Origin of the sequence: Leptospira neocaledonica, assembly GCF_002812205.1 — a bacterium.
Lineage (GTDB): Bacteria > Spirochaetota > Leptospiria > Leptospirales > Leptospiraceae > Leptospira_B > Leptospira_B neocaledonica.
The window spans coordinates 1-115,343 of record NZ_NPEA01000011.1 but is presented as its reverse complement, the minus strand read 5'-3'; the positions used below and the strand labels follow the sequence as shown (position 1 = coordinate 115,343).

Annotated in this window: 98 protein-coding genes (1 of these 98 running past the window's edge); 52 read left to right on the top strand and 46 right to left on the bottom strand. The window is 40.0% G+C overall.

The window, feature by feature from the left end; translation table 11 throughout:
- The 4 genes from CH365_RS18085 to CH365_RS18070 form a co-directional block, all read right to left on the bottom strand.
- Nucleotides 1-3,058: the 5' portion of an efflux RND transporter permease subunit gene (locus CH365_RS18085; protein ID WP_100769940.1), read on the bottom strand. It extends 230 nt beyond the left edge of the window; the window shows 3,058 of its 3,288 coding nt (coding positions 1-3,058); it begins with the start codon at nt 3,056-3,058; the stop codon falls past the left edge of the window.
- Nucleotides 3,059-3,184: 126 nt separating this feature from the next.
- On the bottom strand, nt 3,185-3,919 hold the full coding sequence (locus CH365_RS18080) for a class I SAM-dependent methyltransferase (protein ID WP_100769939.1): 735 nt from the start codon (nt 3,917-3,919) through the stop codon (nt 3,185-3,187).
- Nucleotides 3,919-5,223 carry an adenylate/guanylate cyclase domain-containing protein gene (locus tag CH365_RS18075; RefSeq protein WP_100769938.1) on the bottom strand — a complete coding sequence of 435 codons (1,305 nt, stop codon included), beginning with the start codon at nt 5,221-5,223 and terminating at the stop codon, nt 3,919-3,921. Before CH365_RS18075 ends, CH365_RS18080 begins: the two co-directional genes overlap by 1 nt.
- 41 nt (nt 5,224-5,264) lie before the next feature.
- Nucleotides 5,265-6,548, bottom strand: coding sequence for an MptA/MptB family glycosyltransferase (locus tag CH365_RS18070; RefSeq protein WP_244283279.1), 1,284 nt, complete (start codon nt 6,546-6,548; stop codon nt 5,265-5,267).
- Between the two features lie 170 nt (nt 6,549-6,718).
- Here CH365_RS18070 and CH365_RS18065 point away from each other — a divergent pair, with 170 nt between their 5' ends.
- From CH365_RS18065 to CH365_RS18050, 4 genes are all read left to right on the top strand, one after another.
- Nucleotides 6,719-7,204 (top strand): DUF4395 domain-containing protein, encoded by a 486-nt coding sequence (locus CH365_RS18065; protein ID WP_100769936.1) that lies wholly within the window; start codon nt 6,719-6,721, stop codon nt 7,202-7,204.
- A gap of 104 nt (nt 7,205-7,308) precedes the next feature.
- Entirely contained in the window at nt 7,309-7,650 is a 342-nt protein-coding gene (locus CH365_RS18060; RefSeq protein ID WP_100769935.1) for an arsenosugar biosynthesis-associated peroxidase-like protein, read from the top strand.
- A gap of 14 nt (nt 7,651-7,664) precedes the next feature.
- A complete protein-coding gene (gene arsS, locus CH365_RS18055) occupies nt 7,665-8,708 on the top strand; it encodes an arsenosugar biosynthesis radical SAM (seleno)protein ArsS (protein ID WP_100769934.1) in 1,044 nt (347 codons plus the stop codon).
- Nucleotides 8,709-8,866: 158 nt separating this feature from the next.
- Complete coding sequence (locus CH365_RS18050; RefSeq protein WP_100769933.1) at nt 8,867-9,397, top strand: LIC20153 family lipoprotein; 531 nt, start codon at nt 8,867-8,869, stop codon at nt 9,395-9,397.
- A 41-nt stretch (nt 9,398-9,438) separates the two neighbouring features.
- On the opposite strand, the gene CH365_RS18045 is transcribed toward CH365_RS18050, so the two are convergent.
- Nucleotides 9,439-10,032, bottom strand: a complete 594-nt coding sequence (locus CH365_RS18045; protein ID WP_100769974.1) for a TetR/AcrR family transcriptional regulator — start codon at nt 10,030-10,032, stop codon at nt 9,439-9,441.
- 106 nt (nt 10,033-10,138) lie between these two features.
- Here CH365_RS18045 and CH365_RS18040 point away from each other — a divergent pair, with 106 nt between their 5' ends.
- The 7 genes from CH365_RS18040 to CH365_RS18010 all read left to right on the top strand — a co-directional run bounded on the left by CH365_RS18040 (nt 10,139) and on the right by CH365_RS18010 (nt 18,863).
- Nucleotides 10,139-10,852 carry a nitroreductase gene (locus tag CH365_RS18040; RefSeq protein WP_100769932.1) on the top strand — a complete coding sequence of 238 codons (714 nt, stop codon included), beginning with the start codon at nt 10,139-10,141 and terminating at the stop codon, nt 10,850-10,852.
- 200 nt (nt 10,853-11,052) lie between these two features.
- Nucleotides 11,053-11,136: a K(+)-transporting ATPase subunit F gene (gene kdpF / locus CH365_RS18035; protein WP_100769931.1), complete on the top strand. Its 84-nt coding sequence runs from the start codon at nt 11,053-11,055 to the stop codon at nt 11,134-11,136.
- A 9-nt stretch (nt 11,137-11,145) separates the two neighbouring features.
- Nucleotides 11,146-12,825 (top strand): potassium-transporting ATPase subunit KdpA, encoded by a 1,680-nt coding sequence (gene kdpA, locus CH365_RS18030; protein WP_100769930.1) that lies wholly within the window; start codon nt 11,146-11,148, stop codon nt 12,823-12,825.
- Nucleotides 12,826-12,838: 13 nt separating this feature from the next.
- Nucleotides 12,839-14,929: a potassium-transporting ATPase subunit KdpB gene (gene kdpB / locus CH365_RS18025; RefSeq protein ID WP_100769929.1), complete on the top strand. Its 2,091-nt coding sequence runs from the start codon at nt 12,839-12,841 to the stop codon at nt 14,927-14,929.
- Nucleotides 14,926-15,495, top strand: coding sequence for a potassium-transporting ATPase subunit KdpC (kdpC, locus tag CH365_RS18020; protein WP_100769928.1), 570 nt, complete (start codon nt 14,926-14,928; stop codon nt 15,493-15,495). The genes kdpB and kdpC overlap by 4 nt, the downstream gene beginning before the upstream one ends.
- A gap of 10 nt (nt 15,496-15,505) precedes the next feature.
- Nucleotides 15,506-18,181 (top strand): sensor histidine kinase, encoded by a 2,676-nt coding sequence (locus CH365_RS18015; RefSeq protein WP_100769927.1) that lies wholly within the window; start codon nt 15,506-15,508, stop codon nt 18,179-18,181.
- Between the two features lie 10 nt (nt 18,182-18,191).
- Nucleotides 18,192-18,863 (top strand): response regulator, encoded by a 672-nt coding sequence (locus tag CH365_RS18010; RefSeq protein ID WP_100769926.1) that lies wholly within the window; start codon nt 18,192-18,194, stop codon nt 18,861-18,863.
- Between the two features lie 13 nt (nt 18,864-18,876).
- Here the strand turns inward: CH365_RS18010 and CH365_RS18005 are convergent, their stop codons facing one another.
- The 3 genes from CH365_RS18005 to CH365_RS17995 form a co-directional block, all read right to left on the bottom strand.
- Nucleotides 18,877-21,036: a cation:proton antiporter domain-containing protein gene (locus CH365_RS18005; RefSeq protein WP_100769925.1), complete on the bottom strand. Its 2,160-nt coding sequence runs from the start codon at nt 21,034-21,036 to the stop codon at nt 18,877-18,879.
- 77 nt (nt 21,037-21,113) lie between these two features.
- Nucleotides 21,114-21,974 carry a penicillin-binding transpeptidase domain-containing protein gene (locus tag CH365_RS18000; protein ID WP_100769924.1) on the bottom strand — a complete coding sequence of 287 codons (861 nt, stop codon included), beginning with the start codon at nt 21,972-21,974 and terminating at the stop codon, nt 21,114-21,116.
- On the bottom strand, nt 21,971-22,477 hold the full coding sequence (locus tag CH365_RS17995; RefSeq protein WP_100769923.1) for a hypothetical protein: 507 nt from the start codon (nt 22,475-22,477) through the stop codon (nt 21,971-21,973). The genes CH365_RS18000 and CH365_RS17995 overlap by 4 nt, the downstream gene beginning before the upstream one ends.
- Nucleotides 22,478-22,671: 194 nt before the next feature.
- Here CH365_RS17995 and CH365_RS17990 point away from each other — a divergent pair, with 194 nt between their 5' ends.
- The 7 genes from CH365_RS17990 to CH365_RS17955 all read left to right on the top strand — a co-directional run bounded on the left by CH365_RS17990 (nt 22,672) and on the right by CH365_RS17955 (nt 29,120).
- On the top strand, nt 22,672-23,823 hold the full coding sequence (locus CH365_RS17990) for a DNA methyltransferase (RefSeq protein WP_208861240.1): 1,152 nt from the start codon (nt 22,672-22,674) through the stop codon (nt 23,821-23,823).
- A gap of 107 nt (nt 23,824-23,930) precedes the next feature.
- Nucleotides 23,931-24,728: a flagellar basal-body rod protein FlgG gene (gene flgG / locus CH365_RS17985; protein WP_008590869.1), complete on the top strand. Its 798-nt coding sequence runs from the start codon at nt 23,931-23,933 to the stop codon at nt 24,726-24,728.
- A 5-nt stretch (nt 24,729-24,733) separates the two neighbouring features.
- A complete protein-coding gene (flgA, locus tag CH365_RS17980; RefSeq protein WP_208861239.1) occupies nt 24,734-25,642 on the top strand; it encodes a flagellar basal body P-ring formation chaperone FlgA in 909 nt (302 codons plus the stop codon).
- Between the two features lie 49 nt (nt 25,643-25,691).
- Nucleotides 25,692-26,309: a flagellar basal body L-ring protein FlgH gene (locus CH365_RS17975; RefSeq protein WP_244283294.1), complete on the top strand. Its 618-nt coding sequence runs from the start codon at nt 25,692-25,694 to the stop codon at nt 26,307-26,309.
- A complete protein-coding gene (locus tag CH365_RS17970; RefSeq protein WP_100769921.1) occupies nt 26,306-27,373 on the top strand; it encodes a flagellar basal body P-ring protein FlgI in 1,068 nt (355 codons plus the stop codon). The genes CH365_RS17975 and CH365_RS17970 overlap by 4 nt, the downstream gene beginning before the upstream one ends.
- Nucleotides 27,370-27,843 carry a rod-binding protein gene (locus CH365_RS17965; RefSeq protein ID WP_208861242.1) on the top strand — a complete coding sequence of 158 codons (474 nt, stop codon included), beginning with the start codon at nt 27,370-27,372 and terminating at the stop codon, nt 27,841-27,843. The genes CH365_RS17970 and CH365_RS17965 overlap by 4 nt, the downstream gene beginning before the upstream one ends.
- 323 nt (nt 27,844-28,166) lie before the next feature.
- A complete protein-coding gene (locus tag CH365_RS17955; protein ID WP_100769918.1) occupies nt 28,167-29,120 on the top strand; it encodes a sensor histidine kinase in 954 nt (317 codons plus the stop codon).
- A 16-nt stretch (nt 29,121-29,136) separates the two neighbouring features.
- Here the strand turns inward: CH365_RS17955 and CH365_RS17950 are convergent, their stop codons facing one another.
- Genes CH365_RS17950 through CH365_RS17935 form a run of 4 tightly spaced genes read right to left on the bottom strand, consistent with a single transcriptional unit; the run spans nt 29,137 to nt 34,121 of the window.
- The gene (locus CH365_RS17950; protein WP_100769917.1) at nt 29,137-31,389 is read right to left on the bottom strand and encodes a YhjD/YihY/BrkB family envelope integrity protein; all 2,253 of its coding nucleotides are present in this window, start codon (nt 31,387-31,389) and stop codon (nt 29,137-29,139) included.
- Nucleotides 31,386-32,273 carry a class I SAM-dependent methyltransferase gene (locus CH365_RS17945; protein ID WP_165782631.1) on the bottom strand — a complete coding sequence of 296 codons (888 nt, stop codon included), beginning with the start codon at nt 32,271-32,273 and terminating at the stop codon, nt 31,386-31,388. Before CH365_RS17945 ends, CH365_RS17950 begins: the two co-directional genes overlap by 4 nt.
- The gene (locus tag CH365_RS17940; protein WP_100769915.1) at nt 32,249-32,884 is read right to left on the bottom strand and encodes a class I SAM-dependent methyltransferase; all 636 of its coding nucleotides are present in this window, start codon (nt 32,882-32,884) and stop codon (nt 32,249-32,251) included. Before CH365_RS17940 ends, CH365_RS17945 begins: the two co-directional genes overlap by 25 nt.
- Nucleotides 32,871-34,121 carry an ATP-grasp domain-containing protein gene (locus tag CH365_RS17935; protein ID WP_100769914.1) on the bottom strand — a complete coding sequence of 417 codons (1,251 nt, stop codon included), beginning with the start codon at nt 34,119-34,121 and terminating at the stop codon, nt 32,871-32,873. The genes CH365_RS17940 and CH365_RS17935 overlap by 14 nt, the downstream gene beginning before the upstream one ends.
- 564 nt (nt 34,122-34,685) lie before the next feature.
- Here CH365_RS17935 and CH365_RS17925 point away from each other — a divergent pair.
- Complete coding sequence (locus CH365_RS17925; protein ID WP_100769972.1) at nt 34,686-35,549, top strand: flagellar hook-basal body protein; 864 nt, start codon at nt 34,686-34,688, stop codon at nt 35,547-35,549.
- Between the two features lie 93 nt (nt 35,550-35,642).
- Here the strand turns inward: CH365_RS17925 and CH365_RS17920 are convergent, their stop codons facing one another.
- The gene (locus CH365_RS17920; protein WP_165782630.1) at nt 35,643-36,056 is read right to left on the bottom strand and encodes a CsgG/HfaB family protein; all 414 of its coding nucleotides are present in this window, start codon (nt 36,054-36,056) and stop codon (nt 35,643-35,645) included.
- Between the two features lie 14 nt (nt 36,057-36,070).
- Nucleotides 36,071-36,595 carry a hypothetical protein gene (locus CH365_RS17915; protein WP_125226335.1) on the bottom strand — a complete coding sequence of 175 codons (525 nt, stop codon included), beginning with the start codon at nt 36,593-36,595 and terminating at the stop codon, nt 36,071-36,073.
- Nucleotides 36,596-36,958: 363 nt separating this feature from the next.
- Between CH365_RS17915 and CH365_RS17910 the strand changes: the two genes are divergently transcribed.
- Entirely contained in the window at nt 36,959-38,140 is a 1,182-nt protein-coding gene (locus CH365_RS17910; protein WP_100769910.1) for a tetratricopeptide repeat protein, read from the top strand.
- A 104-nt stretch (nt 38,141-38,244) separates the two neighbouring features.
- Here CH365_RS17910 and CH365_RS17905 read toward each other — a convergent pair whose 3' ends face one another.
- Nucleotides 38,245-39,018 (bottom strand): LamG-like jellyroll fold domain-containing protein, encoded by a 774-nt coding sequence (locus CH365_RS17905; RefSeq protein WP_100769909.1) that lies wholly within the window; start codon nt 39,016-39,018, stop codon nt 38,245-38,247.
- A gap of 230 nt (nt 39,019-39,248) precedes the next feature.
- On the opposite strand from CH365_RS17905, the gene CH365_RS17900 reads away from it, so the two are divergent.
- From CH365_RS17900 to CH365_RS17885, 4 genes are all read left to right on the top strand, one after another.
- Nucleotides 39,249-39,989: a hypothetical protein gene (locus CH365_RS17900; protein ID WP_100769908.1), complete on the top strand. Its 741-nt coding sequence runs from the start codon at nt 39,249-39,251 to the stop codon at nt 39,987-39,989.
- Nucleotides 39,986-40,669, top strand: a complete 684-nt coding sequence (locus CH365_RS17895) for a hypothetical protein (protein WP_100769907.1) — start codon at nt 39,986-39,988, stop codon at nt 40,667-40,669. The genes CH365_RS17900 and CH365_RS17895 overlap by 4 nt, the downstream gene beginning before the upstream one ends.
- Before the next feature lie 182 nt (nt 40,670-40,851).
- Nucleotides 40,852-41,856 (top strand): hypothetical protein, encoded by a 1,005-nt coding sequence (locus tag CH365_RS17890; protein WP_100769906.1) that lies wholly within the window; start codon nt 40,852-40,854, stop codon nt 41,854-41,856.
- A complete protein-coding gene (locus CH365_RS17885; RefSeq protein ID WP_125226334.1) occupies nt 41,813-42,439 on the top strand; it encodes a hypothetical protein in 627 nt (208 codons plus the stop codon). Before CH365_RS17890 ends, CH365_RS17885 begins: the two co-directional genes overlap by 44 nt.
- Before the next feature lie 49 nt (nt 42,440-42,488).
- On the opposite strand, the gene CH365_RS17880 is transcribed toward CH365_RS17885, so the two are convergent.
- Nucleotides 42,489-43,082, bottom strand: coding sequence for a hypothetical protein (locus CH365_RS17880; RefSeq protein ID WP_100769904.1), 594 nt, complete (start codon nt 43,080-43,082; stop codon nt 42,489-42,491).
- A 170-nt stretch (nt 43,083-43,252) separates the two neighbouring features.
- Between CH365_RS17880 and CH365_RS17875 the strand changes: the two genes are divergently transcribed.
- A complete protein-coding gene (locus CH365_RS17875; RefSeq protein ID WP_100769903.1) occupies nt 43,253-43,828 on the top strand; it encodes a hypothetical protein in 576 nt (191 codons plus the stop codon).
- Between the two features lie 185 nt (nt 43,829-44,013).
- On the opposite strand, the gene CH365_RS17870 is transcribed toward CH365_RS17875, so the two are convergent.
- From CH365_RS17870 to CH365_RS17855, 4 genes are read right to left on the bottom strand one after another with little or no spacing between them, the layout of a single operon-like run.
- Nucleotides 44,014-44,787, bottom strand: coding sequence for a sulfite exporter TauE/SafE family protein (locus tag CH365_RS17870; protein WP_244283293.1), 774 nt, complete (start codon nt 44,785-44,787; stop codon nt 44,014-44,016).
- Nucleotides 44,788-44,826: 39 nt separating this feature from the next.
- The gene (locus tag CH365_RS17865; RefSeq protein ID WP_100769901.1) at nt 44,827-45,264 is read right to left on the bottom strand and encodes a DUF6691 family protein; all 438 of its coding nucleotides are present in this window, start codon (nt 45,262-45,264) and stop codon (nt 44,827-44,829) included.
- On the bottom strand, nt 45,261-45,686 hold the full coding sequence (locus tag CH365_RS17860; protein WP_100769900.1) for a YeeE/YedE family protein: 426 nt from the start codon (nt 45,684-45,686) through the stop codon (nt 45,261-45,263). Before CH365_RS17860 ends, CH365_RS17865 begins: the two co-directional genes overlap by 4 nt.
- 5 nt (nt 45,687-45,691) lie before the next feature.
- Nucleotides 45,692-46,732 (bottom strand): MBL fold metallo-hydrolase, encoded by a 1,041-nt coding sequence (locus CH365_RS17855; RefSeq protein ID WP_100769899.1) that lies wholly within the window; start codon nt 46,730-46,732, stop codon nt 45,692-45,694.
- A 186-nt stretch (nt 46,733-46,918) separates the two neighbouring features.
- Here CH365_RS17855 and CH365_RS17850 point away from each other — a divergent pair, with 186 nt between their 5' ends.
- A complete protein-coding gene (locus tag CH365_RS17850; RefSeq protein ID WP_100769898.1) occupies nt 46,919-48,073 on the top strand; it encodes an adenylate/guanylate cyclase domain-containing protein in 1,155 nt (384 codons plus the stop codon).
- Nucleotides 48,074-48,094: 21 nt separating this feature from the next.
- Here CH365_RS17850 and CH365_RS17845 read toward each other — a convergent pair whose 3' ends face one another.
- The gene (locus CH365_RS17845; RefSeq protein ID WP_244283278.1) at nt 48,095-48,850 is read right to left on the bottom strand and encodes a helix-turn-helix transcriptional regulator; all 756 of its coding nucleotides are present in this window, start codon (nt 48,848-48,850) and stop codon (nt 48,095-48,097) included.
- A 224-nt stretch (nt 48,851-49,074) separates the two neighbouring features.
- On the opposite strand from CH365_RS17845, the gene CH365_RS17840 reads away from it, so the two are divergent.
- Nucleotides 49,075-49,920 carry a class I SAM-dependent methyltransferase gene (locus CH365_RS17840; RefSeq protein WP_100769896.1) on the top strand — a complete coding sequence of 282 codons (846 nt, stop codon included), beginning with the start codon at nt 49,075-49,077 and terminating at the stop codon, nt 49,918-49,920.
- 106 nt (nt 49,921-50,026) lie between these two features.
- Here CH365_RS17840 and CH365_RS17835 read toward each other — a convergent pair whose 3' ends face one another.
- The 4 genes from CH365_RS17835 to CH365_RS17820 all read right to left on the bottom strand — a co-directional run bounded on the left by CH365_RS17835 (nt 50,027) and on the right by CH365_RS17820 (nt 56,495).
- Nucleotides 50,027-52,315, bottom strand: coding sequence for a glycoside hydrolase family 5 protein (locus CH365_RS17835; RefSeq protein ID WP_100769895.1), 2,289 nt, complete (start codon nt 52,313-52,315; stop codon nt 50,027-50,029).
- Nucleotides 52,316-52,665: 350 nt separating this feature from the next.
- On the bottom strand, nt 52,666-53,718 hold the full coding sequence (locus CH365_RS17830; protein ID WP_100769894.1) for an alcohol dehydrogenase catalytic domain-containing protein: 1,053 nt from the start codon (nt 53,716-53,718) through the stop codon (nt 52,666-52,668).
- Nucleotides 53,719-53,741: 23 nt separating this feature from the next.
- Nucleotides 53,742-54,743 (bottom strand): VOC family protein, encoded by a 1,002-nt coding sequence (locus CH365_RS17825; protein ID WP_100769893.1) that lies wholly within the window; start codon nt 54,741-54,743, stop codon nt 53,742-53,744.
- A gap of 126 nt (nt 54,744-54,869) precedes the next feature.
- On the bottom strand, nt 54,870-56,495 hold the full coding sequence (locus tag CH365_RS17820; RefSeq protein WP_100769892.1) for a 7TM diverse intracellular signaling domain-containing protein: 1,626 nt from the start codon (nt 56,493-56,495) through the stop codon (nt 54,870-54,872).
- 115 nt (nt 56,496-56,610) lie between these two features.
- Between CH365_RS17820 and CH365_RS17815 the strand changes: the two genes are divergently transcribed.
- Nucleotides 56,611-60,222, top strand: a complete 3,612-nt coding sequence (locus CH365_RS17815) for an adenylate/guanylate cyclase domain-containing protein (protein ID WP_165782629.1) — start codon at nt 56,611-56,613, stop codon at nt 60,220-60,222.
- A gap of 47 nt (nt 60,223-60,269) precedes the next feature.
- Here CH365_RS17815 and CH365_RS17810 read toward each other — a convergent pair whose 3' ends face one another.
- A complete protein-coding gene (locus CH365_RS17810) occupies nt 60,270-61,601 on the bottom strand; it encodes a phospholipase C/P1 nuclease family protein (protein WP_244283277.1) in 1,332 nt (443 codons plus the stop codon).
- A 95-nt stretch (nt 61,602-61,696) separates the two neighbouring features.
- On the opposite strand from CH365_RS17810, the gene CH365_RS17805 reads away from it, so the two are divergent.
- Nucleotides 61,697-63,292 carry a Na+/H+ antiporter gene (locus tag CH365_RS17805; protein ID WP_100769890.1) on the top strand — a complete coding sequence of 532 codons (1,596 nt, stop codon included), beginning with the start codon at nt 61,697-61,699 and terminating at the stop codon, nt 63,290-63,292.
- A gap of 32 nt (nt 63,293-63,324) precedes the next feature.
- Here CH365_RS17805 and CH365_RS17800 read toward each other — a convergent pair whose 3' ends face one another.
- Genes CH365_RS17800 through CH365_RS17790 form a run of 3 tightly spaced genes read right to left on the bottom strand, consistent with a single transcriptional unit; the run spans nt 63,325 to nt 69,397 of the window.
- Nucleotides 63,325-64,941: an efflux transporter outer membrane subunit gene (locus CH365_RS17800; RefSeq protein WP_100769889.1), complete on the bottom strand. Its 1,617-nt coding sequence runs from the start codon at nt 64,939-64,941 to the stop codon at nt 63,325-63,327.
- Nucleotides 64,938-66,152, bottom strand: a complete 1,215-nt coding sequence (locus tag CH365_RS17795) for an efflux RND transporter periplasmic adaptor subunit (protein ID WP_100769888.1) — start codon at nt 66,150-66,152, stop codon at nt 64,938-64,940. Before CH365_RS17795 ends, CH365_RS17800 begins: the two co-directional genes overlap by 4 nt.
- A complete protein-coding gene (locus CH365_RS17790) occupies nt 66,149-69,397 on the bottom strand; it encodes an efflux RND transporter permease subunit (RefSeq protein ID WP_100769887.1) in 3,249 nt (1,082 codons plus the stop codon). Before CH365_RS17790 ends, CH365_RS17795 begins: the two co-directional genes overlap by 4 nt.
- A gap of 85 nt (nt 69,398-69,482) precedes the next feature.
- Here CH365_RS17790 and CH365_RS17785 point away from each other — a divergent pair, with 85 nt between their 5' ends.
- Nucleotides 69,483-71,048 (top strand): helix-turn-helix domain-containing protein, encoded by a 1,566-nt coding sequence (locus CH365_RS17785; RefSeq protein WP_100769970.1) that lies wholly within the window; start codon nt 69,483-69,485, stop codon nt 71,046-71,048.
- A 64-nt stretch (nt 71,049-71,112) separates the two neighbouring features.
- On the opposite strand, the gene CH365_RS17780 is transcribed toward CH365_RS17785, so the two are convergent.
- The 3 genes from CH365_RS17780 to CH365_RS17770 all read right to left on the bottom strand — a co-directional run bounded on the left by CH365_RS17780 (nt 71,113) and on the right by CH365_RS17770 (nt 74,041).
- Nucleotides 71,113-71,910 carry an MBL fold metallo-hydrolase gene (locus CH365_RS17780; RefSeq protein WP_208861238.1) on the bottom strand — a complete coding sequence of 266 codons (798 nt, stop codon included), beginning with the start codon at nt 71,908-71,910 and terminating at the stop codon, nt 71,113-71,115.
- Between the two features lie 176 nt (nt 71,911-72,086).
- A complete protein-coding gene (locus CH365_RS17775) occupies nt 72,087-73,049 on the bottom strand; it encodes a lipin/Ned1/Smp2 family protein (protein WP_100769886.1) in 963 nt (320 codons plus the stop codon).
- A 293-nt stretch (nt 73,050-73,342) separates the two neighbouring features.
- Nucleotides 73,343-74,041 (bottom strand): lysozyme inhibitor LprI family protein, encoded by a 699-nt coding sequence (locus tag CH365_RS17770; RefSeq protein ID WP_100769968.1) that lies wholly within the window; start codon nt 74,039-74,041, stop codon nt 73,343-73,345.
- A gap of 124 nt (nt 74,042-74,165) precedes the next feature.
- Between CH365_RS17770 and CH365_RS17765 the strand changes: the two genes are divergently transcribed.
- The 8 genes from CH365_RS17765 to CH365_RS17730 all read left to right on the top strand — a co-directional run bounded on the left by CH365_RS17765 (nt 74,166) and on the right by CH365_RS17730 (nt 81,802).
- Nucleotides 74,166-74,495, top strand: a complete 330-nt coding sequence (locus CH365_RS17765) for an ArsR/SmtB family transcription factor (RefSeq protein WP_100769885.1) — start codon at nt 74,166-74,168, stop codon at nt 74,493-74,495.
- Complete coding sequence (locus CH365_RS17760) at nt 74,492-74,920, top strand: SRPBCC family protein (protein WP_165782628.1); 429 nt, start codon at nt 74,492-74,494, stop codon at nt 74,918-74,920. The genes CH365_RS17765 and CH365_RS17760 overlap by 4 nt, the downstream gene beginning before the upstream one ends.
- 8 nt (nt 74,921-74,928) lie before the next feature.
- Nucleotides 74,929-75,327 carry a GFA family protein gene (locus tag CH365_RS17755; protein WP_100769883.1) on the top strand — a complete coding sequence of 133 codons (399 nt, stop codon included), beginning with the start codon at nt 74,929-74,931 and terminating at the stop codon, nt 75,325-75,327.
- 74 nt (nt 75,328-75,401) lie between these two features.
- On the top strand, nt 75,402-77,537 hold the full coding sequence (amt, locus tag CH365_RS17750; protein ID WP_100769882.1) for an ammonium transporter: 2,136 nt from the start codon (nt 75,402-75,404) through the stop codon (nt 77,535-77,537).
- Nucleotides 77,538-77,605: 68 nt separating this feature from the next.
- A complete protein-coding gene (locus CH365_RS17745; RefSeq protein WP_100769881.1) occupies nt 77,606-77,956 on the top strand; it encodes a DUF3147 family protein in 351 nt (116 codons plus the stop codon).
- A 77-nt stretch (nt 77,957-78,033) separates the two neighbouring features.
- Nucleotides 78,034-78,882, top strand: a complete 849-nt coding sequence (locus tag CH365_RS17740; RefSeq protein WP_100769880.1) for an aminoglycoside phosphotransferase family protein — start codon at nt 78,034-78,036, stop codon at nt 78,880-78,882.
- A complete protein-coding gene (locus CH365_RS17735) occupies nt 78,879-80,498 on the top strand; it encodes a glycerol-3-phosphate dehydrogenase/oxidase (RefSeq protein WP_100769879.1) in 1,620 nt (539 codons plus the stop codon). Before CH365_RS17740 ends, CH365_RS17735 begins: the two co-directional genes overlap by 4 nt.
- Nucleotides 80,499-80,590: 92 nt before the next feature.
- Nucleotides 80,591-81,802, top strand: a complete 1,212-nt coding sequence (locus CH365_RS17730; protein WP_244283276.1) for an NHL repeat-containing protein — start codon at nt 80,591-80,593, stop codon at nt 81,800-81,802.
- A gap of 63 nt (nt 81,803-81,865) precedes the next feature.
- Here the strand turns inward: CH365_RS17730 and CH365_RS17725 are convergent, their stop codons facing one another.
- From CH365_RS17725 to CH365_RS17685, 9 genes are all read right to left on the bottom strand, one after another.
- Entirely contained in the window at nt 81,866-83,047 is a 1,182-nt protein-coding gene (locus CH365_RS17725) for a thiolase family protein (RefSeq protein ID WP_100769877.1), read from the bottom strand.
- 68 nt (nt 83,048-83,115) lie between these two features.
- On the bottom strand, nt 83,116-83,586 hold the full coding sequence (locus tag CH365_RS17720; RefSeq protein WP_100769876.1) for a MarR family winged helix-turn-helix transcriptional regulator: 471 nt from the start codon (nt 83,584-83,586) through the stop codon (nt 83,116-83,118).
- 126 nt (nt 83,587-83,712) lie between these two features.
- The gene (locus tag CH365_RS17715; protein WP_100769875.1) at nt 83,713-84,201 is read right to left on the bottom strand and encodes an SRPBCC family protein; all 489 of its coding nucleotides are present in this window, start codon (nt 84,199-84,201) and stop codon (nt 83,713-83,715) included.
- A complete protein-coding gene (locus CH365_RS17710) occupies nt 84,188-84,505 on the bottom strand; it encodes an ArsR/SmtB family transcription factor (protein WP_100769874.1) in 318 nt (105 codons plus the stop codon). Before CH365_RS17710 ends, CH365_RS17715 begins: the two co-directional genes overlap by 14 nt.
- A 293-nt stretch (nt 84,506-84,798) precedes the next feature.
- Nucleotides 84,799-85,317, bottom strand: coding sequence for a DUF1993 domain-containing protein (locus CH365_RS17705; RefSeq protein ID WP_100769873.1), 519 nt, complete (start codon nt 85,315-85,317; stop codon nt 84,799-84,801).
- A gap of 86 nt (nt 85,318-85,403) precedes the next feature.
- Nucleotides 85,404-87,821, bottom strand: coding sequence for a hypothetical protein (locus tag CH365_RS17700; RefSeq protein WP_100769872.1), 2,418 nt, complete (start codon nt 87,819-87,821; stop codon nt 85,404-85,406).
- Nucleotides 87,822-87,850: 29 nt separating this feature from the next.
- A complete protein-coding gene (locus tag CH365_RS17695; protein ID WP_100769871.1) occupies nt 87,851-89,518 on the bottom strand; it encodes a hypothetical protein in 1,668 nt (555 codons plus the stop codon).
- A gap of 169 nt (nt 89,519-89,687) precedes the next feature.
- Nucleotides 89,688-90,488, bottom strand: coding sequence for a hypothetical protein (locus CH365_RS17690; RefSeq protein ID WP_100769870.1), 801 nt, complete (start codon nt 90,486-90,488; stop codon nt 89,688-89,690).
- Between the two features lie 93 nt (nt 90,489-90,581).
- The gene (locus CH365_RS17685) at nt 90,582-90,932 is read right to left on the bottom strand and encodes a hypothetical protein (protein WP_100769869.1); all 351 of its coding nucleotides are present in this window, start codon (nt 90,930-90,932) and stop codon (nt 90,582-90,584) included.
- Between the two features lie 171 nt (nt 90,933-91,103).
- Here CH365_RS17685 and CH365_RS17680 point away from each other — a divergent pair, with 171 nt between their 5' ends.
- Nucleotides 91,104-92,933 carry an FG-GAP-like repeat-containing protein gene (locus tag CH365_RS17680; protein WP_100769967.1) on the top strand — a complete coding sequence of 610 codons (1,830 nt, stop codon included), beginning with the start codon at nt 91,104-91,106 and terminating at the stop codon, nt 92,931-92,933.
- Between the two features lie 13 nt (nt 92,934-92,946).
- On the opposite strand, the gene CH365_RS17675 is transcribed toward CH365_RS17680, so the two are convergent.
- The 4 genes from CH365_RS17675 to CH365_RS17660 form a co-directional block, all read right to left on the bottom strand.
- On the bottom strand, nt 92,947-93,729 hold the full coding sequence (locus CH365_RS17675; protein ID WP_100769868.1) for an enoyl-CoA hydratase/isomerase family protein: 783 nt from the start codon (nt 93,727-93,729) through the stop codon (nt 92,947-92,949).
- A 92-nt stretch (nt 93,730-93,821) separates the two neighbouring features.
- A complete protein-coding gene (locus CH365_RS17670) occupies nt 93,822-94,571 on the bottom strand; it encodes an SDR family NAD(P)-dependent oxidoreductase (RefSeq protein ID WP_100769867.1) in 750 nt (249 codons plus the stop codon).
- 133 nt (nt 94,572-94,704) lie between these two features.
- A complete protein-coding gene (locus CH365_RS17665; protein ID WP_100769866.1) occupies nt 94,705-95,007 on the bottom strand; it encodes an ArsR/SmtB family transcription factor in 303 nt (100 codons plus the stop codon).
- Nucleotides 95,008-95,099: 92 nt separating this feature from the next.
- On the bottom strand, nt 95,100-98,237 hold the full coding sequence (locus tag CH365_RS17660) for a DUF1554 domain-containing protein (protein WP_165782627.1): 3,138 nt from the start codon (nt 98,235-98,237) through the stop codon (nt 95,100-95,102).
- 305 nt (nt 98,238-98,542) lie between these two features.
- Here CH365_RS17660 and CH365_RS17655 point away from each other — a divergent pair, with 305 nt between their 5' ends.
- The 6 genes from CH365_RS17655 to CH365_RS17630 all read left to right on the top strand — a co-directional run bounded on the left by CH365_RS17655 (nt 98,543) and on the right by CH365_RS17630 (nt 106,779).
- A complete protein-coding gene (locus tag CH365_RS17655; protein ID WP_100769966.1) occupies nt 98,543-99,190 on the top strand; it encodes an OmpA family protein in 648 nt (215 codons plus the stop codon).
- 10 nt (nt 99,191-99,200) lie between these two features.
- Nucleotides 99,201-100,388 carry a hypothetical protein gene (locus CH365_RS17650; protein ID WP_100769864.1) on the top strand — a complete coding sequence of 396 codons (1,188 nt, stop codon included), beginning with the start codon at nt 99,201-99,203 and terminating at the stop codon, nt 100,386-100,388.
- A gap of 198 nt (nt 100,389-100,586) precedes the next feature.
- Nucleotides 100,587-101,411, top strand: coding sequence for a CheR family methyltransferase (locus CH365_RS17645; protein WP_100769863.1), 825 nt, complete (start codon nt 100,587-100,589; stop codon nt 101,409-101,411).
- Between the two features lie 20 nt (nt 101,412-101,431).
- Complete coding sequence (locus CH365_RS17640) at nt 101,432-102,001, top strand: chemotaxis protein CheB (protein ID WP_100769862.1); 570 nt, start codon at nt 101,432-101,434, stop codon at nt 101,999-102,001.
- Between the two features lie 16 nt (nt 102,002-102,017).
- On the top strand, nt 102,018-105,647 hold the full coding sequence (locus tag CH365_RS17635) for a response regulator (RefSeq protein ID WP_100769965.1): 3,630 nt from the start codon (nt 102,018-102,020) through the stop codon (nt 105,645-105,647).
- A gap of 4 nt (nt 105,648-105,651) precedes the next feature.
- Nucleotides 105,652-106,779: a sensor histidine kinase gene (locus tag CH365_RS17630; protein WP_100769861.1), complete on the top strand. Its 1,128-nt coding sequence runs from the start codon at nt 105,652-105,654 to the stop codon at nt 106,777-106,779.
- Here CH365_RS17630 and soxR read toward each other — a convergent pair.
- Nucleotides 106,776-107,234: a redox-sensitive transcriptional activator SoxR gene (gene soxR, locus CH365_RS17625; RefSeq protein ID WP_100769860.1), complete on the bottom strand. Its 459-nt coding sequence runs from the start codon at nt 107,232-107,234 to the stop codon at nt 106,776-106,778. The genes CH365_RS17630 and soxR overlap by 4 nt on opposite strands.
- A 186-nt stretch (nt 107,235-107,420) precedes the next feature.
- Here soxR and CH365_RS17620 point away from each other — a divergent pair, with 186 nt between their 5' ends.
- The 7 genes from CH365_RS17620 to CH365_RS17590 all read left to right on the top strand — a co-directional run.
- Nucleotides 107,421-108,017, top strand: coding sequence for an NADPH-dependent FMN reductase (locus CH365_RS17620; RefSeq protein ID WP_100769859.1), 597 nt, complete (start codon nt 107,421-107,423; stop codon nt 108,015-108,017).
- A 14-nt stretch (nt 108,018-108,031) separates the two neighbouring features.
- A complete protein-coding gene (locus CH365_RS17615; RefSeq protein ID WP_100769858.1) occupies nt 108,032-109,291 on the top strand; it encodes an MFS transporter in 1,260 nt (419 codons plus the stop codon).
- A gap of 102 nt (nt 109,292-109,393) precedes the next feature.
- Nucleotides 109,394-109,786 (top strand): OsmC family protein, encoded by a 393-nt coding sequence (locus tag CH365_RS17610; protein WP_100769857.1) that lies wholly within the window; start codon nt 109,394-109,396, stop codon nt 109,784-109,786.
- Nucleotides 109,787-109,878: 92 nt separating this feature from the next.
- Complete coding sequence (locus CH365_RS17605; RefSeq protein ID WP_100769856.1) at nt 109,879-111,027, top strand: hypothetical protein; 1,149 nt, start codon at nt 109,879-109,881, stop codon at nt 111,025-111,027.
- 123 nt (nt 111,028-111,150) lie between these two features.
- Nucleotides 111,151-112,506, top strand: coding sequence for a GAF domain-containing sensor histidine kinase (locus CH365_RS17600; protein WP_100769855.1), 1,356 nt, complete (start codon nt 111,151-111,153; stop codon nt 112,504-112,506).
- On the top strand, nt 112,503-113,135 hold the full coding sequence (locus tag CH365_RS17595; RefSeq protein WP_100769854.1) for a response regulator: 633 nt from the start codon (nt 112,503-112,505) through the stop codon (nt 113,133-113,135). Before CH365_RS17600 ends, CH365_RS17595 begins: the two co-directional genes overlap by 4 nt.
- Nucleotides 113,136-113,330: 195 nt before the next feature.
- Nucleotides 113,331-115,343, top strand: a 2,013-nt coding sequence (locus CH365_RS17590; RefSeq protein ID WP_165782626.1) for a HAMP domain-containing protein, incomplete at its 3' end; no start/stop codon positions are given.

The window sequence follows — 115,343 nt, the reverse complement described above, 5'->3', positions numbered from 1 at the left end:
GAAGTACCCTGGAAAGAACTGTCGCAACAATTACTCCGAAAATCACCACGGTTGCCAAAGGTCTTTGTACTTCTGCCCCAGCCATTGTGGAGATTGCCATCGGAATAAATCCTACTGCAGCAATGATCTCTGTTGTCATTACCGGACGAAGTGAATGAAGTCCCGCAGTTAATACTGCCTTGGAGATAGTGATCCCTTTTTCTAATTCTTCTTTGAGAGTAGAGGCGTAGACCACGCCGTTTAATACTGCAATACCGCTTACCGCGATGAAACCAACACCTGCAGGAATACTAAAAGGAAGACCTCTAAGTACAAGGCCTATGATTCCTCCTGCAACTGCGAGTGGTACTACTATAAAAACTCCCGCTGCATAATAAATATTTCCGAATGCAGCGATTAACATTACGAAGATGATTGCGAGTGCGATTGGGACCACGAGCATCAATCGATTCTTCGCTCTTTGGAAGTTTTCGAACTGGCCGCCCCAGTCCGTTCTATAACCGTCGGGAAGATTTTTTTCGATGTCGGCAGTTACTTTCTGTGCTTCGTTTACGAAACCTACTAAGTCTCTTCCTCGTACGTTTGCTTCTACCATGATCCTACGTTTTAAGGATTCTCTATAAATTGCGGCGGGACCTTCTACAAATTCGATGGTTGCCACTTGGCCAAGAGGGACTGTAACTCCAGTCGAAGTCATGACGGGAATATTTTCGAGTTTGTCCAGATCCGAAACATCTAATTGTAAACGAACGACTAAGTCGAACCGTTTGAATCCTTCGAATACTTTTCCTGCCTTTCTTCCGATTCGTAACGATTCTACTGTGGTTAGAATTTCTTCTGCTGCCACGCCGTAACGTGCCATTTTTTGTCGGTCCGCTTTGATCTGAATTAAAGGAAGTCCTAAAACTCTTTGTACTCTTAAGTCAGCGGCACCCGGAACCTTTTTAATTTTATCAGCGAATTTTGCTGCAGTGTCCTTTAAAGTCTGAAGATCATCTCCGTAAATTTTGATCACTACGTCCGCTTTGGATCCGGAGAGGAGTGCATTTACCCTGTTTTCGATCGGTTGAGAAAGTGAGATCGTACTCGAAGGAACCGATTTTAAAATTGCATCCTTCATCTTGTCCATGAGTTCGTCTCGGGAAGAGGCGGTTGTCCATTCTTTAGGGGGAAGGAGTTTTACCATGGCCTCTCCTTCTTCCGTTCCGATCGGTTCCGCCGCGGATTCACCTCTACCCATTTTACTGACTACACTTGTGACTTCCGGGAATTGTGCGATTACCTTCTCCATTTCCATATTCGTATCTCTGGAATAATTGATGGAAGTAGAAGGAAGTCTTTTGATATCTATTGCGAATTCTCCCTCGTCGATACGTGGAAGGAACTCCGATCCTAAAGTAGATCCTAATATTAGAGAAACTGCAAATACTCCTAGGCCAGCTCTTAAGAATAATTTTTTGTTAGCCATACCAAAATCGAGGAGTCGCATATAAATTTCTTCTGCTCTATCCCAGAACTTGCTATGATGGAATATCGGTGTTTGGAATAGGATACTTGCCGCTGCAGGGAAGGTGGTGAGAGAGAATAGAAGCGCCATGGCCAAAGAGATTGCAACCGTCATCGCCATAGGTTTAAACATTCTACCTTCTACACCTTCTAAGGTCATGAGCGGTAGGTATACCAACAAGATAATTCCCACAGAGAAGGCTGCAGCTCTTGCCACTCTCACGCAGGAATCCGTGATGATCTGTTCTGCTGCGAGTTTTCTGTCTTCTTGGGAATTTTGTTGTTCGTAAAAGGCTTGTTTTAAGATAAAACCGTGAAGGACTGATTCCAACATTACGATGGTTCCATCCACCAAGAGTCCGAAGTCCAAGGCTCCGAGAGACATTAAGTTACCTACGATGCCGAACATTCTCATGAAGATTGTAGCTGCAAGCATAGGGATCGGAATCGATAAACTAACTAAGAGCGCACCTTTTACGGTTCCCAAGGCAAAAATCAAAACGATGATTACAAGTACTGCAGCTTCTGCCAAGTTCGTGAAGATGGTGCCTAATGTTCTTCCGATAAATTCAGAACGATCGTAGAATGTGACAATTTTCATTCCTTCAGGAAGTCTGGCCCTTAAGATTTCTACCTTTTCTTTGACCCTTTTTACTACTTCCAAAGAGTTTTGGCCCATGAGCATCATTGCAGTAGCGCCCACAACTTCTCCCTTGGCATCCTTGGTCATAAGTCCGAAACGAAGTGCCGGACCTGTTTCTACCGTAGCGATTTGTCCTAAAAGTAAGGGGACTCCGTCTCTTTCCGTTTGGACAGCTACGTTACGGATCTCATCCACGGTTTTGAACTGGCTTTCTCCACGGATTACGATTTGTTCCGCACCTTTGGAAATATAACCACCACCTGTGTTTTGGTTTGCGGTTTCCAGTTTATCACAAAGTTGGGATAATGTAATATTATGAACTGCTAATCTTTGTGGATCTATCTTGATCTGATACTGTCTTGCTTCTCCGCCTATGATGTTTACGTCGATAATCCCTTCGATGGATTTGATCTCTCTCGCAAGCTCCCATTCCATATAAGTTCTGAGTTCTTCCGGATTATGACGATCACTTGTGAGAACGAATTCGTAAATGTCCCCAAGACCAGTTGCGATAGGAGAAAGTTCCGGGCTTCCATATCCTTTGGGGATCACGGCCTCGGCCGCTCTCAACCTTTCGTTGATGAGCTGTCTTGCAAAATAAATATCAGTCCCATCCTTGAAAATAACGGTAACACTACTCACTCCCGTTCTGGAAATAGAACGGATCTCTGTTACGTGAGGAACGCCTGTAAGTTCCATCTCAATCGGGTAGGTGATAAACTGTTCCACCTCTACCGGAGAAAGACCCGGAGATTGGGTGACCACGGAAACCTGAACGTTTGTAATATCAGGAATCGCATCGATAGAAAGCTGATATGCGTTATAAAAACCTATAATGGTCACGCATGCAGTGAGTATCAGGATGAAAATCCTGTTCTTAATGGAGATACGTATCAGTTTATCTATCATGGAAGGGTTCCGGGCAAGGATACGTACAAATTCCCAGTCAGTCCGGACTTGTCGAATGGTTTTTGAGAAAAAGGACCTCTTAAAACAAACTCTAAAAAGGAACGGATGGAAAGAACAAGGGTCTAATCAAAGCTTTTCGAATAGTAAAAACTTCATCCCGTTTTTCTCATCTTTTCTTTTCAGTTCAAAATTTTTCTGAGATACTGTTCTGATCAAATCTTCTGCCGGAAGGATCAGTTTGTTATACGAACTGGAAGAAACTGTCCAAGCTCCGTTCGATTTTTCGTGAAATATATCCGTAACTTCTACTCTGTTTAGAGTGAACTGTAGCTGGCACGTAAAAATTCGAGATTCTTCGGAACGAACTACAAAAATACTTTTGTCTCCAACTTTGCCATAGCTTAAATCTCTATAACCTAAAATTAATTTACTTCCGGCGGAGAGAAAATTAGACCAAAGACTTACTGTAGATTCCCAATCTTTTTCGGATTCCAAATGAGTGATCGTATCCCCCATACATAAAAGGATTTCCGGAGATGGAGAAACTTCTTGGTATAAATCCCTGGATCTGATATCGGCGACCCTTGTACTAATCGTGGTATTCGGTTTTCTAACCTTGATCTCAGATAATAATTTTTGACTGAAATCAATCGCTAAAACTTGAAATCCTAATTCTTCCAAAGGAATAGATTGTATTCCACTTCCTGCTCCTAGATCCCAAGCGACTCCGTTTCCTTGCGGAGAAATTTCAAAGGATCTAAAAAATTCCAATTGGTCTTTTTCCTTGGCAGAAAGATCTCCCAGCATCCAGGAATATTTTTCGGCCAAAAAGTTTTCGTAATGTGATTCTGGAGACTGCATCAGGTTAATTTATAGATGAGGACTTCTTTCTCTCTTCCTTTAACTTTTACGGGAGGAAGGGACTCTGCTTCTAAATAATGTTTTACATGCTCGTAAACGGTATCGGTTGCCAAAATTTCACTGCCGAAGTCTTTATTTAGCTGTTCCACTCTTGAAGCAAGATTGACTGTATCTCCAATGATCGTATATTCTTTTCTTTGAGAGGAGCCTACACTTCCTGTCATTGCCTCTCCGAAGTGTAAACCGATTCCAATTTTAGTTTCAGGAATTTTTCCGGAAACATTCATCTCCATTACTTTTTTCTGAATTTCTAAAGAGGCAGAAACCGCATTTTTAGCGTCTTTTCCATTATCGGAAAGAGGGGCTCCGAATACTGCCATAAACCCGTCCCCTAAAAACTTGTTTATGATACCGTTATGTTTATTCACGATCTCAATCATATCTTCGAATAAAGTATTCAGATAAGAAATCACTTCTGCAGGACTTTTGTCTTCGGAAAATTTTGTAAAGTTGCGGATATCCAAGAACATCACGCATACATCTTTGTTTTCGGAAGCAGTATCCGTTTTTTGGCTCATAAGTTTGTCCACGACCGATGGAGAAACATATTGACCGAACATTCCTAAAATTTCGTTTCTTTCTTCCAAACGTTCGACTGAGTTTTTCAGGATTTTTTTGAGCCGAAGGCCGACGAGTCCAGCTACGATCCCTGAACCTAAAAATAATCCGGAACGCAAGTAAGTGGGAATCTTAGAATAGAAGAAGCTGTATGGGGATTCACCGCCTAAAGGAGAATCCGGAACAAAAAACAATCCGGTGATCAAATATTGAGTCGCTGCAATTGCTCCCGTAAAAAAGGAGAGTCCGAATTCCATTCTAAGTACGGAGAGTATTATAAAAATTATATATAAATTGGAAATGGGAGAATTTAAGGGAACTACAGGATGAGAATGTTTTTGGATCAAAATGAATAAAATGATTCCAGGGAGAGAAGTTTCTATCAACGCGTTCCCGAATCTAGGAAGAAGAGGAAGTTTAAATCCTTTTACTTTCAGATAATTTAATAATTTTAAAAACCCGAATTCGTAAACCGTGCCGAATGCGAGAGTGCCTATCAATACCTCAAAAGGAAATTCTATACCAGTGCTCTGGTTAAATTCCTTCTCTAAAAATATAAATAAGATACTCCAAGACAACCCGGCGAGTCCGAAAGCAGCGAGAAGGATCTTACTTCGGATCTGTTCGCTGACTAAGATCTCTTTTTCCAAGGTATTCGCAAGAGTTTCGAAATGTTTCGGGAGCATAGATGATTCCTAAGATGCGTGGAAGAACTTTCGAAGTATATTTAACTTCTTCCATGTTTAAGCAAGAGAAAATTTTCCAAGAAGAAGGTCCCAAGCACCAAGGAATATTCCAAAACCAGGACCCAATCCCTATCATAAAATGGAAAAGAAGAATACGTAGAATAAGATAAGATCCAGATCCCGGAAGCGACCGATGGCCATATCGTTTTTGTAAAAACGGAGGCGGCTAAAATCGGAAGGAAATACCAAGGATGTACGGTACTAGAAAACAAATAATAGATTCCGCATAGATGGATCCATACGATCAAAAGAAAAACGGTTTTATTGTTTGTTTGGATTTTGGAAATTCTGAAAGAATAAAAACAGATTGTAACAATACTTAAAATCCCAAGCACGATCCCTGTAGAATAGGGATACCAGGTAAGACGGATCAGATTTTTCAGAAGATAATAAAATCCTCCATGGAATTCGAATAATGTAAAATATACTCCGATCCCTTTTCTCCAATGTTCCTCTAAAATTTTAGCGCCCATTTCTGAGAATAAAAACCAAACCAGTACAGATCCGAAAACGAAAAGACTGACGCCGAAGAAGAGCAGAACCTTACGAGCAGTTGACCTTCTGCACCAATAAAAAAACAAAAAGGGCAGGGCTAATAAAGGGAGTATTTTGGTCAGTATAGAAGCCAGATAAAGTAAGGACGCCCCTAGGACTTTTCCTTTTTCCCAAGAGAGTATTCCTAAAAATAGAAAGAAGAATAAGATCGGCTCCGGATGACCGTTTCCAATTCCTTCCCAAAGGACGAGTGGATGGAGCCAGTATTTTAGAAAATTCCCGGAACCTTCTTCTTTTTTTCTCTTTGAAAATACATAAAGAATTCCTAATTCGAATAAAATTAAAATTCCTTTCCAGATCGAGATCGCCCAAAAAATGGAAAGTCCTCTTTTTAAGAAGAATACGGGAACCAAAAACAGCACTTGTAAGATTGGAGGATAAACAGAATAATATTTAGGTGAATTCATTTTGGAGAGTAGTTCCTTCTCCAAACCTTGGTTGAATCCCAAATTCACATGGATGGGAAGTTCCGAATAAGGGGACAAACCTTCCGAGACCAAAAGCCCATCCCATAAAAAACGAAACGTATCTTCCGACAAAAATACAGGAGTGAATAAGAACCAAACCCTGAGTAAGATCCCGGCCCAGATGCCGATCTTCTCTTTTCCTTCTGAAAAGAATTTTAGGAATAGATAGTAGAGACTGAGGCTAAAGAAGAATGTTCCGCAGAGTTGCCAGATATCGGTTCTTCCTAAAAATAGCGGAAACAATGCGAGAGGAAGGGCCCAAAAGAATAAAATTGTCGATATGCCTATATTTCCCCGCCAATTATTTGGACTCTGTACAATTATATTAACCATTTTGTTCAATATAGCGAAAATATTCTTGAATTCCCGGGAGTATTAGTCTAACTAGGCGAAAGGGCATTGGGCAAGAAAGAATGATTCGAATCGGTAATTTTCCAGACACTGTCAATGAATATGCGGCAAGGACCGTTGCGGGCCTGGTTGTCATCTTAAGTTTGGCCGCAATAATTACGCAATCGCTTTGGTTGGCAGGCGCACTTTTCTACGGATTTTCAGCCAGAGTATTGTATGGACCTAAGTTTTCTCCATTCGCAAAACTTGCCATCCATGGAATCGTACCGTTACTCGGTCTTGGATCCAAAACAGTGGCGGGTCCACCGAAAAGATTCGCTCAACTTGTAGGAGTAATCTTCAGCGGAACCGCATTTGCGCTCCTATACTTCGGACAAGTATCCGCATTCCAAGCGGTGCTTGGAATTTTAGTCCTCTTTGCAAGTTTAGAATCCATTTTAGGATTTTGTGCAGGTTGTTTTGTGTTCGGATTTCTGATACAATGGGGATGGATCCCGGAAGAAGTCTGCGAGAAATGTAATAACCTACAATTCGCCGTTAAAAAATAACTCCATAACCTTCCATAATCAGGTAGGCGTTTTTATTTTTTTAGAATAGTATTATATTCTTCTTTTTGAATGCGAAAAATTAATAAAAACGATGGAGGCCTTTCGTGGCACAGGAAACAACTTATTACAAACCGGAAGATCTGAAAAAATTCGGAAATATAGGAGAGTTCGAGCCTGATTTGGCAAAAAAATTCTTCGACTATTACGGATCGGTTTTTGCGGACGGAGCTTTATCAGCCAAAGAAAAATCTTTGATCGCACTTGCGGTTGCACATGTTGTACAATGTCCTTATTGTATAGACGCATATACCACAGACACCTTGGAAAAAGGCGCGACAGAAGAACAATTATGGGAAGCAATTCATGTAGGTGCGGCAATTCGCAGTGGATCAACCTTAGTTCATAGCGTACAAGCTCTTAATAAAGTTAAAGAACTCGGAGTATAAGGAATTTATAAAGTATGAAATCCCTATTAGCCAGAGGGAGCGAACTCGCTTCTTCCAAAGAACAATTGAAAATTCTTACGGAAGTTTCCGAAAAACTGAATCTACCTAGTTTTTCGGCTAAATTAAAAGAAGCGGGACTCTTTCCTTTGCGCCCAACCGGGGTGGATATACTACAAGTGAACGTGGGGAAACTCTGTAACCAGACCTGTAGGCATTGTCATGTGGATGCCGGTCCGGATCGCAGAGAGATCATGACTAGGGAGACCATGCAGGAATGCCTGGTTGCCTTAGCCACTCCAGGTGTAACTACTTTGGATATTACTGGGGGTGCACCCGAGATGAATCCTAATTTTAGATGGTTCGTAGAAGAAGCTTCTAAATTCGGAAAGAAGATCATGATTCGTTGCAATCTTACTATTCTTCTTGCGGGAGAAAAATATAGGGACCTTCCTGAATTTTTCGCAGAACACAAGGTAGAAGTAGTTTCTAGTCTTCCTTATTTTCAAAAAAGAAGAACGGACGCTCAAAGGGGAGAGGGAGTATTTGATCGTTCGATTGAAGCATTAAGAAAATTGAATTCTCTCGGATACGGAATCGCGAATTCCGGACTTGTATTAAATTTAGTTTATAATCCTGTGGGGGCCTTTCTTGCGGGAGGGCAATCCACTTTAGAGAACGACTTCAAAAAGGAATTAAAACAAGTTCATGATGTTCAATTCAATTCCTTATTCGCTCTTACTAATATGCCTATCAGTCGTTTTCTGGAATCCTTACTCGAAAACGGTAATATAGATGCCTACTTGGAAAAACTCGTGACCGCTTTTAATCCGGTGGCCGCGACGGGCGTTATGTGCCGTAATACATTAAGTGTTGGTTGGGACGGAAGCCTATACGATTGTGATTTTAACCAAATGTTGGATATGAAAATAGAAGGTACGGTAAGCAAAATTTCTGAATTTAATAAATCCGTATTAGATTCCAGAGAAATTTTATTACACCAACATTGTTACGGATGCACTGCGGGAGCGGGTTCTTCCTGCGGAGGTTCCATCGCTTAAGAAAAAAGCACAGAAAACCTGACTTTTTTCCAGATACAAAGCCAGATTGACAGAATTATCTATCAATTTATAGTTTTTTCTAATTAATGAGATTGAAACTCAGACCTATTCTTGAAAAACGAGTATTAAGAACGACTGTTCTGTGGAGACAAACTCAAATGAAACAAAAAGCGATATGGCTATTATTGGCGCTTTTACTTTCAGCTTCTCTCGTTAATTGTAAAGAAGATGATGGTGGTGACCTAACAAATCTGGCACTCTTAAACTCACTTGGTGGAGGGGGAGATTGTTTAGTTGCTTTCCCTGGAAAAGCTGCAGTAGGTGTGAACCGTACAAGAGCAACTAAAGGTGGCGGACCAATTCCGATTGTTTGGGGAAGTGTTCCTTTTGTAAACCACCCGATGGCTATTGTGGAAGTTAAAAACGCCGTAGATAATGATACTGTTGTATTTACCAATATCAACGTGGCGGAACTTAATGCTGGTGAGCCGGTTGCATACACAAACGGAACAAATGACTATGATTGCCCATTGGCTGAAGACGAGGTAATCGATGCAGACACTGCTTTCGATCCATCGGGAGGCGGACCATACACATGGACAAATAACTCTGCTCCTGGAACCTACTATTTCTTACTTTATATCGTAGGAACTTCTCATCCAAGCAACGCGACTGTCGAATATAACTGATCAGTAACCTTTTTTCCCTCCGCTTTTTGGGTGGAGGGAATTCACTTCTTCCCAGAACTTTTAATAATTGCATCCACCATCTCTGGTAAATCGTCTAACGCGGAAATTTTTCCGGTCAATTTCCAAATCTGTAATACTCCTTCATAAGAAGCGAATATTTTTCGAGCCAGGGATTGAGTGTCCGCATTCTTAGGAATCTGTCCTTTCTTTTGCCTTTCTTTTAAGTAGATAGCTAAAAAGTCCACAGTCCTAATCGCCAATCTTTTGACTTCCTCTGAGATAGAAGGAGAAGTAGACGCAATTTGAGCGGCTGTGTTCGCCATAGGGCAGCCTGCGAACTCGCTATTTCTGGTCTGCCTTCTGAGTATATGCGTCCAGGCTTGTATAAAGTCCCGAGCATTCTCCGATCTGGATTGAAGTTTCTCCAATAGGACAAGTTGTTCTTTTCCGTAAAATTCTATATACGCCTTTCCTAATAGGTCCTTGGAAGGATAATAATCGTAAAAGCTGGCCTTTGCGGTCTGGGATTCTTGGATGATCTGATTGATCCCGGTATTTGCATAACCTTGGGTTTGGAAAAGCCTGACTGCGGTTTCCAAAATCCTGTCTTTTACCCCTTTTTCTTTGGTTGACATTTTTTTCTTCCTGGGATCGAATAACAGACAGACTTGTCTGTTCGGGACCTTCTTCTTCCAAAAAGCCCGAATTTTCATAAAATGCAAGTCTAAATCGGAGGTTTATATGTCTTCTTTATCTTCTGAAACCGAGTCCATCGATATTTCAGGAATTGCTTCCAGCGTAGAGGATGCGATTTTTACCCGCCACAGTATCAGAGACTATCTTTCCAAACCTGTGGAAGATTCTGTCTTACAGGAATTATTCTCCAAGTCCCTTCGTGCCCCGAGCTGGAAAAACAGCCAACCTTGGAAGGTGCATGTGGTAAGCGGTCCAAAAAGAGATAGAATGGCGGAGCTACTACAAGAAAGGGCAAAACAATCAGAGACTCCTGTTCCTGATACGATTTGGCCCACAGGCTTTCCTGCAGATGCAAAACGTAGAATGTTTGATCTTGGTATGAAAATTTACGGTGCTGCCGGGATTGAAAGAAAGGATAAGGAAGCCAGGGATAAGTTCATGCTTCGGAACTTCGAGTTTTTCGGAGCTCCTACAGCGGTTTTTATCACTACGGAATTTGAACTCAATTTTTATATCGCGTTGGATATCGGCTGCTTTTTGAATACTATCATGCTTCTTGCCAGAAGTTACGGTTTGGGAACGGTTCCTCAGGCGGCACTTTCTGCTTTTCCAGAAGTGGTCCGAAAAGAACTGAGTCTGGCAGAATCTGAAAAAGTAGTCTGCGGTTTAAGTTTAGGTTATCCTAAACCCGATTCCGTATTAAATAAATTTCATACACCCAGAGAAGAAGTTTCCGATATAGTAAAATTCTATAAATAGAATATTTCGGACGGGAGCACACTGAGATCACGGAGTTATTGGCCCTTCGTGAACTCCGTGGCCTCTGTGCGAACTCTCCATATCTTAACGCAAAATTAACACGTTTCTTTGTTCCTCTCATGCGGGTTCGCATTGACGAATTCCAAAAAACCGGTTAGGTTTTTGGAATAGACGGAAAAATTTCCGCCTGGGAGGAATTCTTGTCTTATACATTTCTTATCATCTTAGTCGTCGCATTATGCGGTTATCTCTCCTTCTCCATTATAAAACCGGAAAAATTTTAGGAGATAACAATGAACGGAAACGACTCGATCTTTTTCTTTTTATATTTTGCGGTTTTATTTCTCGTCTCTCCCTTTCTCGGAATTTATATAGCGGATGTTCTAAAGGGAGAAGTTTCCAAACGATTTATAGTCCTTTCTAAATTCGAGTCCTTTCTATATAAGATTTCCGGCATTAAGGAAGATCGGAACTCGAATTGGAAAACATATCTATTCGATATTGGGACTTTTACCATTTTAAGTTTGGTCCTGGTCGTACTTGGGCTTCATTTTCAGGATCTTCTCCCCGGAAATCCGGAAGGTAAGTCTGGAGTTTCTTGGGATTTAGCTTGGAATACTTCCGTTAGTTTTGTGACGAATACGAACTGGCAGGCTTATTCCGGAGAAGTTTCTCTCTCTTATTTAAGCCAAATGTTACTCTTAGGGGTGCAAAATTTTGTAAGTGCGGGGACTGGAATTGTCGTACTCGCAGCCATGGCGAGGGGAATGATCTCTAAAACAAGTGAGTCTTCCGGGATCGGGAACTTCTATGTAGATCTAACCAGAAGTATATTATATATTCTTTTACCGATTTCTATCTTAGTAGCATTCGTTTTGGTCTCCCAAGGTGTGGTCATGGATTTTTCAAAATACGTGGATTCTATTGGGTTAGAAGGTCATTCCGTAAAAATTCCACTTGGACCCGCAGCTTCTCAGATTGCGATCAAACAATTGGGAACGAACGGGGGAGGATTTTTCGGCGTAAACTCCGCTCATCCTTTCGAAAATCCAACTGTTTTTTCTAACTGGCTGGAGTGTATTTTGATCCTACTTCTTCCGGGAGCATTACCTTTTGCTTATGGAAGATGGGTCGGTTCTTGGAAGGCAGGTCTTTCTATCTTTTTGGGAATGACTCTCCTTTTTTGTTTCAGTCTTTCCATATCTCTTTGGTCAGAAGGCAATTTTGCTGGAAATTGGGAAGGTAAGGAAACCAGATTTGGAGTGGCTCAAAGTGTTCTTTGGGGAATGGCAACTACAGCAGCGTCTAACGGTTCCGTAAATGCGATGCATGATAGTTTTTCTCCTCTTGCTGGAGGATTTGCAGTTTGGAATATTCTTCTGGGAGAAGTTGTATTCGGAGGAGTGGGTGTTGGTTTGGTAGGAATGCTATTCTATGTAGTCCTTACAGTATTTATCGCAGGACTCATGGTGGGACGTACTCCTGAATATTTAGGAAAGAAGATTGAATCAAAAGAAGTAAAACTTGCACTTGTCGGTGTTTTGGTTCCTGGACTTTGTATCCTTGTATTTACTGCGTTTTCACTTCTTTATGAATCCGCTCTTTCTTCGAGGGCGAATTTGGGTCCTCATGGTTTGACTGAAATTCTATATACATTTGCTTCCGCTTCCGGAAACAACGGATCCGCGTTTGCAGGTTTGAATGCAAACACTCCCTTCTATAATCTATCCCTTTCTTTCTGTATGTTAGTGGGGCGGTTTGCAGTTATCATTCCTGCTTTGGGACTAGGAGGAGCCTTGTTCGGTAAAAAAATCGCTCCAAAGGGAGAAGGTACGTTCTCTACGGAAAGTCCGTTGTTCGTGTTACTTCTTCTTTCCGTGATCTTCTTGGTAGGAGCTCTAACATTCCTGCCTGTTTTGGTTTTAGGGCCTGGAAGCGAGCATATTCTTTTGCATTCCGGCTCGAAATTTTAAGGTTTAGAATTTTATGAAAAACAAAAAGTCTTCTTTTTTCCAGGACCCAAAGTCATTGTTTAAAGCAATCTTGGATTCCTTTGTAAAATTGGATCCAAGAGTCCAATGGAAAAATCCAGTAATGTTCATTGTGTACATAGGAGCAATATTAAGTTCTTATGATTTGATTTTTCATCCTGTTAATCTAAGTTTCGGTCTTCAAATTTCCATTTGGTTATGGGCTACGGTCTTATTCGCAAATTTTGCGGAAGCATTGGCGGAAGGTAGAGGAAAAGCAAAGGCTGAGTCTTTGAAAAAAACAAGAAAGGAATCCAAAGCGAATAAATTAAACGGAAGCTCCGTTCTCATAATTCCTGCTTCCGAATTAAGGACGGGAGACAAGGTGGTTTGCCAAGCGGGAGATTTGATCCCAGGTGATGGAGAGGTGGTGGATGGTATCGCTTCTGTGGATGAATCCGCAATCACAGGAGAATCCGCTCCAGTAATCCGAGAATCCGGAGGAGATAGGTCTGCCGTTACCGGAGGCACAAAAGTTTTAAGTGATAAGATCGTAGTCCAGATCACAACCGATCCCGGAAAAACTTTTATAGATAAAATGATTTCTCTTGTAGAAGGAGCTTCCAGGCAGAAGACTCCGAATGAGATTGCACTCTCCATTCTTCTTTCCGCATTATCTTTGGTCTTTTTAGTCGCGATCACATCACTCGTTCCTGCGGTATTCTATAGCCAAAGAGAAGGAGGAGGGAATCTCGGACTTTCAGGTTCTTTTCCTGCGTTAGTCGGTCTTCTTGTATGTTTGATACCCACTACCATCGGCGGATTATTATCAGCGATCGGTATCAGCGGTATGGACAGACTCATGAGAAGAAATGTAATTGCAAAATCCGGAAGAGCGATTGAAGCAGCGGGAGATATTGACGTTCTGTTATTAGACAAAACAGGAACGATTACTTTGGGAAATAGAATGGCTACCCGATTTGTTCCTGCTCCAGGAATTTCAGAAAAAAATTTGGCTGATGCAGCTCAACTTGCTTCTCTTTCAGACGAAACTCCAGAAGGAAGATCCATCGTAGTCTTAGCGAAAGAAAAATTCGATCTACGAGGAAGAAACTTATCCGAGTTAGGCGGGAAGTTTGTTCCATTCACCGCGAAAAGTAAAATGAGCGGAGTAGATTTTGATCCAGATCCGGAAGGAAAAACAAGACCGATGATCCGAAAAGGGGCCTCGGAATCTATTCGAAATCATATTACCGGTTTAGGTGGAGAATTTCCGAAAGAAATTTTGGATATAGTAGATGAGATTGCAAGAGAAGGAGGAACTCCGCTAGTAGTATCAGAGGGAAGGGAAATTTTAGGAGTTATCCATCTAAAAGATATAGTAAAAGGCGGGATCAAGGAAAGATTCGCAAGGCTCAGGCAAATGGGGATCAGAACTGTGATGATCACCGGCGACAATCCATTAACTGCGGCAGCGATCGCCGCAGAAGCGGGAGTGGATGACTTTATCGCAGAAGCAACACCCGAAACAAAACTAAAACGGATTCGAGAAGAGCAATCCGGTGGAAAACTCGTGGCTATGATAGGCGACGGGACAAATGACGCACCTGCCTTGGCACAAGCTGATGTAGGTGTTGCGATGAATACTGGAACTCAAACTGCAAGAGAAGCCGGGAATATGATCGATCTGGATAGTAATCCCACCAAGCTTATCGAGATTGTGGAAATCGGAAAACAACTTTTGATGACAAGGGGTTCTTTGACAACCTTCAGTATTGCAAACGATGTTTCTAAGTATTTTGTCATCTTACCTGCTATGTTTGCCGGATTGTTTCCTATAGGTGGAATAGGTGCTTTATCTATCTTGAATATTCTAGGTTTTGCAAGTCCTGAATCCGCAGTTTTAAGCGCTGTGATCTTTAATGCTTTGATCCTGGTTTTTTTAGTCCCTCTTGCATTAAAGGGGGTAAGCTATAGGCCGGCAGGTGCGGATTCCGTTTTGGCTCGAAATGTTTTTATCTATGGATTTGGAGGACTCATTCTTCCCTTTTTCGGGATCAAAGGAATAGATCTGGTTTTAAGTTTTGCTAAAGGAGTATTCGGATGATACGCGCAATTATTCAATTGGGACTTTGGACTTTCGTTTGCGGAATCTTTTATCCTGCGATCGTATATGGATTTGCTAAATTTTCTTTTCCTAAAGTAAGTTCAGGTTCTCTTGTAGCAGTAGATGGAAAAATAATCGGTTCAGAGTTACTTGCCCAGTCTTTTGATTCTCCGAAATATTTTCATTCCAGGCCTTCTGCAATAGGATATGATACTTCTTCTTCCGGTGCTTCTAATCTTGGGCCAACGAACGTTCAACTTTCGAAAAAGGAGGAAGAAAGACGAATCTATTGGGCAACAAGAGGTGGAGCTGAGCCGGTACCTTCTGAACTTTTGTATTCTTCCGGAAGTGGATTAGATCCCCATTTGAGTCCTGAGGCAGTGAAATATCAAATTCCTTTAGTTGCAAAGGTAAAAGGAATTTCGGAGGAAAAATTAGATCGATTGGTGGAAGATTCTATAGAAGCCCCTGAATGGGGACTATTCGGCTCACCTAAGGTCAATATTTTGAAATTGAACCTGAAATTGAGATCTGTATACTTGGAAGAGAATATTCTAAAAAAATAAAGTACATAGAGTGAGACCCGCAGAAGAAAATCGACCGGATCCGGACGAATTACTTTCCCGGATCGGAGGGGAAGGAAGTAAAACCAGAGGAAAATTGAAAATTTTCTTCGGCATGGCCGCAGGTGTAGGCAAAACTTTCGAGATGCTTAGAGATGCTCAAAAGGCAAAGTCAGAAGGAGTTGATGTCTGGATCGGTTATTTAGAAACTCATAATAGAAAGGAAACCGAAGCTCAGGCAGAAGGTCTTTCTATCATTCCCAGAAAAAGATCCAAATATAAATCTGTGGATCTGGAAGAAATGGATATAGATGCCATTTTGGAAAAAAAACCTGATCTGGTTTTGGTAGATGAACTTGCTCATACAAATGTTCCCGGATCCAGGCATCCAAAACGGTACCAGGATGTTTTGGAAATTTTGGATCAAGGGATAAACGTTTATTCTACCTTGAACGTGCAACATTTGGAAAGTAGAGCAGGGATCGTGGAGGAAATTTCAGGCGCTCCCGTTTCGGAAAGAGTCCCCGATTCTATTTTAGAAATTGCAGATGAAGTGGAATTGATCGATCTAGTTCCCGATGATCTGATCAAACGTCTGAAGGAAGGAAAAGTTTACCCTTCCGATAAGGTTCCTCAGGCTCTACATTCTTTTTTTAAGATACCAAATCTGACTGCTCTTAGAGAGCTTTCTTTAAATTTTACCTCCAAATTGGTAGACAGAGAACTTTCTCGATTGGAGCCGACTAAGGATTCTAAACTGTCGGATAAAATTTTGGTGGCAGTATCTTCTTCTTCGCAAGCAGCTAATCTGATACGTTACGCGAAACGAATTGCATTCGGATTAAAATGCCCTTGGGCCGCAGTACATGTGGACAATGGAGAAGTTCTATCATCGGATCAGAAGAATCTCTTAAGGGAGAACTTGGGCCTTGCTAGAGAATTAGGAGCTGAGATTCTGAATTTTTCAGACAGAGATCCTGTATTTGGTATTTTAAGAGCAATCAATCGAACCAAGGCTACACATATTGTTATAGGAAGAAGTAGTAAATCTAAACTTTCCAGGATTTTGAGGGGAGGTTCTTTTGTAGATAAACTGAGCGAGCTGCCAGGAGATTTTCAGATACTTCTTGCACCGACCGAAATTGTTAAAGAGAAGCCTAAATTCAGATTCGGATTTTTTACCAAGGGGACCAGATCTAAACCGATCCAGTATTTTTTTTCATTTTTGGCATTACTTGGAATCACTTCCTTTAACCTTTTATTAAATATTTTTGCGGGTTATTGGTCCATTGGCTTAGTATATCTATTTTTTATAATGTTTGTGGCCCTATTTGCGGGTAGGGGACCTGTTTTAATCACCGCTTCTTTGAGCGCGATCTTTTGGAACTTTTTATTCATCCCTCCTAAATTCACATTCTATATCGAAAAAGTGGAAGATTGGATGATGTTTGGAACTTATTTCATATTGGCCTTAGTCTTGGGAGCACTTACGACAAGATTAAGAGATAGAGAAGAAGCGTTACAAACCGGAGAAGAGGCACTTTCCGGTCTTTATAGGCTTTCCGTTGCATTATCTAAAACTCATAGTTTAGACGAAATTGCATCCGTTGCAGTGGAAACGATTGGGGATACGTTCCAGTCTTCCGTATTAATCTTACTTGCTGATGAGGATTCTTTACTTTCTCGCACACCACATCCTAAAAGCGGTTTTAAACCCGACCTGAAAGAATCCGCTCTTGCTGCTTGGACTTTCCAAAATAGAAAACCTTCTGGAAAAGATACGGATACTGTTCCTTTGTCCAAAGGTCTATATCTTCCGTTACTCACTCCAGGTGGTTGTTTTGGAGTGATAGGATTAGATAGAGAACATAAGGATAGTTTGGAATTGGAAGAAGAAACTCTTCTCTTCTCAATGCTAAATCAAATTGCTTTGTCCTTAGAAAGGATACAGCTACTTGGAATTCGTGCGAACGCTAAGATGGTAGAAGAATCTGAAAAATTCTATTCGGCATTATTCAATTCAGTCAGTCATGATTTTAGAACCCCTTTGACTGTGATCCGAGCATCTTTGGATCTGCTAGAAGCAGGAAACGGAAAAAATGAAAAGGAGAAGTTCGACTTATTCTCAGAGATCCGTATCGCTTATAAAAAGTTAGACAGGTTGGTCGGGGATTTACTGGACATGTCTAGATTAGAATCCGGAAGATTGATGTTGGATCTACAATGGGAAGATCCCTTGGATCTAATAAATGAAACTGTACGGATAGCGGAATATGAAAAGGGAGAACATATTTTGTCTGTTGAGTCGGATGAAAGTATGCCTCTAGTCAGGATGGACAGAAGGTTGATGATCCAAGTTTTAATCCATCTATTACAAAATGCATTTTTACATACCGAAAAAAATAGCGTAGTATTAGTTAGAGCAAGTGTGCCTAAGGATCATCTTCTATTAACGGTAGAGGATAATGGACCTGGAATTCCCGTTGGACAAGAAGATAAAATTTTCGAAAAATTTACTAAGGTTTCGGGTTCTGTACAAGGAACAGGTTTAGGACTTTCTATTTGCAAGGGACTTGTAGAAGCCCAAGGCGGAAAGATTTGGGCAGAGAACAGGCAAGAGGGCGGCGCCAGGTTTCTAATTCGGATACCTGTGCTAACTTTCCCACCTTTGGAGGACGCTATTGTCTAGTCCCATCATCATGATCATAGATGATGAGATCCAGATTCGTCGCTTGGTAAGAGTAGCTCTCGAAAAAGAAGGATACAAGGTAGAAGAAGCCGTCTCCGTTGACGATGCATTATCAAAAGTTTATATGGTTCGTCCCGATTCTATTATTTTGGATCTGGGTTTGCCAGAAAAGGGTGGGGAAGAATTCCTCAAAAAGATCAGAGAATCGGGCTCAAAAATTCCAATATTAGTTTTAAGTGTTAGAGATTCGGAAAAAGATAAAATTTTCCTATTGGATAGTGGGGCAGACGATTATCTTACTAAACCTTTCGGGATTGGGGAATTACTTGCAAGGATCAGAGTATTGTTGAGACATTCTTCTCCTGAAAAAACGGATGTTAAAGTAAAGATCGGACTTTTGGAGTTGGATTTTGGAACTAGAAAAGTTTTGAAAGAAGGAAAAGAAGTTCGACTTACACCTACAGAGTATTCTTTCCTAAAATTACTTGCCACTTATCCTGGAAAGATTGTGACCCAAACTCAGATCTTAAAAGAACTCTGGGGTCCGAACCAAATGGCGGAATCCGGTTATTTGAGAGTGTATGTAAATCAGATTCGCAAGAAGATAGAAAAAGATCCGAGTAATCCTAAAATTCTGATCACTGAACCTGGAGTGGGATATTTTTTGAAATCAGAAGAATGATATTTTTTTAATATTACTCTTTATATCGGACCAAAAAAAGACCGGAGCCGTCTGAAAGTTCCCAATTCCTAAACTCGGTCTCTTCTTCCCAGGTTTCGAGATCGCAGATCACTAAGTCCGCTTCGGAAAGTACCTGAGGATTTTCTCCCTTTAAGATAGTGATCTTTTCTTTTTTGAGAAGATTTCTTTCTTTTTGAGAAAATTGAGGGACTTTACCTTTTGGATCCCAGATAGATAGTTTAGCCCCAATTTTTTTTGCCATAGTTAGAGCGAAACCTAACAGTTTCACATCCTTGTCTGAGTAAACCGCTAAAATAAAACGATCTAATTCCTTTAATTTTTCTGCGACCAATATCCCCGCATTTGTTTCGGATTCAGATAGGAGTGTTCTGATCTTTCCTCCCAATACATCGTCGCTAAATAAGGATTTGGCTCCTCCAGTCAGAAATATATTATAATTTCCTGATTGGATTGTTTTTAAAATATCCCTTGTGACATTATCAGAAGGTTTGTATAAGGTTTTTAGTTTTATTCCGAGTTCTTTAGAAAGTTTGAATAAAGGTTCGAAACTTTTTTTCTCATACTTTTGAGCGGTTTTTCCGGAAATCCAAGAATCAGGAGTAAGGTGAAGCGCTGTAACTTCTTTTGTTCTGTTTCCGTTTTGGAATAATCCTGAGGCGAGTCTTAATAGATCCACTCCTCTGGAGTGTAATGCGAATGCGAGTAGTATACCTTCTTCTCTTTTGTCTTTGACTCCGGCAAAGATTTTTTCTATAAGATTCAAACTTGGTCCGGTCATATAGGTTGTAACCAATGCCATTAGGACCATCATAGAGAATATCTGAGAGGATAATACCCCGATATCGTAACCGATATTGAGGACGATCAATTCCATGAGTCCTCTGGTATTCATAAGTGCGCCTAAGGACAATGAATCTTTCCAGTTATTTCCGGATGCTTTTGCAGCAATTGTACTCCCCGCGAATTTTCCTACAATAGCAACCATAAGTACCATTACAAAATCAAACCACAAATTGCCTTGGTTCAATAGGCCGATCTGGGTCCTGATTCCGGTTAACGCGAAGAATAATGGAAGAAAGATCGCCGTACTTAAATCTTCTACCTTTTCCGCCAAAAGTGTTCTTAGTTTAGGTTTGTCGGGCATGACAACCCCGGCTAAAAACGCTCCAAATAATGCATGTATACCGATGGATTCTGTGATCCAAGCGGATGCGATCGGAAAGAGAAGGAACAAAGCCACCGCCATTTTGGTGAATGCTTCTCTATTTGTGAAGATACCTCCCGCTCTATGCATTGCAGGCTGTACTATTTTCCACATTATAATGACGTAAATGATCGCAAGGATTATGGTGAATAACGCGGCAAGAAGTCCGCCTGATTGTACAAGAGCTATCACTACTGCAAGTAAACACCAGGCAGTCAAATCATCGGAAGCAGCACAGGTGAGTGCAAGTCCTCCGAGTTTTGTTTTGGTTAATCCTCTTTCTTGGACAATCCGAGCAAGTACAGGAAAGGCAGTGATACTCATTCCTATCCCCATAAACAAGGAGAAGGAAAGAAATGTGACCTCTGGCGGTGCTAATGTTTTGTAAATGGAAAGTGCTAAGATTGCTCCCATTAAGAATGGAAGAAGAATGCTTGCATGCGAAATCAGTATAGCCGAGTCAGCTTGGTTTCGGAGTATCTTAAGATCCAATTCCATTCCGACTACAAACATGAAAAATACCAGACCGATCTGGCTTAATAGTTGTAGAGAACTTAAGGAAACTTTTGGGAATAAGAATTGATACTGTTCAGGGAATAATAACCCAAACAAAGAAGGGCCTAAGAGTATACCAGCAAGAATCTCGCCCACTACGAATGGTTGTCTTACAAGAACTGCAAGTTTGCCCATTACTCGAGTGGCTGCGATTACAACTCCGATTTGTAATAATAGAAGTGGAAGAGGTTCATGAAAACCTTTCCAGAGTTTTGCTCCCGCTTTTTTCCAAACATCTATAGTGTCTTCAGTGGACTCGACCGAGGTTGAAGAACTAACTTCGACAGTGGTAACTTTTCCTACCTCTAATGACTTACCTTGTTTCGCTACGAAAATAAAGGCGCCGAAAGAGAGTAATAATAGGGTTATATAGAAAATCGCGTTTCGTTTCATCCTTAGAATCGGAAACCCTCGGAATGTTGGAGTTCCTCCATACTATAAAAATGGAAAGAATGAGAAAAGAATAATACTTAGTTAGATTGGTAGAAATATTTTTCCCAAAAGCCTTTTTCTCTCAGATATTCCATACCGAATTTTGCGGCCTCTAAGGGAGATAAGGTTTCCGATTCGCTTTCTATTCTGGATAAGAATAGATAGGATCTTTTTGGGCCTTTCCAAAAAAACCAATACCAAGAGACGGATCTTCCTTGCGCATAACCTGTTGCTGAATCAGAATAAAAACCAGAATAATTCCCGAAGTTTCCATCCAATTTATGGGTGCCTGTGGGATTTTTGATCTCACCAGGATTTCTTTCTAGGCCTTCTAATACCGAGTTTAGATTTTTCTTTCTGACTCCTAATTCTCCGTTGAATAATTTCCATAAGAATAAGTAAAATTCTTCAGCGGTCCATGAATAGCCTCCGTCCATCCAGAAGGATCTAGAAGGTTCGAAAGGGACCGATGCTGGAAGTCCAACAGAGTGCAGCCAAGGTTTAAGTTTGGTAGTTCCTGTATCCGTCCAGATTTTTTGGAAGTACCAGACTGTGGAATTTTCCAGAGAAGTTCGGAGATTCTGTTCCTTCTGCCATCTGATATACGGAAATTTAGTTTTGTCCCAAGGGAAATATCCATTAGGATCTTTTAATGTTCCTAGTTCCAAGGCTGCCAAGGCGAGCACAGGTTGGAATACATACATGGAAGGGGAGTTTTTTTTGCAGTTATCTTCTCCCACTTGGACAAGTGTACCTTCTTCCATTTCGGCTAAGAATAGGCAGACTTTTCTGTCGGAGAGATTCAGTTCTTCTTTTTGGATACTCGGTGATTCTGTTCCTGTTTTTACGGAGCAGGAAAGAAGAAGGACCGCAAAAGAAAAGCCGACAATTCGCCTCATAAAAACCAGGCGTAGATGGTAAGATAGGAAACGAATAAGAAAAGTGGAATGTAGAACATTAGGAAAATTTTTCCGATCTTTCTCCAGTCGGTTACTGTGTATTTACGCACGAATTCGATCATTTCTTCCTGGTTCATGGAGTAAAGTTCACTGGAATCATTCCAACCGAAAATGTTTCCCGCAAGTCTTCCTATAATCTCATCTTTATGAGCTTGGATCGTTTCCCAGGCTTCTTCCTTTTCGGAAACGTTAGAGGAGAGTAATTGGAGAAAAATTTTAGGCACCAAAAATATTCTGCCAATCATTAGACTTGAAGTTCTTGTGAATAATCCGAAGAAGAACATCGCCGAGAAAAGTGGATTTTCTCTCTTGAGCCCGAATACGATCCCTAGGCTGACCACGTAAGCTCCGTATCCAATATATAATCCGGCGAGTTCGAATCTTCGATTCGTCTTTTTCTCTTTTAAAAATTCTTCGTACAGTTGAGAGGATACAGTTTTCATTCTTATATCGATCCGAGTTCGGACTTTCCGAAAAATCCAGATCTGAATGCTAAGATTTTTGGATTCGGTAAGGAGACAAGTATTTCTGATTTCACTTCCGCTATTCCTTCGTTATGTCTCAGCCAAGATTTTAAAAAGCAAAACTGAAAATCGCAGCTTCTTCCGAAAATAAGAAGAAAGAAAAGGCGGAGCGGATGAACGGCGCGGTTCGAAAAAAAGAAAGAAAGATACTCACCGGGGAATTTTGGACTTCTAAACAAAGGCAGTCTCATCCCATCCATTACGTTGTCAGCTATAGGGCTTCGTTTAAACCTGAATTGCCCGCCTTCTTCATTGGAAAATACTTGGAGAACCGAAAAGGGATCGTGTTCGATCCTTTCGGGGGAAGGGGGACTACTGCAGTCCAAGCAAACTTAGAAGGTTATGCTGCCATCCACAACGATATCAGTCCGATGTCTTTGTTCCTAGCGAAGTCCAGACAAACTGTCCCTTCTCTGGAAAAACTGGAAAAAGCACTTCATTCTTTGGATCTTAGCAATAAGATCAGAGAAGAAAAGGAAGATGAGGGTCTTTTACATTTTTATCATAAAGATACATTAAAAGAGATCAAGAACCTGAAAAAGATCCTTTCTGATTCGGATTCTCCAGAGCTGAGATATTTGGGTCTGACCGCATTGTCCAGGCTTCATGGTCATAGTAATGGATTTTTTTCTGTATATAGTTTTCCTCAGATCTCTATTCCTCCTTTGGCTCAAAAAAGGAATAATGAGAAGAAGGGAGTTGTCCCTGATTATAGAGAAATCAAGCCTAGGATTCTGCAAAAGATGAAAAGGGACCTAAAAGAATCTCTTACACCTTTTTATCATGAGTTTTCGTCCAGAAACAGATACACCAATCATTCTTCATTGGATCTTTTCTGTTTAGAGGATAATTCCGTGGATCTTGTGGTGACCAGTCCGCCATTTTTGGACAAGGTGAACTATGAAGAAGATAATTGGCTTAGATATTGGTTTCTGGATATAGAACTGGAGAAGGACCAGAAACCGAGTATATTCGCAACTCTCGCCGGCTGGTGTGAATTCATCCAAGGAACCTTGGCGGAACTTTCCAGAGTCGTCAAACCTGGTGGAACGGTAGTCATGGAAGTGGGCGAAGTCAGAAAAGGTAAGACTGTTTTTAACTTGGACGAATACGTGATCAAATGTGCAGAATCCACCGGTCTAGTCTGGGAAAATACCTATATCAATGACCAGAAATTCACGAAACTTGCCAATTGTTGGAATGTTTCGAATAATGAGAAGGGCACAAATTCAAATCGTTGCGTGGTTTTCCGGAATTTGAAGTAAGTGCTTCTTCTTCCTAAAAACCGGTATTTTGTCTCAAAAATCCTCAAAACCCTCTGAGGATTTTTTGGGATTGGCCGATAGGTAAAGGGATCGAGGTATAAACTCAAATGATGCGTTCCCTTTGGACAGCCGCGACTGGAATGATCGCTCAGCAATTTCATATAGATACGATTTCCAACAACTTGGCAAACGTGAATACCACAGGTTTTAAAAAGAACCGCGCGGATTTTGAGGACTTAGTTTACCAACATATGGTTTTGGCAGGAACTCCTGCTACTTCCGTGAGTGAAATTCCCACAGGTGTGAATGTGGGCCACGGGGTGAGGGCGGCTGCTTCTCAGAAATTATTCGAGATCGGTTCTTTTCAAGCAACCGGGAATAAGCTCGACCTTGCGATCACAAGTGAGATGGGATTTTTCAAGATCCAAATGCCTGATGGCAGTTTTGCATTCACTCGTGACGGTTCTTATAAGATTGATTCCAACCAACAAGTAGTAACGTCTAACGGTTATCTATTGGAGCCTCCTCTTATTCTTCCTGAGGGAGCCATTCTAAACACTTTGATGATCTCCGAGCAGGGAGAAGTTACCGTAAAAATCGGGGCAGATATCCGACCTACTGTGATCGGTCAGGTAGAATTGTATCGTTTCGTGAACCCTGCAGGTCTCCAAGCGATCGGTAAAAACTTATTCCAAGAGACGGTTGCTTCTGGTCCTGAAATTCCTGGAACTCCTGGTATGGAAGGTTTCGGAAATGTTCTGCAAGGATTCTTGGAGATGTCTAACGTAAAAATCGTAGAAGAGATGGTGAATATGATCGTGGCTCAAAGAGCATACGAGTCCAACTCTAAGGCAATCCAAACTTCCGATAACATGTTATCTACCGCGATCGGACTGAAACGTTAATTAATATGAGTTTCCGCTTCTTTATTTTATTCTCCATCCTAACAGGACTTTTTGTGTCCGGTTCGGAAAAGGTAGAAGGTATGGAAGCGGTTTATCTTCGCGGAAAACTTCTTACCCAAAAAAAAGAAGTTTTACTCTCCGAGATCGCAAAACTTCCAGATGGGATGAAGGATAAGATTTTATTAAAAAATCTGAATGCACCTATCGTTATTCGTCCTGAAAATTTGAAAGAAGTCCTAGCGGGTATCCCTGTTTCCGGTAAAGAAACCTTAGTTTTACCTTTAGATTCCGAATTGGATCCGGAAGACTTGGAAGAAAGTTTAAAAAAAGAAGTTTCTAAACTTCCTCAAGACAGAGAAGGAGATTTTAAAATTTCCTATTTGACCGGGGAAAGGTTCGTTCCAAGCCAAGGCGTGGAATTGAAATGGGCCGGACTTCCACAAGTTATTCATCCGGGACAAATTGTTGCTTCTCTGGATTTTTATTTCGAGAATAGAAAGGTCCATACTCAAAGGATCAAATTCAAATTAGAAAGAAGAACAAACGCACTCTTCGCCAAAAAGGAAATTCGTAAGGGGCAAAAACTCCAAGCAGAGGATCTGGAAGAAAGAACTGTCTATATGGAAGAATCTTTTACCGACGGGCTTTCCGATAAGGATATAGGCTCCACTGCACTCAAGGATCTTCAAATAGGAGAACTTCTCCGCAAAAAACAATTCAGGTTCTTATTCGATGTACAAAGAGGCGGGGATGTGAATCTTGTTTATACCAAGGGAAACTTGGTAGTAAAATCCAAGACAAAAGCATTAAGTTCGGGTAATATTGGGGAGATCGTGGACGTTTCTTCTCATTCGAAAGAGGGAAAAATTTCCGCAAGAGTGGTGGAGAAGGGCACAGTCCTTTTAGAAAATTGATATGATCCGAAGCCTGAAATTCTTACTTCCAATTTTATTTTTATCCGGAATGATCGCAATTTTTGCCCAGGATCTTTCCCAATGGCAGGATAAAAATCCTTACTCCAGAAGCCAGAATCTGAGAGTGGGATCTACTATATTCGTAAAATTGAAAGAAGGTTTTACTGCAGAGTTCGAGATTGAATCTACCGCTGATGAGAATATCACCATCAAAGCAGTGCCTGATAAAAAAGTGATCCCTGAAAATCCTGCGTACAATACAGATCGTACAATCGTTCGTAAGAACAAAGGAAAGATCAAATCTCTCGGAAAACTAAAAGGGAATCTGACTGCTGTAATTACCGCAGTGGATGCAAATACTGGACTTTTAACCTTACAGGGGCAACGTTCTTCTACTTATAATGGAGAACCTTCTCAAGTTCTTTTGACTGGAAGATTGTCTCCTGACTTTATCGCTCGAGACAATTCAGTAGATGCGGATCGGATCGCAGATCTTCAGATCCAATTTACGGGAAGAATAGAACCTAAAAATTTACAACCTCCTATTACCTTAAAAACGATCAATAACCCTGACGGAACAGTAACCGTTAAAGCTGAACTTTCGGAAGAAGAAAAACAAAGATATATTCTGGAACAATTGAATCGTTTATTGGGAGAGTCCAGATGAAAAGAGCAATTTTACTTTTTATAATATTCTCCTTATCTATTTCAGGGGCGGAAGTCCGCCTAAAGGACCTAGCTAAAATAGAAGGAATCAGAGACAATCAGATTACAGGTTATGGGATCGTAGTCGGACTTCCTGGTACTGGAGATTCCAAAACTCCAATGACCACCGAGAGTATGAAAAATTATCTCAAAAACCTGGGAGTGGATGCAAATCTAAAACCGGAACAGACCAAAAACATCGCTTCCGTATTAATTACTGCTAATATTCCTTCTTATGCTCGTAAAGGTGATAGATTGGACGTAACTGTTTCTTCTATCGGAGACGCAAAGTCTTTGGAAGGAGGAGTACTTCTTCAATCTCCTTTAAAAACTGCGAATGATAAAATTTATGCTGTGGCAAGCGGTGTTATTTCTTTCGGTGGAAAAGAGAATAGTGCAGGGGGGCTGGGAAGAGCTTCCAAAAAGACTGTAGGAATTGTACACGCCGGTGCAATCGTAGAAACGGAATTGAAAGAGGATTTCTTTTCCAACCAAAGAGTTGTCATTCGATTGAATAGCCAAGACTTCTCTTTGATGAACAATGTAGTCAATCGTATCAAGGAAACTGTTCCTGAAAAATTCGGATTAAAAGCGGAATCCATCCAAGCTTTAACTCCATCTGAAATAGTGATAGAAGTTGGTGCTGGATTCTCCGCAAAATCACCGGGGCTTCTTAATCTTCTTTCTGATTTGGAAAACATCACCGTAGAATCGAATCCAAGAGCCAAAGTAGTCATCAACGAAAGATCCGGTGTCATCGTGATGGGTGGAAATATCACCATCGATGAAGTTGCAGTTGCGAGATCGGGCTTGAGCCTTTCTGTTGCAGATAAGAACAGAAGACCTACAAGACTTAGCGGAGAAAAACCTCCCACAAAAGAATCTTTCGTGATAGAGGAGGCTACTCAGGTCTCCGATGTGGTGGAAGCATTGAACAAGGTAGGAGCTTCTACAAAAGATATTATCGCAATTTTAGAAGCATTGAAAGCAGCAGGTGCACTTCATGCAGAATTGGAGATACAATAATGATAGATAAAATCCAAGACTATCGATCTAAATTGGATCTAACTGAAAGACCGGAAGTACAAAGGCTTTTACGCGAAGAAAAAAACAGTAAGCCTGGCCAAACCTTCCCGGATCAATTAAGGGAAGAATTTAATAATACTCTTTCAGGAAAAGTTTCTTCTTCCGAAGTGAGAATGCCTCATAATATTAAAGAGGAAATTACTGCTGATCCGTATCGTAAGAAGTTATTCGATGCTTCGGGCGAATTCGAATCCATCTTCGTTAAGATGATGTTGAAAGAAATGAAATCCACAGTTCATAAGTCCGGATTAATAGACGGTGGCTACGCGGAAGAAATTTTCGAAGATATGCTTTATGATGAATATTCTAAGAATCTTTCTGCCAATTCTTCCTTAGGACTCGCAGAACAGATTTATCAATCTTTGTCATCTAATCTTCCACCGATCTCTAAACTGGATTCTAAAGTTTAAAACCGAATTGACATTTGCCTGTTTTGTTCTGTAAACTAATGTTTCTGTTTGCATGATACAAATCAGTGAGATCTTAAATCTTATTTTTGATTCTATAGGTTTGGTTGCGATAGTCGCTCTTTATCGGATCGGACTCATTCCGAAGTATAAATATCTGTTTTTAGGGTTTTTATGCGTTTGGTTTAGCAGTCTTTTTACGGTATTAGAAGGCTTCTTCTTGCCTGTTCTCCTGAATTTTTTAGAACATTTCACTTTCCTTTTATCAGGTCTATTTTTTCTATTCGGCATTAACGTTTATTTCTTAAAAAGACGGGAAGTCTGAGATGAACTCTATCGCTGCCATGAATCTGGTAACTTTCGCTCTGTATACGATTGCTTTATCTTTTTTGGTTCGAAGTATATTTAAAAAACATGTTTTATTTGGGCCGGGTATATTTGCCGCTGCATCCCTTTCTACCGGATTTTTCGTATGTATTTCTAACTTTTTGGAACATTCCGGCATTAGCGATATTTTGGACGATTATGAAGGATTTGCCAGAGACCTTTTTGTAATGTTTCTTTTGATCTTTTTATACGTGGACTCCATGCATAGGGAACAAGCGAAAAGAGAGAAAGATCAAAGGCAGATCCAGAACGATCTAAGAGAAAAGGCGCTTTTGCTTACGGAAATACATCATAGAGTGAATAATAATTTGCAGATTGTTTCCGGACTTCTTTCCATGCAAGGTACTGTGAGAGAGGATGAAAGTGTTACGGAAGCATTGAGGATTGCTCAAAATCGAATCCAGTCCATCGCAAAGATCCATCAGATCATTTATGATTCCAATAATCTAATCCAAATAGGTGCTTATTCTATTTTGAATTCGGTCATTAAAAATTTGGAAACCACTTACAAAGTAGAGTGTAATAGGATTTCGGTGACAAAAGAAATGGATCAAAGTATTACTTTGGATCCGGATCGAGCCATGCCGTTGGGCCTTATACTGAACGAACTTTTGACAAATTCCCTAAAACACGCGTTCTGTGAAGGGGAAGTCGGAGAAATTTTTATCCGATTGGAGCAAGATGATAAATTTATAATATTAAGCGTTTCGGATTCGGGAAAAGGTTTAGAGGAGCCTATTCAAGGAAGAAATACCGGAATCGGAATGAAATTAGTAGAAAGTCTTGTGCTACAAATTAGAGGAAATGTTCGGGTGGATTCCAACCAAGGTACTAATGTCAAAATTTTGATCCCTAAGGAAGGAAAGCATACTTTAGTATTTTCTCTTCCTTGAGGAAACTTTAAAAATTCTAATCAATCAAGTCCCTAAAACTGATTGCATCCAAATCTTTTTGCAGAGAAATTTCTGCCTTATCCATTTTATCTCTCACTTTATCCGGATAAACATGGAAAGAAGGGTCTTCTTTTAAAAGCGGTTCAGGTATTCTTCGATAAAAATCGCCCAGAGTTAGATCTTCTCCGGACACCACTGGCAACCAGGCTCCGCCTTCATTTGTTTCTACAAGTAGTCCTGCTTCGGATAATGTTTTGGTAAGCCTTGGGATTTCTTCTGCATGAAGTCTTGATTTGATAGCAAGGTCCCCATTACGAGGTGCAATCTTACTTTCTTTTTGAACGGAATAGACTGCCTTTAAAACTCCGATTAATTTTCTGAATTCATAACTAAAAGAAGTATGATGTTCTTCTATCAATTGGAATGGTGCGTAATATCTTTCAGGATATTGCACACAAGCAGTTACCTCTGCGCCGAATAGAACAATCAATGATAAGGAATATACTCCGATCAAGAAGATAGGAATGGAGGCTAATGCCTTATATACAATCATTGTTGTTTCGGAGAAGGAAGTGATATATACCTGGAATCCGTAAAGAAAGACCAAAAAAATCACGCTGGTAAATCCAGCACCCCAAGATGAGGCACGGATTGGGACCTTTGTGTTCGGGATTAAAGTAAATAATGCTAAGAAGAAGAGCCAGATCCCAATTAATGGAAAGAAAAATTTTAGAATATTATAAGGTGAGAATACTGACTCTCCTCCTTGGAGTATGATTGTTTCGTATTTGACATCCTTGTATTCCGAAAGACTAATCTTTTTATATTCTCCAATATTCAATAATCTGAATCTTCCGTTTTCACTTCTGTCGAGTAATCCGGAGGCGAATACTTTCCCTTTTGCGGGAATATAAAAAGTATTCCAATGTTCCCCTCCGTCTATAGAAACTAGGATATTTCCGAGAGCATCCAAAAGGAAAATATCTGCGGATTCTTCATTTTCTATGGACCAAACCTTGGTGAATGTATATCTTTTGTGACTGAGATTTTTCCATGAGTATCCACCGTCTTCCGTTTTGAAAACTGAACCTCTTTCTCCCGTAACAAAAAACTCGCCAGGCCGAATCCTATGGATATCTTTCAGTCCATGGCCGGTGATTTTTGTGGCGTTCCAAGTATAGCCGCCGTCTTCGCTTTTCCAAACATTCCCGTCTTCATCCACGATATAACCTAGATAAGGTTCCGGAAAATAGACCCGATTTGCACGGATCTTCAAAACATTCGCGAATACTGGTTTGTAACTTCTTCCTTGAGTGAAAAAATGTAGGACTTCTCCGTTGGAGAAGATTAAATAAAAATTTCCTTCGTTAATATATTCAAAATCTTTAAAATTTGAATTATCGAAATAAATCGCGTTCCATACGGAACCGTCTACAGGTTTGGAAAGAAATAACCCTTTTTCTGAAAGAGCATATACTTTTCCGTCCTTCACGGAAACTCGGACAAAATTTTCCTTGGAAATATCTGGCTTTTCGCAAAAGTCCACACGAACTCCGAAGGAATCCAGACAACGGATATTCTTTAGATCGATGTCTTTTTCATCTAAATAATAATCCTGTTTGAGACCGGAGTCCATGCGAAAGAGTGTACCATTCTCTCCGGAGATCCAGATATGATTTTCTAGATCCTTGTCCATACTCAGATAATGAGGAGGACGAAATACATCGGTCACTTTTTTAGCAAGATTGTCTCCGATCACAAGAAGAAGAGGGCCGATAGAAAGAACAAAAAAGTAAAATACGAATTCTTGTAGAACGGATCTTTTTTCTTCGATCCTCCAGATAGAGTTAAAGGAGTTTTCTAATGATCTTAATACTGTGGTTGCGGAGAATACTAAAAGAATAAAACCGATCGCACCTATTTGTCTAGCTGCATCGATCAATTCTCCTAAAGTATCCAAGTAAGGATTGATATCCAAGTTAATATTACTGACTAGAAAAAATGCATTAATTTTATCGAATATTTCTTCCTTACGATTGTCCAACCCCGAAGTAATTGTCAAAAGAGAAAGTGCCACTACAAGCATCGGGATCAAAGAAACGATCGTAGTATAAGAAATACCTGACGCCTTGATGAGACATTCGTCTTTGGCAAAACGATAGGCAGAAGCCGCCAGAACACGGACTGTGAAATTCAGTTTTCGCCCTAAACCTGCGTCCGGGATATAGTCGAAAAATCTACTGTACTTAGTATTCGGATGAGAATTCATTTCTTAATCGCGTAATGCACCATAGAAGATGTGAGCGGGATTCCTTTTTTGGTAAGTTTACTTTTAAAATGGTAGAATGAGATCCGGAGCCATTTTAAATAATCCTTCCATTTGGAAAAACTTCCCCTGGATTTTAAAAGTTTAGCGGAAAGGGGGAAGTCCACTCCGAGGTAAGTAATCTGTCTTTCGAATCCTCGTATGGCAAGAATTTTACGAAGGTTTTTGGCAGAATAATAATACACGTGACCGGGTAGATAGTAGTGATATTTTTTACCTGCTTCTATGGCCTGCCAGGCATCAAAATTCGCGGTTTGGATCAGAAGTAAACCACCTGGCCTTAGAATCCTGGAAAGTTTATTAAATACTTCTTTAGGGTTTTCCAAATGTTCGATCACTTCTATTAGAGTGATGACATCGAAAAAATTTTCCGGAAGATCTGCGTCTAAAAATTGGCCCTGCCATACTTTGAAACCTCTCGATTCTGCTTGTTTTGCGGAGAAGGGAGAAATTTCCACACCGTAAGGCACGAATCCTTTTTCTTTAGCGCATTCTAAAAATCCACCGAAGGAACATCCTATGTCTAAAAAATTGCCAGAAGATTTGAACTTGGAAATATTTTTTAAACGAGCAAACCAAACATATCGATCGAATTTTTCAGTCTGCCTTTCGTCTCTATATGTGAATTCCTGATTACCGGTATAATATTCTTCGGTATATAATGATTCTGGTTCAGGTCTTGGGAATTGAGCTTGGAAGCCGCAGGTTTTACAAATTTGGATAGAAAGATCGAAATTACCGAATTCGGATTTGTACAAGGGTTCCCAGTTACAGTCCCCTTCCAATGGGCATTCTTCTTGGATTATTTTTTGGCGAGAAAGATCCAATGACAAATCCTCTCATCCAATTTTCCTAATGGAGTTCTTTCCGTATAACCCAGTTCGAAGGAAGAAAAATTTTGAAGAAGATCTTGCACATCTTCTTTAGTATAAAACCAAGTTACGCCACCGGCAAGATCTGCAGTTCCGATTTTGCCTTTTTCCGCTTTAAGATGAGTGTCGCCTTCTGCTCTTACGGAAGCCGCGAGATACCCACCTTTTTTTAAAATACGAAAGGTATCGTCTAACATGGATTTTGCGAGGTCCGGAGAATTGTAATGCAGGACTCCCCAGCTAACGATCAGATCAAACTCTTCCTTCTCAAAAGGATAGGGAGGAGTATTCAATAAAAACGTTTTGGTCCAAGGATAAGATTTTTTAACTGACTGGATGGAATTTTCACTGTAATCTGCTGCATATACTTCATAACCGAAATCCTTTAGAAGAACACAATGTCTTCCGGAACCGGTCCCAAAATCCAAAGCCTTAGGAGAAGGTGAAGAAGGTGGAAACTTAGAGATCATTCGAACTAAGTTTTCATCCGGATAAGAAAGTTTTGCCTTAGGTCTAGTATAATGAGTTTCCCATGCTTCTTTGGAAGGGTGATCAGCGGGCTTCATATTCAGCCTTCAAACGATTTTTTACGCTGCCATTCCATTCTTCTTCTGATGAAGATACTTTTGATTTTAAACAAAGAACTCTGGTTCTCGTTTCATTTCCCAAAGAAGTATCCAGTTTAGAACCGGGCTCCTTCAGGTTTTGGTTCAAAAGAATTGTTTCTCCATAATTTGTAGGAAAATTTTCCCAGGACTTCAGAACAGAAACTCCCCTAGGTGGGATATCAAAACGAACTTGAGATTTTAGTTTTTTAGGAATTTCTAAACTAGAAGGTGGAGGAACGATCGGTTCTCCCACCAAAAGTTTGACCAGATTCGTAAAATAATCGTAACCGGAATAACCTGGCACTAGGACATCTGCTAGATATTCTCCACCCACTTCGGGAGCGGCTTCTATCAAAACAAGTTCTCCATTTTCATCCGATCTGAATTCGGCTACGAAAGGACAGTTCTTTAAGCCGGTTGCTTTTACAATCGCTCTGCATAACATTTTTATTTCGCCTTCCAATTCGGATTTAGGGAAGGGAAGTCTATGAGCTGCTTCTAAAAAAGGAGGAAAAGAAGAAGTTTCCTTCAAAGAAATATTTACCAGATGAAAATCGGAATCATCCACTAATCCCAAAACGGTATATTCGGGGCCTGGAATATACTCTTCTAAAAGCCAAGTCTCCGGATGAGGAGAATTTGCGGCAATTTTTGACTTGGGTTGTTTTTTAGGGGATATTAAATTAGAAATAGATTTTAAATCTGAATCGGATTCCACGAGTTGGATTCCGGATTTGCCACTTCCTTGGCTAGGTTTTAAGATCCAGGGATAAGAAAAGGATTTTGACTTTGCTTTGATTTCGGAAGCTGGGATCTCTCTTGGAACTCGAATCCCTTTGGGAGCTAAGGTTTCCTTTAAAATTTGTTTATCAGAAAATTTTAATACGGATTCGGTGCTTGCATACTTCAGTTTTAATTTTTCTGCAAGGTAGGCTGTGCTATACGTTGCCTTTCCGAAAGATCTTGTGCCGAGTCCGATGATTGGAGTCGGCAGGGGATTTTCTGCGACCGCTCTTAAGATCCTTCTGTATTCGAAAGTAGATTCGATAATCCTCAGGCTCGCCATAGCAAACCCGGGAGCTTTATCGTTTTTATCGACCGCAGCTACTTCCAGACCCAGGGCCCTGGCAGCAGAGATCAAGGGTACCTGATTTTTACCAGCTCCTAAGGAGAGAAAATACCCTTTTTTCTTCATCCCCTGGATAAATAGTCCTCAGAACAAGAGATGTCAAAGATTTTTTAGGAATGAGACAAAATCCGGGGTTTTGTAGGAATTCCCACGGTGCAATGAATCGACCCCCACCCATCGTCGGGAATGGGGGGTGGGGTTGTGGGAGAAGGCGATTTCCGTCTCTATCATGAAATTTTGATTTTCACAAGCCTTTTTGCAGCTGGGGTTTTGTTGGAGTTCCTACAAAGAGAGGGATACATTTTCATAGACAAGTTTGAGTTCTTGTTCCCGCCAGGGATGCGGAGGGCTTGTCCCACCGAAGGTGGGACGAGGCGGGCTCGCTTCTGCGCTAATTAAAGCAATGGTGTCCGATAAAGATTTTGCTTCATTGCATTCAGCAACCCTACGGGTTTTTCGCTCCCTATGGGTCCTCAAAAAACCGTAGCAACCCGGTCTCGCTATCAGCGGGAGGCGGCCAAACCCCCGATTTTAGTAGGAACTCCTTCTTATTTTTTCTTTTTATGTCTTCAAAAGCGTAATGGGATTTTTGAAAAACTCCGATTCTTAAAAGGAGCAGGAGAAAGAAGAATGTTAAGAGGAATGTACACCGGGTCCAATGGGATGATCGTGCAGCAAACACGCATGGACGTTATCTCCAACAATCTTGCGAACGTGGATAAGACTGCATTCAAAAGGGACACAACGTTGTTCAAAACTTTTCCTGAACTTTTGATCCATAGATTCAGCGAAGATGGAGTGGGCAAGGTGCCTATGGGCTCCTTCGACACGGCTCCTGTAGTCGGCAAACTCGGATTAGGCGCCGAGGTAAATGAAATTTATACAAGATTCGAACAAGGTGCTGTGAAGAAAACAGATAATCCTTTCGACATGATGCTGCAAGATAGACCTGGCACGGAACATCCTGCTTTTTTCAGCGTTCTAACGAATCGAGGCGAAAGACTTTCCCGTTCCGGCGCATTTGTTTTGGACACGAATGGTTACTTGGTGACTCCTCAGGGTTTTCCTTTGATGGGGGAGAATGGCCCGATCAAGGTCGCTCGTGGAAACTTTTTGGTCAAAGAGAATGGAGAAGTTTGGATCAACGGTGAGATCGGTAACGATCCTCGCAATTCTGTCGGCGCTGATAAAAATAGATTCGAAACTCCTGTTCTTTTGGATCGTATCAAGATCCGAACCGTAGAAAATCCTCGTCATTTGGATAAGGAAGGGGACTCTTTCTATAACGATACCCCTGAATCAGGCGAACCAAGACCGTTTCTTTTGGAAGAAGAACCGAACCTTCTACAAGGTTATTTAGAAGCTTCTAATGTAAGCGTTGTAACTGAAATGGTTGAAATGATCGAAGTTAACCGATCTTACGAGGCTAATCAAAAAACTGTTCAAACCCAAGATCAGATGTTGGGAAAACTTTTGAATGATGTATTGAGATAATAATCCTTTCCTCTCAATCCGAACCAATATTCTTTATCTTGCTGCACGATTTATATATTTTAAATTCTTAATCCTTTCTTATCGAAATGTGAATTAGATTTCTCCATTCTCTTTCAAGCGGCGGATTAAATTTGATACGGATCTTTCTATAAGAATTGTTTTAATTCTAGGAGGAGTATCATATGCCCCGGCAATAAATTCAGTGTCCACTTTTTCTATCCATAAGATCTGGCCATTTAATGTATCAACACATCTGACGAAGAAAGAAAGTTTCTGCGACTTATTTTCACTGGACTCCATTTCAAGTTTATCGACTAAAATCAGTCTGTCGGCTTCTAATAATTTTCCTAATTTTAATCTTTCGTGATCAGTAATTCCAGAAAGAGACAATTGAATTTCAGAAATGGCTTTATCTAATCGTGCTCTTTCCACGAGAGAAAATCCGTTATTTATCAAACGTTCTAACAGAAGGTTATATAAAGAAGACGGAATATCCTTACTTTCCATTTGAGGAGCATCCATCAGCAACGTGTAATTGTAGCTTTGTGTAGGAAAATGAGAAGCGAAATCTTTTGATTCCAAGACGTCTTTTGTAAAATCGGATTCAAATTGAGCAAAGGCACCTTCATGACCACATCACTGTCGTTTGTGCCGGAATGTTCAAATCGATCGCTGAATAAAGGTAATGTCAAACCTAGGATGATGGAAGCCCAGCCTAAAAAGTATCTATGCTCTATATTATATTTATAAATCTTAATAACTTTATTTTTTGCCGAATCAATTAACTCAAATTGAATATTGCCATAAGATCTTTGGATAAAGGGAAAAAGTCCCAGCGTCAGGATGCCAGGAAGCATCGTTAAGGTTGGGATTTGAACACGATCGACTCCTGTTGTAATTCTAATTTTGGCGTTTGCTTTCGGATCTATTTGGAACTTCTGATTTTTTCTAAAAAGATTAAATATATGATTCGAAAAATAGGGCTCCACTTGCGGAGAACCGACTTCTTTAATTACTTCTTCCTTGTCTTTCTTTTTGAACTCCAATCGGATCGGAAAGGTGTCGGGAAGTTTTTTAGATCTTCGGAAAATGGTTTTTATGCCGTAACCATCACCTTCTAAGTTTGCATGATGAAGAAAACAGGATTGGAATAGTAAAAAAACGGAAATTGTAAATACAATATTTCTAAACAGTGACTTAGAACTCATTTCAGAATACTTTTTTCTTGTGAAGCTTACGTCAATCATATTCAGGTTATGTAAGATGCGTTAGTTGTGCCTTTTTGGGAATTGATGCTGCATTGTCTTTGTGATTTAACATATAGTTCTCCTGCAGATCTGAATATGGTGCGAATCTATAATCATAAAAAAGGCTGGACGAACCGTATTATTTGAGAGAAAACCTGCGGAATGTATTCTTATTTCGTAAATCGTGAAATGCTAAATAACCTGATTCATAAATTCTCAATAGGAATAGTAGGTTATTTCGAGAAGAATTCATTTTCGCGAATAGCTAGAGACGTTCGGGTTGTGTGCGGACGAATTTTCTTTGTTTTGATTTCTTCACTAATTCTCTTTTATTCAGTAAGAGGGGTTCTGAGTGATACATACTATATAGAGTCAATTAGTTTGCCTGAGTCGGTCATCAAAAATGGATTAAGTGAGAATGAAGTTTCCGGTAGAATCATTTTGAAGCTAAGATTAATTCAATCGGAGGTTACCGCAATTGATTCCTCTGACTCCGAAGATATTCATAAACCCATTTTTCGTTTCAATGATGCTGTGGCTTCAGAAGATATTAAAGTATTTGGGATTTCTTTAAATTCTTTAAAAAAGATTATAAAACTTTTGCTAAATATTCAGGATAAGGTCATTTCCGGATCCATAGTTAGAAGAGGAAACGAATTGGAGGCAAAAATTCATTTTCCTTTTTCTACTGAAACAATTGATGTAAAAGAAAGGATTAATAATGAGGATGAGATCGGTTGTATTGACGTTCTGATCGAAAAATTATCGGAAAAGATAATGCTTAAAGAACAACCGGTAACCATTGGCTGGTATTTTTTAATTAGGAAAGACTACTTAAAAGCGAATGAAGTATATGAAAGTCGTAAGACCGATTTTGATATGATCGTTTTGAAAGGTTATATTGCTTTGGCGGAGGGCCTATATTCCGAGAGTCTCGCTTATTTTACATTGGCAGAACAGATTGATGAGGGAGTGGATTATAATTTATACTTTGGCAAAGCTTCTGCTTATATGAATTCAGAAGATTACAAAAATGCCATTGGTTATTTTGAAAAAGCTAGGCAAATTGATAATTCGGATCCTATACTTTTTGTCAACATGGGGTTGTGCTCAAAGTTAATCGGACATTTTGATCAGGCAAAAGATTATTTTATCCATGCTGCCGAGCTAAAAAATAACTATGCTACTGCGTATTATAATTTAGGTCTCTTATTTAAATCTAATAATAAAGAAGAAGCGAAAAAGTATTTCAATTTAGCTATTAAATCTAATCCAAATCACATCGAGGCTTTTAAAGAGTTAAATTTGATGTTAGATAAAAATAGCTCCCCACATCAATATTAAATAATATCTACGTTTAAAGTAAATTTATTCAGATAGAGTTTTTAATACTCAAGGTAGAGTATTTGTAATTCGTTTAGCAATATAACATTGTATATAGCTGGGAATTAAAAGCCGAAAAATATCGGCGGAACAATTCTGTCATAGACCCTAACTTCGTCTATCGTTACTTCTTGAGAACCGCCGCCTAAAGTACCGTATCCTAGAGTGATTGGGAAACCTGATGTCCAAGGTATCCGATTTGGATTGTATACCCTAGAATCTACAAGATCGTTTCCGATATACAGATTGGCCCTATTGTTTGGAAGATCCCACGTAAGAGTTACATTATACCAAACATCATTCTGATAACCTTTGCAAGGGCTGAGATTGCTGACAACCCCGGTACCTCCGTTTGTACTATAGGCTCTGATTTGGAAACATGATGGGTTATCCTGAAGTTGGAATCCTAAACCATCTCCAGCGCCAAGAATAATTCCTGAAGTGTTAAATTTGCCTTTTACCCAGGCGCTTAAGGTAAAAGATGCAGTCCCGGTTAAAATAGGTTCTCCTCCGGAACCGGAATCATGCCATGAATCTATACCATCATAAGCGTAAGCACCATTCGGTAAATTGTTATGATCTACAGTGAGGACAGGTCCTACAGTTCCGAATGCGGTTAGATGTAATGTCCCGACTCTATCGTTCGCATCCCCATCTAAGGGCCAATAATGGATCAATCCGACATTCATAGTTCCTACGATGGATTTGGCGACGGCCTCCAGGCGAGTATCCTCATCCGAGGGAAGAAGTATATTTGCAAGTAGATACGTTCCGCAATTTAGAGAACCTAAACTTATGAGTAAGAATAGGATAAGTGAATAAGAGGAGAAGTTAGGCATACTTGCGTTCTCAATTCTGACCAATAGTTATATTAATAGAAATGCAGCGCAATACTTTATCTAACAAAAGGTTGTTAGTTGCGGGTTCAAGCTTCTATAAAATTATATCACGGACTCATTTGTTCCGGAAAGAGATTCAAAGAAAGAATTTTCAAAAACAAATTTAATATACGGATATGCAACTATTTCCGACTGGTATCTTTCGGTCGGATATGCATCATAGATCTCTAATGAAAATATTAAAAATTGCGCTCGTATTTCTTATGCTGGTACCGAAGATCCTTTTGGCTCAGGAATCGGATCAAAAAGACCGCAGAAAAGAAAAACCCTTTAGTATAGGGTTCGGGTTAACCTCGAATGCAAATTTTAATTTAGAAACAATCAGCTTTAATTATAATCTCGGTGAGAACATTTCGGTAGGCTTAAATATACATAGAACGGTCCGAATGGTCGGAAATAAATTCACTGATAATTATGTGTTCATTTGTTCTGCTGGATCGTATCCGGGAGTTTCTAATTGTGAAGAATACGAGCATATAAAGAAGATGTCCTCTGATGTTTATCTTAACTATTTTCCATTCGGTGGAATATTCTTCTTAGCAGCGCATGTAGGCACTCTCCCCGATTATAATTTTAAAGTCAGTTTTGATGATACTCGTGCGCCTAGTATTTTGGCAAATAATAGTTCTTCTCTTTCCTACACCGCCGAAAGGAAGAACACAATATTCGGCGCGGCTGGTTTTGGAGTTAAATGGCAATCTTCTAATGGAGTTTTCGTAAAATTTGAATTTGGTTTTTTTCAAGTAGTTCATGCGGAAGACAAGGTCTATGTATATTCGGATGATAGAGGTTTACTTCCACAAAGCCGACCTCCGTCTCTTGTTGATACCGTTTTAGTTAAGGAAACAATGATTAAGGAGCCGGACTCTCTAAACGCTTTAATTAGTTTATCATTCGGATGTGCATTTTGAAAAATATTGTCGATTTCATAATTTCGATAAAGCCAAACATTATTACTTTCATATTACTTAGCGTTCTATTTTCTTGCAGATCGACGATTCGAAGGGGATATCTTGAACCTAAGCCGAATCCCCTCTATGAAAATCAAACGATGAAGATGTTAGAGATTGAAATCGAAGGCAGCATTGAGAGCAAGCCGTTGCTGGTTGTCAGTCTAACTTCTGATCCTTTTAACAAGGTAGAAAAATCTCAGCGAATTGAATATTACAAAGAATTGTATATTGAAAGTAAGTCGATTCGTCTAGAAATTCCCGCTCTGGCTGAATATGGAACTATAGAAATCCTGAATGATACTTGGTATCCGCTCGCTTTTTACAATCAATCTCGATTACGAATTTTGTTAGGAGTTGAGCGGGGGATACTTTGGTTGAGATATCAAACTGGCTATGAAAAACGAGAAGCTTGTATAAAAGAATCAGCCGCGAGTATTTATAAATGTCCTGCACTTTGGGAAACTGGAGGGGTAAATAAACTTATCAAAATACAGATATCGGAAGAAAGAAGAATGAATAAATTACTTACTTTTTTCAGCTATTTGAACACAGCGATCATATATTTGTATACGGGGGTTCCCGTTCCGTTATTTGGCTTCTTTGCGACGGAAAATGAAGTTAAAATGGCTGTCGAGTGATTCAAATTTGTGAATCGTAATCTCAGATAGAATATTGCCCAAAAATTAAGTTATCAGAATTATAATTACGTAGAATCCGTTAGTCACATTCTCTTTTTAATAGAAAAGTTGACTCAATTTTACAATTTCAAGATATATCAATAATATACGATTGATTTGATTTGAGGTGTATTTTGAAAAAAATGAAATTTAGTATTTTCTTTTTCGCATTATTTTTTATTCCTTTGCTTCCTGCTCATACTGCTTGGTGGGAGGTGTCAGGAAGGGTCGGCTATGGATCGTGGAATCCAATTGAAAAATCCCGATCGGAAGCGATTCAGAACTCTCCTGCCTCAGGAGAGTTGCACCATGGCTTCAGCGGAAGTGCAGGGTTGGGAAGCGGGTATTCGATTAGAACATTTTCGAATTCGGGGAAATATTCTTTTTTGATAGACTATTCTTCTGTTAAAGAAACAGCAAGTGATCGTAATGTTTTCTTATTTGCGGATTCGGCTTCGATTCGCCCGGTAAATGCAACTACAATGATGAATTTGAATCGAAATGAGTTTATATTCGAATATTCTTACTTTTGGATTCCCGCTAGATTTGGAACCGGTGTCGGTTTACGAACAATTGCAGAATCAACTAGCAGCGACCCGTCCTTTTTTGCAACAATTCCGGGAGCTGCGATTACTTTATATAAAACAAGTCAGTCGAATTTTGGACCTCAGTTATCATTATATTACCTCCAACCATTGGCTGATTGGGTCCAGTTTAGATCACGTGTAACAGTTTTTTATTTAGATCATGGAACTTATAATGAGAACTCCAGTTCGATTACAAATTTACCTGGAAGTCCAATGCCCCCGGATCCGCTTACTATTGCGAATGATCGAACAACTATCGGTTCTAAACGTAGGGGGTTCGATTTAGATTTGAGTTTTATTTTTCCCATCGAACATAATATAAATTTGTTCACTGGTTACAAGCTTACCGTTTCCGAGGTGGCGACAAACCGTCTTGCGTCTACCGGAAGGACTTTAGATGAAAGCGGAAATTTTACTAGCTTCTCCGTTACAAATGCAATCTCTGATTTAGCATTTTCTCCTTATTACTCTCATTTTGTAAGAGATACCATCCATACTATTTACTTTGGAGTGACACTTGCGGTTGGTGGAGAAGAGGGGAGAAGTAAGTGGTATAACTAGCGATTTAATTTTTATCTGGGATCAGAATAAAGAATATGAAAATAAAATCTTCTGCTCCGTTATTTGTCTTAATCTTAGCTGCGTAACTACAGCCGGAGTTACTGAAATGATTGTTTGGGACTCTGGTACGAATAAGAAAGTCGCAGATAGAATTTATGTAAGTGATGCCACGGGTGGAGAAATGACTGTCCCTTGGGGATCTCCTACAATTACAGATCGAAATTTTACGCGAGCTTTAAAGGATTCAATTGTCAATTCAGGTTTATGCGAATCTGTTACTGCAAACGTCAATGAAGATTGGACTTTAAATGCAGCAATTATGAAATTAGACAATCCCTCATTTGGAGTTATGGATTTTACCCATAAGCTTACAGTTAGATATATTTTAAGGAACAAGGGTGTATCTGTATTTAATGAAGTTATTGAAGCTCAGGGGATTGGAAAATTTTCGGACCAACGGGTTGCTCTTTATAGAGCACAAATGGCAACCGAGGCTGCAGCACAGGAGAGTATTCGAAAATTTTTGTCAGAATTGGAGAAAAAATTAAATCTAAAATCTGGCAAGTCTAAGTTTAGTAAGTGAATATGCTTTTTTATTCTGCATTTTAGATCCTTTCTAGAAAAATGAAGGCTTATTTAAGAACATTATCCTTAACCGCTTCCTTAAGGATCGATTTAACTAATTGAAAGTTCATCGTATCTATTTCGGAAGTTGGAAAGTAGAATGGCATAAAAGGCAAAAATAGCCACCCTAGCCAATTAAAAGTCTCAGCACTTCTCCGATAACTTTTTAGCGATTTTCCATTTTTATCTTTGAAAGTGAAATCGATAATTACATTAGTTGAGAATTCAGATGGAAGAAAAAGAAGCGTGAAGCCCGAGATAACATTCAATCCACCATGCGGATATTTTTTATTTGTATATATAACATCGCAATATAAGTCGGCTAAATTAGAGTGGTCGTTAGCATCGATCACGACATAACCAACCTTTACGATACTGTCTTTTATCATCTTTTCCTTTTCCTTTCGATAATTCAAAACAGGAGTTTCTTCGACATCGTCGTCGAAAAATTTATAAAGAACATTCACACCAATTGTCTTTCGGGAAAAAGGTGAGATGGCTTTATCCGAAATTTTTTCAAAATTATCCGGATAAAAAACAAATGTGGCGCAGTTTAAATTGATTGAGAAGATGACTAAGGTTAATTGAAAATATTTACACATAATAAACGAAGAGGCCCTAGGATGCATTATTTTCAAGTAAAACGTTAGACTCAATTATAATAAATGGAAAAGATTGAATATAGAAATGATTTTATATTTCGAGATAGATCATCTAACTACCATCGGTTTTTAGATATTTAAACGAGCAGCGGAGAAAATTAATTAAGCCTATGTATGTTAAAAGAATCGTATTTCCAATTCTTATTATTTTCTTGCTTTCGAGCCATCTTTTTGCTGGTGGATCCCAAAATTCTGCACAGCAGGAATGTTTTCAAAATTTCATCCGAGCTTGCAATTCAGGTTTCGATTGTGCTTGGGATACTGTGGAGAGTGCATTTAAGCAGGATCTTTCTGCTCTTGGAAAATTCGATGAATTTCGCCTCGAAAGATGTGTCTCAGATAATATTCATAAACGTTTTTGGCTTTCAGCTTATATCCATAGTAACCCGACTACCTTTAAGGAACCGGAACGTTCCCAACGATTTACTCTTAATCTCACACGAAAGGTCATCGGAACATGTGAGCGAAACAAGATACAATGCAAGTTGCAGGAGTTACATTTTATCGCAGCCGTCAACGCATCAAAGCTTGGAAACAGCTATCTTGCTTCTTATCACAAGGAAAGGGCAATCCAAGTTGCGAATACCTCCTGCACATACTTCGGGGCAAAGGGGCAGGAGGAGGCTGACATCTTTCAATCAATCAAGACCAAATCAGCTTTGAATTTTACTAAGTGCCCTCAATGATTCGCCGATCATTATCTTGGATTTGAATAACACATTTGAAAAGAAATAATAATCTTCTGCTCCGTTATTTGTCTTAATCTTAGCTGCGTAACTACAGACTGCTATCGATATTTTAGGACGAATGGAAAGATCGATTCTTGCGACTAAAAAACAAACAATATAAGTAACTGTGGAGTAGCAGTAACCTATAACCTTCCTCCCTGATCCCATAAGATTAGCGAAGCTACAAGTAACGTAAAATATCCAAAACTACTTTTCAGATATTTTTCATTCATTCTGGACGAAAGTTTCAGTCCCAAAAACATTCCTGCAATTCCTAAGGCACAAATGATTAAAAGTAAGGGGCAATATTCAGTTTGTTCAGATCTAAAACTGATTGCGAATCCAAAAAGAGAATTTCCGGCAATTATAGCAAGGGAAGTAGCCGCGGCCTGTCTTACTGAAAATTTAAGTAAAATTACAAGGGCCGGAATGATAAGAAAACCTCCTCCTGCCCCCACGAAACCTGTGATCGTTCCCACTATGAGCCCAGTAAGACCAATACCGAATAAGTTAGACGGTGTTGAGTATAATTTTAATGATTCCGTTTGGAAAGAATTGTTTGAGCGGATCATAGCCCAGGAGCTGGAGGCCATTATGATCGAAAAAATGATCATAATAAGTAAAGGTTTTGTAAGTGTAATGGTTGAGCTCGAAATTAAAATGTCTGGAAGCGAGGGCAGAAGCAAATATCTCGCAATATAAATGCCTAGAAAGCTTGGCCCTGCGAAATACATCCCTACCTTTATGTTTGTATCTCTTTTTTTTAGCTGGATGGCTGCACCGACTAAGGCCGCTATTCCGACTACGAAGAGCGAGTTTGTGGTAGCAAAGATCGCATCTTGTCCGAAAAAATAAAAAAGAATGGGAACTGTTAGAATAGAACCTCCTGCACCGATTAGCCCCAGTAAAGTTCCCATTATGAAGGAAGAAATGTATCCCAAGATTAACATTTTAGTTTATTCTAATTTACTTTTCAAATTTGTTTTTTTGTCCAGAAACCAGAACAGTAACATTCCAAAAATTATGCTGACAAAAACGACAAGAGGTCTCATTTCAAAACTTGCAAGCGAAGTAACTGAAACTGTCGGACAATAACCGCCTAATCCCCAGCCAATCCCGAAAATCAAACTTCCGATAACGAGAGCGGGAGTGATTTCTTGGCGAGTCGGAATAAACCAATCTTTTGAGAACATTGGAGTTTTTCTTTTTCGTATTAATTTATACGTAATGAAGTGAACTCCAACAGCCCCGGCCATAGTGAAAAGAAGGGCAGGGTTCCATTTCCCGAAAACATCTAGAAAACCTATTATATTAGCAGGTTGTAAAATTCCAGATACACCTAAGCCGATGGCGAATAGTAAACCTACAATCAGTGCTCCAATATTATACTTCATATAAGTAGCCCTGTTTTTCTAAGTAAGACGACCGCAGCCATTCCTGCAGCCATGAACACGATTGTAGCGACAATAGATCTTGGAGAAACTCTACTTACTCCACAAACCCCGTGTCCGCTCGTGCATCCCCCTCCTAACATCGCGCCAAACCCAACAAGTATTCCGGCAAGCGAGCCGATCCATGCTTTTGTTTGTAGCTCAACTGTTAAAAGTTCCGGTGCTGTTGCTTGTAAAGAAAGTCCACCTAGTAGAAGCCCGACTATAAAATACCATCTCCAAGCTATATCACCTTTGATAGGAACAAGCACGCCGTATACGATGCTGCTAACCCCGGTAACTCTTCCATTCCATAAAAGCATCAAAGAAACAGCGATACCAATCACCACTCCGCCGACGAGCCCCATTATCCATTCTGTTGCCATTCTTCTTACTCCTTAGGCAGGTATTTCTCATTCCAGTTCATCATCCCTCCCGCCATATTGGATGTGAATTTATAACCTAAACGAATACTTTCTTCTGTGGCTTGTCTGGAACGTTTACCACTTCGACATACAAAGATGATCTCTTCGAAACGGTCACCGGCTTCTAGAAACTTAGTTAACTCGGAGCCCAACGTTAAGAGTTGGGAAGTGCGAATATGCCCTAAGTGTCCGTGGAATTCTTCCGGAGAACGTACATCTATAATTTTAACTTTTCCAATTTTCTTATATACCTCCTCATTTAAAACAGTAGGAATTCCTGATATACTACGAGGACTCATCGTTCTCACGATTTCCAAATTACCACATCCGTTATTTGCCGGCAGGGCCAAATGCATTTTTTTAGGAGTTGTAAGTTGTAGTTCTTCCATGATCTTCTTGAAGTCTTCTTTAGAACGATTTCCTCCGATTCTGGGATTTAATTTTTTTTCCAAAGAGATTGTGCTGCTTGTGAAACCTTGGTAATCGTGAGCAGGATAAACTTGAGTTTCATCCGGAAGAGAGAATAACTTTTGAGTAATGCTATCATATAACTTAGTGGCAGATCCTTCTTGGAAGTCGGTTCTACCCGTGCTGCGGATCAGTAAAGAATCCCCTGTAAAAATCATTCCTTCGAATTGAAAACTCATGCATGCGTTTGTGTGTCCCGGTGTAGCAATTGTTTTGATTTCTTTATTTCCAAGCGGAAGTATACGGCCATCTACGAGTAGAATATCTACACAATCTATTTCGGCCAACGCACTTACGGCTGTTTGTGCCATCGTGTTTTTGCGGATTTCGGCCGCTCCGGTAATATGATCCGCATGAATATGTGTCTCTAAAATGTACATTAGATACAAACCGAGTTCACGAATCAGTTTTAGATCTCTATGTACCGTTTCCCATACTGGGTCGATGATGGCAGCCTCTTTCGTTTCCGAATCTGCAATCAAATAAGTGTAAGTGGAAGATTGAGGTTCGAAAAGTTGATAAAAAAGAATATCTTTCATTTTTTAAATTTTACCTCCGTAACGTGCATATACATCAATATACGATGTATTTATTTCTCGACCTTGTATAATTCTGCAGTTGTTTGGAAAAAATTTTTCCGAGGTAGTTTTTTTTTATGAATTTGCAGAATTATACAAGCGATGGATCTTTTTAGATCAGTCAATTAAACAAATAAGAGTTATCACATGAGAACAAAAGAACGAGATAAACTTCACAAAGATGGGCTAATAAATTTCTCGATAGCATTTACTGCTGCGGGTTTTTTATGGGGGTTTCTATATTTTATATTAGGTTTTGCGCAATCTGCAATTATTCCAGGGGGATATGCTCTCTTAAGTTTATTGAGTTTGTTTTTTGTTTTTGTTACAGGAAAGTATTTGGCTTTTAGATTTCTCCAATTTCTTTTTATCTTAATACTTCCTGTACTTTTGCAATTAAGCTTAGGAGGTTTTGAAAATTCCGGAGCGGTTATCATTTGGGCGATACTCTGTCCACTTGGAGCACTTTCTTTTGCTCCGATCCGGCAAGGTTTGGTCTGGTTTGGATTATTTTTGATCGTCTTGATCTTAACAGGATTAGCGGAATTTTATCTTCCTCTACCAATGCCAAGGGTGGAGCGTAATTTACAGATATTATTTTTTGTTATCAATATTGTCGGTGCAGGAACGCTGACTTTTTTCAGCTTATACTATTTTATTTCTAAAAACAAACAAGAGCATGATCGAGCAGAGAACCTTTTGTTGAATATTTTGCCTGAGCCTATTGCTGAAAGATTAAAACGAAATCCTTCTACCATCGCCGATGGTTATCAAATGGTTTCTATATTATTTGCAGATATAGAAAACTTCACTGTGATTTCTCAAAAAGTATCTCCTGAAACTTTGGTACATTTTCTGAATGATGTGTTTTCTCATTTTGACCTTCTTGCCGAAAAATATGGAATGGAAAAAATTAAAACGATCGGAGACGCTTATATGGCGGTTTCTGGAATTCCCATATGGCATGAAGAACATGCAGAGAATGCGATGAGAATGGCGATCGAAATGCAAAAATTTGTAAAAACTTTGAGGGATCCTTCTGGAAATCCTTTAAGAATGCGTATCGGTATACATTCCGGACCGGTTGTTGCCGGTGTAATCGGGAAGAAAAAATTCGCATATGATCTTTGGGGTGACGCGGTAAATACCGCTAGTAGATTAGAATCCCACGGAGTACCAGGTCGAATCCAAATCTCTGAAACAACTTACGATCTATTAAACGATACTTCTCAGATCGAAATTAGAAGATTAGTCGACGTAAAAGGTAAGGGGCAGATGAGAACTTATCTAAGCCGCGAATAGGATCGTATTTAGCCGAAATGATTAAGCTTCTGCGTAACTTGCAGGAACTTCGATAAACGATTTCAGATATCTAGTATTTCTAAATATTTCAGAAGGAGGTAATCCGAATGTGGAACGAAAGGTTCGTGTAAAATGAGCTGAATCGAAAAATCCTGCACGATGTGCTGCTTCTGTATGACTCATTCCATGTAGAAGCGAATAAACCGTTAATTTAAGCCTAAACCAATTGCGAAAGGAATGAAATGGAATGCCGATCTCTTTTTTAAATTGGTGCTCCAAGTTCGAAACCGACATACCCGCAAATTCCGCAAGATCTTTTGCAGAATGATCTTCATGTGGCATTGTGGTGATCAATTCAACGATCTTTTGGATACGATGATCTATCATTCTGGATCCATTTTCCGATACCGGAGGAATCTGATTTAATAATTCCAATAAGGCTTCTTCCGAATCGGAATCAAAGGATAAAATTTTATTGATCGTGCTAAATAGTTCTTCTTCTTCCCTTAAAGAAATAAAGATACCTTCGTTTTCACTTTCGAGATTCGATGCTCTTAAAGATTCATAATTAGGACTGCTTAAATCCATAAAGAGTAATACACAAAATTTTCCGGAAAACCGGATAGAATGATCCACCATCGGAGGGATGAGTACTGAACGGAAACTAATCCAATCAGTATCATTCAGAGAAATTTGGAATTCTTCGTCCAAGCTAATACAAACTGTTGCCGCTGCTCTTCGGCGAAGGGTTAGATCAGGAAGCGAACCCGCGAACAAACAACGACTCCCCCAGATACAAATTTTTTCCTGTCGAACGAGTGGATGAGAATTAATTTCCATAACAAGAGCCTGTAAAGTTTTTACCCAAGGTTGCAGAATTATACAAGGAGCTTTCATCATCCGCAAATATAATCATCTTGTCACTGAGAATTTATTCTGCCCGGCATATTGGGTAGAAGGCTGGAAAGAATATACTACTCTACAATAGGATCTACACTTATATGATAAAACAGGCTTTTGAATCTAAAACGGAAAACCCAAACAAAATGTTATGGGAAAAAGGTGATTTTACTGAGATTGCGTCCATGATGCGCAGGTCAGGACAAGAACTTGTAACTCACTTGGGAATAATATCTCCTTTAAAAATTTTAGATCTTGGATGTGGAGACGGAACCACTGCAATCCCACTTGCTAAAACTGGTTCAGAGGTGATAGGGATCGATATTGCAAAAAATTTAGTGGAAGCAGGAAATAAACGAGCGGCCGAAGAAGGTCTTTTCAATTTAAAGTTCCAAGAAGGAGATGCATGTAATTTACAAGAAGTCCCGGATCATTCTTTCGATCTCACTCTTTCCGTCTTTGGGGCTATGTTTGCTCCAAAACCATATGATGTTGCAAGAGAGATGGTCCGAGTTACAAAACCGGGAGGTCGTATAGTGATGGGGAATTGGATTCCCAATGATCCTACTTCATTCGTTTCCCAGTTATTAGGAATCAGCGCATCTTTTTCTCCTCCTCCGCCGGAAGGATTTATAAGTCCAATGACTTGGGGGATGAAGGCTTATGTTCTAGATTATTTTGTGAAGGCCGGAGTAAAAACGGAAAAAATATCCTTACTCAAAGATACGTATAATTTTATTTCACCGGATAAAACTCCCGAAGATTTAATCGATTCTCTAAGAAAATTTTATGGTCCTACAATGAATGCCTTTGCGGCGGCCGAAAAAATCGGAAAAGTTCAGGAACTGAGAGCGAAACTTATAGAGCTTGCAAATTTGCAGAATCAAAGTGACGGCACGGGAATTTCAATCCCTGCCACTTTTTTGAGAGTTACTGTGGATCTCTAATAAGAATATTAAATAATCCGTATGCTTAAATAAAAAAGCCGACTCATTCGAGCCGGCTTTTTTTTATTAATCGTCTTACGGGTAAAATTTCACCCGGCAGCCGATATTATCGATTCTGAACCGTTACATTCTCGGTCTTTACGTAAGAAGTATCATACCACCACGCGCGAACTTCCATAGGACGATCCGCTTTATCGGGTGCTATATTAAAATCTAATGAGAAGTTAGTGTATTGGCCCGGGCCCACGAATTCATTTCTGTAAACGTCCCTTCTTGCCAATACATCTTGGCCATCATACACGTCTATGGTTACAATCTTATCGTTATTCGCGTTAGTAACATCTACTAACATGCGGAATACGGCTCGTTTGTTACCGGTTCCCCAACGACCTCTGTCATAAGGACCATAGATAATATGATCTGCCCAATGATCAGCTGTAGTCACCACCCAAGCATCACCTTCTGCGAATCCTGTGCGGTGAGAAAGATTTTTTGCCTTATATACTAAAGGTAATTCTCCGCTCAATGGAGAAGAACAACAAAGTAGTGCGGCTCCACCTCCGTCTCTTTGTGCAACACCGGCTACGTATTCGGTATCAGCACATTGGCCTTTGTAAGAACCAGGCGCCCAGTCTCCTCCACGTTGGGAAGAACGGCTATCTCCTCTGTCGAACCAAATGGTGCGACAAGAATTTGCAAGAGGAACCTTACTATGTGCACAAAGGATACCACTTGTTCCCCAAGAGTGTTTGGTCGCTCCGGCAACATAGTAGTCATTAGGACATTCGTATTTAGTAAATCCGCCTGCCCAATCTCCTGTGCCATGGTAACGAGTAGTGGTTTCATACACTGCTTGCACGTTAGTCGCGCGGTCCGCATGCCAAAGTTTTCCGTATTTTGTATCACTACAAAGTGCTCTTTGGTCGCGGCTCAAACCTAATAGACGTTCTCCATCCGGACAGGTTCCTTTGTTTGCACCTGATAACCAATCGTTATCGATCGTGCTTACGTTATCATCTACACCATTAAAACCGATCTTGGTCAAATGATCTACATACGCAACAGATCCAGTCTTACCATTGGAAGCAAGAAGGCGATCCATATGTTCATCTCGCCAGTTGCCTCTTTTTGTTTGAGACCAATCAGAAGTTACTAGTCCCCATTCGTCTTCTCCGTTTAGAGGCCAGAACGCGAAATCTAGATCCTTCTCAATTAGATAATCCACAAGTCTTTTGAGCCATTCTCTATCCGCAGGATTTGTTTCTCCTGGAGAAGCTCCGAATTCACTTACCCAAACTGGTGCAGTAGTGACTGCATCCGGATCAGTTACATAACCCCATTCGTCAGTGATAGTGTTACGGAAAGTATTTAAATCCATATCCTTGTATTTGATATTTCCGCCGGATGTAGCATCGTCACCGTTATGTTTTGGTCCGATAAATCCGTAGTTATGAGCTGCATAAACCAGCTTATTTACATTGCGGATATGAACTTGAAGATCACGAACAGGTTTTAAGTGAGGACGTTCTCCTGAACCTAAAATTGGGATCGCACCCCACCAATTGATACCTTCTACAACGATAACCATATCCGGGTTTGCACGTAAGATATCATTTCCTGCTTCTCCTGCAGCCTTACGCCAATCGTCTATATTATTCCAACCCCAGTTCGGGCTATTCGGAAGATGTGTATCGTTAAAACGTTGGGTGCGCACTTCGTTTCTAAGATCCGCAGCAGCAACTAACTTATTATTCTTATAACGATTTACTAAGAAGACCCAATCCGCTTTCCACATTTCTGGAGTTTGGTTATAAGCGAAGGAAGATCCCGTATGATACCATTGGCCATTATAGTCGAATCCACAACACCATTCGGAGAAGGTAGTGTGATTATTTAAAACCACTACGATTCCGGCAGCAGTGAGAGCGGCAACAGTCTCGTCATAGATCTGTAAGGCCGTCTTTCCGAAAAATTGTGGGTTAGCCGCCACATATTCGTTCGGAACGATATTCGCGTCGTGCAGCATTAGATTGGAAAAAGGCAAACGAACCGAGTTAAAGCCCCATTCCTGAATCAAAGAAATAATATGAGAGATAGGTTGTTTGTCCAAGCCTCCCACTACTTGGCGAGTATCACTTGCTCCATACCAGTTCACCGCTTTCAATTTGAAACGGTTATTATTCGAATCCACGATATATCTTCCGTTCGTGCTCAGAGGAACAACCGGGGGAGTGGTCGTCACTAAGAAAGCTCGTACGGTGTTGTACGTGGACTTTGCTGATTTTGGAAGCGAGAACGGTAAATACGCTTGGTCTGTTTCAGGGGAACAACTTGCCAATATAGCAAAGACCACCGATACAGAACAAAAAATTTTCATTTTCCTTCTGTTAAACATTTTGAATTCTCTCCATTGAATTCCCAATCAATCACGGATAGTTTTTATATGTGTGGAGATATTTAACGGGACCTACTTATAAATCGTTTATTTTTCCCCAAGATTCTTTCTTGGTTCTGAAGTTTTTTCTTTTTAAAGCGTTCGTTATAATAAAAATATTGAACGAACAGTCCATATATTTAAAGTGTAGAACTTACAAAATGTTTATTATATTATAAATATTTAATATATTTTGGGGCGCCTCCTCGCGACTCGTATAGAGGTGTGACGAATATTCGTCGAACGCTCGGATCGGGCTATCCGCTTGTATCTGCGCCTCACCACTTGTGTTGCGGCGCGGTATACCGCTACTATCCCTGGCGCGTTGTAGATTCACAAAGGATCTGTACCTTTCCTTCTGTCATATTTTGGCTATAATATGCATACGCATCCTGTATCCTATCCAAAGGAAATTGGCGTTGGATCTTGGGTCGAAAGATCCCGTTTACATTTCGGATAACTTCTCTGGATAATAGGAATCTAGAGGCAAGGGAGAGTGAATTGATATAATATTCCGTTTCGAAGAATTGTATTTTCCAACCGTTAAATAGTTTCTGGGGTTGGAATAACATTGGTCCGGTATTAAAATAACCGTACATGCATAGGGTAGATCCTTGGGGCATAGAACGTATCAATGTTAAGGGCATTTCTCCTCCGATACAATCGAAACCGTATGTACAATTGACTTCTTTACAAAGTTTTGTGAGTTGTTTTTCGAAGTCCGGATCGGATTGGTTTAATACGTAAGACGCGCCTTCTTCTTTACAGATCTCTTTTTGTTCTTCTCTGCGTACGATAGCTATACTCTTTAATCCGTATCTACTAGCCGCTCTCATCGTCATTCTGGCAACTGCACCTGCAGCTGCAGTGATAAAGAAATATTGTGAACCGGAAGCCTTGGCCCATTTTGCCATTCCGATACCGGTGATAGGATTTGCTACAGAAGATGCCGCTTCTTGAAATTCCACATCCTTAGGTAGTACAATTAATTTTAATGCATCAGCTAATACGTATTCTGCGAAAAGACCGTTCTTCGTATAAAAGGCGACTCTTTTCCCGAGTCTCATCCTCCCAATAATTCCACCTCCGCTCGCAACGACTGTTCCTGCTCCTTCGAATCCTACTCCTCTTGGATAAGGGTAATTCAAGGTAGAACTATACACTCCCTTGATATGATATAGATCGTTGGGATTCATGGAGCCCCGGTTGACTTTTATGAGAACTTGGCCTGGTCCAGGCTTAGGAAGATCTAGTTGGGTTAATTCTAAAACTTTTAAGATTTCTTTTGGGTCCGAGATATTATTTTCAGACAAGGGGGCGATCTGTCTGACTGCGTTCATTTTGTTAGGAAGGTTATTTTTCATGGATTCATTTTTCCAAAGTTTAATTATTTCTGGGAAACAAGTATAAGATTTCCGTCAGGATCTTTGAACATTATGGTATTATTATATTCTTCCGTTAATATTCCTCCATCTTGGAGTATTTTGTTTGCTGCTGATCGTAAATCGGAAGTTAAAAATCCCACCGCAATTTTTCCAGCATCGGATTTCTCTAATGGACCCTTCTCGCTAAAATTATTATAGGTGAAAATCTCTACAGTAGGCCCCCCTTCGTCATATCCGGGGAGGGGAAGATGGCGGCCTTTGATCTCTATTCCTTGGATTCCAGTTAACTTTTCTATAAAGTCTCCCTTATAATCTCTTTCAAATCCTGTAGAAGAAGTTTCGAATATCTTACTATAAAAAGAAAGAGTTTTGGTCCAATCTTTGGTATTGATATTCACATGAAGGAATCGGATTTTGTCGATTGCAGGCGGATCCAATTTGAAATGAGTCCTTACCAATGAATTTAGACTTCGAAAGATAGTGCTTGGGCTAAGAGGAGTAGGAAATGGAATATGAATTTCGATTATATTTCCATCCGGATCTCTTCCATAGATTGCAGGAACTTTTTGCAAGTCCTCAAAAACACTGTCGATACTTCCTCCATTCTTTAGAAATGTTTGGATAAGCCCTGGAACATTATCCGTTTCGAAACAGATATGAGCGTAACCCAGATCGTTTGCAGCAGATGTTCCGTGATTAGATTTCTCAGATTTTAATATCGTAAATATTGGCCCTTCTTCTTGGTAATCAGGAGTTCTGAGACTAATGACAGAAGAGAGCGGATCTCCGAGGGCCCAGTCAGACTTCTTCTCTGTTTCTTTAGCTTTGAATACATTCGTGTAAAAATCAGAAAGACGTTTCGGATCTGGGCTCCTGAAAATTACGGTCTCAAACGAAAATTCCGAATTTGGGATTCTTTTGTATTCATGGGGAGAAGGAGTTAAAATCCACCAGATTATAATGAAAAAAAGTATGGAGAATAGAACGATCAGAAACTTCTTCATATATTCGGAAGGATAGCATAATCATTCTCTCCTGCGCTTGAACGAATCCGGTATTGATAAAAAAGTTTTCTACTTTGAGCAAGAGGTCTCTTTTTTTACGATGTTTAGCCTAAAAGAGGAGTTTTGTTAAGTTAATTCGAAGATTCTGAATTGTTTGGGAGTTCGTCCTGTAATCCGTTTGAATTCGGCGTTAAACGCAGCCTTGGAGCCAAATCCGGATTCATAAGCAATTTCTAAAATATTCCATTCGGATTTTTCTTTTAGAAGATGGATTGAATGTTGTATTCTATAATAGGATAATAGTCTCGGGAATGTCGTGTTTAATTGAGTATTACATATTTCTGAAAGTTGGTGAGGATTTAACTCCAACCTCGTAGCAAGAGTCGCTAAGGAAAGATTCTCTTCCTTGAATATCATTTCTTGTGTAAATAATCTTTCGATTTCTCCCAATATCTGATTTACATTCGTATTATGGATCTTGCTTCTGATGTATTTAGAAGTTTTTCCGTCCGATGGTTGGGATTTTTCTGGCTTCAGAGAAAATTCAGATAACCGATCCACTGCAGTCTTCATTTCGATTTCTAATATTTTTCTTCTTGAATCTATACTTTTGTATCGCTCGTAGATACTCGCCGCAAAAAATATAACTTCCAAAGGAAGTGCCCAAACCGGTAAATAAAAGTAAATAGGATTAGGCTGAAGTACTCGCGTGATCCATAATATGTATACGAATGCTGCCGAATAAAAAGTACCCCAAGTGATAACGAATGTTAAAAGATGTTTTTGTCCCTGAATCAACATTCTAATCGTAACGATCAAAAAAGCTGGGATCCAAATCATATAAATAAGGGAGAATACTCCGGAAAATAATTGGTTCCAATCCGAAAGAGCGGCAGCTATTGAGCTTAGAGCAGCAAAAATAAGTATGGCGATCGCGATTTTATCAAAACGAGGAAAGGTGGATCTCAAGTCCACAAATTCTCTAAAGAATGCAACTCCGAAGAATAAGGTGAGTGCCTGACTGAAGAAGAATCCATGATTGAGCCAATAAGGAGTTTCTGACAAGAGAATCCTAGGTGCGGAAGAATACATTAGGCTAAAGTTCATTGTTATAAAAAATATATAACCTCCGTACCAAAGATAGATTTGGTCTTTGAGGGTAAAAAAGAAAAATAAAGAAAACAAACATATCGCGAGCATGAACCCCGCATAAAAGGAGGTGTACATGGTGCGATCATTGGTTTTGTTTATGGCTTCTTCTTCGGATAAGATAAAGAAAGGAATACGAACTAATGAACGAGTATTGATCCGTACTAATATTTCTTTGTTTCGAAGAAGTGGAATACTCGGATAATCCAACCAAGCAACTTTCCATTTGCTTCTTTCTAAAACTGCTCCTGCCTGACCATACAGGTTCCAATTACCAGCATCTGTTTCTAAGAAGAAGTCAATATTGGTAAGAGTAGCCCATTCTAAGACCATATAACATTTTTTTTCCGCAGCAAATGGTTTACTCTGCAGTTTGATCCAAATAGTACGATCGGTATATCCAAGATCAATATATGGCTGGTTTAGATCCTCAAAAGTTTGCGAAAACGCGAGATTCGGATCTCTTTCTCCGCTAAGAGTTGTTCGAATCTGTAAGGTCTCAAAGCTACAATCTGCTTCCTTCTCCGCTTGGTTTGAAGACTTACAAGCGCTTATCGAAAGAAGCAGGATCAATAAACATGCTTTATAATTGGATCTACACATTCACGGCGAGTTCTTTCAGATATCTAAAAGATGGCAATTCTTATTGGAAATAAATGTCCAGAATTATAACCACAGACGACGGATGACGTTTTATGCCTATTATATTGTCCCGAATATGGAAGTTTTACCACAGAACGCTTGGCCAATCATTTCTTCGGCTCCTACAGATCTTCAGTATTTTTGGTACCAATTCCCTTTTGCAGTTCCAGGGCTCACTACCTTTGTTGTAGGTTTTTTGTTATTTGTCGCAGGTATGATAAGAGCTCGAAAAGAAGGTTCTCAAGCTCTTTTAATTAGTTTTGCAATTAGCTGCCTTGCCTTCGGAACTCTTGGGCTTCTTTTGGGACTAAGAGCGGTTATTTTGGATAAGAGTTTTTTATTATCCGTTAATACGCTCTTGTACCCGATCGTTCTTTTATTCACTCCTATGAGTGCTCATATTCTACATCATATCCTAGAAAAAAAATATAAGATCCTTTCTTGGATGAACTGGTTGAATTGGGGAGCAGTCGTATTTGCATTGTCCGGCATCGTTTTAAATCGGGCCTTTACTGGAGATTTTATACATTATCCGTTCGGAAAATATCCTGTATCCACTTTCTTCTTAAAACCTTGGGGAATCATAGGAGTATCTACTTACTTTCTCATTGGTGTTCCATGTATTCTTCATTTTCTAAAATACAATTCTTTAAAGAATAAAAAAACACTTGTACTCGGACAAAACCTCCTTATCATTCTGGCTGCATCCAATCTACCTAGTTTCATAGGGATCCCTTTCTTTCCGGGGGGTAATTTTTCTTTTATTCCTATGCTTATTCTTGCATACGGAGTATTTCGATCAGACTTTCTGAACTTAAGTGATTTCTTATTTAATAAAAATGCTTTATTCTATTTTTTGAATGCGATAATCGCACTCTTATTTTTGGGAATATCAGGAGCATTTGTTTATCTTATTTCTCCAGATGAACTTGCTAAATCCCCGAACATACAATGGCTTTTTATTCCATTGATCTCTACTTTGGCGGTTTTCTGGTTAGGGATCATTGTTGGAGGAACAAACCCTGCTTCCCCTCTAAATCAGATCGCGGCATTTTCCCTTTATATCTATGGAGCACAGTTGATCTCTGTGCTTTCTATCAATATAATTTCGGATCCTATAATAGGTCTTAGAGTCACTCAAGTCTGCTATATGATCTTTTTTCTTGCACCTTCTATTCATATACGTTTTGCGTATCTTGCCTTAAAGAAACCGTTGCCAAAATATTTTCCTATCTTCGATGCGCTTGTGTTTTTATTAAGTGTAGCCGCACTCTCGCCTTGGTTGTTCGTGGGATATTACGAATTCGCTTGGGGAAGGATACTTGCATCCGGACCGGTTGTACAAGGATTTGGAGTAGTCGGTTTTATCGGGATCCTGGCGGTTTTGTCGGAATGGTTCTCCGCATTCAGGAAAAAAGAATCCGATTTTTTAGGAAACTTGGCGGTTCTATTCTTAATTGTAGGAAGTATTATGCTTCTTTTAAATTTGCCCGCAACACAAGGATTTCCTATTTATCCACTTGGAAATTTAAGTATTATTCCGACTGGAATATTAGCCTACGGAGTTCTGCGGAATTCTACAAGACTGGAAGCTCAACAGGCTTTTAGGATAAGTCACAGGATCTCTTTATTATCCCTTTCCTTGATCCCGTTATTTTCATTTCTTCTTTTTCCTTTTTTGTCTAAAAGTAGTCCGATAGATTCAAGAATACTTTATATTCTTTTAATATGTTTTCCAATCCTTCTTCTGGGATATCAACTCGCCTTCTTTTTGACGAGACCAATTTCGTCTGAACTGGATGTTTTATTACATAGATTGGATCGGGCAAGAGAAGAGGCTGAAAATTCTAAAAACGAAGCAGAAGTGCTGACCGAACTTGCGAAGAAGATCAATTCAACGAGCGATCTGACCGAAATTTTACAATTTGTTAAGGATCATATTTCTTTAAGATTCGGAGAAGATTCCATACTCGCTCTATTTACGATCAATGATGCTCAGCAATCATTGGTATTGTATCACCTTACTTCAAACGCGGATTCGGATATTAAGGATAAGATAGCGGATCTTAAGATTCCATTAGCGTTAGAAGGAGGAGTTCTTGCAAGGACCTCGAAAAAACAAAAGCCGATCTATTTGGCGGAAATTAAACCTGAGTGGCTGGACGCTTCTCCGTATGATGCGATACTAGTTCGAACTTTTAATTTGGAATCTGTTCTTCATGTTCCTCTGATCGTACAAGGAAAAACGCTTGGAGTTCTTTCTGTAACCTGGTCAAAAGTCCAATTTTTAGCTCAGAAAGATCTAAAGGAGATCGCGTCTTTGGGAGATCAGATCGCAGGCGCAGTTCAAAACGCGATTCTATTACAGGAAACAAAAGATTCTGCGGAAGAGATAGAAGAGTTGAATCGATTCGCAAGAATTCTGAATTCTTCTTTGGATCTTGATCAAGTCTTTCAGTCAGCATTCGATTATATCGTCGATCATAGTACTGTTGATACTATATGGTTATTGCTAAAGGATAAGGAAAACGGAGTGTTAAGGACTTACTCCGGCAATTCCGCAATGCCTGGACTTACCGAAAAGGAAATGCAATATTTTCGTGATCTGGAAATTCCTTTGAATGAAACGGGAGGAAGTATCTATCATACTTATTCGGAAAAAGTTCCATTATATATAGATGATATACGATCGGAACAAGGTTTTACGAATTTACTCAATGGAAGTATGGTGAACTTTTCTAAAATCGATCTCAGGATCGCAAAAAATTGCCATCTGTATTCTATGTTCCAAATTCCTCTCATATTAAACCATGAGGTGATAGGTATTCTTAATCTAACCGCTTTCGAAAAGAAGATAGGTTTAAGCGTTAAGGCTAGGGAGAAGATAATGCGGATCTGCGAACAGATTACTACTGCATTGCATAATGCGTCCTTATACGACCAGATCAAAAATCTTTTTACGGAAGCGGAGACTTCTCGTGAAAAAGCGGATTCATTACTTCTGAATATTCTTCCTTCGGAGATTGCTGAGGAATTAAAGGAAAAAGGAGAAGTGCGACCTATCTTGTACGAATCCGCAACTATCCTATTTACCGATTTTAAAGGATTTACACAAATTGCAGAGACACTTTCTCCATCTGATCTGATCCGAGAATTGGATAGTTGTTTTACTCAATTCGATGAGATAGTACATCGTTATAAATTAGAAAAATTGAAAACGATCGGGGATTCCTATATGTGCGTGGGTGGGATCCCTGCAAAAAATAGAACTCACGCGATCGATGCTTGTTTGGCCGCTTTGGAATTGCAGGCGTTCATGAATCAAATGCAATCGATTAAGAAACAATTGGGATTACCATATTGGCAGATGAGGATAGGTATTCATACGGGTCCGGTCATCGGAGGAGTGATCGGAAAGAAAAAATTCGCATTCGATGTATGGGGAGATGCGGTTAATACAGCCTCACGTTTGGAGTCCGGAGGAGAAGTGGGTAAGGTCAATATTTCCCAGAATACTTTCGAATTAGTAGACGATTTTTTTAAGACGGAATATAGAGGGACAGTACCGGTTAAGAACAAGGGTTATATGGCCATGTATTTCTTAGAGGGGCTTAGGGAAGAATATTCTTTAACGGATGGAAAAGTCCCTAATAGAGTGTTTCACGAAAAATATCATTCGTTCTATTAATCGAATAATCGGCTGATTTTGCTTTTACAGTCTCAGCCTAATTTTCCTTAGTTTTGTTTCAATCCGGCCTTTACATAATTCCGGATATGAGAACCTACACTTTTCATATGCTCCGTAATTGTAGAATCAAGATCTCCCAATGACTTTTGATTGATCTCGGGTAAAAGTTTTCCTTCTGAAAAACCTTTTAGCAGGTTCGATTCATCTATTAGAGTATCGATCCGATCGGAAATATCATAACTTTGTTGTGTTACTATATTTACTATATAAGAATTATCGTACTTACCGTAACTATTATCAAAATCGGTTTCTTTTACACTTACTATAAAAGGATGAGTTAAATTCTTGCTTTGATACGCATTTCGTAATGTACTAAAATGGTATTTTTCGATAGTAGTGTGACGACTGGCAATCCTGTCGATCGCATCGTTTTTGGCGCTTTCAAATCCAAGTATGGCTTTTAAATTAATCCAAAGCATACTGATTGTCCCAAAATTTGGAAGAACTCTGGAATGATACGGTTGTGTTAGATCCACAACATAATGCATTCCCCAGCCCAAAAAACGATATCCCCAATATGTATGCCCTGTTTGAAAAGCATAGCGAGAAAGTGTCATAAACTGATACACTCTATACTTAGGATAAGTACGGGTTAAAAATCCAGCCGCAGCAAAAATGATCGGCGATTCGTGATAATAACCAATATGAAATGGAACCTGGGTGGCATAATAGATTTTAGAATCACCAAAGGATTGTATTCCAAAACCATAATCTTTTCCGAAACTTTCTCCATTATCTTCGAATAAATTTAGATCTAATCCGAAATCCGGCTCATCGCCTGCAGTCGCAAGCACCTCTAATGGGCTAACAAAATCTCCTATTCGAATATCATAAAATTCATAATCTTGTTTTAGATCTTTCTCTCCATAAATACTTACTGTCATTGGATCGGATTTTTTTCCAGGCAGAGGATATCCCGGAAAATTTTGCAAAAAATAACCTAACGGTGTTCCGGTATTTAACCTAAGTGCTCTTAAAAAATGATTTCGAATCGTTTTTCTATCTCCACCTTTGAATACAAGTGCCTCCGGAAGTGGAGCATATTTATCGTAATCGAGATTTGCTTCCTTCTCCATATCCCTCATAAGAGGGATAAGTTTGTCCTGTTCTTTAAGTAAAAAATCTTCGAGAGATTCTACTTTTACCTTAGGAGCGGATACTAATTCAGGTATAGCTTCGAGAGCCGGTCTATTGAATAAGAAATGGTTCCACCATGCTTCTGCAGGTGTTGCAAATAAAGTAAGTGAGGCGATACAGATTAGACTAGAGTAATATTTAAGCACACCAAAGTATTTTCGATTACCAAGAGAAGTCAACACAAAGTGTCCGATAGAAAACTGGAGCACTGTAAAGTTGTTGAGTAGTTAAAAAGGTTCATAATGATCTGTAAAATCTCCCGCTCAAACAGGAAAAGATGGAAAATATTCTAGTTGAATACGTGTATCTGATTTTAATCATCCTCGGATTGGTTGTAATTGCCAATCGACTGGGACTTGCTTATCCGATCGTTTTGTTGATCGGAGGGCTCGTTGTAAGCACCATTCCATTCTTCCAAAATATCACAATCACTCCGGAACTTGTTTTTCTAATATTCCTTCCTCCATTACTTTATGAAGCTGCATGGCAAATTTCTTGGAAAGAATTTTGGAAATGGAGAAGGATCATTGCAGGTTTTGCTTTTCCAATTGTAATCATCACTTCTTGTGTAATTGCTTTGATCTCTAGCTCCTTGATTCCTGGATTTACTTTAGCGGTCGGATTTTTACTAGGAGGAATTATTTCTCCGCCTGATTCCATTTCTTCTGTTACTATTATGAAACAGACAAAAGCTCCCAAGTCTGTGGTAAGTATCGCAGAAGGAGAAAGTTTACTGAATGACGCTTCTTCTTTGATCGTGTTCCGTTTTGCTTTGGCAGCAGTAATTACTGGGCAGTTTAATCTTCAAGAAGCAACTTTCAGTTTTGTTTGGGTAGTGATCGCTGGTTCACTCATAGGTTTGCTTGTGGGTCTTATCTTTTATGGAATACATCGTTGGCTTCCACTTACGCCGAGTATAGAGATCGTTTTAACGTTTGTGACTCCATATTGTATGTATTATTTGGCGGAACATTTTCATGTTTCTGGAGTTCTTGCTGTGGTATGCGGAGGACTTTTTCTTTCGAGTAAACGCCAAGGTCTTTTAAGTTACGTTAGCCGTATCCAAGGTGAGAATGTTTGGAGTAGTATAGTATTTATTCTGAATGGACTTGTGTTTTTGCTAATCGGTTTGCAATTACCTTCTATCGTAAATCAGCTGGGGGATATAAGTTTAATAAATGCGATTGTCTATGGGCTATTAATCTCATTTGCTTTGGTAATAATTAGGGTTATCATCGCGCTTTGTACATCCGGTTTTACTAGGATCATGAGTAATTTTATAGAAGTTACGGAAGTGAATCCAGGATGGAAGATTCCAATTGTTTTGGGATGGGCAGGTATTAGGGGAGTGGTATCTCTTGCGGCGGCACTTTCTATTCCATTATATACAAACGGAGAAACTCCTTTTCCGTATCGAAATCTTATCTTGTTTATCACATTCATAGTGATATTAACCACAATGATCTTTAACGGACTTTCTCTTCCTTGGTTGATTCGAAAATTGAACGTAATGGATTTTCAAACTCCAATTCCGGTCCATCGCCAAGAAGTGATAATTCAGAAAAAATTGGCTACAGAATCACTTCACTATTTAGAAAAAAATAATACAGGTGCAAGAAAAAATAAACATCTTAAAAATCTGATCTCACGCTTGAAAACGGAGTTAGGGTATTTTGAAGAAGAACTAAAGGGAATGTCTGGTATTCATCAAGGTGAAAGAAAAGAATATGGAAATGTATATTTAGAACTTCTACAATTCCAAAGAGATGTTTTAAACGAACTCAACCATGACTCTGGATTCGACGAGGAAGTGATACGTAAATATCATGCATTGATTGATATAGAAGAATTTAAAACCAGAGAAAGTGATTGATTTCTTTCTCTGGTTTTTTGATCTATTCTGGATTATTTGTCTAGAACGGGCGCCGTTAAATTCTTATGCTGAGAATTGTTTTCCTCTGCATTTACATCTATTCCACCCGCCGAATCAGGTTTTTTAGAATTAGAAAAATCAAATATATTGAAAGGTTGGATCTCGTCGTCTCCAGGCAATTGAGTATTTTTCCAGCCTCCACCTAATGCTCTGATCAATCTTACAGATGCCCTGTTTAATTCAGTCTTAACAAGGATTGCATCTATACGAGCATCCAGAGTATTTACTTGCGCGTAGATCAATTCCAAACTATTACTCAAACCACCTTTATACAGGGCCATTGTCATATTTTGTACTTGTGAAGCTGCTTCTACCGCCTGGTCCTGTCTTTGGGATTGTTGGGACATATAAGTAGTTTCTGTCAGTCCATTTTCTACTTCTCTGAATGCGTTCAGCACTGTGGAGCGATAGACATCTTCTGTTTCTCTGTAAGCCGACCATGCTTGTTGTAATTGAGCTCTACGATATCCACCTTGAAAAATGGGGAGAGAAACTGTGGAGCCATAAGACCAGAAACTATTTGCGAGTTGGACTAAGTTAACTCCTCCTTCGAATCCTCCACCAGCGCTAAATGAAATACTTGGAAAGAACGCAGCACGTGCTATACCTATATTACGATTTGCTATTGCCATTTTACGTTCCATAGAAGCGATATCCGGCCTTCGCTCTAGTAAGGTAGAAGGAAGAGTAGCTGGCACTTTAAACGTAACAACATGGACTTCTTCTACTGGAGGGATGCTGAATCCAGTAGGAGCTCTATTGAGTAAGATCGCAATAGCGTTTTCCGTTACTCTCATCTTAGATTGAATATCTAAACGTTTTGCTTGAGTACTGGATAAAAGATACTGTGCTCTCTGCACATCCAGCTCGGGTGCTATTCCACCCTTATATCTCTCGTTTACAAGATTTAAGGACTGCTCATAAAATTCTATGGATTGACGATACGTCGTATCCTGAGCATTCAAACCTCTAAAAGTAAAATAATCAACTGCAAGTTCGGCTTGCAAACTCAAACGTGCTAAAGCAAAATCAGCAGCTACAGATTGTGCATTATAAATTTGTGCTCTTGTTGAGTTTCTGATAGAAGACCAAAAGTCGGGTTCCCAAGAAGCGACACCGCCTAAAGCTGCGGTTCCTTCTTGGTCTGCTTCTCCTGCTCCTCTAAAAAGACGATTGTCCGATTGCCTATTATTAGATCCGCTAAGCCCGACACCCAGATGAGGAATTAATTGAGAACGAACCTTGAGCATTGCATCTCTTGCTTGTACGAATCTTTCTGCGGCAGCTTGCAAATCAGGATTCGCGGCGATTGCCTGTTCTTCTAATTTGTTTAATACAGGATCATTAAAAAGTTTCCACCAATCCGCTTGTATAGCTTCTCCTTCAGAAGGTTTTGCTATTACAAAAGGGCCAGATCCGCTCCAAGAATCTGGGACCACATAGTCCGGGCTAAGATATTTCGGAGCAAGATCAAACGCAGGACCATTCAAACAAGAAACCAATAAGACTGCCAATGGTAAGAGTGAGAACCAACGCCCTAAGACGATGTTTCTCCCTTTTGTTTTATATATTTTTCGAGATCGGTTCATTTGGATGCTACTGGTTCATGTTTTGAATCTTCTTTTTTCGAAGAGTTCATATCTGAATATCCGTTTCTTGGCTCAACCACTCTTACTTGGTCGCCTTCCAATAAAGAAGCAGAAGGGTTATTCACAATTCGATCATTCGTGCTAACTCCATCTCTTACTTCTATTATAGAATCTATGATCTTATTCACAGTGATCGGTTTGAAATGAACCTTATTGTCCTGCGTGACAGTTGCAACTTGAGTGCCATTTTCATCAAACACCAAGGAACTGGAAGGTATTGTTAAAAGATCTTTTTTAACAGGTGCAGTGAGGGTCACTTGTGCATAAGAGCCCGGCCATAAGGCTCTGTCCTTATTATCTATCGTAAATTCTGCAATTACAGTTCTCATATTCAAATCGAAACCCTTAGAGATGGTAAGGAAGTTCGCTATGAATTTTCGATTCGGGAATTGTTGCACTGTGAGTTCAGCAGATAATCCGGGTTTTAACAAGTAGGCGAATGTTCCCGGAACAGAAACGAATAAACGCATTTTATGAATATCCGCTACAGTAAATAAGTTAGAAGGTGTTTTGCTATCATCAACATTCCCTTCTTGGTTTACGTAGTCTCCAACGTTTATATTTCTTTGGATCACAACTCCACTAAAAGGAGCAACTATCGTTTTAAAATTGATCCTAGCCTTATATTTATCCACATTCTTCTCTGCAGATTTCAGTTTTGCTTCTTCCGAGTTTTTGTCAGCCACTGCTACAGAAATGGACTGTTCTGAAACTGCATGAGAACTTCTTAATGCTAGATATCTATCGGCAGTGACCGCTGCCAGTTTGTATTTTGCTTTTTGAGAATCCAGGTCCGCTTCTGCCTGTGCATATTCTGCATCCAATGCAGGAACTTTGATGCGAGCGAGTACGTCTCCTTCTTTTACTTCTGCTCCATAGTCTTTATACCACATCTTCACGTACCCTGGAACCTGAGCATAGATGACTGCCTCATACCATGCACGAACTGTTCCTGGAAGAGTGATCGTTTCCAATGGGTTAGGAGGTGTAGGACTTACTACGGAAACATTCGGAATGGAAGCTTCCAAGGCTTCCTTTCGGAATTCTTCTGCACTATGTATCTGTTGATAAAATATATAGCACAGAAATATAACTCCGAATGAAATTGTGGATAGTGTTACAAGTTTCTTTTTAGGTACTGTTGGAATCATTTGGAACTTTCCTTTTGAATTTTTGCACGGTTATTATAGATGATCGCATAGATACAAGGTACGAAGAATAGTGTTGCGAATGTAGCAACTGCCAATCCTCCGATCACTGCTCTACCAAGCGGGGCATTTTGAGAATTACTTATGGACATAGGCACCATTCCTATGATCATCGCTGAGGCAGTCATAAGCACAGGTCTAATCCTGGAATATCCTGCTTCGATAGCAGCTCTTACTGCGTCTCCATGAACTTCTAAACGGTCTCTTGCATAAGAAACTACTAATATTGAGTTTGCAGTCGCAGTTCCCATACACATAATCGCTCCTGTTAGTGCAGGAACTGATATATATGTTCGTGTTAGGAATAAGGACCAGGCAATCCCAGCTAAAGCGCCAGGTAGCGCAGTGATGATGATAAATGGGTCAGTCCAAGACTGGAAGTTTACCACGATCAAAAGATAAACCAGAAGAATTGCTACAAAGAGTCCGCCAATCAACTCTATATATGCGCTCCTCATTGTCTCTGCTTGGCCTAGTATCTCAATTGCGGCTCCTCTGGGAAGTTCGCTCTTCATGGAGTCCATAATCTTTTGAGCATCACTTAAAACTCCTCCTAGGTCTCTACCTTCTGCAGAAACATACACATCGATGAGAGGTAAAAGGTTTTGGTGAGTTACTAAACCTGGAGTTCCTGTTGGTGTAACGTTTGCCACGTTACCTAATAGTTGTATTCCATTTTCTGAATTATCTTGTAAGTCTCCACGATTGACTGGAACAGTGAGTAAATCTTCTGTTCTTCTCATTTGAGGCTGAGGCACATAGATATTGATCTGGTAAGATAGACCTGTTTTACGATCCATCCAATACTCTTGGTCTATCTGCTGGCTTCCCGAAGTTGCGAGTAACATATTTTCTGCAACTGATTTCATCGGAAGATCGAGGTTGATCCCTAAACTTCTATTTCCATATACAAGAAGAGTAGGTGTGCTCATTGTTTGTTGGATCACAACATCTGCCGCGCCAGGAATCGTTTTCAATTTACCCTGAAGTTTTTGAGCAAATTCAAAATTTTTCTCCAGATCCATTCCATTGATCTGGATATCGATTGGAGAAGGTGAGCCGAAGTTTAAAATTTTTGCAGTCAAGTCCGCTGGTTGGAATGTAAATACTGTTCCTGGGTAAAGTTCACTTAATCCTTTTCTAAGAGTCTGTCTATAATCCCAAACTGGAGACTCTTCATCCTTTAAAGAAATTGTTAAATCGCAATCTTGGGAACCGATCGTAGGAGTAGGTATAAATGCAAGGTTATGAGGTCCTACAGGAAGACCACAGTTGCTTAAAACACTCTCAACCTTACCAGGAAGTAATTTTTTAATATCTTCCGAAACTAAAGTGGCAATTCTTCCGGAAACTTCTATCCTGGTTCCTAAAGGTGCACGCATATGCATCTGTAAGGTTCCAGCCTTAATCTCAGGAAAAAAGTCTCTACCATTCATATAGAATAGAAGAAGGGAACCGGTTGCTATCGCTAAGAATATCTTCACAAATCTTTTACGATCTGCTATTACTTTCTGTAGAAGAATATAATAACGTTCTCTGAATTCAGTGAAGTTGTGCTCGAATCCCTTTTGAAAACGAATTAGGAAATTGATCCATTCTCCAAGGAAAGCGAAACGAGAGTTTGTTTTTTTAGGAGAAGTCGGGATTATATGATGTTTTGCCGCTGCTTTAGAATGAGATCCATGCTTATTATTCTCAGGAGAATGATGAGCAGTTAGCAAATATTTTGCCATTGTAGGAACAAGAGTCCTGGAAAGAATGAAGGAGGCGATCATTGCGAGAGCCACCGCTTCTGCCATTGGTTTGAATAACCAACCAGAAACACCGCTTAATTGAAATAGAGGGAACCAAACGATTACGATCGCAAGAGTTGCTACGAATGTTGGAATTACTATCTCGTTCGCGGCATCTATGATCGCCGTCTCTAATGGTTTACCCATCTCAATGTGAGTGTCTATATTCTCTATCATCACCGTAGCATCGTCTACGAGGATTCCCACGGCTAAGGCCAAACCTCCTAATGTCATTACATTGATAGATTCTCCTATCAAATGAAGGCCGATGATCGAACTTAAAAGAGAAAGTGGAATTGAAGTAGCGATAATCGTTGTAGCTCTCCAAGAACCTAAAAAGAGTAAAACTACAAGTCCAGTAAGACCCGCAGCTAAGATCATTTCATGCACAACGTTCTCTATGGAATCTTTAACGAAGATAGAAGCATCGTTTAGTAGCTTGATCTCTACATCATCTGGAGAAATTTCTTTGATCCTAGGCATGGTTTTACGAATTCCGTCTACCACATCCAGAGTGGATGCATCGCCACTTTTCATCACAACGATCAATACGGATTGTTTTCCATCTACGAGAACCGAGTTCAATTGAGGAGGGCCGCCTAATGCAACACTTGCAACATCTCTCATGAAGAATGTACTATTCCCAACCCTTTTGATTGGAATATTATTAAAATCTTCTACGTGTATTGGAATTGCATTGGTCATTACCATCCAGTCTGTCTTGCCGATCTTCTGGTCTCCTGCTGGCAACACTGCGCTCTGCTCATTGAACGCCTTGAATACATCCATCGGTGAAAGATTCCTGGATAAAAGTTTCTGCTTATCCAAGGAAACCAATAATTGCATGGGAGTTCCTCCATAGGGCTGAGGAATAATTGCTCCCGGGATGGTAACTAATAAGGAGCGTATCCTCATGAAAGCGAGGTTATAGAGTTCTGCTGGAGTCATCTTCTCGGATGTAACTTGCAGCATTGCAACCGGAACAGAAGATGCCTCCAGCCTCATGATCATAGGAGGAGAAATATCCGGAGGCAAGGAAGTGACTACTGTCTGCGAAATCGCAGCCACCTCCGCTTCTGCACCTGCAAGATCAGTATGAGGTTGCAATTCGATATTTATAATACTACTTCCGTAATAGGATCTGCTATTAATACTCTTGATCCCTTCTACAGTACTGGTTAATGCCCTTTCAAAAAAATAGGTAATCCTTCCTGCAACATCTTCAGGAAGCATACCTTGGTATCCCCATACTACCGAAATCACCGGAATTTTGATGTTTGGAAAAACATCCGTGGGAGCTTTAAAAATGGATTGTATCCCGAAGAACAGGATTAGAATAGCGAGGACCACGAAAGTGTAGGGTCTTTTTAGAGCTATGAGAACGATTTCATTCATTTTGTTTCCTCATATATTAGTAGCATTTAAAGTGGAGAAAATCGTCCCGGTTTATAAGTTTGGACAGGAATATTGAATGATCAATATGTCTAGAATAAAAGTATTTCTGATTTGGATCCTAATTTTAGGGATTTCTACTCAAATCTATTCCCAAGGGGATGAGAATAAAATAGGACATCTGAGAATCCTGGACTCGGACCAAACTCACTGGAAGCAGATCGATGATTTTTCAGTGGTTCTGGATTGGGGCTTTTATCCCGAACCTATCGATCTCCGTTTCCGGATTGGCAATCTACCGGAAGAGTCCAAGACCGAATTTTTGATTTTTCCTTGGAGTCATTTGGATTCCGTTCAGGTATGTGATCTTAAAAACAATTGCCTGCAGGCTGGTTTTGCGCATCCGGTCAATGAATGGCTGGTTCCAGGTATATTTCCTGTATTTCCTCTTAGAAAATTCCTGGAGAATAATTCGGAGATCAACGTAAGGATTCAGTCTAGGAATTATATCTTCTCCGAAGTCCGTCTCGTAAGTGCGGAAGAATTATATTCCATTTCAACAGTATATTCAGGGATCGTATTCTCTCTTCTCGCGCTCGTAATCGTTCAGATTGCCTATCTCATTAATTCTTATATTCGACTTCGTTCCAAATGGATCTTGTATCAGATTCTATTCTCTTTCGGGATGGGGCTCACATTTTTATTCGTTTCCGGGATAGGCTCTCGTTATGTTTTCCCCGGATTTGGGTTTCCATTATCTTTAGGGAAGAAGATACTGATCGGTTACCTGATCATTTCCGGCACTCTTTGGGTCTCACATTTTCTCAAGATTAAACAGAATTTCAAACCTGTTTGGTACTTTTATAATACAGTATCGATCATAACCGTTATAATGGTCGCCTTGAGTTTTACTAAATTCCCGAGGCAGTTCGTTTCCCGTTCTTTTACCGTTTTCTATTTGGCCGTGACTGCTACGGCGATCGTTCTTAGTTTAGTTGCAACTAAACGAAAAACAATCCAAACTCGTTGGTTTGTAGCAAGTATGTTCTCTTTACTTGTAATCGAGATATTAAATATTATTTCGTATCGAGCATTCTTTTCCTTCGATGGCAGAAGTTTCTTATTCTTTATAGCCTTCTTCGTTCCCATAAATATATTCCTAACCAGTCGGGCCGTCAGGACTAGAATCAGAGAATTGGAACATGAGATCGCTTTAAGAAGAGAAGAGCTTAGGAATTTCAAAACCGACAAAACTTCCTCCGACCTCTCAGCAAAGAAAAAATCGACTATTATAGGTATCAATGTAGAAGAAGCCCTGGCTCGGTTGAACAAACTCCTGGATGAAGATAAAATTTATTTGGAGGAAGAATTGAGAATCAGCGATCTTGCAGCAGTTTTGGGATTATCTGTACATCAGGTTTCCGAACTTTTAAACCAAGTGCTAAATATTTCTTTTCCGGATCTGCTTAAGAAGTATAGGATAGAAGAGGCAAAACGAATTATTTTAAATGATCCTTCTGCAAATATATTGGATCTTGCATTTTCGGTAGGTTTCCAATCCAAGTCATCCTTCTATGATTCTTTTAAAAAACATACTGGATTGACTCCTCAGGAATTCAAAAAATCAGCTTCACCCGACTCTTCTGAAGAATAATTCGATAGGAAGAAGTTTCGAAAAAGAAAAAACATTCTCTTTTTCGAAACTATTTATTAAGAAATTAATACCAATTGATCAATGTAACTTCTGTGGAAGGGGAGGATTCTTTTACGAGTGCTTTAAACTTTTCAGTATCGCTAAGTCCGTCTTTCCCGCGGTAATGATATGGATACACAACCTTTGGTTTAAAATCTTTTACTGCATCTGCCGCTTTTTCTACAGACATGGTGTACGGTTGATTCATACAAAGAAATGCGATGTCAATATTCTTCAAAGCTCTCATTTCTTTAATATCTTCAGTGTCACCGGAAATATAGATCGTCTTTCCGCCAAACTTGATCAAATAACCGTTTCCTCTTCCTTTTGTATGTTTATCCAAATGTTCTTTGGTAATATTATACATGGGAATCGCGGAGAAGTTAATATCACCTACGGAAGTGGATTGCCCATTCTTTAAACGAGTGATATTCACATAATCTTTTGCCTCTTTTGCAACCGCTTCCGGAGCGATGATTGGAGTTTCCTTAGTTGCAATCTCACCCAAAGTTTTTAGATCCATATGATCTGGGTGAATATCGGTAATTAGGATTAGATCCGGTTTTTTCAGATCCTTATATTTATCTCCTCCCCAAGAAGGATCTACATAGATTGTTTTTTCACCAATTGTTAAAACTAAACTTCCATGAAAGATTGGCTGGATTTGGATAGAAGTTTTGGCACTTGGGATCTCAATTTTAGGTTTTGGTTCAACAGAAGCGCAGTAGGTGAGAGAGAAGGCAAGGACGAGAGCGGTGATGGTTCTCTTACCTGGAAAAGGTTTCTGGATGGATTGCATAAGTTCTCCTAATTTTTGATCCATTCTTTTCCCAAAGGTGTGGAAATTAAATAGATCTATAAGATCCAAAATATTTCTCTTTTAACAGTTTGTAAAGATAAGTACGTTAATAGACCGAAGGTCAGTCTTAGTTTATGTTTCTCTAAATTATCTTTAGAAATGCGCTTTGATAAACGCATTTCTAATTCAAATAAAGTTTTTTAATAGCAAGAAGCTGATTGAGGAGTGCTCGCTACTACAGTATTGTAATGTAGGGAATAGTTTCCAGTAATTGACTGGGTTCCTTCTTTACCTGTATTTTCTCCTATGATCCAAGTATCCGATTTCGGAATGCCACCGGCCGCATAGGCTGCGATATCGGTAGTTGCATTTCCGTAAGCACGAATAATATCCAAGCCGACAGTATTACGCAAATAGTTAATATAATCTGTTTTGTAGGCCTGAACATTCGCGCCTAAATAATCGGAACTAGGATGGTAATGCCAAGATTTCATTCCTTTGAGTGGAAACCATTCGCGAGTATCTTTCGTGTTCCAATAAGGACGACCGGTCAGATAAATGATTTGATAACCTTTATTACGATATGCATTCACTGTCTCTGGAGCGTAATAATAAGCATCGGCAATTTTGATACCAGCATAGTCTGCTAGAGCCTCGAAATCATTTGTGGTCAGGGTTCCATCTACGTCGAATAAAACCGTTTGTCGACCAGGATCGGCCACAGTCAGATAACCGTCTGCGCTAGAAAGATCACCTTCTACCACCATACGAACTATATAGTCACCGGTTGCACGAACGCCTAGGTTTGCGGTGATCTTTCCATCACCGTTCGTAGTATAACGACCCACATAGTTCCAGCCGCTCATTGCGGTTCCGTAGATATAAACGTGGATGTATTCGCCTTCCAAATCCTTATGAAATACCGCATCGTAATCGAACTTACCAACCATAGTCGCATTTGAACCGGATTTAACGATCGTATCATATACCATGTGATAAGGCACATATAGACCGGCTAAAATAGTATTTCCGAAATTGCGGAAACTTCTTTTAGTAGGTTTTGAAAAACTAGGTGGGTTAGAAGGAGTTGTGTAGTCCGGACAATCTGCCCAAAGGCCGATCGAGAACGCGCTTAAGCTCAAGGCTAATAAAAAGAATCGCATAGGGATCTCCAAATATTTTTTTCATCTGTAAGTTCGTTCGAAAAATTTTTGTAAACGGATTACAAAAATCATCCAAACAGCGGCGAATATATTGGAGCTATATATGCAGGGCAAGAAAAATCTAAAAATAAGAGCGTGACAATACGCAGAAATACAAAATACAAATGAGTGAATGAAAGAAATGCAACTGTTATAAATAACTTATATATAATTAATATATAAGAAATATCTAAAGAATGAAGGTCGAAATTTAGTTTCAGTTAGAAATCAAACTATTTTGCGTTCTAAATTCTTTATTTGAATTCGTATCTGTAACTTCCGCCGAAATAAGCTCTTGCTCCATGGTATGCGGAACAAGAAACTTCCTCTACCTCTATCCGACTTTGAAAATACTGAAACTCCAATAAACAACAGTCCGGATCATCCGACTTGCAGCCTTCGGTAGAAGCCCAAGTCCATTTGCCTTCTTTGATAGGCGTCCAATTCCCACTTACTTCTCCAAGATGAGCTGTAGGACCTCTCACAACCTCAAAAGAAAATTGGATATTCTTACTCGATTTATCTTTGAAAATTCTTAAATTACCGCCGAAGCCATCGGTATAAGAGCCGATTCCCTCCTTAGATACAGAGCCGAATTTCCAAACATGATTTAAGTATTTTGTTCTTTCTTCGGTGGTCCCTGTTTTGCAGATAATCGTTTCGATACCGGATTCATCCGAAGAATACATTGGGCCTTCACAAATCCCGTCCCTATATCCAATCCAAAGAACTTGCAATTTTTTTAAATCTTCTTTCTCGGAATCGGATAAACCTTCTCTTATTTTTTTATAAGTCACATTCAGTTCCTTGTCTGCAACTTGGTATTCTTTAGAATAACATTTTTTCTGGTCATTTTTGTTTTTAATCCCGGAGCAAGGAGCCGCCGGTTCGGATGATTTGGGGAAGAGGGAAAATGTGACGGTGAGTAGGGATATAATCAGGCAAAAACGCATGAAAGAATTATATAAATTGCGAGTGAATGGCAATAATTTTAACCTTCGGTCTATAAAATTTTTTCTTAAAACATTCAACCAAATGGTTGACTCCTATGATGTCTTTTGATATACATTTAACCATATGGTTGAATCCAGAAAATACGATCTCAGCCTGATTTTTCAGGCATTGTCGGACCCGACCAGAAGGGCGATGTTAAGAAGTCTTTCCAAAAAGGAGAGGGTAATCACGGAGATTGCAAAACCGTTTGAAATGTCATTAGCTGCTGCTTCTAAACATATTAAGGTTTTGGAAAAGGCTAAGTTGGTGAATCGGAGAAAGGAAGGCTCTTTTTCTTATTTAAGTCTGAACGGAAAGGCAATGATGAGCGCGGATAGATGGATTCAACATTACAGGAAATTCTGGGAGGATCAATTGGATTCTCTCAAGGAATTGTTGGAGGAAATAGAATGAAAACAGCAGAATACAAGTTGCAAGTATCTAAGTTTATAAAGGCCAAAAGAGAAAAGGTCTTCGAAGCATGGATTCAGCCAGAAATTATGAAGAAATGGGGCTGTCCTAAGGAATTGAAGATCGGAGAGATCCAGATGGATTTCAGGGTTGGAGGCAAATTTAGGACCTCTATGCTTGGAAACGAAGATGTTTATATCGCTACAGGGATATATCAAGAAATCATATTAAACGAAAAACTTGTTTTTACTCATGGTTGGGAAGGGCCCCAAAGAGAGGAAACTTTGGTGACCGTAATCTTTGAAGATAAAAACGGCGGAACCGAAATAATTCTTACACACGAAAAACTTTCCAGTGAAAGTTCTATGGAAGGACATAAAGAAGGTTGGATCAGTACTTTAGAAAACCTTGAGCTTCAATTTACATAAGGATTCGTATGTCTTTAAAAAAATACTTAGGAAGTTGCCGTTGTAAGAAAGTTCGTTTCGAGGTTTGGATCGACCTAACCCAAGGAACCTTTAAATGTAACTGCACAAGTTGTATAAAAGCAAGGTTTTGGGGTGCTTCGGCTTTACCTGAAAACTTTAAATATTTGGAGGGTGAGAAAGAGATTACCGTTTATTCTACTCGGATAGACGGAATGTTCTGTAAACATTGCGGAGTAGGAATTGGCGGAGGTGGAGACATTCCGGAGGCAGGAGGAAAGTTTATCGCGATCAATCTGGGCGCCTTGGATAATTTAGACCCTAAGGAATGGGCTTCAGCTCCAGTAAGTTACTTAGATGGGTTACATGATCGCTGGGATAGAGAGCCCGAGTTTATCTCACATCTTTAAAAACTAGTATATTATGGAATTGGCAGAAATGCTTCTTGCCAATTCGCTTATCATTTTATGAAATAAGAAATTCGATGCCTAAAACGAGTTTCGACATTCTTTGGATCATTCTTTCTTCCGGATTGGTATTTTTTATGCAGGCCGGATTTTTATGTTTAGAATCCGGCCTTACTCGAACAAAAAACTCGATCAACGTAGCAATTAAGAATATTACGGATTTCGGAATTGCTACCCTCGTTTTCTACTCAATAGGATTCGGACTTATGTTCGGCACGACCTATTATGGTTGGGTCGGAAAAGATATGTTCTTTCCTGATTTTTCGAAAACAAGTCCGGAAATCTCCGTTTTCTTTTTATTTCAACTTATGTTCTGCGGAACTGCCGCCACAATCGTTTCGGGCGCCGTTGCAGAAAGAATGAAGTTTGGCGCTTATATCATAGTTACCACAATCATCTCATCTTTAATCTATCCGGTTTTTGGTCATTGGGTTTGGGGAAGGGACCTACAAGATTGGAATCAATTTACAGGTTGGCTTTCTCATCTTGGCTTTATGGATTTTGCAGGTTCAACAGCTGTGCATAGTGTAGGTGGATGGGTCGGACTTTCTGCAATGATCTTAATTGGGAACAGAACCGGAAAGTACGGCAAGGATGGATCGGTTCGAAAGATCACAGGGCATAATCTTCCGCTCGCAATGCTCGGCACTTTGATCCTTTGGTTCGGATGGATCGGATTTAATGGAGGAAGCACTCTTGCATTTACTTCCGAAGTTCCAAAGATCATCGTGAATACTATGTTTGCCGCTTCCGGAGGAATGGCTTCCAGTTTGATCTACGGTTGGATCCGTTTGAAATATGCAGAAGCTACTCTGCCTTTAAACGGAACCCTGGCGGGGCTTGTGGCAATCACCGCTCCTTGTAATGCAGTTAATTCGCTGGAATCGCTACTAATCGGACTAGTTGCAGGAATTTTAATGTTCGAAGCTGGAATCTTTTTGGACAGACTTAAACTAGATGATGCTGTCGGAGCTATTCCTGTTCATCTTGTGTCCGGGATTTGGGGAACTCTGGCGGTAGGATTTTTCGGAGATCTTTCCATTTTAGGCACAGGACTGGATAGAACGACACAGGTTCTTGTGCAGTTATTAGGAGTGGTTTCCTGTGCGGTCCTTTCTTTTGGTGTAAGTTATCCGCTTCTGTTTATTATTCATCGCTTTTATAGTCTGAGAGTTTCTCCACAAAACGAATACCAAGGTTTGAATTATACGGAGCATAGGGCAACCACTGAGTTGATAGATTTGTTCCTGGAAATGGAATATCAAAAACAAACCGGAGATTTAAGTCAGGACCTTTCGATAGAACCTTTTACGGAAGTGGGTCAGATCGCGGAAAGATATAATTTAGTGTTGGATAAGATCAGAACCAATATTAAGGAAAAAGAAACTTTAGCTGTGGAGCTGGAACATAACCTTAGTTTACTTCAGAGTGATCTATCTACTGCGAGAAAAATCCAGTCAGGTATCATCTCTCAAGAAGATAAACTCACAGGAGAATTGGAAATTACTGTGAGATATCTTCCTCTTACCGAAGTCGGGGGGGATTTTTTCGATATCATGGAACTTCGCCCTGGATTGACAAGGGTGTTTCTTGCAGATGCAACTGGGCATGGGGTCCAAGCAGCACTCTTGACTATGGCGATAAAAGCAATTTATGAATCCTTAAAACGTGGGATTTACAGCGTTACCGAAATTTTATTTCATTTAAATAATGAGTTCCTGCATACATTCAAAAACTTGAATCAATTCTTTACTTGTATTGTGGTTGACATTGACACAAATCTAAACTTGATCCGATATTCTTCTGCGGGACATGTGCCCCAGTATTTAATCGAAGGCCAAGAGGTCCATTCCTTAGAGAAAACAGGAAGGATTATGGGGGTGATCCCGAATACAAAGTATACTTCCAATGAGATGGAATTTACACAAGATTCTAAACTGATTTTATTTACGGATGGTCTTTTTGAACAGTGGAATTCTCATAAAGAAGAATTCGGAGAAGAGAGGGTGGAGGAGATTGTCGGAAACCTAAAAGGAATTCCTATGGGGGAAGGTATCGATCAAATATTAAAAAAATTAGATGAATTCTTGGCCGGATCTCCTAAGCAGGATGATATTTCCGTTTTAGGAATTAGCAGAAAGGCCAAAAAATAGAAATTCGTATTTCATTTATTCACTTGTGAAAAATCCTTACATTGCTAGTTTGATAATTCTCAAGATTTATGTTATATCTTATTCTTAAATATGCGGTTACTTCCGCATTAGTCGTTTTGATTTCGGAAATCGCTCGAAGGAATGATCGTGTGGGAGCCTTGATTGCTTCTCTTCCTTTGGTTACAATTCTAACATTACTATGGTTGCAGTTTGAAAAAACTGATCCTGAAAAAATATCAAATCATGCATATTATACTTTTTGGTTTGTGATTCCGACCTTACCTATGTTTTTGGCTTTTCCTAAACTATATTCTACGTTTGGTTTTTGGCCTGCCCTTGGATCTTGCGTTCTCCTGACTCTTTTACTTTTCCTTTCTTCTAATTACGTTCTTGAAAAATTCGGTATCAAACTTATTTAAGTTTCCTGGAATTACTTCTTGCTCATGTATATTTAAGTATAGAATCAGTTTTTTCCTAATAAATAAAGAAGAGAATCATGCCAGTTAAAAAGACAAACCGACCAAGTCCTGGAAAGTCACTCGCAATAGGTAGGTCCGCCGAAATTTCGGAATATGGACCAGACAAGATCCTAAAATTATTTCTTAAAGAGATCCCAGCCTCCGAAATAGAAACCGAATATTCTAATTCTGTAATCGTTTTTTCTGCGGGTGCCACTTCTATGAAATGTTACGAGAAGGTCAAGATCGGAGATAGACAGGGGTTGATCTTTGATAGATTGGATGGGGTTTCTCTTACAAAACTTCCAGACAAAAAACCTCTGACTTTTTTCAGTCTTTCTAAAATACTCGCGGATCTTCATTTTGGTTTGCATAAGAAACAAGCCAAAAAGTTAAAAGATATCAGATCGGAAGCGGTTAAAGTCCTTTCTAAAGAACCACTTTCTTTTTTGAGCAAAGATGAGAAGAAGATCGCAAAACAATTTATAGAAAATTTACCCGAAGGATCTTCCGTTTTACATTTGGATTTTCATCCTGAAAATGTGATCGTTACTAAGAATTCTTTTGTGATTATAGATTGGATGACAGCTTTAAAAGGTGATCCTGCAGCTGACGTTGCTTCTACTTTTTTTCTGTTCCAAGATGCTGAACTTTGGCCAGGGACTCCATTCTTAAAAGTTTTATTTTACACAGTGGTCCGAAAATTCATTTTAAAAGGTTATCTAAAAAGATATCTCTCCGTTTCCGGAATGGACTGGAAAGATATAGAAAAATGGAGACTTCCTGTATTAATTTTTCGTTTAGGACTTTGGAATATAGAAAGTGAAAGGGCAGCTCTTCAGGAAGAGATCAGAGAGATTATTTCTTCCTCAAAGGCAGGTAAATGAGTTCTCAAAAATTAGAACGATTTATCGAAAATATAGGCTATGAAGCCAACTTTGATGTATTGATCATAGGTGGTGGGATCACAGGGTCTGCCTTAGCATATGAAGTTGCGAGCAGGGGACTTTCTGTTGCTCTTGTGGAAAAGGAAGATTTTGGTGGGGCAACATCATCTGCCACAGGGAAGCTGATCCATGGTGGACTCAGATATTTAAAACGTTTTGATCTATCTTTGGTCAGAGAAGCTCTTAAAGAAAGAAGGATTTTATCTAATATCGCTCCGAATCTAGTCTATCCTTATCCGATGATCCTTCCGAATCCTGGCATCTTGGAAAGGATCGGTTTATTTGTGTATGACCTACTTTCCTTTGATCGAAATTGGACATGGGACAAATCTAAAAAGATCCCCGCGCATAAAAACCTTTCTAAAAACGAGATCCAAAGGCTCGGCCTGAAAGGAATGGACTCTGCGATCTATTTTTATGATTGTATCATGCCTAGTCCTGAAAGATTAACTCTCGCATTTCTAAAATCAGCAGCCCAAGAAGGAGCATCCGTTTCCAATTATACAAGGGCTGAGGAATTGATCTTTGACGGAAATAGAGTAACCGGGGCAATCGTCAAAGATTTCATCCATAATAAAAACGTAAAATTAAAAGCTTCTGTGGTTGTGAATGCTTCCGGACCTTGGAGTCAGGACCTTCTGAACGGAACTAAAAAGATAAAAGTTCCTGTTCCGAAAACAAGATCCGAAGGGATTTATCTCATCACAAAAAAATACTTCGATACAATGGTGCTTCACGTAGGTAAAAAAGGACATTTCAGTTTTGCTCCTTGGAGAGGGAAAAACATGATTGGGCCTACCGAAAAAGCATATTACGGTTCTGTAGAAGATTGGAAACTTTCAAAAGAAAGTATTTTGGAGTTTTTAGAATATATCAATTCTTCTGGTTTACTTCCTGAAAAATTAGAATTAAAAGATATCGAGTTTGCTTATGGTGGACTCAGGCCACTTGCAGAAACCGGGGGAGAGGACAAGGAAACTTATTCTGCTTCCAGAAAGTCGGAATTACAAGATCATTCTAAGGATGGAATAGAGGGCCTTATCAGTGCTGGTGGTGGAAAATATACTACTAGCCGTCACTTCGCAGAGAAGATATTTAAACTTATTCAAAAGAAATTGCATAAAAAAGTAGGATCGAGTGTTTCCGAGAAGAAGTTCTTAAAAGGATGCGAGATCCCAAATATCGAATCTTATTTAGAAAATGCTAAAACTTCTCATCCTAATATTTCCAAAAATACCATAGAACATTTGGTTCGTCACTATGGAACCGAATATGAATCAATTTTGGAATTAACAAATTTTTCTAAACAATTATCAGAAGTATTGAATGAAGATGGAGAAATAGCGGCTCAAGTTCTATATACAATTCGTTTCGAAATGGCAATGAACCTCCAAGATATTTTCTTGAGACGAACTGGTCTGGGAACTGTTGGACTTCCATCTGACGAGGTACTTTCTAAAGTGGCTGAGATTGCAGGCAAAGAATGGAATTGGTCTGCAGAAAGAAAATCGGAAGAGATTGAGAAACTAAAAAGAAGATTAAAACTACTCGTTTGAGGGATCCGGGTTTCGCTTACTTAGTAAATAAATTGCTTTGCAATCGAAAGCAATTCGTCTAAATTAACTATCGAATGTCCGGATCTCTTCCCTTGAATCGAAATATTAATAATTTATTATATACCTTCTGTGCGACTTTGTTTATAAGTTGCGGAGCCATTTCCACTGAAAACCCTTGTGATCCCTCAAGTGATACGTTTTTAAACACTCAACTTTTAAAATTCCTTGTAAACGATACGAGCTCAACCTGTGGGGGTGGAGCTGTAGAAAATTCCTGCAATGTTTTTAAAAATGGAGAGGCGGCAACCATAGTTCTAGGCCAAGCCGATTTTACGGACAACAGTTCTTTTGGGACAGCCCCAAATCAATTTCGAGGTGTTGCTGGAGCCGTAATGGACAGTCAAGGGGGGCTCTGGATTGCGGATGCTTATAACAGTCCTGCCGATTCTAGAATTCTGCATTTTCCTTCGCCTATACAGACGAATGCAGACGCAGACATTATACTTACTGCTAACCCACTGGAGGCAAGATTAATCGCCATGGATCTAAGCGGTGGGCTTTGGGTGGTTGCTGGAACTACTGGGACTGGTAACAAGGTTGTCCATTATGCTCCCGGAATGATTTCGGGAGATTCGCCTGATATGATGCTTGGGACCGGGGGTTCCGCTAGCGGTCCCAACCAGCTTAATAATCCATATGGAGTTGCTGTAGATCCCACCGACGGAGGGGTTTGGGTCGCGGATTATTTCAATAACAGAGTTATGCATTATCAAGCGCCTATTACTAATAGTATGCCAGCTGACAAAGCACTCGGCGTATCGGGTTTAAGTGGGGCAGGAAGCGGGCCCCCATCTAATACTACGATAAACCGTCCTACGGGGGTTGCTGTGGATCCAGCGGGAAATCTTTGGGTTGCAGAGTACGGAAATAATAGGGTTCTTCGATTTAGCCCTCCTTTTTCAACTGGAATGCAAGCAAATATGGTTCTTGGACAACCCAATTTTGGTACCTCAGGGTCAGGGTCAGGTCGTTTTGGCTTAGCTGGTCCCAATGCAGTTAGTATCGATTCCAGTGGAGCGGTTTGGGTAGCAGATACCGGTAACGGAAGGGCCGTCCGTTTTTCTCCTCCCTTTAGTAGTCTTGGGAAAGGAGCAGATGCAGTATTAGGTAAACCGGATTTTAATGCTGGCTTTAACTCAGCCGCTACTGCAGAAAATGCTGGAGGCGTTGTTTCCGTGGCAGCCGCTCCTTGCGGCCTTTGGGTAATGGATTCTAACAATAGGCGAGCCCTCTTTTTCCCTTAAAAGAGTTAGGGCGAACCCGCTTCGCAGTATTTTCGCCACTATCTCTCTTTTGTAGATCGAAAATTATTTTATAAAATTATAATTTTCTAATGCGATTGCGATTCCTTGTCCTCCTCCTATACAAAGAGAGGCAACTCCATATCTTAAATTTCTACGTTTGAGTTCGTAAGCGAGTGCCAATGTTACTCTGGTGCCGCTTGCTCCGAGTGGATGGCCTATTGCGATTGCTCCTCCGTTTACATTTGTTTTTTCCGGATCTAATCCCAATTCTCGAATCACAGCCAAGGTTTGAGAGGCGTATGCTTCGTTGATCTCGAATAGATCAATGTCCTTTAAAGTAAGCCCTGTATTTTGGAGAGCTTTTGGAACTGCAAACACTGGACCGAGCCCCATCATTTTTGGATCACAACCCATGTTCGCATAACCTAATATGGATGCCAAAGGTTTTGTTCCGTTTTCTTTTGTCCAATCTTCGGAGGCGAGTAAAACGGAGGCAGCTCCATCATTGATCCCGGAGGCATTTCCGGCTGTGACAGTTCCTTCTTTTAAAAATGCAGTCGGTAGATTTTTTAATTGGACTACACATTCTTCACCTCGGATCTGTTCGTCTCGATTTATAAGAATCGGTTTTTTCCCTCCAGACTGAATCTCTATCATTTCGTCGGAAAACTTTCCTTCTAAGCTTGCTTTCTCAGCTCTCACTTGAGAGATTCCAGCCCATTCATCCTGTTCCGATCTGGAAATTTTAAAATGTTGGGAGATGTTCTCCGCAGTCATTCCCATGGTTAGATCCACAAAACAATCCGTTAAACTTTGAGCAAGCCTGTCTTCTGCGATTGAATCTCCATACTTGTTTCCCCATCTGGCTCCTTTTAGCACGAAAGGTGCGTTGCTCATGGATTCGGTTCCACCTGCAAGAACCAATGCATTTTCTTTAGATAGAATTTTACGCGCACCTATCAGTATACTTTCTAATCCGGAACCGCAGAGTCTATTTACGGTAAGTGCGCTGGATTGATTTGAAAGTCCTGATCTAAGCCCGATATGTCTGGCAAGATAAGCGGAATCTTTATTATCTTGTATTACATTTCCATAAATCGATTCTTCTATTTTAGAAGGGTCCACTCCTGTTTTACGTATAGTTTCCTTGGCTGTAAATACCGCCAAGTCGGAGGAGCTATAATCTTTTAATCCTCCGCCGAATTTTCCAAATGGGGTTCTTGCCCCGTCCACTATAACTACCATTCTATCTCCTTATATAATGTATATACACTATATGCTCGTCAAAAAACCACCCTTACGTTACATACCGATTAGACCTGATTTTGAGCTTCCAATACCGGAATTTTTCTGACTTCAGAAAGTATCCTTAAGGTTTCCTGGAATTTAGATTTTCCAAATGATTTAGTGATCTCGTTCTGCGCTTCTTCCCAAAGTAGAATTGCTCCCGCTAATTTGGATTCTCCCTTTTTAGTAAGGGAAAGATTTCGGATATTTCCGGCTTCTTTTTTTTCAATCCGGATTAGACCGTCCCGTTTCAGGATCTCTAAACTTCTTTGCAGGGTGGTTCTGTCTATATCTGTGAGTCTGGAAAGATCTGTGATACTACATTCTTCTTCATGTCCTATCCCGACTAAAATGCTAAATTGTGTGATCCTAAGCCCGGAAGGTTTGAGTATCGTATCGTAATAGGATGTGACCAACCTTGCCGTCCTTCTTAAACTTACATTTAGGCAGGATAGTCCTATTCTTTTGAGTTCGATGGGGGAAGGTTTATTTTTCATGCGTTCTGACCAAATGGTGTGTATGCACTATTCCAGGGTCAAGTTGAAAAATAGTTCGTTTATAGAAGACCAACTAAAATCGGAAGGGTGACTCCCGTTTTAGTTGATCGTCTGCACTTTGGAAAATTAGTGAACTGCTTTCATGAGTTCTACTAATTGGTCTAGAGCTGCATTCCAGCCCTCGTGGAATCCCATCTCCTCATGTTTTTTCCTGCTTTCTTCGTCTTTATGCCGTGCAAGAACATGATACTTGGTTCCATTACCATGTTTTTCTAATGTGAGGATCGCGGTGAAAAATCCTCCGTTAGCGGTCGGTTTAAAACCGGGCTCAAAAATATCAGTGAATACAAGCTTCTCATTTTCAATGATGTCCAAGAAACAGCCGCTGTTTGGGAATTCTTGTCCTTCCGGAGACAACATGGTTGTGCGGAAGATTCCACCTGGGCGAAGATCAATCTCACAATCTATAGTTTTCCAAGGGGCAGGGGTAAACCATTTCAGGATATGTTCCGGGGTGGTCCATGCTTTCCAAACAAGTTCTCTTGGAACATCTACAATCCTTTCCAGGACTAAATCTGTTTTTGGGTCCGGTTGGTAATAATTAGTTTTTGCCATTTTCTTTCTCCTTCATTTCTAGTAAGTAACTGTCTAGCTGGTCTAACCTTCTGTCCCAGTGGGTGCGTTGTCTAACGAACCAATCTTCTCCAGCTTGCATGGTCTCCAGGGTAAGTTTGTAAGTCCTTACCCGGCCCACTTTTTCGGAACGAACCAAAGAAGAATCTTCCAACACTCCTAAATGTTGCATCAAAGAAGGAAGGGCCATTTTGTAAGGCTCTGCCAATTCTCCAACTGTGGCCGGCCCCATGCTCAAACGTTCTAAAATGGACCTTCTTGTAGGGTCCCCCAGAGCATGAAACAAGTTATCTAGACTGTTACTATACTTAGGCACTTACCTAACTATAACATATAAGTAAACTTAGGTAAATACCTAAGTTTTAAAAAAGTGAGAATTTTGGAAAAAAAGTGAAAGGCGCGTCGAAGTTACTACATTGAGAATTTTCACGCCTTTAGCCGATTTAGATGAGTTTATGCAGCTTGCGCCAGGAATCCTAGCGGAAATCCGGCGGTGCACCGTTTATGGTGAACCGCTGATTGGAGCGGAGAGTCCGGTGCCGCGAAGCGGCAGGCGCCCCCCGTCTGGAATATTGAAATCTAAGATTTAAAAGGAAAATCTCCCAGATAGTCCTTCTTAGCCAGTTCCACTCCGTTATGTCTGAGGATATCGTAAGCGGTTACGATATGAAAGAAGAAGTTCGGGATCATATGATGAAGAGCATATTCTTTTCCGGTCAGGGATTTACCTTCCCAACGAGGCAAAGATATTTTTTTGTCGGAAGCTTCTTTATAATCTTCCGGTTTAAGTTCTTTTAAAATTCCTACAACGGAGTCGATCCTGTCTATCACTTCGGAAAGGGTTTTTTCCTTATCTTCGTGAGCTTGGAATTGTTTTCCGGTTAAACGTGCGGCTCCCAATTTTGCTGTGTCGCAAGCTGATTGTATCTGGCGGATAAAATTGTATTGGTCCGGAGCGAGTCTTGCATTCAATAAAACATCTATTTCGATCTTTTTAGATTCGGCGAAACTTTTTCCCTTATCTATAAAACGTTTTAGATGCTCTAAATTTTTGATTACTTGTGTTACTGTGATTTCGTATATCGAAATGTCTGACATACTTCCATGGAAAGCTCGGATAAGGATCTAGCAAGCTTTAAATCCGCATGGATCTTCTTGGATTTTATTGGTCTTCGGTATAAATATCAGAAACAATTTGCATCCGATTCAATTGCACCGATCGAAATAGCTCCTGCTCCGGGAGGTGTGAATGGACCGGAAATGTTCGTTCTAGGATTTCCATAAAAATCAGTTTGTATAAATGGAAGCGACGTAATCGGAAGTGTGATCGTGTTCAGATCCACTCCTCCATACAAAGAAGAACAGGGAGAATTTGTGGATGATGGAATTCCGAAAGGAAGATTAAAATTCCAGATCTTTTCGATCTCAAAAGTATCTGCAAATCTTGGATTTTCTCCGTAACTATTGGAATAATCTCCTACGAATTGTCCTGAAATCGGATGAGCGCAATCTTCTTGGTTTAGTGTGCTTCCGCAGAAAATATATTGGTCCAATCCTATTACTACGGGCACACTTACGAAATAATTATTTCCTCGTATTATGGATCCTGGGTCCGGAGGAGAAGATACACTGATCCCGGCACTATTGGCGGATAATTCTCTGGAGAAAATTTGGTTGTTTAGTATTTTATGAATTCCGAATCCAGCCTGTAAAAATATTCCTGTGGATTTTCCTAAGGATGTATTCTGGGAATTTCCGATGTAGATATCGTTATTTATAATATTACTCGAATCTGCTGCGTCAGTAAAAATGATTCCATACGAATTTTCAGAAACCAAACTGGGATTTAAATATTGATAAGGATTGATCTTATTTTCAGAAACGATTACCGCTTCGAAATTTCCTGTTTCTATCCAAAGTCCTGCGCTGAATCCTATGGGTTCTATACTAACTAATCCATCTAAAATATTTCTGGAAAGTATGATAGGTTGTGTGGTAGAACCTGCTCCTTCTAACATTGCTCCTATAGAATGGGATCTTCCTGATCCTCCTCTTAACCAATTTTCAGTTACGACTACATTGTCGGATTGATTGATGAGTAATCCAGTACGGATCCCAAAGCCGTTTGAATTGGTCTCACTCCCAAAGACCATATTTTTAGAAATAATGATCTGTCCTAGGTTGGTCCTGGAATTTAAAACTTGGATCCCAGTAGAATAATCTCCGTTTAGATTCATCTGTATTTGGAATCCGCTTACTGTAAGATTTGTTGTAGGCAAATTTAAAGAAGTAGTGGAGATCAAAATTGCATTGCAGAAATCCACAAAGGAGGTCCCACAACTGGAAAGTATGTCATCTACGATCCTCGTTCGATGAATACTCGGATCTGAGTCTAGATCCGGAAAACCGGAAGCAAAACCGCCGAATAAGGAAGTATTTCCACTTAAGAAAATTTGAGATGAAGGAGTATAACTTCCTTCTGCAACGAAAACAGAACAGATAGATCCGCTCGAATCGCATTCTTGGATCCCTTTTTCTATACTTCTGCAGAATTGGTTAGGTCCAAAGCCGGTTCCACATCCTGGATCATCTATTCCATTACTTTCATCTACCAAACGAATATTGGAAGATGTTATAAAATCATAATGGATAGGATTTCCATTTTGGATGGGTAAACTTTTTGCGGTACAACCAACTAATTCAAAGAATGAATTTCCGGGAGGACCCCAGAGATCCGGAGGATTCGGTAGGATTACGATCGTATGATCATCCGGCCCGGAAGGATAAGTGATACTTGGTGGATTTCCAAGAGATCCCACATTTGTTTTTCCTGGAAGAGTGATCGGATCGAAACTACAACTTCCAGGATCTACTCCATGGAAAGAGAGTCGGATCGAAACTTTTCCATTAGGTGTGAGTATTTTAGATTTAGGAAAAATTTCCAAAATGGAAATACAATCCAAAAGTAAAGTTAGTGGGGCTCCCGACATGGTTCCGGCTCCTGAGCCGTTTGGAATGAAAGAGCAAGAATGTCCTGTAGGTGTTGAAACAAAACTAACGGAATAACCCGCAGAATCTCCCACTTTATGTGCGAATGTTTTTGTTCCATCGGATGTAAAAGTAATCTTGTCCGACATATTTTGGAGAACGAGTGGAGAAGTCCCGGCAATAGAAGGATCCAATCCAATCACTTTCACGGATAGATCGTAAAATACTTTTCCACAACTGATAAAAATAACGGTCTTTGGATATACAATTGGTCCTTCCGGATTACTGAGCTTACATTCTTGCTGGGAAGACGCTCCTGAAATTCCTATTATGGAAACTGAATATTGGTTTCCCATTTTTGTCAGAGTAGGAAATGCCTGGGTTCCGTTAGAAGAAAATGCCAAACTTTCTCCCAATTGGTTGGAAACTGTAAGTGTTCCGGAGCCTAGGCCGGAAACTTGCACAAATACTTTGATCGGAGTATTGAATGCATCCAGATCTGTTTTTAAACTGAAAAGATCTAAAAGTGTGGATGCTTGTGGCGGTTTATAACAAGTAATATTAGCAAAAAGTATGAGCAGAAAAAATAGGACCCCGCAAGAGTAATATTTCATATTTATCTTAACAAGGATCCGGCTGAAGTTTACTGAATGGAAGTCTGGACTGGAAAATCCACAGAATTCCCTGGAGAAGAGAGTTTGATCGAGTAGAACGTATTAGTACTTCCATCAAAATTAGGATCGAAAATATAAACTCCGTCTCCTAACGCACCTGCACTGGTATAACATCTGGAAGTTCTACAAGTAGTGGAGCTTCCTGTAGTAAAATTCATTCCAAGCATGGATCCGGAATAATTTGTAACAGTTCCTAAGGCACCACTAGTTGAGTTCAATGGAGCATGGTATACATCAAAAAATAAAGAGCTACCTTGGCTACATCTCAGATCGTAACCCAATAATACTCTTGATCCTATATTTCCAGGAGAAGGAAGATAGGTTTGGAATCCAGTTCCGCTTGGATGACAACCATTCGGGTTCGTGTCTTTTCGGATCTGAGTAGGAACTCCTGCTAAATTTCTCCATTCCATTAAGCTGGAATCGATTGAGTTCCCTGAGATATCCAAATTGGATCTATTAAAAAAAAGCCATATATCGGAAGAAGTTCTTACGAATTTAGGATAGGCAGCACCTGCAGAACCTACTGGAAGAACTGCGCCCGTGGAACCGGTTCCGGAAGATAGAAACAATTGATTGATCTGTGATGCGGTCCCATTCGTAAAACGGAATACTGTTACGTAATTATTCGGCGCATCATCCGTATCATTGTCATGGTCTTCAAAAGCGGTTACATATTTACTTCCGTCCCAAATTACGTCCGAATATCCGAACGTGGTACCTATTGCTCCGGAAATAGATTTAATGTTTGTAGGAGTTCCTATCAGAGTGCCATCCGATTGGATACGGATATATCTTATTAAATTCGAGAAAGATGTGCTTCCTCCGAATTCTACGAAAACTACTACGAACTCATCCAGATCAGGATTATAAGCGGAAGATAATGTACTAATCTTAGCACCAGAAGCGGTAGAAATTAATCCGGCCACAGTTATATCCGAGCCGATCGCAGTGTGTTCAATATCCAGAAATCTAGCTTTGATCGTACCTATAGTTGAAGTCCAAACTGCCAGGTATTTGCTCCCGGACCAGACTAGATCGAGCATTGGCACTCCAGCACTCGTGCTAAAAAACATTGGAGTTCCTACAACTGAAGATGTCTTTTGATTCACTTGGAATAGATTCATGACCGGAACGCTTCCGGAAAACCAGGTCCCGAAAACCGCTAAGTTTCTTTCGCAGTCGATCTTTGAAGCGGCAACTAAACCGGCTTTTCCGGAATCTCCTGTCAGAGTGCAATTTTGTCCTCCCGTATAAGTTCCGAGAGTGATCGTAAAATTTGAACCGGCATCCAATTCATCCGGAAAGGAGAAGGTCCCGTTATCCGAAATCTGAAGATCTTGGGTCTCGGACGTATCTGTGTTTGTAAGGGTTAGATTCATTTCTTTACCGGACTTATTTAAGTATCCGATAACGTTAACTTTAACAAGAGAAGGCCCGGGAGAATGGTTTCCAAAAACTCCTATGTTACCGTCGAATGCTATGGCACCTATCGCGGAGGAGCTTGCGTCTATACTCACTGCTTTTGCGTTATTACACCCAGTGAAAAGAAGTACAATCAAGAGCAATACTGTAACAAATAGAGCGGCTTTTAAAAGAATGTCTTGGACTTCCTCGTCTTTCAGAAATTTTTGCATGTCTTAATCCCTCGTATAACTCTCGTTTGTTTTAGGGTTGGCTTCTAAAAAAACAGACAAGTCGTTCAGTTAAATTTGAGGGGAAAAGCCGGTTTGGAAGCGATTTTGGAATGAACGCTACTGATTCCGGAACGGGAGTATGAAGGGTGAAATTGCCTCGGTTTTGATCCTAAAAATATCCGTTTAATTCGACTAGAAAAGCATGGGGATTGAAATTACTTCCTCTATAGTTCGGGATCTGATATCCGAAGGAGATTGAATATTTTTCGCTTATAGTATGAGAAAAACCGCAAACAGAAACTCCTAAGGAATTTACTCCAGAGATACTATCACATAAAAAATCCAGACGATTCGGAATAAGCTCCACATTTAGCCCATACATAAATCCGTTTAACTGAACCCCAGGCTCCGGACTAGGAAGTAACTTCTGTTTATATCTTCCAAAAAAAGCGTTATTTCCCATGTAAGCTCCTAAATAAAATTTGACTCCCAAACTTTTGAGCTCATAAGAACTCATTCCAAAATTGAAAGTGGCAAAATTAGAATCCGAAACAGTCTGGCCAAAACTCGCACCAGATTTTGTTCCGAAGCTGAAAGCAATAGACTCTGTGGCTTCTATCTTTTTCTGATAGATCAGGAGTAAATTAGGGGAAACATAAGCTTCCGGAACCAAAGTATTTATAGTTGGGTAATTTCCGGTTTGGGAAGAATATGTTTCTAAAAAATAATTCCCAGCATACAATCCGATCTCCTGGTTATCACCGAGTCCATACATATAGGTAGTATCGAACTGGGTCCTATCGGAATAGAATATGATCTGTTCCTGAAAGAAATTCCTGTCCTTCCCGGTAATTTTCATGTCCGGCACGTTGAATAGATCCTGCTGGGAGAATAAAAACCCGGAAGGAAGTAAGAATAGTTTAGAATATATGAATACCCTTTTAAAAGAAGGGAAAAATTTTGGGCCCAAATAAAATTCCTTTGATCCGAAAACGTATGGATATCCTTAAAAAAGAATATCTAGGATTTATAATATTCTTCGTACTAAACGAAGAATCGGATTTTAGGAAAGAGCAGGAGGGGGCCTTGCGAATAAATAAGTATTTAACTGAAAAGAATGGAGTTCCGTTTTGGAAAATAAGGTAAAAAAGGTTAAAAAGGATCTTTTTAAACCGTTTAAAGAAGAAGGATCCTTTTTGGTCTTATCTTTTTGATGAAAGTCCTCATTTTGATCGAATTGTGCAAAATGATTGGAAGAAAATCTGGGTTTGGTTTTTTGAGAAGGTAGTTTGAAACTAGAAGAATGATTACGTTTATAGAGTAGATAATTATTATAGGCGGTTTCTTCGTAATCGTTCGGCGCGGTCAAAAAGAATGCGACCAGGGCCAGGATGAAGAGATGGAAACGAGGCATTCGGAGAAACCTAAAACCAGTTTTTCAAAGCTTACAGAAATGAAAATTAGAAATTATCAAAATATCCCTCGAATGAGGGAGGGATATTTTTTTTTAAAAATTCCAATTTGTTTTTCAATTTTTTATAATTGGATTGTAACAGCGTCTGCTATCGAATGTAAATATATTTGCATGCAAAAATTTCTGAAAAAAGGAATTCCTTACGGGACGGCGGTCCTTCTTCTTTTCTTTTTAGAATCTTGCGCGTTCAAATCTATGAATCTTGCCTTCGAAGCAATATTCGAAGCCCAGATCGCCTGCTTAGTTACAGGAGATACCTGTCTAGACGCAAGCACGACTCCACCTCCCACTGATGTAACACCTCCAACAGTAACGATCACAAATCTTCCCACTTCGGGAAGGCCGACTGTAGAGACAGGATTTTTAAAAGGAACTTCTTCCGATGATATTTTGGTTTCCTCCGTGCAGATTAGTATCGATGGAGGAACTTATACTACTGCGACAGGAACAACTAGTTGGAGTTTTGCTTTGCCTTCAGGTTCTTCTACTTGGAGACACGGATCTTTTCATTCGATCGATATCAGAAGTGTGGACTCCAGCACAAATATTTCTACTGTGCTGAGCCTGAATGTAAGGAAGGGTTATAACCGAGATCTGAACGGAGATGGTTACGCTGATATAGCCGTCATGGCTCCTGGAGATGCTTCCGGACTGGGAGTGGCATATATTTTTAACGGAGGACCTTCCGGAATTACTGCGACCACCATGAGTGCGGCAGACCATTCTATTACAGGACAAGGAAGAATGGGATACGCTTCCGCAATGGGAGATGTAAATGGAGATGGTTTTGGAGATCTTGCGATAGGAGCTTCCGATTATTCAGGACAACAAGGGATTACTTATATATTCCACGGAAGCACTTCTGGTATTACCACGAACACTGCTGCAAGTGCAAACCGTATCCTAACTTATACAGGTTCAAACGAATTTGGGTATGCCATTGCATTAGGAGATGTTAATGGAGATGGATACGATGATCTCGCCAATGGCGTGTATCATATTCCCCTTGCATTTATTTATTATAGCACTGGATCCGGAGGTATTTCTTCGACTGCAGGAACTACTATTTCAGGTCCGGGAGCGAGTAATTTTGCCTGTGGGATAGGCTTAGGCGATATTAACGGGGACGGATTTTCAGATCTGATTGTGGGTGGAAATGCATTCGGGGGTGGCGGTAATACAGGAGGAGTTTGGATCTTCCATAGCAGCGGTTCTGCGGGAGTTACTGTAAATTCCTATACATTAGCAAACACTACTATAACCGGAGAGACTGCGAGTAATTTTGGGATCCGTATGTATACGGGAGATGTAAATGGGGATGGGTATGCAGATCTCGCCGTAGGAGCTCCTCAATACAATGGCTTTTTTGGAAGAAGTTATGTATTCAATAGTACCGGGACTACAAGTGGGATCACTGTCTCTTTAGCTGCAAGTGCAAACACTATAATCAATGCTGTCTCTGCAAGTTCCCTAGGACTTGCTGTTGCACTGGGAGATGTGAATGGAGACGGATATGATGATTTTGCCACAGGAGCTCCTGGTTATTCCACTAACCAGGGAAGGGTTTATATAAATTTAAGTGATGGTAATCAGATTCCAATTGGTTCTGTAAATCTAATTGTGGGGGAATCTGTTAACCAGGCTTTCGGAAATGCAGCAATAATCTCCGACATAAATGGAGACGGGCTGGGAGACTTAGTGGCTGCAGCATACGTTTATCCGGATGGGGTTGCGTTATCTGGACGAGTTTATATTTTTCATAGTTTCGGATCCGGGTACCCCGCAGCGGTTGCAAGTTCTGCAAATACGATTATTTCTGGTGCCGCAGGAAGCGAATTCGGAAGTAATCTAGTGGATGCAAATATTCCGAAGGACCTATATCCTAGATTTTTAGGAGTTTGGACCTTCGGGAATTTAGAAACTTATAGGATCCAAATTTAAGAAAAACGAATATTTAGGTAAGTTTCGGCCTTCTCTTTTCCTTCAAAGCGCTCATCGCTTCCAATAGATTTGCCACTACTTTAGGATCTTCGAAACTACTCTTAGTAAATTCCAATTGGGTTTCGAATTTATCATTGATCTCTTTATTGATCGCAGCTTTGGTCCTTCTATAAGCGCTTGGTGCGATTGCCATTACCTCGTCCAATTTTTTCAGAACAAGTTTACGTAAGTCTTCCTTATTTTCCGCAGTTTCATTGATCAAAGAAATTTCCTTTGCTTCTCCTGCTTTATAAGCTGTTCCTAAAAGACAAACTTCGTTCAGATATTCCGATTTAACAGTGATCTTTAACTTATCGATAAAGCTGATCGGAAGTGGAAGTCCAACAAGGACTTCTGTAAATGCGATCCTCGCTTTGCCTTCCAACATAAATTTAAAATCGCAAGCAAGAGTCATAACGGCGCCTCCTCCCATCGCATAACCAGTCACTTCTGCAAGAAGAGGTTTTCCAAAACTCAAAAGTTTACCGAATAGGATCACGATTTGGCCCATCTCGGCAGTAAGCTTTTCTCTAGGAGTGTTTAGGATATTCTCCGCATCGATGCCGTTGGAAAAAAATTTAGGATTGTCGGAGTTTAGGAGGACAGCGCGGATATTATCGTCCTTGTCGATCTCAGCCAGAATATTTTCCAGCTCAATCATATTCTCCCTAGTCAAAGAATTCTGATCATTAGTTTGTATTTTAATACATTCGGCTCTGCCGTTTTTTAATTGGATTGGTTCCCGCAAATAGTTCATAGGGCATGATTAGGAACTCCAACATAAGTGATCTACTCGAATTTTATGGTTTAAATCACAAACTAATCATGCCCTGAGGAAAAGGAAAAATTTTATCTATAACCTCCAGACGCGTTGATCCTTTCTCCGGTAAGCCAATAGGAATCTTCGGAAGCTAGGAATAATGCGACCTTAGCGATATCTTCAGGCTGTCCTAATCTTCCCAAAGGAGTTTTGGAAACGATTGCTTTTTCCATTTCACTACCAATCATTCCAAGCCTATGAGCTCCTTCCGTTTCCACACCACCTGGAGCGATCGTATTCACCCTTATTTTTTTCGAACTAAGTTCCAAAGCCAATACTTGGGAAACGGTGTCTAATGCACCCTTAGTAGAAGCATACACAACTGAATTCGGAACAGGGATATCGCTCACAATGGAACTGATATTGATGACTGATCCGCCTTCCGGAGCGAAATAATTCAAAGATTCCTGAGTAGCAAGGATAGGACCCAAAACATTCGTGTTCATTTGTCTATGAAACTCATCTTCTGTTACCGCTTCCAAAGGAGCAAACTCGAATACACCTGCGTTATTCACTAGGATATTCACGGAACCAAAAGCCTTTTTCGTTTCTGAAAAAAGACGTTTTACATCCGAGGACTTGGACATATCACCTTGGACTGCGATTGCCTTTCCTCCGCTTTTCTCAATCTCTGCCACAACTTTATCTGCGCCTTCTTTGCTAGAAGAATAGTTTACCACTACGGAAGCACCTGCAGAACCTAATGTTTTAGCGATACTTGCTCCAATTCCTTTGGAAGCTCCTGTTACCACTGCGACTTTACCTTTTAACTGACTCATAAGATTACTCCTGAATATTCAGATCTAAATAATTTTATAGTTAGACAAGTATCGAATTATTTATTTCGAAAATATTTAGATATTTCGATAATTATCGAACTAATAAATAAAATGAGCGGCGGTCGGTTTTAGCCTAGATCTGGGAAAGTTTATCTAAGTATGCCTTGAATACATCCCTTCTCAGGATGATATTCACAAATTTACCGTCTTTGGAGGTTTCGATCAGCCCTGCATTTTCCAGTTCTTTAATGTGATGAGAAAGTGTAGCCGGGCTTATTTCTTGGGATTTATTAAGAGTACTACAGGCAGTAGGTTCTTTGTTAGAGCCGATACATTGCAAAAGCTGAAATCTCCTAGGCTCAGCAAGTGCCCTGGAAATTTTAGTAAATTCCTTTTCAGTAAGTTTTACAGGCTTGGGATTTGGCACTCTCTCCATGTTTCATCCATTAGACGGTCCTGTCTAAAAGAAATTATCATTTTTAAGAGTGCCCGAAAGCATTGGTATCTTAGGAAACAGAAACCTTCTTACTATTGTTGGACGCAGATAAACTTTTTGGAAACGGAACAGCTATCGTTTCCGGAACTGACTGACCCTGACCCTAATACGTTTCCGATTCCGTACTGCCCGGTAATCCCGGAAGTGATATCGTCTGTCCACATATTACAATGGTTGCTTGCAGTAGTCCAATTCGAATTCAAACCGGTCCAGAAAGAATCAGATCCGCTTCCACTGAACGCGGTAGTCAAACTTCCGAAACTGAAAAGTTTAAAAGAATTCGTAGTAAATACTTTATTAGAATAAGGTAAACCACCATTCTTAAGATAATAATCCGTGCTTGCGTCCAAGACCCAGTTTGTTTGTCCGCTGGCGTTTGTTCCAGTCGTAGTGGCAACCCTGGTGGAACCGTCCACGATCAAGGCCTTATAAGTAGCACTTCCCATATCTGTAGGTTTGTTAGGATCCGCACCATCGTTACAACTATCGTCGGCAACAGTCATTCCGGAGTTCAGGTTTCCACTTTTGGTAAGTGAGGTAATCCAGATCAACTTATCATTATCCAAGTTTTGGACTCCGCAATAGTCAGGAGGCTGGTATTGATCAAAAGTTGCATCACTACTTGTGAGGAGACTAAAAGACACACAACTGCTCTGAGTGCCATCCACTCTATTATCGTTTTTACCGGTGATCGTGATCGTCTTGTTTATATTATAATCTGAAGAAGTGAATGTTAAGCTCGTAGGACTCACACTCGCACATTCCGTACTTCCTGATTTACAGGAAAGAGTAAATGTAACATCTCCGGTCGGAGGGGATGATAATCCCAATTTTACCTTGAATGTTGCACTTGTACCATCTTCGCTAGTATCTCCACTTATATTCGAAAATGTTAATACTTGCTCATCGTCAATATTCCGGATAGGAGTAGAAGGTGAGGTATACGTCAATCCACCCGTTGCCGTCCCGTAAATTATATTATACAAAACATTCCCATCTACAAGAGCATCATCGACGCCTGATGCTATGATCTTATTAGTTCCGGAAGAGATCATTGTGTTCCAGTTCCCGGAAGTAATCGTAGCAGAAGCGGTCACATTTCCCTCCGTAGTATCATCGCTGGAAGCAGGAACAGTTACCGCAGAGCTCGGAGAAGATTGCGTAATCAGATATACGGTAGCAGTTCCTCCTCCTTCACTTGTGGAAAATCCTCCTGATCTTCTACAAGAAGAAATGAGATTATCAACATCATTGTCACAGCTATAATATACGAAAGAAGGATTTTTAACGAATGTGGTGCTTCCATATTTATCATCAGTTGTTGTGTTAGAAGTGGAAACTGTATAATCGTGATTTCCTTCGTTAGCACCGTTCGTATTTCCGGTTACAGTAACTTCTCTATCCTGGTCCCATCCACCGGCTACTCCTTTAGAAGGAGTGAAGACTAAGCTGGAGGTATTTAAAATTCCATCGTTAGTTGTACTTCCACTCGAAAGATTTAAAGTAACATTAGAAAGAGGTTGGGATCTCAATCGGATCGTAAACTTGGAATAGGTTTGAGGATCCAATTTTGCAGAATCGTCCGTAGCAAATCCGTTAATAGAAACGGAGGAATTACTAGTAAGAGTAGTATTTCCATTTGCAACGATCACAAAACCTGCAGTGTCATCATCCAAATTGTTTACGGTAACAAAATTCGGGCTAGGAGTTCTGTTATTATATTTTGAATCGGAGCTGGTTGCCTTATTCACTCTGATCTGGTATTGCACATTCCCATCCATCACATCGTCGTCCACTCCGGTTACGACCACTGATTGAGGTGAATTCCAGTTGGAAGGAGTGAATACAACCTGAGTCTGGTCGATCGTGCCTTCTTGGTTGCTTAAATTTACCGAATCTTTCTTTTCATTAAAGGAAACGGTAACATTAGATGTAGGTTCACTTGTGAGAACTACAGTGAAGAATGCGTTTTGTCCGGCTTCGTTTGTATTTGTGTTTAAGGTGGAAACCGCGATCCCTGGAGTATCGTCGTCAGTAATATTTATTTTTACATCGGGAGGGTTTTCATTTCCGTAATCAGTTGCGATTCCTAAAACTATATTCACGATGACGTTCCCATCAGCGATCTCGTTATTTACAGGAGTTACTGTAACGATTTGGGGATTATTGTAATTTGCAGGTGTAAACGTAAGTAGAGAAGTATCTACGGTGGCTCTAGATGGATTCGAGCTGGAGACTGGGATAGTTACATTTCCAGGAGGTTCCACGGTTAATGTGACAGTGAATGTTTTGGCGGCCCCTGCTTCGTTGATATTCAAAGTAGTAGGCGTTACTATTATGGCAGGTTCTTCATAATCTATATTTGTAACTGAAACGGAAGATAATATTAGATTATTATAATTTGTATCCGAGCTGGTCGAATTTCCGAAATTGATCTTGTATTGGATATTTCCATCTGTGAGAACATCATCCACCCCAGTGATCGTTACTACCTGAGGAGTATTAAAATTCCCACTTGTAAATGTTAAAGAAGCAGGGGACACGGTCCCTTCTGTCAAATCCGAACTTTGGACAGTCGGAATCACAACATTGGAAGAAGGCGCTTTGCTTAGAACTACGGTAAAACTGGCTGTGTTTCCTTTTTCCGTAGTGATCAAATTTTTTTTCGGAGAGACTACGATATTATATGAATCATCATCAATTACTGTGATCCCGATCGAAGGAGTATAGAGACCATTATAGGATTTGTCTTCACTGGTCGCCTTGCCCACATAAAGAGAAATGTCTTTATTTCCCTCAACAGCCAGATTGTCGATGCCTGTAATCGTAATAGTCTGGGGAGAGTCCCAATTACTTGCAGTAAACGTTACTGTAGGGACAGAAATTATTGCTCGATCCGTATGACTTAAGCTAAGAGGAAGAGTCACATCCGCAGTAGGGATTTTGTTCAGTCGAATTTCTATATCTAAGGTTCCATTGGTTGGATTTTCGGGGACCGCATAAGAATAATCGGGAGAAGAGACTGTTACTCCGTTTCCACTTTGGGAATATTTTTCACTCGCACCGAAGAGTATATAATCCAAAGAATTCGTCGAACCCTTACACTCAAGTAGAAGTAAAACCATAAGAATAAAGATGGAAATTGGATGCCTTTTGCGGATTCGTTTCATCGACCTCAGTCCAGTTTGGTTTCTGCGATTAAGGCTAGGCATTCTCAAATAGAAATTAACTCTAATCTTTTTCAGAAATTTCGTAAAAAAGTTTTAGACCATTCCTTAAGTGCCAAGTAAAGATTTTGTTTTTAATAAAATCTTAAAACTTACATAAGACTTCGTGAATATTATAAAAAAGTAGTATCTTGTGTGAGTTCTATCCAGCACAAGGGTCATAACTTTCTTCTTCAAATCGTATTCGAGTGGTGATTATTAATTCTCGTATTTCTTTTTTACTCTTTTTAACCGTATCTTTTTTATTCATGGATTGCGCTCGGACAAGATATGCCATCGTTGAGTCTAAATCTTTCCAAAAATTTTGCGGATGTGTTCCGGAAGATGAGATCCCTGCAAACTCCAAGGAAGAAGCTTTAGGTACATTAAGTGAAGGGGCTTTAGATGATCTGGGAACCCCAAATTACTTGGAGATCATGTATCGAGGTTTAAAAAAGGCGTTTGAGTTTTCAGGAACTACATTCGAACAATCTGACGAAGGCCTGAAGGCTCCGGGAGTCGAACTCAAACGAATAGAAGAAGATAAAAAATTAAAAGAACTTTTGATCATTATAGATGGGGACGTTGCATTTCCTTCCGGTAGATCCACATTAACTCCGAAAGCAAAGGAACTTATCTCTAAGATTGCCGACGCCTTAGTTGCTTATCCTGAAACGAATGTTAGGATCGGAGGGCATACGGATACTCCTGGTTCCTTCACTTCAAATCTAAAATTGAGTAAGGAAAGATCCCAAGCAGTAAAACAAGAGCTCAAACAATCCCATGAAATTATAGAGGAGAGATTTAAGGAAGTGGATGGATACGCGGATCTGCGTAAGATCGTTGATACTTTCTTCTCCGAAAAAAAGAATCGAAGAACCGAAATATACGTCGGAACGGTTCGGATCGTATATTAAGGGAATTCGAATGAGATTCTTTATGATTTCGAATTTTAAAATTTTATTAAGCTTCTCTTTATTTTTATCCTTTATAAGTCCGAATTTTGCACAGGAACTGGAAAAGCCGGAACAACCATCTACTGTTAAACCAGAGGAGGGTGTTAAAGAAATTTCTTCTTGGTTTAACGATCCTAATGATAAATTTAGTAAGGTTTTCGAACATAGATTGATGATTCGTGTAGGCGCGGGAATCGGAAATCTTTCTCCCGCAATATTGAATGAAACTGGACCTGCCTGGTCCAAGGATTCAATATTCCGAAACATAATGGATCCTGATTCTCCGACTTCTTTTCCTTATAAAGAGGCAAAATCATTGGGAGTTCAAACTCAGGCCTGGGATATCAGTTATGGATGGAAAAATCGATTCGAGATTCAGTCCGCGAGAAATTCCACATTAGGAAAATATGGTAAAGAGGAGCCTGCCTCCACAAATTTTATCACTCCTAGAACGGATCTATATTGGGCTTCAGCATTTGAAGGTAACCGACTACTTCGATTCAATGGTGTTAATGATCATTTAAGATTTTCTTATATTCATCCTTTTACTTCTAGGTTTAGGATCGGACCCTCCGTAAATTTTCATAGATATGCGGAGCAGGACACCGGTTCTTACGGATCATATTCTACTTCTCGCCCAGGTGCTCCAGTTCCGGATAAGGCAACCTGGTCGGTCGGAGGAAACGTAGAGTCCAATTTTTCCATGAAAGGAATTCTTCCGGGGATTTATCTGAAATTCAAAATTACAGAATGGTGGGAGATCCGTTCTCGTTTAGAATATTTGGATCGGAAAGGTGATTTTTCCGCGATCGGAAGTCAGATCTTACAAGAGTCAGTTTCAGGAGGACCTGGGACTTATAGTATTTCCGCTCCTGCTTATGGAGGGAAAGTTGCAGATAAGGGGACTATATTTATGTTCGAGTCCTCGTTCAGATATTGTAGGTTTAGCCTCGATATTGGAATGATCCGTCAAGATATTACGAGAAGTTATTCTATGTATGTGGGTAATACCACTGGAACGGTTTCTACAAACGATTATCTATTACGTTTCCCGAATGTAGATTTGGGACAAATGAGTCATCATTCCAAACAAACCTTGACAGAAGTGTATATCATGCCCGGAGCCTCGTTTTTTTACGACTCAGACGGAATCTATTGATCCAGTTCATATTCTTTTTTTAGAGATCCTAAAGTGATTTCTCCGCTCTGATTTCGTAACAGAATCCTTTTTTACATAAAATCGCATAATTCGGACTATTTTGACCTGAATTTGAAATAAATAGTTGATTTAAGTTTCCTAAAAACCGTAGAATATCCCCTCGGTTTGGCCCAGGGAAGTTTTAGAAAAAGTTAAACTATGGCAGCTAAGGATAGTACCGAGATAGAGATCGATTTATTATTAGAGGCCATCTATCAGAAATACGGGTACGATTTTAGGCAATATTCGGACGCTCATATAAAGCGTAGGATCACGAATCGGATGGTATTATCCGGATGTAATACGGTTTCGGAAATGCAGTTTCAACTTCTACATAACAAAAGTTTTGCAAACGATCTATTACATGATCTGTCTATCACGGTTACGGAAATGTTCCGAGATCCTGGTTTTTATAGATCGGTTCGTGAAAAGATCATTCCAATCTTAAAAACATATCCATTCATAAAGGTCTGGCATGCAGGATGTTCCACAGGAGAAGAGGCCTACTCTATGGCAATTCTTCTAACGGAAGAAGGCCTTATGGAAAGAACAACCATTTACGCAACCGATTTCAACCAACGGGCCCTCGACGATGCAAAACAAGGTATATTTTCGAATAATTTAATAAAGGAATATACTACAAATTACCAAGCTGCGGGGGGAAGGTCCGCTTTTTCGGATTATTATATCGCCGATGAGAATATGGCCATCATGAACCAAAATCTAAAAAAGAATATAGTCTGGGCGAATCATAATCTCGTGACGGATAGCGTATTTGCGGAGGTTCATATGATATTGTGCAGGAATGTACTTATCTATTTCAAAAGAGAACTTCAGAACAAGGTGCATAAGATGTTTTACGAAAGTTTAATTAAGGGAGGTGTTCTTTGTTTGGGCTCTAAGGAAGGGATGTATTTTAGCGAATTGAAAGATGCATACCAAGATTTGGATTCAAGGCAGAAAGTATTTAAGAAGAAATATTAAGTATTTATAAATTGATGTAGATGGGATACGGGGCGATTGTGATAGGGGTTTCTTCGGGCGGCCTGAACGCTCTTATGAAGATATTACCTTCTTTGCCTGAAAATTATCCCCTTCCAATTGTGGTTGTACAACACGTGAGCCCTCGTTCGGACGGATATTGGATCGAAAGTATGAACAGGACCTGCGGGTTGAATGTAAAAGAAGCAGACGAAAAAGAAAAAATAGAACGAGGGAATATTTATATGGCTCCTGCGAATTACCATCTATTGATGGAAAAAGACAAAACATTCTCTTTAAGCACAGAGGCAAAAGTAAATTTTGCAAGGCCGTCGATTGATGTACTTTTTGAATCTGCAGCGGAGGCCTATAGAGACGAGTTGATCGGAATTATTTTAACAGGCTCCAATTCGGACGGAGCCCTCGGACTTAGAAAAATAAAGGAAGAAGGTGGACTGACTATCGTACAAGACCCTGAAACCGCAGAATCTCCTTCTATGCCTGCATATGCAATCTCTACTTCTTCTGTGGATCATATTCTTCCTTTAGAAGAGATGGCGAATTTTTTAAAAACATTAGGTGAGAGTGATTGAAGTGGATTTGAAAAAGATGACGATCCGAACCAAACTATTTATAGGCTTTTCTCTGCTGCTTTCTATATTCGTAGGTACATCCATATTTGTGATAGATAAACTTTCTGAATCGAATATGAGATTGCAAAGGATTGTGGATGGCTCTGCCAAAAGAGTGAATCTATCCAACGAGATCATGATCGCTTTATTGGATTCTACTCGTCACGAAAAAAATGTCATCATCGAAAGACGTACGGAACAGATGCTTTATTTTAGGGATCGTTTTCTGAAAGCCGCTGATACCGTGGACGACAAAATGTTACAATTAAACGAGCTCTCCGATGCAGAGGGAAAGGTTTTGTTGGAAGAATTCAAAACTTCCTGGAAACAATTGCGAAAATACCAGGATGAGATTGTAACTCTTGCGTTAAAGAATGTTAATGATCAGGCATTTGCGATATCTGCAGGGCCCGCATTGATAGTAAGAGATACTGCTATGAAACAATTCGCCAGGATTGTGGAGCGGAACGAAAAACTAATGGAGTTTGAGAAAAAGAAGAATATTGGGGATTTCGAATATACCTTCTCCTTTTTGGTATTTTTAGTCATTTCGTGTGTAGTGATCGTGATTGCTGTGTCTTTCTGGATTGTAAGGAGTATAACAGATAGGATCTACTTTATCGCAAACGAGGCGGAAAAAATCGCAAGCAGAGAATTTTCTGACCAAATATTGGAAGATTCTAATGAAGACGAATTAAGGCTGATTTTCGATTCTTTGGTGAATATTAACGAAAGTTTCAAAGAAGTAGCGCATAATGCAAATACCGTAGCATCCGGTGATTATAATGTGGTTTTTCGGCCGAAATCCGAAAAGGATTCCCTTGGGCTCTCGTTACTAAAGATGACTCAATCCCTTCGTTCCACTACATCCGAAAATGAAAAACATATTTGGTTGACCCAAGGCCAGAATCGATTGAACGAAGGGTTAAGAGGGGACCAGACAATTGAGGGCCTTGCCCAAAGTATAGTGAACTTCTTTGGAGAATATTTGAGAGCTCAAATAGGGGCCATTTATCTTTCCGATGAAAAAGACAAGTCGCTGAAATTGACCGGCGAATATGCGTTTACCGGAGGAAAACTGGCGGATTATTTTTCCTTAAAGGAAGGTCTGGTAGGACAAGTCGCTTCCCAACAAAAAGAAATGTTGGTTACCGATGTACATGAGGATCATATTAAGATCCAATCCTCCTTTTTAAATACTAAACCCACCGATCTGTTCCTGATTCCATTTCTATTCGAAGGCCAAACACTCGGAGTGATCGAGATCGGAAAACTTTCTAAGTTTACCGGGACCGAGTTGGAGTTCTTAAGATCCTGTATGGAGAATGTGGGGATCAGTCTTAACTCTGCAATTTCCAGGAAAAAGATCCAAACATTATTGGAAGAGACACAGGTGCAGAGCGAAGAACTGCAATCCCAGCAGGAAGAACTAAAACAAATGAACGAGGAACTGGAGGAACAGACCCAGATCTTAAAACAGCAACAAGAAGAACTTAGGATCACAAACGAAGAGTTGGAAGAACAGACCCAGGCTTTGGAAATTAAAAATAAAGAAGTAGAGAATGCAAGATTAGATATAGAACAAAAAAGTAAACAATTGGAGATCAGCAGCAAATACAAATCCGAATTTTTGGCCAATATGTCTCACGAACTTCGGACTCCATTGAATAGTCTTTTGATTCTGTCCAAGGATCTTTCGGAAAACAATAAAAAGAACCTGAGTTCCGATCAGGTGGAAAGTGCGAATATTATTTATAAAAGTGGTCAGGATTTATTAGTCCTTATCAATGAAGTATTAGATCTTTCTAAAATTGAATCCGGGAAAATGCAGGTTAATTTGGAAAAGGTCTCCGTCCGCAAATTCGTGGATTCCTTACTCAAAGATTTCAAACATCAGGCGGATAAAAAACAATTGAGTCTAATCGGTTTTGTATCCGAGGATTGCCCAGAGTATATTTCTACGGATTCTCTACGTTTGAATCAGATTCTCAAAAATTTACTGTCGAATGCATTAAAGTTTACCGAAAAAGGAAAAATCGCCTTGGAAGTCCGGCCGGATGGATATCAGAAAATTATAATATCCGTCTCTGACACTGGAATAGGTATCCCGGAAGAAAAACAGATGTCCATATTTGAAGCGTTTCAGCAGGCGGATGGAAGTACTTCTCGTAAATATGGAGGAACAGGCTTAGGTTTATCTATATCGAGAGAGTTGGCTAAAATTTTAGGAGGTTATATAGGCTTAGAAAGTAAGATCAATCAGGGGTCTACTTTTTCCCTTTCGATTCCAGTAGAGATAAAAAAGGAAAATGGAACTGTTCACTCCGAAGGAGAAGTTCCTTTGACTGAACAAAGACCATCTTCCGTTCCCAAAGAAGCTCGATTTATAGATTCACCGAGCGCGGAAGACGACAGGGAAATCATTTCAGAAAATGATAAAGTAGTTTTGATTATCGAAGATGATCTGAAATTTGCTTCGGTTCTGATCAAACAGGCGCATGATAAGGACTTTAAATGTTTATCGGCATCTACGGGGGAAGATGGGCTGATACTTGCGGAAAAACATCTGCCTAATGCCATTATTTTAGATTTGAATCTTCCAGGGATAAACGGTCATACCGTATTGAATGAACTTAAATCCAATCCAAAAGTGAGGCATATCCCAGTCCATGTAATCTCGGGTAACGAGTATTCCATCGATCCTATTAAAGAAGGTGCTGTGGAATATTTGGTGAAACCTGTAAATAAAAGAGAATTGGAAGAGGCATTTAACAGGATAGAGAACTTCATCAATCGAAAGATGAAAAATTTACTTATCATCGAGGACGACGATAATTCCAGGATTGCTATGAGAAAGCTGATCGGGAATGGGGACGTAAAATGTTTTGAGGCAAGCAATGGTAAAGACGCGATCAAGGCTTACCAAGAAAATTATTTCGATTGTATCGTTTTGGATATAGGACTTCCCGATATGAGCGGATTCGAACTCATCTACGAGTTGGAAAAAACGAAAGGCCAGGCAATGCCCCCTATTATCATCTATACGGGTAAAGAGCTGACCAGGGAAGAGAACGCAGAACTCCAAAAATATGCGGAGAGTATCATCATCAAAGGTGTAAAATCGGAAGAAAGATTATTGGATGAGACCGCACTTTTCCTTCATAGGACCATTAGCAAACTTCCGGAAGGAAAACAAAAGATCATAAATAATCTATATGATAAGGAAGCTATTTTCCAGAAAAAGAAAGTCCTCCTAGTAGATGATGATATGCGAAATGTATTCGCATTATCTAAAATTCTAAAAGATAGAGGAATGGAAGTTTTTAAGGCGGATAATGGAAAGACCGCCTTAAGTTCCTTGGATTCTCAACAGGAAATGGATATAGTTCTAATGGATATCATGATGCCAGAGATGGACGGATATGAGACCATGAGAAGGATAAGATCGGAAAAAAGATACGATCGTCTTCCAATCATCGCTCTCACTGCCAAGGCAATGAAAGACGATAGACAAAAATGTATAGATGCAGGTGCAAACGATTATATTTCCAAACCTGTAGACGTGGAAAGGTTACTTTCTTTGATGAGAGTATGGTTGAGTAGGTGAAACTATGAATACCAAGCCTAAAATATTAATCGTAGACGATCGACCGGAAAACCTGGTGGCCTTGGAAACAGTGTTAAAGGATCTAAATGTGGATCTGATCCGTGCATTGAGCGGTAATGAAGCATTAAAAGCCACCTTGCACCATGATTTTGCTTTGGCATTATTGGATATCCAAATGCCTGAAATGGATGGGTACGAACTCGCAAGTATCTTAAGAGAAGAGGAGAAGACCGCAAGGTTACCTTTTATTTTTATCTCTGCTGTATACACTGATAATCTGAACGTATTTAAAGGGTACGAAAAAGGAGCATTTAGCTTTATCACAAAACCTTTTGAGCCGCAGATACTCCGAAACAAGGTAAAATTTTTCGTAGATAAACATATGCAGGAGATATCTCTTCATGTACTAAATGAGGATCTTCAAAAGAAAAACGAAGAATTGGAAAATGCAAATAAGGAATTGGATGCATTCTGTTATTCGGTTTCTCATGACTTGAGAGGTCCGTTACGCGCAATCGAAGGTTTTGCTAAAATTTTGCAGGAAGATTACACAAAAGATCTGGACGATGAGGCGAAAAGAATCCTAGGAGTGATCGTTGGAAGTACAATGAAGATGGACAAACTGATAGATAGTCTACTTCTACTTTCCAGAATGGGTAAGAAGGAAATTACCAAAACCATAGTAAATGTTTCCGATCTTGTGCAGCATACATTATACGAATTGCAAGCAGATGCTCGAAATGGAAATCATAGGATCCATGTTGGCGAATTATTACCGGCTATGGGAGATTCTGAATTATTAACTCAAGTTTTTGTAAATCTGGTATCCAATGCGATCAAGTATTCTTCTAAAAAAGAAGAGCCCATTATTGAGATAGGATGCAAAGGATCGGAAGGAGAGAATACGTACTTCGTAAAAGATAACGGAGCGGGTTTTAATATGAAATACCAGGACAGACTTTTCGGAGTATTTCAAAGATTGCATGATAATAGAGATTTTGAAGGTGTAGGGATCGGACTTGCGATCGTTCAAAGGATCATTTTTAGACATGGAGGAAAAGTTTGGGCTGAAGGCGAAGTAGGCGAGGGGGCAACCTTCTTCTTTACACTTCCTCAGATCCAAGAAGTTTAAGTTTGTTTTTTAGGTTTGCCCATCCAACGTAAAGGTCCGCTTCCATATCTTCCTAGTTTGTCTTGTGGGTTGGCTAATTTACAAGTGAGAAGAGAAAGGCAGCCGCAACCTATACAAACGGAGAGTCCGTTTTTTAATCTGTGAAGTTCCGCTATCTTCTCCTCAATACGTAAACTCCATGTTTTGGAAAGTTTGGACCAGTCTTGCCCGTTAGGAGTATGATCTTCGGGAAGTTTTGCTATTTCAGCGGCAATCTCGTCCAGGGAGAGTCCCACTCTTTGGGCGAATACAACGAATGCGATCCTTCTTAAAACATGTCTGGGATATTGCCTATGACCCGAACCTGCTCTTACGGAGCGGATCAGTCCTCTTTCTTCATAAAAACGTAATGCAGAGGAGGCTACTCCGCTTCTTTTGGAGACCTGTCCTATACTTAAAAATTCATCCTTATCCATAGTATTCCCTCGAATCTAAACTTTAAGTAAGCTTTAAGTTTAGATTCTATCTAAACTGGGATTTGAGCACAAACATTTTAGATTTTTTTTCCCGAAAAATTGCAAAAAAACCACTCCAGACTCTTTACTTCAAGTTCACTTTAACTTGTAGAATATGCTCACTGAAATGAAGAAGGGCGTTCTATAATGTTATTAGAAAAGATCAGTACCGGCGCAAGTCTGAGATTAGGAATTATATTAGCTAGTACCAGAAAAGGTAGATTCGGAGAAACAGTTGCAAAATGGTTCGAAGAGATCTCAAAACAAGATTACAGATTTGAAACGGATTTAATCGATCTTTCCGAATTTTCCCTACCTTGGGACATGTCAAAGGATATGGACTCGGATCTTCCCATATTCTCGGATAGAATTGCGGAAGCGGATGCTTTCGTAGTAATTACACCGGAGTATAACCATGGATATCCTGCTTATTTAAAGTTGGCAATTGACTCACTTCATGAAGAATGGAATGCGAAGCCTCTTGGATTTGTTTCCTATGGAGGAAGTTCCGGCGGTTTAAGAGCGGTGGAGCAACTTCGCAACGTATTTGCGGAATTAAGGATGACCACCATTCGAGACTGTGTTAGTTTTCATTGGGCTCATGCCAGGTTCCATAACGGAAGACCCACGGAGGAATTTCGTTACGCTTCTTCGGCTGAGAAATTATTAAATGAATTGTATTGGTGGGGAAACGTTTTGAAACAAGCTAGAATGAATTTCCCACGATCCGTTCTGAGGTCCTAGTTTAAGGAATAAATATGAAATTTACGTTTAGTAAATACCAAATCTTTGTAGTCGCCTTATTGGCATTTATCCAATTCACAGTGGTGCTTGATTTTATGATCTTATCTCCGTTAGGAGTTCAGGTCATGGATCAGCTGAAAATTTCCACAACCAAATTCGGTCTGGTAGTTTCCGCTTATGCTTTCAGCGCTGGGATTTCCGGGATTTTAGCCGCTGGTTTTGCGGACAGATTCGATCGTAAAAAGATGCTACTATTCTTTTATAGTGGTTTCGTTTTTGGGACGGTTCTGTGTGGAATCGCACCAAATTACGAATTTCTACTATTTGCAAGGATAGTCACCGGAATTTTCGGTGGTGTAATCGCTTCTATCAGCTTTGCTATCATTGCAGATCTATTTCCTATGGAAGCCAGAGGACGAGTGATGGGACTCGTGATGACAGCATTTGCTGCTAGCCAAGTTTTTGGTCTTCCGATCGGGGTGTTTTTCTCCAATCTTTGGGGATGGCAGTCGCCCTTTTGGATGATCGCTATTATTAGTGGTCTAGTAGGAATTGCGGCCACTTTTAAATTGCAACCTATCGTTTCTCACCTGAGCGAAAAAACGGAGAATAAGGCGATCAAACATTTGGTTACAACCGCTGGAAATTCGAATTATCTTCCCGGATTTTTGGCGACCATGCTTCTTGCAACCGGAGGATATATGCTTATGCCTTTCGGTTCTGCATTCAGTGTTCATAATTTAGGAATTACTTTAGAAGATCTTCCTTTAGTGTATTTTGTGACCGGAGTTGTAAGTATGGCTGCAGGTCCTTTGATAGGAAGAGCAGCGGACAAATTCGGAAAATATCCCGTGTTCCTTATTTCTTCTTTAATCGCTTGCGGGATACTTTTCTACTACACTGCAATGGGGATTACTCCCCTTTGGTTTGTAATATTGATCAACTCTGCGTTATTCGTGGTGATTACAGGTAGAGTGATTTCGGCTCAAGCATTAAATTCTGCGATGCCTGAGCTTAGAGATAGAGGGGCTTATATGGCGATCAGTTCTTCTCTGCAGCAATTATCCGGTGGGATTGCTTCTTACGCGGCTGGATTAATCGTGGTCCAAACCCCAAGCGGCTATATCCAAGGTTATCCCAATCTGGGTTATGTTGTGATTGTGGCCATTTTGATCACTGTTGCGATCATGTATAAGGTGAACGAATACGTTTCTTCTAAACACCCAGCCCCAGTTAAAGGTGAATCGGAAGTGGTACTTCCTACCGAGGCTTAATGGATCTATTTTTCAGGGAAGAAGGCTGACTCTTCTTCCTTGAAATTCCAAAGTCCGATTTAAGATTGCATTTAAAAGTGGATTTCTCATTCTTCTTATCTTATGAGCGATCTAGAAGTTACGGTACTCAGCACTCCAGAAAATTACAAAACAATCCTTCGTAGTAAAAACCACGAGTTAATCGCGGACGAATCCAAAGAAGATGGTGGAGGGGACCTGGGACCTTCTCCTCATGAATTCCTTCTTCTTTCCTTGGGGGCTTGCACTGACATTACAGTCAGAATGTATGCCCAAAGAAAAAAAATGGATCTGAAGCAAGTGATCGTGGAACTAAATCTCACTAAGTGGACGGATCATACAGAGATCCAAAGGATCGTAAAACTGGAAGGTAATTTGAGCGAACAGGAAAGAGAGAGACTTCTACAGGTTGCGAACGCTTGCCCTGTTCATAAAACCCTAACTCATCCGATTCAGATCGAAACCAAACTGGGCTAAAATAAAAATTTTCCAAGCTTTCCTTTAGGTTCTTTTGGAAACGGAAAGCCGGAAAACGAGGTCCAATAAGTCGAAAAGATCCTTTCGATCCTATGAAATTCAAATTCCTTCCTATTAATCCCTTTTTCTTTTTTCTATCCTTTGCATTTTTAATTTCCTGCCTTTCTTCCGTAAAAGACTCCAGGGACGAGTTTGTATATGTACAAAACATTCAGGGCAAAAATGAAGAAGAATTAGAATTAAATGCAAAACGAAAAATTTTGGAGAATGGCCTGGGAGAATTAATCCAAGGATCAACCCAAGTCATCAGCGGCAAATTGAAGGATAGTATCATAAATTCCTCCGTAGAAGGCTTTGTATTAGAATATTCTAAAATTGGTCCAACTCGTAAATTAGCGACCGGGCTCTTGGAAATCGATGCCAAAGGTAAAGTGAACCAAAAGGCGATTCAGGACGCTTTGAAAGAAAGATATAAGGATATAGGAAAGCCCAAGTTTTTAGTATTCATAGAAGAAAGAATATTAGGAAAACAAAATATAAAGGAGAAGATCGGGATCACTGAGAATGAGATCGTAAGGATTTTCTCGGATTTTGACTTTTTAGATAAAAAACAATTCTACCGTGTTCTTTTTAAAGAAGGGAAGAAGGATTCGGCGGCTTTTTCTGAACATTCTTTTGAAGACAAAATATTATCTTTGGCTAGCGAATCCGAGGCTCAGATTTTACTCGTGGGTCAAACAGAGGTCACTGATCTAGGAAGAATAGAAGATACAGGACTTCATTCTTACCAATCCGTTCTTAGATTCAAAATTTTTGATGTAAATACTGCAAGGATCATCGCCGCGGATAATTCTTCCGGAGTTTCCCCTCATATCAATCCGAACACCGGCATCCAAGAGTCTATCAAAAGATCGGTGGAAAAAGCTTATCCTAAAATTAAAGAACAGATCTCTAATAAATGGAAACCTGGAAACCTGATCCGGATCAAAATAGACGGACTAGGTTACGATGATTACTTGGATAAAGATGTACAAGGGATTATACGGACTATACAAGGAGTGAATCGAGTAAGCGAAACCTCCGGTGGGGATCCGAATAACGGGATCGTTTTAGAAGTAGAAGCGTTATATAACGGAGGAACCCTGTATCAGAAGCTCAGGGAGAGAAAGGAAGATTTAGGTATAGAGTTTTCGGGGAAACAGGTAAAACCTTCTTATATCCATTTATTCTTTAAAAAATAGGAATATTCTCTCTTATTTTATATCACTACCTCTTTCGATCTAATTCATTACTATTTTCCTTTTCTTCATTGTTAGGTGAAAAAACAGATTGAAAGATAAAAATTTTAATCGGATAATCGCGGGGTGCAAGGCTTTTCGAATATCGACCAAGAGCCGAGTTACGGTTCCTTCTCCGAACCTCTCCCTCATGAATTCGAAGGATTTTCCAAAGAAGATCCTGTCGATATATCTAATCCAGAAGATCAAAACACAAAAGACGAACTCTTAAAAAAGATCTCGGTTCTAAATCTTTTACAACAGGTAGCTACTGCCGCAAATGAAGCAAATGATGTGGAATCGGTGCTGCAATTTTCGGTAGATCGAATCTGCGCGATCGCGGATTGGAAACTTGGTCTTGTATGTTTAGTGTTAGAGGATTCAGAAAGACCGGAATATTCTTCCATCTCCTTTTCCAGAGAAGAGAAGTCCCTAAAAGAATTTAGAAATTTATTAAGGACCAGATCTAAAAAGGAAGAATCTATTCTTTCCGAAAGAGTAAGAAGCGGCAGAAAACCAATACTACTCGAAAACTTTCCTTCTTATCTAAAAGGAGAAATGAAAACACTTTCTCTTAAGTCTGGGATCGAAGCTGCAATTGGAATTCCTATTTTAGTAAAAGAAAATTTAGTCGGCGTTTTAGAATTTTACTCCGGAAATAAATCCACCGATCCTTCTTTTTTCGAAGCGGTTTCCCATATCAGTTCTCAGATAGGAAGAGTTTTTGAAAGAAGGGATTCCGAAAATCACTTAAAAACCTCGGGAGAACAATTAAGAGCTTTGTCTGCCAGACTACAAGAGGTGAGGGAAGAAGAAAGGCTCTTGATCGCTAGGGAAATTCACGACGAACTAGGACAATTATTAACAGTTCTTAAAATCGATCTTACATTATTAAAAAATAATTTTCAAAAATCGAAAAGTTCTGATTCCGTGGTGTCCGAACTTCTGTCCATGATCAAGGTGGCTGACTCGGGAATCGAATCGGTGCAAAGAATCGCCACAGAGCTCAGGCCTTTAATTTTAGAGGATTTGGGGCTATTGGAGGGGATAGAATGGTACGCTAAAGATTTCGAAAAAAGGACAGGAATTCGCTGCGAAATCCGGATCCCAGTAGGAATTCTTTCTTTGGAAAAAGATGCGTCCATTGCATTATTCCGAATTTTCCAGGAAGCACTGACTAACGCAGCCAGGCATTCTAAGGCGAGTTCTATTCAAATTACCTGTTTGGAAGAAGGTCAATTTCTAATCTTAAAAATCCAGGACAACGGGATTGGAATAGATCCTAAAAAGATGAACCAATCTAAGTCTCTCGGGCTTATTGGAATGCGAGAAAGGGCGGTTGTCTTGGGCGGCGAAGTTTCTATCTCAGGTGGATCCGAGAAAGGCACTAGCGTTATCGTAAAAATACCAGTTTCAAATCGAAATAAGGAGGAGTTCCTATGATTTCCACATTGATCGCTGATGATCATTTATTGATCCGAGAAGGTTTAAGAAAGATCTTATCGGAAGAGGAAGATATAGAGATCGTATATGAGGCGGAAAATGGCCAACAGGTTTTGGATTATCTTGCAAGTCAATCCGTGCAAGTGTTGATCTTAGACATCAATATGCCAATGATGAGTGGTTTGGATATATTAAAATATGTTCATAAACTCTCTCCGGATACTAGGGTACTGATCCTAAGCATGTATCCGGAAGATAGATTTGCAGTCCGAGCTTTGAAGGCGGGTGCCTCCGGTTATATTACTAAGGCAAGCGCAGGAGATGAACTGATCTCCGCGGTTCGTAAAGTGATAGATGGTGCCAGATATATCAGTCCAGAAGCTACGGAGATGTTGGTAAGAGAACTTTCTAAACCTTCTGACAGACTTCCTCATGAAACTCTTTCCGAAAGAGAATTTCAGATACTTATGCTTCTCGTAAAAGGTAAGAACGTTCGATCCATTTCAGAAGATCTAGGTTTAAGCGTGAATACGGTAAACACATACAGAGCTAGGATCTTCGAGAAGATGAGTTTGAAATCCACACAAGAGCTAGTTCGTTACGCTTACGATCATAAACTTCTGGAATAAATTTCCAGGATTGGATATAACTCGTTTTTCTAATATTTATAGACCTCTGTCACATTTCTTGTGACAGAAAAATTCTTCGTTTAACTTAATCCTTACGATGTATTTATGAAATAATTATTGTTGTTATTCCCTGCTTTTTACGTCATCATTCTCCTTTGTGCACATTAACCTTTTATTATAGGTTTAGGTCCTACCATGAAGAATGCCCCGACATTAGATCCCAAACAAGAAAAAGATTCTATAAACCCGAAACAATTATTGGAAGTTCTCACTGCGTTTAAACGTGGGGACTTTTCTAAACGAATGCCTCTAGATCAAGTGGGGATTGCGGGTAAAATTTCAGACTTATTGAACGATATCATGGACCAGAACGATCGAATGGTCAAAGAGTTTGAAAGGATAAGTAACGAGGTAGGACAAGAGGGTAAAATTTCCCAAAGGGTGAGCGGTATTTCTTCTACAGGTTCTTGGGGAACTTGTATGAATTCCATCAATTCTCTGATCGGAAATTTGGTGCAGCCGAATACGGAAGTAATGAGGGTGATCGGTGCGGTCGCAGGCGGTGACCTTTCTCAAAACATGTCCTTGGAAATAGACGGAAGACCTCTTAAAGGAGAATTTTTTAGAACTGCTAAGATTGTAAACATCATGGTGGACCAGTTGAACTCTTTTGCTTCCGAGGTAACCCGGGTAGCAAAAGAAGTGGGAACAGAAGGTAAACTAGGTGGACAGGCAGATGTGCGAGGAGTTGCAGGAACTTGGAAGGACTTAACGGATAGTGTGAACTCAATGGCGTCTAACTTGACTGGCCAGGTGCGCGATATCGCAGAAGTCACAAAAGCTGTGGCAACAGGTGACTTATCCAAGAAAATCACAGTGGATGTTAAGGGAGAGATTCTCGAACTCAAAAACACAATCAACACGATGGTGGACCAGTTGAACTCTTTTGCTTCGGAGGTAACCCGGGTAGCAAAAGAAGTGGGAACAGAAGGTAAACTAGGTGGACAGGCAGATGTGCGAGGGGTTGCGGGAACTTGGAAGGACTTAACGGATAGTGTGAACTCGATGGCATCGAACCTAACCGGTCAGGTGCGTAATATTGCCGAAGTTACGACAGCAGTAGCACGAGGTGACTTATCTAAGAAGATCACAGTAGATGTTAAGGGAGAGATCCTCGAACTCAAAGAAACCATCAACACGATGGTGGACCAGTTGAACTCGTTTGCTTCGGAGGTAACCCGGGTAGCAAGAGAGGTGGGAACCGAAGGAGAGTTAGGTGGACAGGCGGACGTGCAAGGGGTTGCGGGAACTTGGAAAGACTTAACTGATAGTGTGAATTCGATGGCATCGAACCTAACCGGTCAGGTGCGTAATATTGCCGAAGTTACGACAGCAGTAGCACGAGGTGACTTATCTAAGAAGATCACAGTAGATGTTAAGGGAGAGATCCTCGAATTAAAAGATACCATCAACACGATGGTGGACCAGTTGAACTCATTTGCTTCTGAGGTAACCCGGGTAGCAAGAGAGGTGGGAACCGAAGGTAAACTGGGTGGACAAGCAGACGTGCAAGGGGTTGCCGGAACTTGGAAAGACTTAACAGATAGTGTGAACTCGATGGCATCCAACCTAACCGGTCAGGTGCGTAATATTGCCGAAGTTACGACAGCAGTGGCAACAGGTGACTTATCCAAGAAAATCACAGTGGATGTTAAGGGAGAGATCCTCGAATTAAAAGACACTATCAACACGATGGTGGACCAGTTGAACTCTTTTGCTTCTGAGGTAACCCGGGTTGCAAGAGAGGTTGGTACAGAAGGTAAACTGGGTGGACAGGCATATGTGCGAGGAGTTGCGGGAACCTGGAAAGACTTAACAGATAGTGTAAACTCGATGGCATCCAACCTAACCGGTCAGGTGCGTAATATTGCCGAAGTTACGACAGCAGTAGCTCGAGGTGACTTATCTAAGAAGATCACGGTAGACGTAAAGGGAGAGATCCTGGAGCTGAAAGTGACTATCAACACGATGGTGGTTCAGTTGAACTCATTCGCTTCCGAGGTAACCCGGGTAGCAAGAGAGGTGGGAACAGAAGGTAAACTAGGCGGGCAGGCAGATGTGCAAGGTGTTGCTGGAACCTGGAAAGACTTAACAGATAGTGTAAACTCGATGGCATCCAACCTAACCGGTCAGGTGCGTAATATTGCC

Bases quoted from the DNA above. Each gene is read 5' to 3' on its own strand.
- CH365_RS18080 (WP_100769939.1), bottom strand. From the start codon at position 3,919: ATGCAGTCTCCAGAATCACATTACGAAAACTTTTTGGCCGAAAAATAT.
- CH365_RS18075 (WP_100769938.1), bottom strand. From the start codon at position 5,223: ATGCTCCCGAAACATTTCGAAACTCTTGCGAATACCTTGGAAAAAGAG.
- CH365_RS18065 (WP_100769936.1), top strand. From the start codon at position 6,719: ATGATTCGAATCGGTAATTTTCCAGACACTGTCAATGAATATGCGGCA.
- arsS (WP_100769934.1), top strand. From the start codon at position 7,665: ATGAAATCCCTATTAGCCAGAGGGAGCGAACTCGCTTCTTCCAAAGAA.
- CH365_RS18050 (WP_100769933.1), top strand. From the start codon at position 8,867: ATGAAACAAAAAGCGATATGGCTATTATTGGCGCTTTTACTTTCAGCT.
- CH365_RS18045 (WP_100769974.1), bottom strand. From the start codon at position 10,032: ATGTCAACCAAAGAAAAAGGGGTAAAAGACAGGATTTTGGAAACCGCA.
- CH365_RS18040 (WP_100769932.1), top strand. From the start codon at position 10,139: ATGTCTTCTTTATCTTCTGAAACCGAGTCCATCGATATTTCAGGAATT.
- kdpA (WP_100769930.1), top strand. From the start codon at position 11,146: ATGAACGGAAACGACTCGATCTTTTTCTTTTTATATTTTGCGGTTTTA.
- kdpB (WP_100769929.1), top strand. From the start codon at position 12,839: ATGAAAAACAAAAAGTCTTCTTTTTTCCAGGACCCAAAGTCATTGTTT.
- kdpC (WP_100769928.1), top strand. From the start codon at position 14,926: ATGATACGCGCAATTATTCAATTGGGACTTTGGACTTTCGTTTGCGGA.
- CH365_RS18010 (WP_100769926.1), top strand. From the start codon at position 18,192: ATGATCATAGATGATGAGATCCAGATTCGTCGCTTGGTAAGAGTAGCT.
- CH365_RS18005 (WP_100769925.1), bottom strand. From the start codon at position 21,036: ATGAAACGAAACGCGATTTTCTATATAACCCTATTATTACTCTCTTTC.
- CH365_RS18000 (WP_100769924.1), bottom strand. From the start codon at position 21,974: ATGAGGCGAATTGTCGGCTTTTCTTTTGCGGTCCTTCTTCTTTCCTGC.
- CH365_RS17995 (WP_100769923.1), bottom strand. From the start codon at position 22,477: ATGAAAACTGTATCCTCTCAACTGTACGAAGAATTTTTAAAAGAGAAA.
- CH365_RS17990 (WP_208861240.1), top strand. From the start codon at position 22,672: ATGAACGGCGCGGTTCGAAAAAAAGAAAGAAAGATACTCACCGGGGAA.
- flgG (WP_008590869.1), top strand. From the start codon at position 23,931: ATGATGCGTTCCCTTTGGACAGCCGCGACTGGAATGATCGCTCAGCAA.
- flgA (WP_208861239.1), top strand. From the start codon at position 24,734: ATGAGTTTCCGCTTCTTTATTTTATTCTCCATCCTAACAGGACTTTTT.
- CH365_RS17975 (WP_244283294.1), top strand. From the start codon at position 25,692: ATGATCGCAATTTTTGCCCAGGATCTTTCCCAATGGCAGGATAAAAAT.
- CH365_RS17970 (WP_100769921.1), top strand. From the start codon at position 26,306: ATGAAAAGAGCAATTTTACTTTTTATAATATTCTCCTTATCTATTTCA.
- CH365_RS17955 (WP_100769918.1), top strand. From the start codon at position 28,167: ATGAACTCTATCGCTGCCATGAATCTGGTAACTTTCGCTCTGTATACG.
- CH365_RS17950 (WP_100769917.1), bottom strand. From the start codon at position 31,389: ATGAATTCTCATCCGAATACTAAGTACAGTAGATTTTTCGACTATATC.
- CH365_RS17940 (WP_100769915.1), bottom strand. From the start codon at position 32,884: ATGAAGCCCGCTGATCACCCTTCCAAAGAAGCATGGGAAACTCATTAT.
- CH365_RS17935 (WP_100769914.1), bottom strand. From the start codon at position 34,121: ATGAAGAAAAAAGGGTATTTTCTCTCCTTAGGAGCTGGTAAAAATCAG.
- CH365_RS17925 (WP_100769972.1), top strand. From the start codon at position 34,686: ATGTTAAGAGGAATGTACACCGGGTCCAATGGGATGATCGTGCAGCAA.
- CH365_RS17920 (WP_165782630.1), bottom strand. From the start codon at position 36,056: ATGGAAAGTAAGGATATTCCGTCTTCTTTATATAACCTTCTGTTAGAA.
- CH365_RS17910 (WP_100769910.1), top strand. From the start codon at position 36,959: ATGTATTCTTATTTCGTAAATCGTGAAATGCTAAATAACCTGATTCAT.
- CH365_RS17905 (WP_100769909.1), bottom strand. From the start codon at position 39,018: ATGCCTAACTTCTCCTCTTATTCACTTATCCTATTCTTACTCATAAGT.
- CH365_RS17900 (WP_100769908.1), top strand. From the start codon at position 39,249: ATGAAAATATTAAAAATTGCGCTCGTATTTCTTATGCTGGTACCGAAG.
- CH365_RS17890 (WP_100769906.1), top strand. From the start codon at position 40,852: ATGAAATTTAGTATTTTCTTTTTCGCATTATTTTTTATTCCTTTGCTT.
- CH365_RS17880 (WP_100769904.1), bottom strand. From the start codon at position 43,082: ATGTGTAAATATTTTCAATTAACCTTAGTCATCTTCTCAATCAATTTA.
- CH365_RS17875 (WP_100769903.1), top strand. From the start codon at position 43,253: ATGTATGTTAAAAGAATCGTATTTCCAATTCTTATTATTTTCTTGCTT.
- CH365_RS17870 (WP_244283293.1), bottom strand. From the start codon at position 44,787: ATGGGAACTTTACTGGGGCTAATCGGTGCAGGAGGTTCTATTCTAACA.
- CH365_RS17865 (WP_100769901.1), bottom strand. From the start codon at position 45,264: ATGAAGTATAATATTGGAGCACTGATTGTAGGTTTACTATTCGCCATC.
- CH365_RS17860 (WP_100769900.1), bottom strand. From the start codon at position 45,686: ATGGCAACAGAATGGATAATGGGGCTCGTCGGCGGAGTGGTGATTGGT.
- CH365_RS17855 (WP_100769899.1), bottom strand. From the start codon at position 46,732: ATGAAAGATATTCTTTTTTATCAACTTTTCGAACCTCAATCTTCCACT.
- CH365_RS17850 (WP_100769898.1), top strand. From the start codon at position 46,919: ATGAGAACAAAAGAACGAGATAAACTTCACAAAGATGGGCTAATAAAT.
- CH365_RS17840 (WP_100769896.1), top strand. From the start codon at position 49,075: ATGATAAAACAGGCTTTTGAATCTAAAACGGAAAACCCAAACAAAATG.
- CH365_RS17835 (WP_100769895.1), bottom strand. From the start codon at position 52,315: ATGTTTAACAGAAGGAAAATGAAAATTTTTTGTTCTGTATCGGTGGTC.
- CH365_RS17830 (WP_100769894.1), bottom strand. From the start codon at position 53,718: ATGAAAAATAACCTTCCTAACAAAATGAACGCAGTCAGACAGATCGCC.
- CH365_RS17825 (WP_100769893.1), bottom strand. From the start codon at position 54,743: ATGAAGAAGTTTCTGATCGTTCTATTCTCCATACTTTTTTTCATTATA.
- CH365_RS17820 (WP_100769892.1), bottom strand. From the start codon at position 56,495: ATGTGTAGATCCAATTATAAAGCATGTTTATTGATCCTGCTTCTTTCG.
- CH365_RS17815 (WP_165782629.1), top strand. From the start codon at position 56,611: ATGGAAGTTTTACCACAGAACGCTTGGCCAATCATTTCTTCGGCTCCT.
- CH365_RS17805 (WP_100769890.1), top strand. From the start codon at position 61,697: ATGGAAAATATTCTAGTTGAATACGTGTATCTGATTTTAATCATCCTC.
- CH365_RS17800 (WP_100769889.1), bottom strand. From the start codon at position 64,941: ATGAACCGATCTCGAAAAATATATAAAACAAAAGGGAGAAACATCGTC.
- CH365_RS17795 (WP_100769888.1), bottom strand. From the start codon at position 66,152: ATGATTCCAACAGTACCTAAAAAGAAACTTGTAACACTATCCACAATT.
- CH365_RS17790 (WP_100769887.1), bottom strand. From the start codon at position 69,397: ATGAATGAAATCGTTCTCATAGCTCTAAAAAGACCCTACACTTTCGTG.
- CH365_RS17785 (WP_100769970.1), top strand. From the start codon at position 69,483: ATGTCTAGAATAAAAGTATTTCTGATTTGGATCCTAATTTTAGGGATT.
- CH365_RS17780 (WP_208861238.1), bottom strand. From the start codon at position 71,910: ATGGATCAAAAATTAGGAGAACTTATGCAATCCATCCAGAAACCTTTT.
- CH365_RS17775 (WP_100769886.1), bottom strand. From the start codon at position 73,049: ATGCGATTCTTTTTATTAGCCTTGAGCTTAAGCGCGTTCTCGATCGGC.
- CH365_RS17770 (WP_100769968.1), bottom strand. From the start codon at position 74,041: ATGCGTTTTTGCCTGATTATATCCCTACTCACCGTCACATTTTCCCTC.
- CH365_RS17765 (WP_100769885.1), top strand. From the start codon at position 74,166: ATGGTTGAATCCAGAAAATACGATCTCAGCCTGATTTTTCAGGCATTG.
- CH365_RS17760 (WP_165782628.1), top strand. From the start codon at position 74,492: ATGAAAACAGCAGAATACAAGTTGCAAGTATCTAAGTTTATAAAGGCC.
- CH365_RS17755 (WP_100769883.1), top strand. From the start codon at position 74,929: ATGTCTTTAAAAAAATACTTAGGAAGTTGCCGTTGTAAGAAAGTTCGT.
- amt (WP_100769882.1), top strand. From the start codon at position 75,402: ATGCCTAAAACGAGTTTCGACATTCTTTGGATCATTCTTTCTTCCGGA.
- CH365_RS17745 (WP_100769881.1), top strand. From the start codon at position 77,606: ATGTTATATCTTATTCTTAAATATGCGGTTACTTCCGCATTAGTCGTT.
- CH365_RS17740 (WP_100769880.1), top strand. From the start codon at position 78,034: ATGCCAGTTAAAAAGACAAACCGACCAAGTCCTGGAAAGTCACTCGCA.
- CH365_RS17735 (WP_100769879.1), top strand. From the start codon at position 78,879: ATGAGTTCTCAAAAATTAGAACGATTTATCGAAAATATAGGCTATGAA.
- CH365_RS17725 (WP_100769877.1), bottom strand. From the start codon at position 83,047: ATGGTAGTTATAGTGGACGGGGCAAGAACCCCATTTGGAAAATTCGGC.
- CH365_RS17720 (WP_100769876.1), bottom strand. From the start codon at position 83,586: ATGAAAAATAAACCTTCCCCCATCGAACTCAAAAGAATAGGACTATCC.
- CH365_RS17715 (WP_100769875.1), bottom strand. From the start codon at position 84,201: ATGGCAAAAACTAATTATTACCAACCGGACCCAAAAACAGATTTAGTC.
- CH365_RS17705 (WP_100769873.1), bottom strand. From the start codon at position 85,317: ATGTCAGACATTTCGATATACGAAATCACAGTAACACAAGTAATCAAA.
- CH365_RS17700 (WP_100769872.1), bottom strand. From the start codon at position 87,821: ATGAAATATTACTCTTGCGGGGTCCTATTTTTTCTGCTCATACTTTTT.
- CH365_RS17695 (WP_100769871.1), bottom strand. From the start codon at position 89,518: ATGCAAAAATTTCTGAAAGACGAGGAAGTCCAAGACATTCTTTTAAAA.
- CH365_RS17685 (WP_100769869.1), bottom strand. From the start codon at position 90,932: ATGCCTCGTTTCCATCTCTTCATCCTGGCCCTGGTCGCATTCTTTTTG.
- CH365_RS17680 (WP_100769967.1), top strand. From the start codon at position 91,104: ATGCAAAAATTTCTGAAAAAAGGAATTCCTTACGGGACGGCGGTCCTT.
- CH365_RS17675 (WP_100769868.1), bottom strand. From the start codon at position 93,729: ATGAACTATTTGCGGGAACCAATCCAATTAAAAAACGGCAGAGCCGAA.
- CH365_RS17670 (WP_100769867.1), bottom strand. From the start codon at position 94,571: ATGAGTCAGTTAAAAGGTAAAGTCGCAGTGGTAACAGGAGCTTCCAAA.
- CH365_RS17665 (WP_100769866.1), bottom strand. From the start codon at position 95,007: ATGGAGAGAGTGCCAAATCCCAAGCCTGTAAAACTTACTGAAAAGGAA.
- CH365_RS17660 (WP_165782627.1), bottom strand. From the start codon at position 98,237: ATGAAACGAATCCGCAAAAGGCATCCAATTTCCATCTTTATTCTTATG.
- CH365_RS17655 (WP_100769966.1), top strand. From the start codon at position 98,543: ATGGATTGCGCTCGGACAAGATATGCCATCGTTGAGTCTAAATCTTTC.
- CH365_RS17650 (WP_100769864.1), top strand. From the start codon at position 99,201: ATGAGATTCTTTATGATTTCGAATTTTAAAATTTTATTAAGCTTCTCT.
- CH365_RS17645 (WP_100769863.1), top strand. From the start codon at position 100,587: ATGGCAGCTAAGGATAGTACCGAGATAGAGATCGATTTATTATTAGAG.
- CH365_RS17640 (WP_100769862.1), top strand. From the start codon at position 101,432: ATGGGATACGGGGCGATTGTGATAGGGGTTTCTTCGGGCGGCCTGAAC.
- CH365_RS17635 (WP_100769965.1), top strand. From the start codon at position 102,018: ATGACGATCCGAACCAAACTATTTATAGGCTTTTCTCTGCTGCTTTCT.
- CH365_RS17630 (WP_100769861.1), top strand. From the start codon at position 105,652: ATGAATACCAAGCCTAAAATATTAATCGTAGACGATCGACCGGAAAAC.
- soxR (WP_100769860.1), bottom strand. From the start codon at position 107,234: ATGGATAAGGATGAATTTTTAAGTATAGGACAGGTCTCCAAAAGAAGC.
- CH365_RS17620 (WP_100769859.1), top strand. From the start codon at position 107,421: ATGTTATTAGAAAAGATCAGTACCGGCGCAAGTCTGAGATTAGGAATT.
- CH365_RS17615 (WP_100769858.1), top strand. From the start codon at position 108,032: ATGAAATTTACGTTTAGTAAATACCAAATCTTTGTAGTCGCCTTATTG.
- CH365_RS17610 (WP_100769857.1), top strand. From the start codon at position 109,394: ATGAGCGATCTAGAAGTTACGGTACTCAGCACTCCAGAAAATTACAAA.
- CH365_RS17605 (WP_100769856.1), top strand. From the start codon at position 109,879: ATGAAATTCAAATTCCTTCCTATTAATCCCTTTTTCTTTTTTCTATCC.
- CH365_RS17595 (WP_100769854.1), top strand. From the start codon at position 112,503: ATGATTTCCACATTGATCGCTGATGATCATTTATTGATCCGAGAAGGT.